We start from the raw sequence: 115,343 nt of genomic DNA on the forward strand, positions 1-115,343 counted from the left end.
GCCAAGATCAAAGGGACAGCTGACTATGGTCAGCGGATCTTACTGCGCTCAGAGCTCCTCTATATGGCGACACAGGTAGCCGACGCTGATATTTCAGGCAAAGTGGCAGAGGCTATTGGTCTTATTGCAGGAGCTGAAGCGTCTGCGATCATTCTGATTAAAACCAATCGACTGCTCATTGCCAATATGGGGACGCACTTATCCGACGCAGAAAAAGAGACCTTGATGGAGCCTCTGACCATGGCAGAGCGTTGGGATCATGGGATTAAAGAGCTGGATATCTCTAGTGTTACCCAGTATCAAGCGAATATGTCTCAATTTTCTCAAGGCTTGATCAACTGTGCCCAGTCTCTGATAGCAGTAGATGCACAGGGGGCTGACGATTTCAATAATTTACCCATGCCCTATCTGTAATGTAAAAAGTGTGAAAACGAAAGGAGTTTTATGAGTAAAGCTGATGAAGCAATTAAAGAGCAAGAACGTGAAGCTATCAAGGCGGCAGTTTCTGGTATCGTAAACAAACTGCATAAGGAAGGTGAAGCCTTACAAAAGAAACTTGACACCTTATCACAGGAAATGCTGACTTATGCACAAACGACTTATGCGAATAATATCGCTGGCGCTTTAGAAGGTCAGGCAGCAGATGCAGCATCTGGTTACCTCTCCTCTATTCAGAAGCCGGATCTTAGAAATCCTATTAAGTAGATGTGTCGTTATGGTAGATATGCGAAAATTACAAGCGATTGAGGATCGCTACGATGAGGATCAACGGGCACTGAATCGTAAAATGGAAGAAGCTCAAGATGATTATGACTACTTTCTCCATGAGAGTACTCATCTCAAAGAGCAGGTTTATGACATTTTAGAAGGCGATATTCCAGAAGAGTCTATGCGTCATCTAAACCAGATGGAGATTACTGAGGATTATCAACGGTCAGATTTTCATAGGACAATGGATGAGTTAGAAGAGCAGAAAGTTCAGCTGCGCCGAGCTTACGATGATGACGTTGAGGCTGTCTATGAGGAAGCTAGACAAAAAGCCATTGAAGAAGAGATGGCTAAGGAAAAAGAGAAGAAATCTCTTTGGTGAGAGATAGCCTCCCACTGCGATTTTTATCGTCCCACAAACTGTGTGTTGACGAATCATCGCCTTGATCAAATCTCCTAAAAAAGCTAAGATAGAGAAAAGAGGGACTGGCTTATTTTTGCCGGTCTATAGGAGGTTTTATGTCAATTTTGGTCATCAATAGTAGCATGAATCGTGAGGGGTTGACAGTGGCTATGGTTCAAGAGCTTCTGGGAGATCGAGCGTTTGAGTTACTCCATCTCAATGATTACCGTATAGATCAGCTGGGGCAGATATCTGACCAGGATCAACTCGCTACCATCATGGAAAAAATGCATAGCCATGATACGATAATCTTTGCCACACCTATTTATTGGTTTGATATGACGGGCTCTATGAAGCTCTTTTTAGAGCGTCTAGCTGAAGAAAATGACTGGCAAAATCCCAGCTATCCCAACCATAAAGCAGCTGTACTGGCACAGGGCTACGCTCCGGGCGAAAAGGTTTTAAAATTTGTCGAACATATCATTAGTCAGGTGGCAGAGCGCCTAGGAATGACTTACCTAGGTATGGTTTCTCAGGCAGAAGAGTATGACAAGTTGCGAGAAAAGCTATAGACAGAGTGTCCCATTTTGTCATCTCCTTACCTCTATGTGATTGAGAATTGCTCGTCTATTTTATTTTCCTTTTTGTTTTTGCTTGACCTTTGATTGGCAAAAAAGCTAAGATAGGATAAGTATCTTAGAAGTGAATAAAGGAAGTTTTAGAGGAGATTAGATTACGATGGCAAGAAGGAAAAAGCGAAAGACTAAGTTAAAAACTAAATTTAAAAAAATAGTGACCGCTAATCGTCTCCTTGCAGGGTTAGGACTTATCTTAGTCGCTTTTGTAGTGTGGGTCGGGATTGAAAATTACCGTGCCCAGAAACGCTTAGATGCCTATGTCAAGGAGCTAAAAACCTATGATTCCACCGATTCGACCAAGGAGTTTATCAAAAGAGTTGCCCCAGTTGCTAAAGATATTGCCGATCACAATGATCTTTACGCTTCTGTCATGATTGCTCAGGCAGTACTGGAATCAGACAGTGGACGCTCGGAGTTGAGTCAAGCTCCTAATTATAACTACTTTGGGATCAAGGGCGACTACAGGGGACAATCAGTCACCATGAAAACCAGTGAGGATGATGGTACGGGCAAACTGTATCAGATCGATGCCCAATTTCGTTCTTATGGCAATCCTGTCAATGCTCTGGAGGATTATGCAGCGCTTCTCCAGCATGAGCGCTACAGCGGTGTGAGAAGATCCCATGCCAAAACCTATCAAGAGGCCACACAATCTCTGACTGGTACCTATGCCACAGATACCAGCTATGGCAGCAAGCTCAATGCATTGATCAAGCAGTACAATCTAACCCAATACGATAGCTAAGGAAGTATGCGACCTCGCTTAGGCGGTCGTTTTTTTATTGGGATCAATCTTTTAGTAGTCTTTAATCAATGAGATAGAAAGGGCATTTAGCGTGGACATTAACTAGCTGGCGGTAGTAAAAACCTAGAACTTGCATCTCCAGAGCATCGTGCTATAATGGCAGCAGTTTTACTAAATATAGTAGGGAGAAAAGGAGATAAGTATGACAACAAAAGATATACTGATAGACACCCTCAATCGCTCTGAAGAACGCTTCCTCGACACGCTTGAGCAGATGTCCCTAGAGGAAGCCAACACGATGCCCCAAGATTTGATCAAATCTGTGAACTGGTTGATTTGGCATACAGCGCGTATGTTGGATTTTCAAATTACTGAGCTAAAAGGGGATCAACCGCTTTATTTTGAAGATTGGGAAGCTCGTTTTGATTTAGATCTGCCTAGTGATACCAGAGATTGGATGCATACACCGCAGGAAGCTAGAAAGGTGGTTATTAGGGATCGTCAGCTGCTCTTGGATTATTATCAGAAGGCTATGGACTTGGCGCGTGAATACCTGCTAGAGATTGATGAGACTGATCTAGAGGAGATTATTGATGAGAGTTATCAGCCTCCTGTGACACGTGGTGTGCGTCTGGCTTCAATCATTGATGATGCTATCATGCATTCAGGACAGGCTGTTTATACCAGACGTCTAGTATTGGGCAGATGATCCAGCTTCCTGCCCACCAGTGATAAGCAAAAAATATAAGAGAAAAAGAGTGAGACAAACTACCAAACCCTTCAGGACTAACGAACGAATGATGGATAGCTGCCCTATTCTTTTTTCTTTGCATTCATTTTCTATTCATTTTTCTCTAGTATCCTAGTCATATACCAGTCGATAATGGTGTTAGAAAAGAGGTGTTTTCAATGTCACAAGATGACGTGAATCAAGAGAAAAATGTTGACCAGCAGCCATCTGATCAAGAAAAAGTGGCTGAATTGGTCTCGCAAAGTCAACAACCCAAAAAGAAAACCTGGTTGGACAAGATTGGCAACCGTCGTGTCTTAGTGCTAGCAGTCTTAGGAATACTGGGGCTAGGCGCCTTAGCCGGTGCTGGCGGCTATTATTTAGCGCATCGAGCAGATCAACTGGAAGATAGAATTGAAGAGACTGCAGAAATCCACCAGCTTGATCAGAAATCTCGTATTGCTCCAAGATCTAAGCAATCCGTATCAACTAAGATTGACATGGCTAAGGCAGCAGAGCTAGCCTTGAAAGAAGCTGACTCTGGCTATATCACCGATATTGATCTAGAGTCAGACCATCAGTCCCCTTATTATGAGGTGACTATTCGTCAGGGTCAAAAGGAGATCAGCTATCAGATCAATGCTAATACGGGTAAGATCCTAGCTAGTGAGACAGATTACGACAATGATAATGACGCTGAGGATACTACCGAACCCAAGGCTGACATGTCCACCCTTTTGAAGGCCGTTAAGGAAAAATATGGGGACGCACAGGTCTTATCTGTTTCTCTGGAGCATAACTCGTCTAACCAGTTGGTATACGAGGTGGAAACTCTGGATGATACGACCCTCACTCAGTCCCAATTTGATGCTGATAAAGCTGAATTTATCAGCGATATTACTCAAAGTTCTGACTTTGATGATGAGGACTAGTCTATCTGGTAAATCTAGAATAATACTAATGAGTCTGAACTTTTGTCTCAGGCTCTTTTGTGTGTAGGCAAGCCCCTATGGGCAAATCTGCTTTTCACAAAGAGTGTGAAAGCTCCCTGAGCTAAATCTTGTAATATTTTATGGTATAATTAAGAAAGTTAAGCAGAGGGAGAGGAAAATGAAATTACTTATCGTCGAAGATGATCAGGACCTAAGCAATAGTATGGTCAAGCTTTTAAAAGCCAAGGGCTACAGCACTGATAGGGCCTTTGATGGTCAGCAAGCCTTGGAGTTTGTAGCGGTTACCCAGTACGACCTGATTATTTTAGATATGATGATGCCGGTTATGGATGGTATGTCCTTCTTACAAGAGCTGCGGCGGTCAAATGCGACTCTGCCAGTGCTGATGCTGACCGCTAGGGATGCACTATCCGATAAAATCGCTGGATTGGATGCTGGGGCTGATGACTATCTCGTTAAACCTTTTGAGTTTGATGAGCTTTTAGCCAGAATCCGAGCCATCCTGCGTCGGCGATCTTCTGATATAGCGACCAGCCGTATTCAGCTTGGAGCTGTCGAGATAGATTTGTCCAGCCAGCAAGTCTACCTCAATGAGGCTCCTGTGGATTTGACAGCTAAGGAATATCAGCTCTTTGCCTATCTCGCTCAAAATCAAGGCCAGCTACTGTCAAAAGAGCAGATTCGCGAGCATGTCTGGGATTTTGATTATATGGGAGAATCCAATATCATTGAGGTTTTAATCAAAAATTTGCGTCGCAAACTTGATACCGACCCCAAGGATTCCCTGATCAAGACAAAGAGGGGGGCAGGCTATGTCATTCCTAAGAAATAATAAGCTAAAATTCGGTGCCAATCACAGTATCGTCAAGCGTGTGACGCTTTGGTACAGCTTTTTTATCCTACTTTTGACGGTAGCTATCATGGTCGGCGCTTTCTTTGTCAGCACACGTATCTCTGAGAATGCTGGAGCACGTGAATTTGAGGAGAGTGTCAGGGAGATGGCTGGTGAGTATGATCAAGAGTTTGAAACCTATGATGATGGTAATTATTTTGCAGTCTATGACAGGGATGGCAAGCTCCTAAAGGGAAGTTTCCCCGAGGGATTTGACCAGGGGAAGGCACAAAATCAAGGCCCAGAACCAAGGGAGCAAAAGGCTAAAGAGGTCTCCTATATGGTAAAAGACATCCCCATCAAAGGAACAGATAAGTGGATACGGGCTATGCATCCTAAACATCAGATGGATGAAGATCTGGTCACCATGCTGATCGTTCTCTTGATTGGTCTTCCTGTTATGATGTTTTTGGTTCTTGCAGGCGGCTACTTTATTCTGAAGAATGCCTTCAAGCCAGTCAAAGCTATCACCGATACAGCAGAGGCCATCACCTCAGAAGCTGACTATAGCAAGCGGGTGCTGGCAGCAGATAAAGGGGATGAATTGACCGATCTAGCTGAGGTAATCAACACCATGCTGGGATCGATTGAGGACTCTTTTCAGCGTGAAAAGCAGCTGACTAATGACGTATCCCACGAATTGCGCACGCCTGTGTCTGTCATTCTTTCTGAGAGCGAGTATGGCCAAAGGTATGCAAGCGACTTAGAGGAGTCCAAGGAATCTTTTGGAATTATTCGTCGTCAGGCCTTAGGCATGCGTGATATGGTTGGTAGAATCCTGAGTCTCGCACGCTCAGAAAAAGACGATGTCCTAGAGGTAGAGCAGCTCAATCTCTCAGCATTAGTCAAGCAGATGGTCCAGGACCGCCATAGGCTCTTTGCGGATGAAGCTGTCCATTTGGAGTCTTACATCACTGCAGATCTCTATATAGCCGGGGATCCTATCATGATCACCCAATTAATAGACAACCTTCTATCAAATGCCATGAAATTTACCAAAGATGAAGTTGTGGTCACCCTTAATAAACGTGGCAGAAAGATCTCTCTTGGTGTCGCTGATAATGGCCCAGGTATTCCACAAGATGTGCAAGATAAGATCTGGGATCGTTTTTATCAAGTGGATGGTGCCCGCCATCGCAGTGAATCATCGGGCATTGGTATCGGCTTGACCTTGGTCAAAAAAGTGGCTGATCTCCACCATGCAGATCTCAAACTCCAATCAGTCCCCGATAAAGGCTCGCTGTTTGAAGTCAATTTTGATGAAGTGCTAAGTCAGCCAAAAGATAATGTCTAATAAAGCTGAAAGCTAGATAACCGGGCTTTAGGAGCTCGGTTATTTTTTAGCTTATATTTTTACATAATTTTAATGACACAATAAATTTTAATTAGAATGATTCTAATAATTATTTGGAATGATTCCAATAAAAAGCCCTATTTTAGAATAATATTGACCTGTGCTCAGGGTTTTGTTAGAGTTCTTGTATGATTATAAGTTCAAAAGCCTATCCTAGCAAGAAAAAAGGAATGCTCTTTCTATTATTGATTCTAGTAATTCTTTCTCTCTGGCTGGGTTCTAGTAACCAGTTCTCTTGGTCGGGATTGCTAAGTGGGAGAGGAGCGGCTCGTCAGATCTTTTTTGAATCTCGTCTACCTAGGACCCTAGCTGTCCTGCTAGCCTCTAGTGCCATGAGTATGGCTGGCCTGCTCATGCAAACGATGACTCAGAATCACTATGCAGCCCCCTCAACTGCAGGCACCGTTCAAGCTGCACAGTTGGGCATGCTAGTGGCTATCCTGATTTTTCCCAAGGCTAGTCTGGGCCAAAAGATGTTCTTTGCTTTTGGAATGGCTATGTTGGCAACACTCTTTTTTATTCGCTTTATTAGACGCTTGACGCTTAAAGAGAAGTGGCAGCTGCCCTTGGTAGGGATTATTTTTGGTGGCATTATCGGAGCTTTGGGGCAGGCTTTAGCCTATCGGTTTAACCTGGTACAGTCCATGACTTCTTGGACCCAAGGATCCTTTACTATGATCCAGCGTAACCAGTACGAATGGCTCTTTTTAAATCTGCTTGTCTGGATCTTGATTTGGTACCTAGCGGAGAATTTTTCGATCATGAGTTTGGGTGAGGATGCCAGTCGTATCTTAGGCCTGCCTTATGAGACCATGGAGACGCTGGGCTTGGTGTTAGTAGCTTTAGCGACAGCTACGACTATGATAACAGTCGGACAACTGCCCTTTATCGGAATAATCATTCCCAATCTTGTTCGACGTTATAAAGGCGATCATCTCAAACATAGTCTTTTTTGGGTCGCGACCAGTGGGACAGTCCTTGTTTTGGCTTGTGATATACTGGCACGTTTAGTGATCAGGCCCTATGAGGTATCCGTCTCCCTAATCCTAGGTATGATTGGAGCGATACTCTTTATCGCCCTGCTTTGGAAAGGAGATACTTATGATGAGCAGTAAGCAAAGAAGGATCATTCTTGGTCTCATGCTGATGCTATCGCTTGTGCTTAGTTTGGCCTATCTCTTTCCTGCAGGGAGCCTTGTCGGCTCCTATCTCCTTAAGCTGCGCTTGAAAAAACTTCTTACTTATCTTCTGGTTGCTATCATAGCTTGCTTTTCGACTATTAGCTTTCAGACAGTCATCGGCAATCGCTTTTTGACCCCAGCTGTTCTGGGTATGGAGAGTTTTTATGTCCTGATCCAATCGGCCTATCTCTTTTTCTATTGGCACTGGGTAGCTCAGGCTCAGCCCAGCAGTCCCCTAGTAGAATTTCTGGTCGTTTTGGGCTTGCAGCTAGTTTTATTTGCCCTTTTGCAGCCCATGATCAAATCTTTACTGTCTAAGGGATTTGGAAAAATACTACTGATTTGCATGGCACTGAGCACGCTTTTTCGCACCAGTGCGACCTATCTCCAAGTTCTCATGGATCCTAATGAGTACGATAAGCTGCAGAGTAAGCTCTTTGCTAGCCTGCAGCATGCGAATACGGATATTTTAGCCTTTGTATTTGTTTTAGTGAGTGGCGTCGTCGTCTTTCTTTTGACCAAGAGTCCACTTTTGAATGTACTTTATCTGGGCAAAACCAATGCCATTTTATTAGGCGTGGATGTTGAGAAGCTCCAGCGTCAAGTGCTGTGGGCAGTTGTGATTTTAACAGCTGCTTCGACAGCCATGGTTGGCCCTATGAGTTTCTTTGGCTTTATGGTGGTGAATTTGATTTACCAACTCTTCAAGTACTATGAACACAGTTGGCTGTTTATGGCTGGCAGTCTCATAGGATTTATGATTTTGTTGGTGGGACAAAGTCTGCTAGAGCGTCTACTGAATTATCAGGTGACCTTGTCCATGTTAATTGAGCTTATCGGTGGCGGTGTTTTTCTCTACTTACTTTATAAGGAGCGTTTACGATGATGCAACTTCAAGCGGTTAATAAATCTTATAGACAAGAGCAGGTTTTAAGGGATGTTGATCTCAGCATTGAGCAGGGGCAGTTTACGGCTTTTATCGGTCCCAATGGTGCTGGGAAATCAACCCTTTTAGCCATTATGAGCAGGCTCTTAGCTAAGGATAAGGGGGCAGTGCTGATCAAGGGCAGAGAGCTAGAAGATTGGCCGTCTCAAGCCTTGGCCAAAGAATTGACCATGCTCAAGCAAAAAATCACCATTCAAGCCAAGTTTAGCGTAGAGGAACTGATAGCCTTTGGACGCTTTCCCTATAGCAAGGGACGCCTAAAAGCAGAAGATCAAGCTGCTATTGATCAAGCGATTCATTATATGGAGCTTGGAGACCTGAGATCCCGTCCGATCGATACCCTGTCTGGTGGCCAGCTACAGCGGGTCTATATCGCAATGGTTTTAGCTCAAGATACGGATATTATCCTATTGGATGAACCTCTCAATAATTTAGACATTAAGCAGGAACTTGGTATGATGACCATTCTACGGCGTTTGGTAGATGAGTTGGGCAAGACTGTGGTTATCGTTATCCATGATATTAATATGGCTAGTCAATTCGTCGATCAGATGGTGGCATTTAAGAATGGGACGGTCTTTTGCCGAGGAACCCCTAATCAGGTTATGACTGAGTCAATTCTTACCCAGCTCTACGATATCCCACTGAGCATTGTTGAAGTAAATGGTAAAAAACTTTGCCTCTATAGTTAATGAAAGGAATCAATCAATGAAAAAACTATTAAGCTTTACCGTCGTCCTGCTAGCTTCACTATTACTAGTAGCTTGTGGACAGGCTAAAAATCAAAAAAATAGCGACAGCCAAATGAAAATTACTGCTGCTAATGGAACGGTAACAGTACCAAAAAATCCTAAAAAGATCGTTGTTTTAGATCTTGGTATGGCAGATACCCTGCGTGAACTTGGCTATGAAGATCGCATCGTTGGGCTTCCTTCCCAGTCCCTGCCTGCTTACCTGAAAGACATGGGAAAAAATAAATCAATCACGTCCGTTGGTAACCTAAAAGAAGTCAATAGTGAAAAGATTGCAGAACTAGAACCTGATTTGATTATTGCCTCAGGACGTACTCAGGGACAACTAAAGGACTTTGAAGAGATTGCTCCGACTGTCTACTTTGAAAGTCAAGCCAATGATTACTGGGGCTCTGTCCAAAAGAATATCAAAACCCTGGCTAGTCTCTTTGGCGATAAAGCAGTGCAGACAGCTAAAACCAAGTTAAATAAAATTGATAAAACGGTGAAGAAGGTTCAATCAGCCAACAAGAACACGGATAAGACGACGCTCATGCTCATGCTCAATGAAGGTAGTCTAGCAGGATTAGGGAAGCAAGGGCGTTATGGCTTTGTTTACCAAACCTTAGGCTTTCAGCCGACCAGCCTTGACATCAAAGAATCCCAAGGCGAATCAGGTAAAAAAGATGCTCAAAAGCGGGATTCTGGTAAACAAGGCGGCAGTCATGGTCAAGAGCTTAGTTTTGAGTCTATCTCTCAGGCTAATCCAGATACCATCTTTGTCGTGGATCGCACCCTAGCGATTGGGGGAGATGACACTAAAAATTCAGATGTTTTGGATCAATCACTGATTAAAAATACCAAGGCAGGTAAGAATAACCGGATTATCACCTTGACCTCTGATCTCTGGTACCTCTCAGGCGGCGGTTTGGAATCGACCAAGCTGATGTTTGATGAGCTAGCAGACTATGCCGGATAGATAAACGCTATAAAGCAATCATCGTAGAAGCTCTTCGTCCATTAGCTTAAATGCTCATGGACGTTTTTTGTAGGTCATTCATCTCTGACAGCGCTGGTAAGTAATTTTAGGATGAGTGTTACTAATAACTGACCATGATGGGAAGAAAAATTTTTTACTTCCTCTACACGTTTGATGAGCAGTCATCTGTATCTTAGTCTCTTATTGTTGTATCTTGGTCAATAGGAGCTTTTTTGTCATTGAAGCTATGCTATAATGAGGCAAAGGTGAACTATGAAAGTAACAATAAAACAAGATTTTTCTTATAAGGACCTGGAAATTACCCTGTCTTACAGCCAAAAAGATGAACGAATCACTCGCATTCTACGCTTTTTAGAGACAGTAGATAAACAGTTGCCCTGCCATTTGGATGGAGAGGAATACTTAGTCAATCTATCTGATATTTACTATATAGAGAGCGTTGACAAAAAGACCTTCATCTACCTCAATCAGGCTGTCTATCAGTCCGAATCCCGTCTCTATCAGTTGAATGCTGAGCTGGAAAGATATGGATTTGTCCAAATCAGTAAGTCCTGCCTGCTTAATATCGATCGTCTGGCAAGTATGCGTCCACTCTTTAACAGCCGCATGGAGGCGACTTTAGATAACGGAGAGAAACTGATCGTCAATCGCAGTTATTTACAGGCTGTTAAAGAAGCCTTAAGAGGAGGTGAGTCAAAATGAAAAAATGGTTGGTTAATGTCTTTGCCACGACGGGCGTATCCTTGCTTTTATTAACGCTAGCTGCCTTGTATTTGAAGGCAGAGTGGCTTTTGCTGGTGAGTATTTTTCAGGTCTTTTTTCTGAATGGTGTCATTCAGCTTATTATATTAGTGATCCGTCAGCTAGAGTGGCGTTCTTTTAGGCTACAAGTATTCGTGGAAATCATAACGATTGAAGGACTGATCATAGGACTGGGCTGGCTCTTTCACTGGAATCAGCCCTTGATGCTCATTCTCATTGGATTTGCTGTTTATATGATTTCACAAGTCTTGGATCTCTTTGATCTCAGTCAGGAAGCGCGTGAAATTAATGTATTGATCAAAAACCGTCGTTAATTGAATACGTTTACACTCCTGTGAAAAAAGACATACCTTCCTCGAATCTTTAATGATTCATCGTTAGGCTTCCTATTTTCTTTGGAGCATTTTACGGCTTTGTATCTTAGTGTAAGGAGGATCTATGTTACCTAAAAGCAAAAAAATCGAGGTAGCAGTCTTGACAATTTACTTGCTCTGCTATGGTTTGCATCTCTTTGACTATTTTATTTTACGGACAGACCAAACCTTCTGGAACGAAGCCTTTGTGCACAAACTATTAGGAATCGCAGTCATCTATGCAGCTCTCAAATTTTTTCAGCTCACTTGGCAGGAGATAGGTTTTAGGCAAGGAGGTTTCCTCAAAAACACTTGGAATGGACTGCTTTTTGGCCTTGTCGTTTTTGTGCTGGCTTATGGTGCGGAAATCCTGTTGCTTGTGAGTCAGGGCACATTTCAAGGATTGGATGTCTATGTTAGCGCTTATGCTGTGGATAAGAACGTTGGCAGAGAAACCGGTCTAATCTTCTTTCTCATCTGCCTTGTAGGAAATGTCATCAATGTCATCATGGAGGAAGGAGCTTTTCGCGGACTGTTTCAAAAACTTTTTGAGCAGAAATACAGCTTTATAACCGCAGCCGTCTGCTCCTCAACACTTTTTGGCCTGTGGCATTTAGTAGGGCCCCTGCGCAGTTACTTTGATGGAGATATGAATTTTTCAAGTTTTACACTGAATGCGCTGATGCTGGTTGTTACCTCTGCCATGGTAGGATTTAAGTTTGCACTCATGACCAGACTGTCAGGAAGTCTTTATATGGCTATGTCCCATCATTTTACCAATAACTTTTTGATCAATATCGTCCATACCCTATCTGATAAGGGTGCAGATGAGCTGATGTTTGTCAGAATCGCCATTGCACAAATCTTATCTTTTATTTTGGTCTTGCTATGGTATTTACTGGTTAGAAAAAACAGCAGAAAGGAAGTTTTACAGTGAAAATTTTAGTGGTTGGTTTAGGTGTTATTGGGACAAGCTATGCTTATTTGTTTAAAGAAGCAGGCCATGAGGTAGAACATCTTATTAGAAAAAATAGCAGAAGAGCTGGTATCCAAGAGTTAGACATTGAACTCTTAGATGGCCGAGTTGAAAAAAATGGTGTTCAAAGCAGTGATGTTTATCAGGTAGAACACTGTTCAGATAAGGCCTATGATTTCATCTTTGTCAGTGTTCCGTCAGGCGGCCTTGCTTCTATCCTTGAAAGTTTAGAGGCAGATGGTATTTCTGGCACCTTAATTCTAGCCTGTGGCATTTGGGAAGACCGTGCTTATATTGACAATCTGGTGAAGGGGCGTCCTTATATTTTAGGGTATCCAGTTGCTGGCGGCAATATCAGGGACAATAAGCTGACGGCCTGTGTCTTTGATCATTTCATGTTAGAAAGAAAGGAAAAAGCATCCCTTCCTAATTATGAGCAGTTAGTGCAGATTTTCATGGATTGCCAAATTAAACTGGAGCAGCCCTATGATATGCTGGAATGGATTTGGCTGCACATGGCTATCAATGCTGGTGTCATCTCGGTAGCAGTCTGCCATGCCAATCATGAAAATCCAAGTAGAGCTGCTGAGACAATGATGCATTCTGCACAGATACTCTCCCAAGCTATTAAAGCTATCCGTGAGACATCTAAGATAGTAGAGAGTAGAGGTGTAGATTTGAGTCATTATCGCCAAGAACTTCTACCTTATCGCCTACCTACTTGGATGTCAGCACGACTCATGAAGCGTCTGTTTGCGAAAAACCGCCTGAGTAGAGAAATCATGACCCTGCATGACAATCTTCCGGACTTATTTTTTGTTTGTAACTGTCTGTATGACACTGGTAAGTCACACCATATATCAGCACCAACATTTTATGCTTGCTATGCTGATGGCTGGACGAAAGTGACTGCCCTTCCTTCTACAAATTAACAAATCACCTTAGCCAAAAAAGAAAGCAAGCATAGAGAAATCAATTCTTTTGAATGATTGATTTTTGTCTCACTTTCAGCCTATTACAAGTGTGGGATAGTATCAGTTTTTCCTAGGATAGGCTTAGTTTTATGCAGTTTATCGTGTTATACTGTAGAAAAATTTAATGAAGGAGTATAAGATGACAAAGTATCAAGCTTTTCCAGAAGGATTTCTGTGGGGTGGTGCGACAGCAGCCAATCAATGTGAAGGGGCCTATAATGAAGGTGGGCGTGGTCTAGCTAACGTTGATGTAGTACCGATTGGTGAGGATCGCTTCCCTATTATTGCTGGGAAAAAGAAGATGGTTGATTTTGAAGAGGGCTATTTCTATCCAGCCAAGGAGTCTATTGATTTTTACCACTGTTATAAGGAAGATATTGCTCTTTTTGCTGAGATGGGCTTCAAGACTTTTCGTATGTCTATCGGTTGGAGTCGTATTTTCCCCAAGGGAGACGAACTTGAACCCAATGAGGAAGGGCTTCAATTTTACGAAAATGTTTTCAAGGAATGCCACAAATACGGGATTGAACCCTTGGTGACGATCACTCACTTTGACTGCCCGATGTATTTGATCGAGCACTATGGTGGTTGGCGTAATCGCAAGATGATTACCTTTTATGAGCGTCTCTGTCAAACCCTCTTTAAGCGTTACAAGGGCTTGGTCAAGTACTGGCTAACCTTCAATGAGATCAATATGATTCTTCATGCTCCATTTATGGGAGCGGGACTTTACTTTGAGGAAGGCGAAAATGAAGAGCAAGTCAAGTATCAAGCAGCCCACCATGAGCTGGTTGCATCTGCCCTAGCCACCAAGATCGCTCACGAAGTCGATCCTGAAAATAAGGTTGGCTGTATGCTAGCAGCAGGGCAATACTATCCCAACACTGCTAATCCCAAAGATTACTGGCAAGCCATGCAAGATGACCGTGAAAATTACTTCTTTATCGATGTCCAAGCACGAGGTGAGTATCCTAACTATGCTAAGAAGAAATTTGAGCGTCTGGGCCTGTCTATTGAGATGACTCAGGAAGATCTCGACCTCCTCAAGGCTCATACGGTTGATTTTATCTCATTTTCATACTATTCAAGCCGTGTGTCCTCTGCTGATCCTAATCTAGTAGACAAGACAGCAGGTAATATCTTTGCTTCCCTAAAAAATCCTTATCTAGAGTCTTCAGAGTGGGGTTGGCAAATCGATCCTCTAGGCCTCCGCATTACCCTTAATACCATTTGGGATCGTTATCAAAAACCCTTATTCATTGTGGAGAATGGTCTCGGAGCAGTCGATACACCAGATGAAAATGGCTATATCCAAGATGATTATCGTATCGACTATCTGCGTGAACATATTAAAACTATGGGTCAAGCCATCAACGAAGACGGTGTAGAACTTTGGGGCTACACGACTTGGGGGTGCATTGACCTAGTCTCTGCTGGTACAGGTGAAATGAAAAAGCGCTATGGCTTTATCTATGTCGATCGTGATAACAAGGGTCAGGGCACTCTCAAACGCTCTAAGAAAAAATCCTTCCATTGGTACAAACAAGTCATAGCCAGCAATGGGACTGAACTAGACTGAAATGATTAGAAATAGAGGTTGTTAAAAGACAACCTCTATTTATCTTATCTGTCAAAAGAGCAATAGCTAAACTTAGCATCGTCCTCTCTTAAGAATGAGCGAGAAGGGACAATTAATGAACAAAGGAATATCCCAATACTATATAAAAGTATCTAAAAACCAAATTTGGAAAATGTAAAATTTGGAAATTTGCTGGGGGAATTCGGTGGAACTATGATAGAATATTAACTAGTAACAATGGAGGTACAAGTATGGCACAGCAAGCAGTAGCTGCCCAGCTATCAACACCAGTAAGGCCAGCAAGTTCTACCAATAGGCGTAAGCCCTTAGTCGTGGCTCTTGTGGTTTTATCTGCTCTATATTGGTTTATTTTCTTAGGCTTTAGTGCTTATCACTATATGAGCGGTCAGGTTGATGGTTACTGGCAGTTGCAGTCATCACAAAACTACGACTATGCAAGAAACAAATGGGAAAAAAATCGAGTCACCAAGGATTATAAACAGATCATGGTGATCAAAAATCAAGTCAGCAACCTCTATGCGGAGCAGGACGACGGTTACTACCCTGTTGGGAGGACACTAAGAAATGGGGATCGGTACAATGCCTTTAGTCATCGAGTCACCAATAATCTTCCTACCAACAAGATAGCCAGTGCGTTCTGGTATAGTGATGATATAGATGAGGATATGATTAGTTCATGGACGTTCGATATCGTTTCTCGTAAATCTTACTATGTCTATAGGGTTTCTGGAGATAAGCTGACAGTGACCGGCTACTATCAGGATGGCACCATTATAGGAAAGACAACCTATAAGAAGATTGATCAGACAAAAGATATCAAATTAAAGTATTAGAGGAGTGACTTATGGCAAAGAGACAGACAAGCACAGGTGCGAGAAGGTATCGTGTCTTGGGTGCACTCATGATAGCCTTAGGAGTAGTGGTCTTAGCGATTGTGATAGCCCTACGCTTCCTAGGCGGGCGTGTTGAAAATGGCTACTGGCAGGAGTTTGATGGCAAAGAGTACAACTATGTCACAGAGAAGTGGGAGAAATTCGACAGTTCCGATGATACCCTTTTCGTGATCAAGGATGGCAGTTTGACCCGTTATGGTCTAGATCAAGATGATAAGGATCAAAAGAAAAAGACTTACACAGCTACCCAGCCTCTAAAGCAAGACCAACGTATTAATCCTTTTACCAGAGAGATTGTCAATAGCTATACCACTAAAGACTATGCTAAGGAACTAAGAGAGTATTTTGGAAAGCAAGACAGTGACGGGGCATATAATAAGATAAATGAATTGATCGATAACTACGGTACTGTCATAACAACCAAGTATCGCTTGGAAGAAGGGGATCTGATCATCGAGACTTTCGATAACCAAGGCAAAAAAAATTCACAGCTCATCTACAAGAAGGTTCCATCAAAATATATCACCCTGAAAGATTATTAGAAATCAATACAGTATCCGAGTACTCATAATGAACTCGGATTTTTTATATATAATGAGCAGGGGCACAGGGCGTAGGGAACATTTTTATCGAAAGGACAGAGAGACTATGCTATACTAGACCTATGAAGACTATTAAAGAGATCTATCAGCAACATGCTGAAATGCCCTATATTGCTCCCCAATTTGCAGAGAAGTTGACGAAAAAACCAATCCCTAAACGAAATATGGAGAGAACTGAAGAAGGACTTCTGCCGGGTCACATCATCATGCTGTGGCGGATCGGTTTTGGTACTTATCATACCCAGCACCCTCATCATAAGTATTTTTATACTAGCTATGGTATCGATGCTCAGAAAGAGTTGGAGTGGTTGATTGAGCAAGGCTATGTGCGCATTCAGTCTGCCTTTGAGTCTCTCAGATTTTTATCCGCTGGGGATCTCAAAGATTTTCTAAGAGCTAAAGGAGTCAAAGGACTTTCTAAAATGAAGCGCAGTGAGCTGGATCAAGCCATGCAGACAAGTTTCAAGGAGCAGGACTTAGCAAAATTATATGACCTAAGAGGCTACCAACTGACTGATCAAGGACAAAAAATGTTAGCCAAACATCAGGAAATCGTCCAGCGTCATCCGCAAAAGAAGTTTTAATAAGCCCTGCATGCTAAGAAGATGGGGCTTTATGATCTGGCATATATATGCTATAATTAAAGCCATATTTCAGATGAAGTTCATCATTAAGAGGAGAGTAATAAAACAATGGATTTAACACGTGAGCAAGTCTTTGTCAATCAATACCACTACGATGCCCGCAATTTAGAATGGGAAAAAGAGCATGGTGAGCCAAAAACCAATGTTGAGGTAACCTTCCAACTAGTGGACAAAAATGCTGAAAAACAAGAGACTCATATCGTTTCTGTTTTGCAGTTTCGTATCGTTCGTGATGAGTTTGTCATTTCTGGTGTCGTGTCTCAGCTGGTCCACATCCAAAATCGCTTGGTCAATGAACCAAAAGAATTTTCACAGCAAGAGGTTCAAGATCTTGCAGGTCCTCTGTTGGATACCTTGCAACGTATGACTTATGAAGTGACTGAAATTGCCTTGGACCGTCCTGGTGTCATGCTGGAATTTTAGAATAAAGTGAGTAATTGGGACATTTCTTTTTTTCTGTATATCTTTTGGCAGAGGTCCAGCAAGTGGTGGATCTCTTTGTCTTAGATAGACTTAGTCACGAAAAAGTGCCCTTTTTTCGTGACTAGGTGCTGGGAAAACAGATTCCATAAGCAATCACTAGTCAAAGAAATAGTGACTGGTTCCCAATCATCAAGAAGGAGGATAATCGCATGCGTATCAAAGTTATTGTAGCTGGTTATAGGGGGCGTATGGGCTCGACAGCTGTAGAAATGGTCAAGAGTGATAGTGAGCTCGAACTGGCAGGATTGCTGGATCCCTTTGCCACAGAAACTGAGGTTGACGGTGTTCCTGTCTATACTGATAAGGCTGATTTGGCAGGACTGGATGCTCAGGTTTGGGTAGATTTTACCACACCAGCTGTAGCTTATGAAAATACCCGCTTTGCCCTTGAGAACGGTTTTGCCCCAGTAGTAGGAACGACAGGTTTTACAGAAGAACAAATCGCTGAGCTCGTGGCGCTTTCACAAAGCAAGGGCTTGGGTGGCTTGATTGCGCCTAACTTCGCAATCGGGGCTATTCTTCTCATGGAGTTTGCAGCCAAGGCCGCAAAATACTTCCCTAACCTAGAGATCATCGAGCTTCACCATGATCAGAAAAAAGATGCACCGAGCGGAACTGCTATTAAGACAGCAGAGTTGATACGTGAGGTTCGTGGATCTAAGCCACAAGGGGCTGCAGATGAGAGTGAGAGTCTCCCTGGCGCACGTGGAGCAGAGTTTGATGGCATGCGTATCCACTCCGTGCGCTTACCAGGATTGGTCGCTCACCAAGAGGTTATCTTTGGCGCTCAAGGTGAAGGTCTGACCCTGCGCCATGATTCCTATGACCGCTCCTCTTTCATGAGTGGTGTCAATCTTGGGATCAAAGAAGTTGTCAAACGCAAGGAACTTGTTTACGGGTTAGAGCAATTACTATGAAATTAAAACAGTTGCCTTCTGAGTTTCAGGAGGCTTTACCAGTATTAGAGAAGATAAAAAAAGCTGGCTTTGAAGCTTATTATGTGGGAGGCTCTGTCCGTGATGCCTTGCTGGAGCGCCCTATTCATGATGTAGACATCGCAACCAGCTCTTATCCCCAAGAGACCAAGAAAATTTTTGACCGGACGGTAGATATTGGGATCGAGCATGGCACAGTTCTCGTGCTTGAAAACGGTGGCGAGTATGAAGTGACCACCTTTCGAACAGAGGATGTCTATGTTGACTTTCGCAGGCCCTCCAGTGTCTCTTTTGTTCGTTCCCTAGAGGAAGATCTTAAGCGCCGAGATTTCACCATCAATGCCTTTGCCCTAGATGAGGATGCTCAGGTGATTGACCTTTTTGATGGTCTGGCAGATTTGAATCAGCGTGTCTTGCGAGCCGTAGGAGTAGCTGAGGAACGCTTTAGTGAGGATGCCCTGCGGATTATGCGGGGCCTACGTTTTGCAGCTGTCCTTGACTTTGATATTGAGGACAAGACTTTTGCTGCTATGGCTTCCCATGCCCCTCTTTTAGAGAAAATTTCGGTAGAGCGGATCTTTATTGAGTTTGACAAGCTACTCCTTGCTCCCTATTGGAAAAAGGGGATCGAGGCTCTGCTAGCAAGCAAGGCTTATCAGTATCTACCAGAGCTAGCAAACGCTAAGGCGGGCTTGACTAACTTTATTGAAAGCTACGGAGATCATATTACTTTTGCAAGCAGCGAACAAGCTTGGGCAGCTCTTCTCTTAGCACTGGGGACAACGCAGGCTGGTCAATTTCTCAAAAAATGGAAGACTTCGACTCAACTCCAGCGAACCGTCAGCCAGATCATAGCTATCTATCAGCTGCGCCTCAAAAACCAGCATGATAAGGAGAGTATCTATCATCACGGTAAAGATTTGGCACAAGTAGCAGAACGTTTGCGTGCCTTCCAAGGACTGTCGACAGATGAAGCACGTATCCAGCAGTTGGATCAAGAGTTGGCTATTCATGATAAGAGTGATATTTTGGTCAATGGCAGTGATCTGATGCAAGCATTAGATCTCAAGCCAGGCCCTATTTTAGGGAACCTGCTAACCGCCATCGAAGCCGCCATTGTCCAAGGAAAACTAAACAATGACAGACAAGCTATTTTGGACTTCGCTAGAGATTACGCTAAGTCACTGTAGATTAGAGAGGATGATAGTGTGAGTGATTTTATTGTCGAAAAATTGACCAAATCCGTTGGGGATAAGACAGTTTTTCGTGACATTTCCTTTATGATACATGATCTGGATCGGGTTGGTCTGATTGGTGTCAATGGAACAGGTAAGACCACCCTTTTAGATGTCATAGCTGATCGGACTGGCTTTGATGGGGACGTCTCCCCCTTTCATAAGGCCAGTGATTATCAGATTGCCTATCTCACCCAGGAGCCAAAGTTTGAAGAGACTAAGACCGTATTAGAAACTGTTTTGGATTCAGATAGACCTGAGGTTGCCTTGATTCGTCGCTATGAAACGCTGATGCTGAACTACAAAGAAGAGGATCAGCTTGAGCTTGAAAAGGTGATGGCTGAGTTAGATCGTCTGGACGCCTGGTCCATTGAGAGTGATATTAAAACGGTATTAGCGAAATTAGGGATTAAGGATTTGACAAGACCAGTAAGTCAGCTCTCAGGCGGCTTACGTCGACGTGTTCAGCTGGCTCAAACTCTCTTGGCGGATGCTGATTTGCTCTTGTTAGACGAGCCCACTAACCACCTAGATATTGAGACCATTGCTTGGCTGACCAATTACCTCAAGACAGCTAAGAAGACTGTCTTTTTTATCACCCACGACCGTTACTTTTTGGACAATGTTGCCACCCGTATTTTTGAGTTGGATCGTGCCCGTTTGCTGGAATATCAGGGAAATTATCAGGACTATGTCCGTCTTAAAGCAGAGCAGGATGAGCGTGAAGCGGCTTCTCTCCATAAGAAAAAACAACTTTACAAGCAAGAGCTAGCTTGGATGCGAACTCAACCCCAAGCTAGGGCAACCAAGCAACAGGCCAGGATAAATCGCTTCCACGATCTCAAGACGGATATCAGCTCAACCTCTGGTGAACAAGGCCAAGTAGCTATTAATTTTGAGACCAGTCGGATCGGCAAAAAAGTTCTTAACTTCGATCATGTCAGCTTTGCCTACCCAGATAAAGAGATCTTAAAAGACTTTAATCTCTTAGTTCAAAACAAGGATCGTATTGGTATTATCGGAGACAATGGTGCTGGAAAGTCTACCCTACTAAACCTCATCAATGGGGATCTAGAGCCAACAGCCGGTCAGCTAGACAGAGGTGAAACGGTTCGTATTGGCTATTTTTCCCAGCAAATCAAGGGAATGGATGAGAGCAAACGGGTGATTAATTACCTGCAAGAAGTGGCAGAGGAAGTCAAAACGGCTGTAGGTACTACTAGCATCACAGAGCTGCTTGAGCAGTTTTTATTTCCACGTTCCACCCACGGCACCCAGATTGCCAAGCTCTCAGGAGGAGAGAAAAAGCGTCTCTATCTGCTTAAAATTTTGATTGAAAAGCCTAATGTTCTCTTATTGGATGAACCGACCAATGATCTCGATATTGCAACCTTGACTGTTCTGGAACAATTTTTACAGGATTTTTCTGGCGCCGTCATTACTGTTAGCCATGACCGCTATTTTCTGGACAAAGTAGCTAATAAAATTTTAGCCTTTGAAGATAGCAGTATTCGAGAATTTTACGGCAATTATACAGACTATTTAGATGAGCAGGAGTTCCTGAAACAAGTGGCTGATCAGGCGCAAAAAGCTCAAAAAGCCCCTAAAACTTCCCAGCCCAAGTCCGATAAGAAGCGCATGTCTTATCAAGAAAAGCAGGAGTGGGCAAGGATTGAAGATGCCATTGCTGAGCTCGAGGAAGGAATTGCACAAATCGAAGAAGAAATGCAGCATCAAGGCAGTGACTTTACCAAACTGAGCGACCTTCAAAAAGAGCTAGATAGTCTAAACGACCAACTGCTAGAAAAATATGAGCGCTATGAGTACTTGAGTGAATTAGAATAATAGTGTTAAAATACTCGCTTAAAATATAGGTTATAGAGAGCAGAAATAAAGATACGATTACAAAATAAATAGTCTAATACTATATCTGTTTACTGAAATTATAAAATGAAAGGGAGGGATGTTATGAAGCTTATCTGGTCTTACTTAAAGACATACCCCAAATGGCTGATGGGGAACCTTATCGGAGCCTTCTTATTCGTAGTGGTCAATTTGGGCATGCCCACGGTTTTGGCCCGTATGATTGACCAAGGGATTAATCAAAAAGACACCCATGCTCTATATTTCTGGGCTGGGATTATGTTTCTTGTTGTCCTTGCAGGTGTGATTGGACGTGTGACATTGGCTTATGGAACTAGTAATTTAGCGACCCATATGGTTAAAGACCTGCGCAAAGACATGTATCAAAAGCTGCAGCAGTACTCTCATGAGGAGTACGAGCATATTGGGGTCTCTTCCCTGGTCACAAGGATGACAACAGATGCCTTTGTCCTTATGCAGTTTGCCGAGCAGAGTCTTCGGATCGGTCTAGTTACCCCACTCATGATGATTTCTTCCGTTGTGATGATTCTGATCACGAGTGCCTCCCTAGCTTGGGTCGTTGCCTTTTTCATCCCGTTTTTGATAATAACCATTGCTTATGTGGCCATAAAGACTCGTCCTCTGTCGGAAAAGCAGCAGCAAACCCTGGACAAGATCAACCAGTATGTCCGTGAAAATCTCACTGGATTGAGAGTGATACGTGCCTTTGCCCGTGAGCCCTTCCAAGAAGAGCGATTTGACGAGAAAAATAAGCGCTATGCAGAGACCTCCACGCGCCTCTTTACCCTGACTGGTCTAACAGAGCCCATGTTTATCCAGATCATTGTGGCTATGATCATTGCCATTGTCTGGTTCTCGCTCAAGCCCCTGCGTGAGAGTAGTATGCAGATTGGGGATCTAGTGGCCTTTCTGGAATATAGTTTCCATGCCCTGTTTTCTTTCCTTATCTTTGCGAATCTCTTCACCATGTACCCACGCATGGTAGTGTCCAGTCATCGGATTCAGGAGGTCATGGACATGACCATCTCGATTTCTGAGAATCCTGACGGTATAAAAGAGACAGATACTCACGGTTATGTGGTATTTGATCATGTTACCTTTGCCTATCCTGGTGAGACTGAGAGTCCCGTCTTGCACGACATTTCCTTTACAGCCAAACCCGGTCAAACAACAGCCTTTATCGGATCGACCGGCTCTGGTAAATCTTCTTTGGTCAATTTGATTCCTCGTTTTTACGACGTTACCCTGGGAAAAATACTAATCGACGGTATCGATATCAGGGATTATAATCTCACAGCCCTTCGTCAGAAGATTGGTGCGGTTCCGCAAAAGGCGCTGTTATTTACAGGGACCATCGAAGATAATCTCAGATACGGAAATCCTCATGCGACGCAAACTGATTTGGAAGAAGCTGTGCGTGTCGCCCAGGCCCAGGAATTTATAGAGAACACGGAGGAAGGATTAGCAACGCATCTAGCAGAGGGTGGCAGCAACCTTTCAGGTGGTCAGAAGCAGCGTTTAGCGATCGCTCGAGCTATCGTCAAAAAACCAGATGTCTATATTTTTGATGATTCTTTTTCGGCTTTGGATTACCGTACAGATGCCCAGCTTCGTCAGGAACTAAAGAGTGTCACCAAGGATGCCACAGTCCTTATCGTGGCTCAGCGTGTCGGCACGATCATGGATGCCGACCAGATCATCGTTCTCGATGAAGGCGAGATTGTCGGCCGTGGCACCCACGACGAGTTGATGGCTAGTAATGACATCTACCGTGCTATTGCCAACTCCCAGCTCAATCGTGAGCGCCTAACTGAGAAAGGAGAGACTGTACATGACTAATCATTCTGTCTTTGCCCGCCTGTGGACCTATCTCAAACGCTATCGAGTCACCCTCTACCTGGCTATCTTTTTGAAAATCTTAGCGACCATTGCTAGTGTCTTAGAGCCCTTTATCCTTGGTTTGGCTGTGACAGAGCTGACTCATAGTCTAGTCAACGGTCTTGCCATCAATGGTCAAAAAATTGCCTTGTTACTACTCGTTTATGGTATTCGTGGGCTGCTGTCTGAAATCGGTAGTTATGGCTCCAATTACTTCATGACACGAACGGTCCAAAACGCCATTCACGATTTACGCTATGATCTTAGCCATAAGATCAATCATATTCCCGTTTCTTACTTTGATAAGCATCAATTCGGCGATATGCTAGGGCGTTTTACCAATGATGTTGAAACAGTCTCAAATGCCCTGCAGCAGTCCTTTTTGCAGGTTATCAATGCTGTTTTGACCCTGATCATGGTCATTGCCATGGTTCTCTATCTCAATATTCAGCTGGCTATTGTCGTTATCCTCAGCATACCATTGACTTATTTTTTGGCTAAATATATGCTGAACAAGTCCCAGCCTTACTTTAAACGTCAGGCTGACGCCCTAGGGGATATGAATGGCTTTGTGCAAGAAAATCTATCTGGTTTTAATATTATCAAGCTCTATGGGCGTGAAGAGCGCTCTGCTCAAGAATTTGCTAGCCTCTTAGATGAGATCCAAGAAGTCGGCTTCAAGGCTAGCTTTCGCTCGGGGCTCATGATGCCTGTTCTCAATGCCATCTCAGACAGTGCCTATCTGATCATAGCAGTCTGGGGTGGGCTCAAGGTCATTGCAGGCAAGCTGACGGTTGGTAACCTCCAAGCCTTTGTCCAGTACCTCTGGCAGATTGGTCAGCCCATCCAGACGCTGACTCAGCTGGCTGGTATGCTCCAGTCGGCCCGATCCTCCCTAGAGCGGATTTTCGCCGTTCTGGATGAAGAAAATGAAGTATCTGATGTGACTGAGCACCTTTCGCATGATTTAACAGGACAGGTTTCCTTTAAGCATGTGGATTTCCAATATGTAGAGGAAAGACCATTGATCAAGGACTTCAATCTTGACGTAGAGCCCGGTCAGATGATTGCCATTGTAGGTCCTACCGGTGCTGGTAAGACGACCTTGATCAATCTACTCATGCGATTTTATGATGTGACCAAGGGTGCCATCACAGTAGATGGTCATGATATCCGTCATCTATCTCGACAAGCCTATCGCCAACAGTTCGGTATGGTACTTCAAGATGCCTGGCTCTATGAAGAAACCATCAAGGACAATCTGAGATTTGCCAAGTTAGATGCGACCGATGAGGACATTATCGCAGCGGCCAAAGCTGCCAATGTCGACCATTTTATCCGTACGCTACCAGGTGGCTATAACATGGAGATGAATCAAGAGTCCAGCAATATTTCACAAGGCCAAAAGCAGCTGCTGACGATTGCGAGAGCCCTGCTGGCAGATCCTAAGATTCTCATTTTAGATGAAGCAACGTCATCCGTTGACACCCGCCTGGAGCTTTTGATCCAAAAAGCCATGAGCCATCTCATGAAAGGACGTACCAGCTTTGTCATTGCTCACCGCCTGTCGACTATTCAAGAAGCCGATAAGATTCTAGTCCTCAAAGAAGGGCAGATCATCGAGCAAGGCAACCACGAGAGTCTCCTTGCCGCTCACGGATTCTATTATGACCTCTACATGAGTCAGTTTGCTGATCAAGATTAGTTAAAATCCCGCTCAAAGCAAGCGGGATTTTATGCTATAATTAAGAAACGACTGGTTATGAGTGATCGCTTCTGCATAGCCTCATCAGTTCTGGTAAGTGATCGATAGACTAGGTGCATTTATAGCGTTAAAAGGAGAAAAAATAAATGATGATCATAACAATTTTAGCCATTATTCTACCGGCTTTACTTGGGATAGCTGGTGCAATGATTGCTATCTATTTTGCCCGTCGCAAGAATAATGTTTACAAAACATTTGCGGCTAGCCATGGCTACGCCTTTGACAAGGCACAGTATTCTGGTTCTTATGTCCAATATGGCGTTGCCAAAAGTAAAGGTGGCTTTAACAAAGATTTGGGTACCAATGTTTTTGTACAGCGTTATGCTAGCTTCAGGCACTATCCTTTTGGCAGAGGATTTGGAAAGAAAGTCCTCAATGTCATCTCGGGGCAATTTTCAGGAGAGTCCTTCCTAGCTTACACTTATATGTTTACAGCCAATAGTTGGGAAAACTCAGGAAATGGTGGCATTTTTTGTATTGTCATGGTAGCCACAGCTGTCCCACCGACTGCGCCTCTACCTGACAATGTCTTCTACGAAAATGGCTGTCTAATCGAGTATACCAGTGGCATGCTTGATGTTACTCAGCTACATGCTCACATCACATTTCTCAGTCATCTCAAAAATAACCAATAAAAGATTGCTGTATCATTTTGATCTAGATGAAAGGAGTGCAACTAAATGGCATTAACAGATGAAGACGTTCACAAAGTATCGAAGGCTAAATCTCGTAAAAAATGGCTCTACCTGCTTATTATTGTTCTTGTAATTGGAGGGCTAGTTGGTCGTCATTTTTACCACAAACACAAGCAATCCCAGCTTTATAAACACGCCTTTCTCATGTTAGAACAACAAACAGCCGTCTATATCAAGGACCACTATTCAGGTGTCAGTAAAATTGAGTTTTCACCAATCTTTATAGATGGAAACGGCATTGAAGGAAAAAGTGAGAAAGTTGTACCTGTTATCTATGATAAACATGGTAACAAGGCCTATTTAGGCAAAACTATAGGAAATTTTGGTCCAGCTCCCTATGGTTTTAAGAGTGGTATCTATGCTATGGATTTTGACTATCAAGGAAAAGAAGTAATCTACCTACAAAATGATGTAGATGTGAGTGGACATGCCCATTTGCCGGATAGGGCTAAATTAAAAAAATCAGATAAGATTGATGAGAATATAGAATTGCTGATTGAAGATAACCAACTAAAAGATATTCTTAAGACTGAAGAGGGTAGTCCAAATGCAAAAATCCGGTATAACACAGAGTTGGTATATCATTTTGACCTAGATGAAAGGAGTGCAGACAAATGGCGTTAACAGATGAAGAAATCCAAGGGTTACAAAAACAGAGGAAAGAAAACATAAAACAAGAGGAAGGTTATGTTACTGAAGTTGAGTTAGAAAATGGCAAGAAACAGTACTACCAAATCGTCAATAAAACCAATGCAGGCGACACGACGGAGGCTATCGCCTATGTTCCAGTAGATAATAAAAAGGGTGACAATCCCAACTATGATGAAACCACCATCACGGTTGCCGGTACAGATCCTGGCTTCAATGAATCAACCGCAAATGCAGCTGCCGCGAGAGAAATTATTACACCACAAACTGAGGAGGTTAGAAAATTCTATTCTGAGACTGACAAGAAAGTGGAGAACGAAGGCGGAACAATCTCCAACATGTCTGGTTTTAGTCAATCAGGCCCTGCCGTGGCAAAAATTGCTGCTGAAAATGGCTTGTCTGATGATAAAGCGATTAAAGTGACCAACTTCAATGACTGGGGCGGTGAGGCAGCCATGGAAGATACTGTCAATCCAAGAGGGATTACACCAGAGGAGAAAGAATATCTGGATAAACATGCAACAATCTACAGTGACAGTAAAAATAAAATCACCATGTTTGACGGTGGGCTAGGAAATATTCCTTATGGCAAGGTTAAAGAGTACGAAGGATACAATCACGATCCCTCTGGAGCTAGGATAAAGGGAAATGATTTGAACGTAGCCTACTATGTCAAAAAGAATCAATTTGCCTCAGGCATGACCTATCAACAAGTATTAGCAATAGCTGTCCATAAAGCCAATGGCGATCTGAGCATGGCTGCAGTTTATGTGGCGGATTATTTGGCTGTTTATGGTAATTTTTCGAGTAAAGATAGAACCAAAGACAGTGAGAATACATCCACTTCTTTGGATACCCTAGAAGTATCCTACCTCAAGCAGGGGAAATATGCGGGACTGAAGGATCTGCTTCAGCGTTTCGGTGGTTCTAGTGGTGGTGAGCGTATTATGCTAAAAAAATTACTCCTTTTTGCTAGTGTGAGTCAAGCGACCAGTCAAGTGGATGATCTTTTGCATAAGCTTAGCCACACGACCGACCAGATCAAAGATGAGGTGAGAGAAATTGTGGACTCTAGCCGGGCAAAGGCATACAGTATAGCGACTGAGCTCTCTGACAGTGAGGTTGAAGCTTTGTTAGCAGAAATTGAGTTTGATCAGGTATGGGATGAAGGCATAGAACAAGACAATCTTGCACAAGCAAAAAACTTTGCCCAGAAGGTTGAAGACTTAGTTGAGCAAATCATGAAGGCTGGTGAAGCTATTGAAAGCAGTGACCAAGAGTCCTCTCAAGATATTTATAATTTCAAATCAGATGCCCTGAAACTACTATAAGGAGGATAATATGATTGATACCAGAGATCTAGATAAGTTTAAAGAAAGACTCAAAGAATTGAGAAAAGCTCAAGAAAGAGCCTTGATTAAAGCTATTGTTCAGACGGCTAAAGATAGAGCTTCAGAGAAAGGAGCGGAGCTAGAATCTGAGCTTGATAAGATAGCATCAGAACTAAAGCAGGTTGCCAGCACAAAACTAAAAGTAGGTATCTTGCCATCTTTTGAGGGGTTGGCCGCTAATGCCGCTACAGATCAGGCTTCTTCTCTTACCAAGCCTCAGTTCGATAATCCGATAAGGACTTGAGGAGAAATAGATGGATCAAAAAGAAAAAGAGCGGTTAGAAGAGGCCTACTGGGCTAAGTTACGGGAATTTAATGAAATGGAATGGGATTTGCATGACTTGAAAATAGAAGGACAGAACTTGATGGATGATCATTATGGACATCTTGATGAGTTGCAACGCTTAAGTCCAACTTCTTCTTTAAATCATTACTGGCATGAAGTCAATGATAAGGTTCAAGAGTTTATGAGCCAGCTTCGTTATATGGAGGATGAGTTGGAAGAATCAAGATACCAAACCAAGCGTGATTTCCTAAAGAAGACCGAAAACTATTAAGTTGGTAGCAGATAAGCAGTATTAACTATAAGATTAATTTTTGTTAGGAGTCTACTATATAAATTCTGCCCAATAGCAAACAATAGCAGAAAATCTCCTAAACAATCGGTAGCTGCCTTTGTAGATAAGTCTTTGTCATCAAAAGAGCAGAATATCCGAATGATGGCCACCAGACATTGGAAAAATCTTGACAAAATATTCTGAATATTTATATAATATGATCCGTAATAAAAATTACAATTCAATATATCGGAGGTAAGTGCTATGACAAATGGACAAACATATGTGGACAGTGTCTTTGAAAAGGTTAAAAAATTAAACAGCCATGAACCAGAATTCTTGCAAGCAGTAGAGGAAGTATTCCAGTCTTTGGTACCAGTCTTTGATAAATACCCTAAATACATCGAGGAAAATCTCTTAGAACGCTTGGTTGAGCCAGAGCGCATCGTCTCTTTCCGTGTCCCATGGGTCGACGACCAAGGAAAGGTTCAAGTTAACCGTGGTTTCCGTGTGCAGTTCTCATCTGCCATCGGTCCTTACAAAGGAGGACTTCGTTTCCACCCTTCGGTTAACCAATCCATCATCAAATTCCTAGGATTTGAACAAATCTTTAAAAATTCACTAACTGGTCAACCTATCGGAGGCGGTAAGGGTGGATCTAACTTTGATCCTAAAGGCAAGTCAGATAATGAAATCATGCGGTTTTGCCAAAGCTTCATGACTGAGCTCAGCAAACATATCGGTGCAGACACAGATGTTCCTGCCGGTGATATCGGTGTTGGAGGACGTGAGATCGGCTATCTCTATGGTCAGTACAAACGCCTCCGCAACGAATACACTGGTGTATTGACAGGTAAAGGCTTGACCTGGGGTGGATCACTGGCTCGTACAGAAGCTACTGGTTATGGAGCTGTTTATTTTGCAGAGCAAATGCTCAATGCTCGTGGTGAAAACTTCAACAATAAGACAGCCATCGTTTCTGGTTCTGGTAATGTTGCCATCTACGCAACGCAAAAATTGCAGAGCCTCGGTGCTAAGGTTGTAGCAGTATCTGATTCATCTGGTTACGTTTATGATCCAGAAGGGATTGATGTGGACCTGCTCAAACAAGTCAAAGAAGTGGATCGTGCACGTATTACAGCTTACGCTGATGCACGTCCAAGTGCAAGCTTCACTCCAGCAGGTGGAGAAACGACAATCTGGTCTATTAAGGCAGATCTAGCCTTCCCATGTGCCACTCAAAATGAACTGAGCGAAACAGACGCTGAAACACTTGTAAAAAATGGTGTGATAGCCGTTTCTGAAGGGGCAAATATGCCATCGACGCTGGGTGCCATCGATGTTTTCCTTAAAAATGGGGTATCATTTGGACCTGCCAAGGCTGCCAATGCCGGCGGTGTAGCGGTATCAGCTCTTGAAATGGCTCAAAACAGCGGGCGCACATCATGGAGCTTTGAAGAAGTGGACAGCAAGCTCTACGATATCATGAAAGGCATTTACGAAAATGCTGCAGCAGCAGCTAAAGAGTTTGGGCAAGAAGGTAACTTGGTTGTTGGTGCTAATATCGCCGGTTTCCTCAAAGTTGCTGAAGCTATGTCAGCTCAAGGAATCGTCTAAGGGACAGAACGCTATACCAGCAGATCCATCTTCAGATCTTTGCGAGTAAGGCGAGCATAATCCAGCCACCTCCGCCCTACTAAAAGTATTAGAAACGCTATTATATAAACCTTTCTAACACTCGGGAATTTTGAGCCTTAGGGCTCAAAATTGAGCTATGAAACTGCGAAGGAGGTTGCTAGCGTCCGGCAGCACTTAAGGATGGTAGCAAACAATACTTTTTCTTCAAGCTGAGAGGCATTTTAGGCCTCTCTTTTTGTATTCTTAAATTAGTTCTCATGGAAACATTATTCTTGACTTTGATTGGAGGAAGGAGTAGTATGATTCTCATGAGAACTAGTTGTTTTCAAGAAAATGTGAGGTGTTTTCATGAAAGATCCTTTTGATACTTTCAGAAACTTCATCAATACTATGGAATCTGCCGTCCAAGATCTGGCTAAGCAATATGGTGTTGAGCACTTGGCGGGTCCTCAAGGCTATACAGTGGCCTATCTGCTGGATCATCAGGAGCAAGAGATTTTTATCAAGGACATCGAGACCAAACTCAATATCTCAAAATCTGTTGCCAGCAACCTGATCAAACGCATGGAGAAAAATCAGTTTATCCAAGTGATCCCCTCAAAGACAGATAAGCGCTATAAGCAAGTGGTCCTGACAGAGCATGGTCGGCAAAAAGCTATAGATATCCAGGCCTTTCACAGGACCCTCAATGCCAAATTGCTGAAAGGGATTGATGAGAAGGATGTTGAAGTTTCTCAAAAAGTTTTTCAAAAAATTAAAGAAAATCTAGAAATTAAGGAGTAGAAGATGTTTAAAATTTTCAAACGTCTCAGCGCCAAGGAATGGAGCATGATTGGGCTCAGTACGGTATTCGTCTGCTTGGCAGTATGGATGGATTTAAAAACACCAGAGTATGTCTCTGATATCACCCGTCTGCTGCAGGAAAAAGGGACAAAGACATCAGATATCATGGAACCAGGTTCCAAGATGCTGCTGTTTTCATTTGGTAGTTTTGTCATGGCTGTCTGTGTTGGGTTTCTAGCTGCCCGTACAGCTGCTGGTTTCACCACCCGTTTGCGCTCGGATATTTTCAATCAAGTAGCTGATTATTCACAAGCTGAGATCAAACAATTTTCAGTGCCAAGTCTCTTGACACGTACCACTAATGATTTGACCCAGTTACAAATCATGGTCACCATAGGGATGCAGGTGGTGACTCGTGGTCCTATCATGGCGGTATGGGCTCTATCTAAAATCTGGGGTAAGAGTGGTGAGTGGACTGGTGCAGTAGGTGTGGCTATTCTGGTCGTTGTGATCATGCTAGCGATCTTGATGTTAGTTGCCTTTCCACGTCAACGCAAGGTCCAATCCTGGACAGATGCCCTCAATGCAACGACCCGAGAGTCATTGACCGGTATCCGTGTGGTCCGTGCCTATAATGCAGAGGACTACCAAGATAAAAAATTCAAAGATGAAAACGCCAATCTGACTAAGCTAAATCTGTTTGTCTACCGCCTCATGTCCTTGATGAACCCAGTCATGACCATGGTTTCAAGTGGTTTGACTCTGTCTATCTACTGGATTGGGGCTAACTTAATCGATGATGTCTCACTGCCTAAGATCGATAAGACAAGTCCTATGGTCATGCAGATGATCAAAGCAGCAAAAGAGGCCATCGATGATCGTGTCAGCATCTTTAGTGACATGGTTGTCTTTTCATCCTATGCCATGCAGGCAGTCTTTGGTTTCCTCATGATGGCAGCTATCTTTATTATCCTGCCACGTGCACTAGTGTCCGCTAAGCGTATCAATGAAGTTCTAGCCCTGGAACCATCTGTCAGCTTTAAAGAAAAGTCTAAAGAAACCAACGGGCAAGTAGGAGAAGTTGAAGTTCACGATCTGTCCTTCCGTTATAGCAAAAACTCTGCTGATGTGATTGAACATGTCAGCTTCAAGGCTAATAAAGGGCAAACGATCGCCTTTATAGGATCGACTGGTTCTGGTAAATCGACCTTGGTCAATCTGATTGCCCGTTTTTACGATGCTACGGGTGGCTGGATCAAGATTGATGGCGTGGACGTGCGAGATTATACCCACGAAGATCTAAACAACAAGGTCGGCTATATTCCTCAAAAAGCTGTCCTCTTCACAGGTACCATCCGTTCAAATATTCAGTTTGGTAAGAGTGCCCAGGGAGATCTCAGCGATCAAGAGATCTGGGAGGCTTTAGAACTGGCTCAAGCCAAAGATTTTGTCCAAGGAAAAGAAAAGGGACTGGATACTGAGGTGGCTCAAGGTGGTACCAACTTCTCAGGAGGTCAGCGCCAGCGTTTAGCTATCGCTCGTGCCCTAGCCCGTAAGCCAGAAATTCTGATCTTTGACGATTCTTTCTCAGCTCTGGACTATAAGACAGACCGCATCCTACGTGAGGAGCTCAATAAGCAAACTAAGGATCTGACCAAACTGATTGTTGCCCAACGGATTTCAACCATTATGGATGCCGATCAAATCTTGGTCCTCGATGAAGGTAAAGTCGTCGGACAAGGTACCCATAAAGAGCTTCTTGCCAATAATTCTGTTTATCAAGAAATCGCCTATTCACAACTATCTAAGGAGGAGTTAGAAAAATGAAAAACAAAAAACAATCTGTGATTCGTAAAATGACTCCTTTTCTTAAGGGATATCGTGCCGTCTTTGTTTTAGCCATTATTTTTACGATCGTCTCAAGTACCATTACCGTGATTGGACCGGATCGTCTCAAGGAGATGACAGATACCATCACCAAGGGGCTGACCGGTGAAATCGATATGGATAAAATCACCCAGATAGGAATGACCCTGGCTATCCTCTATGCTATCGGTGCCATCGTTTCCTATCTGGCTAGCTTTATTGTAGCTACCATGATTCAGCGCTTCGCCCAACGCCTGCGCGACGCTATTTCAGACAAGATCAACCGTATCCCTCTGATGTATTATGATAGCCATTCACAAGGGGATACACTGTCACGAGTGACCAATGATGTTGACCTTTTGACCCAATCCTTCAACCAAAGCTTGGTACAAATGCTGTCATCCATCATCCTTTTGATTGGATCCATTGTCATGATGATCAAGACTAACGGAGTTCTGGCAGCTACAGCCATCATCTCTGTCTTTGCCGGTTTTGCCCTGACGGGGATTATTATCGGTAAGAGTCAGCCCCTCTTTAAGCGTCAGCAAAAAAATCTAGCCGATGTTTCAGGTTATGTCGAAGAAATCTATACCGGTCACAATGTAGTAACGTCTTACAGTGCCCGTGATGAGAGTAAGGAACGCTTTGATGAGCTCAATCAGGAACTCTATACAAGTATGTGGAAGTCCCAGTTTTTCTCAGGGATCATGTTTCCTATGATGAACTTTGTCGGGAACTTTGGCTATGTCATGGTCTGTTTAGTAGGGGCTAAACTAGCACTCGACGGTGACATTACCATGGGGACTATCGTTGCCTTTATGACCTATGTCCGTATCTTTACTCAGCCTATCACACAAATGGCTCAAGGCATCACCCAATTACAATCCGCTAACGCTGCCATGGGTCGTGTCTTTGAGTTCTTAGATGAGGAAGAAATGGAAGTCGAAGAAGCTAAGACCAAACAACTTGATACAATCAAGGGAGATGTCAGCTTTGATAATGTATCCTTTGGTTATCTGCCTGATAAGACGATTATCCACAATTTTTCTGCCCATGCCAAGGCTGGACAAAAGATTGCTATTGTCGGTCCGACAGGTGCTGGTAAAACGACCATCGTCAACCTGCTGATGCGCTTCTATGAAATTAATAGTGGCCGTATCGCTATCGATGGTGTCAATGTTCATGATATGACACGAGCTGAGGTTCATGATGCCTTTTCTATGGTTCTCCAAGATACCTGGTTGTTTGAAGGGACAGTCAAGGAAAACTTGATCTACAATCAAGAACACATCACAGATGAGCAAGTCATAGCAGCTGCCAAAGCAGTCGGTGTCCACCACTATATCAAGACCCTGCCAAATGGCTATGATACTGTTCTTGATGATTCGGTAACCTTGTCTGTAGGTCAAAAGCAACTGATGACCATCGCACGTGCCCTCCTCAAGGATGCCCCACTCTTGATCCTAGATGAGGCAACCTCATCAGTAGATACTCGTACAGAAGAATTGATCCAAAAAGCCATGGACAAACTCATGGAAGGGCGCACTTCCTTTGTCATTGCCCACCGTCTATCTACTATTCGCAATGCTGACCTTATCTTGGTCATGAAGGAAGGTAACATCATTGAGCAGGGAAATCATGATGACCTCATGACACAAAATGGCTTTTACGCAGATCTCTACAATTCACAGTTTGCGAGTGCCTAAGACAATGTCAATCTAGAATAATACTAACGAGTCTGAACTTTTGTTCCAGGCTCGTTTTTAGGTACTCGGTTAGTCTGAAATGGCCGGTTAGCCAGTACTTTTTGAGATTATGTTATAATAAACCCATTATTGCACAAAGGACAAGCAGGTATATGACTGGTATTTACGGAGAGTTCGAACCCCATCTTTGGCAGGTGATGAACCAACTAACACAAGCTATTGAAAAAGAGAGCCGGCAGCAAAAAGAGCGTACTGGTTTCAAACTCTATGAGCATCTCTTGGCACGCATCAAGACTGAAGCTAGTATGGTAGAGAAGTGCCAGCGCAAGGGACTTAGCCCCACAACGCATTCTGCCCTGAAAGTAATCCATGACAGCATTGGTATTCGTGTCATCTGTGGGTTTGTGGATGATATTTACAAAACTGTCCAGCTCCTCAAGTCCCTGCCCAATGTTCAGGTCTATGCTGAAAAAGACTATATCAAGCAGGCTAAACCCAATGGTTATCGCTCCTATCACTTGATTTTAGAAGTAGAGAGTGAGCAGGCGGATGTGGATGGCAATATGCCAGGCCGTTATTTTGCTGAGATCCAGCTCCGTACCATCGCCCAGGACTCCTGGGCCAGCTTAGAACACCAGATGAAGTATAAGCATCATGTTAAAAATCAAGAGATGATCACCCGAGAACTCAAGCGTTGTGCTGATGAGCTAGCTTCTAGTGATCTATCCATGCAGACGATTCGCAATCTTATACAAGAAAGTGGGGATTAGTGCTATGAAAATTTTACTAGCAGAAGATGAAGAGCAGCTCTCACGTGTCTATCAGGCTGCTTTAGAGCATGAAGGCTATCAGGTTGATCGCGCCCAGAATGGTCAGGTGGCCCTGGACTTAGCCAATGCACACACTTATGATGTGATCATTCTTGACATTATGATGCCGGTAAAGACTGGTTTAGATGCTCTGAGGGAGCTCCGTGCTTCTGGTGATAAGACCCATATCATTATGCTAACCGCCATGAGTGAGATTGATGACCGAGTGACTGGACTGGATGCTGGAGCTGATGAATACCTCAATAAACCCATATCCCTAAAGGAACTCCTAGCCCGATTGCGCTCTATGGAAAGGCGCTTAGATACCTATACAGATAAGGTCTTAGAAGTCGGTTCAGTCAAGCTAAATGTCATGGAGCAAGAATTGAGCGCAACCAACAGCATCCGTCTCTCCAGCAAGGAAACACGCCTGATGGAAATCCTGATGCTAAATAAAGGTAAACATCTTGGAACCCAAGAGATCTTCCAGCAAGTCTGGGCTAAAGATGATAATCCAGAGGTGACCCCGGACTACGTCTATGTCTATATTTCTTATCTGCGTCAAAAGTTGCAGGCCATTCAGTCTGATCTCCAGATCATCGGCGATCAAGATAGTGGCTTCGAACTCGTTCAAACAGGTGATAGCCATGTATGATAAATTACGTCTTCGTATCATCCTTATCGCATCAGTAGCCCTAGCCTTAGCCCTAGGACTATTTTCCAGTGTATTAACCAGCTCTTATAGGCTCACCAATAATCAGCAGGTCGACAATGTTTTACGCCTCTTGGTAGCTAATGATGGGCAACTGACCTATAATTCAAAGACTTCAGAGCGCCTCGGATTTCACTCACCAGACGACCTTTATCAATACCGTTATTTTAGTGTAACGGTTGATAAGCAAGGGAAAATCATCTCCTCGTCCACAGACAATATCCAATCCATTAGTCAAACAGATCAGATAGATTTGGTTGAAGAGATGTTGGAGCGAAATACAGACAAGGGTATGATCCAGTTAGGTGAGGGGAATTTTTCCTATCAAGAAACCCCTGCTGATGATGGTAACAAAACCTTTGTCGTTCTGGATAGTAGCCAGTTTTATGACACGACCAGGCGCTTAACCAGGCTGACCTATTTGATGTCTGTGATCAGTTTCGTCGTCTTTCTAGCTATCTTCACTCTCTTTTCTGGCCGTATCATTCATCCTTTTATCCGAAATATGGAAAAGCAGCGGCGCTTTGTTACCAATGCAGGACATGAGCTAAAGACCCCTCTAGCCATTATTCAGGCTAATACAGAATTGCAGGAGCTCATGACTGGAGAGACAGAATGGTCCCAGTCTACCAAGGATCAAATCACTCGCCTGACCAGCTTGATTAATTCCATGGTCGCTCTAGCTAGGCTGGAAGAACAGCCAGATCTCGTTCTATCTCAAATCGATTTTTCAAACCTTGTCCAAGATGCTGCCGAGGACTTCAAAGGTCCCGTGATCAAAGATGGTAAGTCATTTAATATGCAGATAGAACCCAATATCAAGATCAGAGCTGAAGAAAAGTCGATTTTCGAGTTGGTTACTATTCTGGTAGACAATGCCAATAAATATTGTGACCCAGAAGGAGCGGTTCAATTAGTCCTCAGCCAACGTGGCCGCAGGCGCAAGCGTGCCCGTCTAGCAGTATCCAATACCTTTAAAGAAGGAAAAAATGTGGATTATAGCAAGTTCTTCGAGCGCTTCTACCGTGAGGATGAGTCCCATAGCCATAAGCATAAATCAGGCTACGGGATCGGCCTGTCCATGGCGCAAAGCATGGTCAAGCTCTTTAAGGGACGCATTTTTGTCAGCTACAAGGATGATACCATCACCTTTAACGTTGACTTTCCCATCGTCTAATCCTAATACCTAACCCCAAAAAGCCCTGGGCTAGCAAAGGGAGGGCGCAATTTCTGTGCTATAATTAAAAAAACAAAGAGTAAGGAGATCCTATGAATAAGTCCCAATGGCTAGACTATTTCAGCCAGATCAATAGTCGTCAGCCAAGTCCAGAAGAAATTGACCAAGCCCTTCAAAACGGAGAATTTGTAGAAGAAGTACAAGAACCCGACCAAAGTGGATCAGCTTCCCTGGATGCCGCTTCCTTATCAACTCAGTCTGTTCAACCAGCCTTATTGAATAATAGCCAGAGAACGTCCTTGCTCCACCCCCCTAGAAAAACTAAAAAGATGACCTGGTTTTTAGTTCTAGGACTTATCCTTTTGGCACTCTTTCTAGGTCTAGGTGGTTACAGCACATATCGCTATACTTCTGCCAATTTAGAAGGGACTTATGAGGTCGTCTATACCAAGGAATATGAGACAAATGATGTCGAAAATTTTGAAAAGCTGTCTGAAAACTCAAGCCGCATCTATGCAACAGTCGATGCCCATAAAGAGATTCAGCTCTTTGATCAAGTCGTCGATGAAGTTGATGATGTCAGCGATGACATTCACAGCGATTATCCCAGCATTGACATCGCCTCTTACTTTAAAACACCTTTAAAGGTCGATCAATGGCACCACAAGATCATAGCTAGTCAAACCCCAGCAGCCTACCAAGCTAGCATTCTCAGGGACCTAAAAAAAACTGTTTCCTGACATGACCAAGGCAGAGCGCCAGAATGAAGCAGAGACCTATGTTGATCCCTTTAAAAATATTAGCGGTAAACAACCTAAACACGTGATAAGCTACGAAAAATCAGGTGATCAAGTCACTGTTCACATCGCTAAAACATCTGGCAAAAAAGTGATGACCCTCAAATTCAAAAAATTAAGCCCAAGTAAGGCTGATAAGGTCATCAAACAATATCACAGAGATATTAAAGACTTTGAGAATTACGCCCGCAACACTAATACCTATTAGCTGAAATTATAAAAGATAGCTCATCACCTGCCACTGACAGAAATTGAAGAGCTATCTAAACGACTAAAAGACCTATCACTGACAAGTGATAGGTCTTTTAACATAAGGTCAGTTACTCACTAAGCCAAACACAAGGATAAGAGTGTTAAAATAGCCAGTCCACCTTGTGTTAAGATGATTTTAGGATGAGAGGTCACAGCCCCATAAGCAGCGACCAGAATAATATAAATCATGATGGGCATGAGCATAGATGGATTCCAAATCAGAGCGTAGAAAATACCGAGTCCAATTAAGCCATTGTAGACCCCTTGATTTTTAAAAAGCGTATTTAAGGAAGGGCTAGCCAGCTCTTCTTGAGTCATGCCAAAAACACGTGCAGTCGCAGCAGATGCAGTCGCAAATGTTTCCAAATATAAGATATAAAAGAACTCCAAAGCAACAAGAACAGCCAATACCATACTTAAAATAGTCAAAATAATTCCTCAATTCTAATGAAATACTTACTTATCATAGAACCTCTCAAAAGGAAAGGCAAATAATCTGCTTGCTAGAGAACATGATACGAAAAATTTCTGGTGAAATTTTTCAGGAGAAATATTATAATGTAGTGCAAAAGGAGGTGCTTATGACTAAACCAAACCAAGAAGACCTCAGCGTCAATCAAGAGGACTACAATTTCCATGTTGACATGACTCCAGTATTTTCAACGGGGAAGGGCGTAAACGAAGCAGTTGTTCGCCAGATTTCAGAAAAGAAGCAAGAACCCGCTTGGATGCTAGACTTTCGTCTAAAAGCGCTTAAGGCTTTTGAAAGCATGCCCATGCCTAGCTGGGGTCCAGACCTATCTGAGGTCAATTTCGATGAGATTGTCTACTACCAAAAAGTCTCCGATACACCAGCCCGTGACTGGGATGAAGTTCCTGACAAGGTCAAGGAAACCTTTGAGCGCTTGGGAGTCCCAGAGGCTGAGCAGGCCTACCTAGCAGGAACGGTTGCCCAGTATGAATCAGAAGCAGTCTATCGCAATATGAAGACAGATTTGGAAGAAAAGGGCGTGATTTTTACAGATATCGACTCAGCCCTCCAAGGCTATCCAGAGCTTTTTCGCCAGTATTTTGGGAAATTAGTACCACCGACGGATAATAAGCTAGCTGCCTTAAATTCTGCTGTCTGGTCGGGAGGAACCTTTATCTACATTCCCGAAGGGGTTCACGTCGAGGTTCCCCTGCAGCTTTATCTGCGTATCAATAATGAAAACACCGGTCAGTTTGAACGGACTCTGATTGTAGTGGATAAAAATGCTAGCATGCATTATGTCGAAGGCTGCACAGCACCAACCTATACAACTAATAGCCTGCACGCAGCTGTGGTTGAAGTCTTTGCCCTAGAAGGGGCTCATATCCGCTACAGCACCATTCAAAACTGGTCAGATAATGTCTATAACTTAGTAACCAAACGAGCGACTGCCAAGAAAAATGCAACAGTTGAATGGATCGATGGTAACCTAGGCTCCAAGACAACCATGAAATACCCAGCTATCTATCTGGATGGTGAGGGCGCAACAGGCACCATGCTGACCATAGCCTTTGCCAATAAAGGTCAGGATCAGGATACAGGTGCCAAGATGATCCACAATGCCCCGCATACAAGGTCTTCCATCATTTCAAAGTCTATTGCACGGGCAGGCGGTAAGGTCGACTACCGCGGTCAAGTGACCTTTGCTCAGCAGGCCAGCAAATCTCTCAGCCATATCGAGTGTGATACCATCCTTATGGATGACCTCTCCTCATCAGATACCGTACCTTATAATGAAATCCATAACTCCACGGTTAGCCTTGAGCATGAAGCCAAAGTATCAAAGATTTCAGAAGAGCAGCTCTTTTATCTCATGAGCCGTGGTCTAACTGAGCAAGAAGCCACTGAAAAAATTGTCATGGGCTTCATTGAACCATTTGCAAAGGAGCTCCCTATGGAGTACGCTATTGAGCTCAATCGCTTGATCGCCTTTGAAATGGAAGGATCTATCGGTTAATCCTAATAACGATTTCTTAAAGAAGCTGTCACAAAAGGCCAATAACTGTATCAATCTGATAATCAAGAATAAGACCAAGCAGTCTGGGCAAATTGTCTCAGGCTCTTTTAACTTGGTAATGGTTTCAGTGCAGTATTTCTTGAAAAATACTTGTTAATACAGTACAATAGGTGAGCTTGTGACGAGGATGCTGGGCGAAATAATGAGTTGATGGGAGCACGGAAAATCTATGAAAGAAACTGTTATGGTACTGCATTTTCATAGTAAATATAGGGCGTATTATGATTTGAGTTTATGGCAGTGGCGAGAGAGTGTTCTAGGATCAGAGTGCCACTTTTCGCTATTTGACAGTTTTGGAGCCAGAGCGACGCTGACTTATAACAGTAATCAGGAAGTCAAACAAATTGGAGTCCTCGTAAAAAATAGGGACTGGTCCTTCAAAACACAGGACTATCATGTAAACCTTCATCAAGGCCAAAGCAAAACGGAAATTTGGATAATAGATGGCGATCCAGAAGTTTATTATTCCCATCAAGCTGCTATTACCAGCCACCACTATAATCACCCTAGACCTAAAGCTTTTGACATGGCCATCAATAGCAAAACCTTTGATAAAAAATGGGGGTTTTCTGGCTGGCTAGGTTACCACTATCAAAAAGAGCAGACCCAGTTTCGACTGTGGGCTCCCACTGCCCAACTAGTGGAAGTAATCCTCTATAGTTCCACCAACCCTGAGTCCAGTGTCAAAAAGGTCATCCCTATGGCAAGAGGAGAAAATTTCCAGCCAGATAACCATAGGCTCAATACCTGTGGGGTATGGTTTCTAACCGTTCACGAAGATCTCAATTACCATGCTTACGCTTACCGCATTCACTATAAAAAACGGATTTTCAGAGACAGTCGCGATCCCTACAGCATAGCGGCTACAGCAGATGGTTTAAGATCAGTTGTCATTTCTAAAAAAGATAGACAACCTAAGGATTTTACTGTTACTTATGGCGACATGGCTCCCTGGCGCCTCACTAACCCTAACCAAGCCGTTATTTGTGAACTGCATATCAGAGACTTTACCCAGTCGGAAACATCCGGTATCCCTGAGAATTATCGTGGTACGTTTAAGGGAGCTTATTATAGAGGAAGTCAAAATCCATACGGAGATAAGACCGGATTGGACTATATCAAGGAGATGGGTTATAGCTATGTTCAACTTCAACCTATCTTTGATCACCACCAAACGATCCTTGATGATGGCAGTTATGCCTATAATTGGGGATATGACCCAGAAAATTACAATGTTCCTGAAGCTAGTTTTTCGACCAATCCAAATGAGCCAGTGACACGAATTATCGAGCTTAAAGAACTCATCCAAGCCTACCATGATGCAGGAATTGGTATTATTATGGATGTTGTCTACAATCACACCTATTCAACAGAAAATTCTCCCTTTCAGTTGACTGTGCCGGATTATTATTATCGCATGAACCCTAATGGGAGCTTTCAGGATGGCTCAGGATGTGGCAATGAAACAGCTTCTGAAAAAGAAATGTTTCGAAAATATATGATAGATTCTGTGACTTATTGGATTGAAGAATACGGTATTGATGGCTTTCGATTTGATCTGATGGGCTTACATGATATCGATACCATGAGAGCAATCCGGCAGGCTGTCGATGCCATTGATCCTAACATCCTCCTCTATGGCGAAGGATGGGACATGGGAGTCGGTTTAGCCCCTCAAGATAAAGCTAAAAAGGAGAATGCTTCCCTGCTCCCACGGATTGGATTTTTTAATGATACCATTAGAAATGCTATAAAAGGCGCAGAAGTTTATGGGCATCTAGAAAAGGGTTTTGTATCAGGCGAACCCACAGAAGAAATCCTTGCTAAAGGGTTTTTAGGCAGCGATGAGCTCAACCCTTATCAGACGCCTAGCCAAGTCCTTAACTATGTCGAAGCTCATGATAACTACAATCTCAATGATCTTTTATGGGAGCTTCATCCTTCTGATGAACTGGATCACCACCGTAAGCGTGTGCGATTAGCCACCGTTATCAACCTGACCATGCAAGGAATCTGTTTTATGCAGTTAGGGCAGGAGTTTTTGAGAAGCAAACGCTATCCCACAGGTCCAAAAGGCGAATTGACACAGGCAGATAAAGCGCGTGCCATGAATTCCTACAATGCCCCCGATGAGGTCAATCAGATCGACTGGAAATTGAGAACATTAAATGAGGATATCGTCCAGGATGTTCGTGATGTGATCCATCTTAAAAAAACGAATCCCCATCTTTCCTATCAGTCTTACCAGAGAGTGAGAGAGGCTGTTTTGATCACCAGTGCTCAGGCAGGAAGTGGTAAAGTAATGATCACATTTAAGGATGACCAATCGTATATGATTTTTGATGCCAATAGAAAAAACTACGAAATAATGCTGACAAATGATGGGAAGAATGGTAGAATTTAGACGTAGGAAGTTTTACTTTTTATTAAGGTAAAACGAACGTTCTTTGAAAAACTAGAGATAATCAAGAGATTGTTTCTAGTTTTATTTTAAAGGACAGATGAAAGCGCTAACACATCTACGGTGCATGCTTGGAGGAAAGCGAGGTGGAGTATCAATGTCTGATGATTCAGAAAATTTTTACAACTGGGGCAGAGGTGAGAGCTTCCATGCCTATGAATTTTTAGGTGCTCATCCTTGTGATGAAAGAGGAAAAGAAGGTTATGTGTTTAGGGTGTATGCGCCTAACGCCCAAAATGTTTCTGTTATTGGTGATTTCACACAATGGCGGGAAAATCCCTTGGAAATGGTTCGCCATGAATCAGGAATTTGGGAGCTTAAAACCAATTTAGCACAGACGGGACAACTTTATAAATATTTGATCACACGTGCTAATGGAGAAGTGGTCGAAAAGTTAGATCCATTCGCCTATTATTTGGAAAAGAGACCAGGGACGGCAGCCTATTTGCGACCTTTCGCTCAGCATCATTGGCATGACGGGCATTGGTTGGCTAGAAGACGACGTCATGGGTTTAGAAAAAGGCCTGTAGCTATTTATGAAGTGCATGCTTCTTCTTGGAGAGATGGGAGGACTTTTAAGGAATTAAAGAACGAGTTGATCCCCTATCTTGTAGAGATGAACTATACCCACGTTGAATTTATGCCAGTGATGGCCCATCCTCTGGGAATGTCGTGGGGTTATCAACTGATGGGGTATTTTGCCTTCGAACATAGTTATGGAACTCCTGAAGAGTTCCAAGATTTTGTAGATACCTGCCACCAGAATAACATTGGCGTTATAGTAGATTGGGTTCCTGGCCATTTTACACGCAATGATGATGCCTTGGCTTATTTTGATGGGACACCAACCTTTGAGTATCAGGATCCTGATCGTGCCAACAATAGTCGATGGGGCGCCCTAAACTTTGATCTCGGTAAAAAACAAGTCCAATCCTTTCTAATATCATCTGCCTTGTTTTGGCTGGAGCATTATCATATTGATGGCATTCGTGTAGATGCAGTCTCTAACATGATCTACAGAGACTATGATGATGGCCCTTGGACGCTCAATCAATTTGGAGGAAATCGTAACATCGAAGGTTATGATTTTTTGAGAAGGCTGAACGCTATTGTAAAAGACTATCATCCAGACGTTATGATGATAGCAGAGGAATCAACGGCTGATACGCCCATTACGGGAAGTATTGAAGAGGGAGGTCTTGGTTTTGACTACAAGTGGAACCTAGGCTGGATGAATGATACCTTACAATTTTTCTCGACGGATCCTATTTATCGTAAATATGATTTTAATCTCTTGACCTTTAGCTTTGTTTACTGCTTCAGCGAGCGCTTTATCCTCCCCTTTTCTCATGATGAAGTGGTTCATGGAAAGAAGTCTCTCATGCATAAAATGTGGGGAGATCGCTATAACCAGTTTGCTGGTTTACGCTTGCTATACACTTATCAGTACTGCCATCCTGGTAAGAAATTACTTTTTATGGGGTCAGAGTTCGGCCAGTTTTTAGAGTGGAAGTATGACCAAGGATTGGAGTGGTCAAATCTTGCTGAGGAGGATCTGCTCAATGTAAAAATGCAACAGTTTACCAGTGATTTGAACGCTTTTTACAAAAAACAGCGCCCCTTGTGGGAAAATGATGAGAATTATGAGGGACTGGAGATTATAGATGCTGACAATAAAGACCAGTCAGTCCTCTCTTTTATCCGTAAGGACAGTAAGGGGGATAGTTTGGTCTGCATTTTTAATACAACACCAGTAGAATATCGTCATTTTACGATAGGAGTCCCCATCCCTGGACTCTATCAGGAGATCTTTAACACAGAGATGGAAGCCTTCGGTGGTGTATGGAAAGAGCATAATCCCAACACTAAAACCCAGCCTAACCAATGGAAGAATTACCAGCAAACACTCAGTTTTACACTCCCAGCAATGGGAGCAAGTATTTGGAAAATTAAACGTCGTCAAAAACAATAATCTAATCATTATTAAGAGGAGTAAGGTATGAAAAATGAAATGTTGGCACTGATCCTTGCAGGTGGACAAGGAACACGTTTGGGAAAATTAACGCAAAGCATTGCTAAACCAGCTGTGCAATTTGGTGGGCGTTATCGTATTATCGATTTTGCCTTATCCAACTGTGCAAATTCGGGAATTGATAATGTCGGAGTTATTACCCAGTATCAGCCCTTAGTTTTGAACAGTCATATTGGTAATGGCTCTTCTTGGGGGCTGGATGGTATTGACAGTGGTGTTAGCATCTTGCAGCCCTATTCAGCTACAGAAGGGAATCGTTGGTTTTTAGGGACCAGTCATGCTATCTACCAAAATATTGATTATATTGATAGCATAGACCCCGAATACGTTCTAATCCTGTCGGGAGACCATATCTATAAAATGGATTATGACGATATGCTCCAAACGCACAAGGATAATCAGGCCAGTTTGACAGTAGCTGTCATCGATGTTCCCCTCAAAGAAGCTAGTCGCTTTGGTATTATGAATACGGATGTTAATAATCGGATTGTAGAATTTGAAGAAAAACCTGAACATCCCAAATCCACCAAAGCTTCTATGGGGATTTATATCTTTAATTGGCAAGAACTGAGGAAAATGCTACTCGATGCCCAAAAGAATGATATAGAGATGTCAGACTTTGGTAAGCACGTCATTCCAGCTTATCTGGAGCAAGGAGAACCTGTCTATACCTACGACTTTTCTGGTTATTGGAAGGATGTCGGTACCATCGAGTCACTCTGGGAAGCCAATATGGAATATATTGGGGAAGATAACAAGCTGGATAGCCGTAATCGCTCTTGGAAAATTTATTCTAAGAATCTCATTGCACCGCCTAATTTCATCACTGAGATGGCTGAGGTGAATGATAGTCTGGTTGTAGATGGCTGCTATGTAGCTGGACAGGTTGATCACTCCATTCTCTCTACAAATGTTAAAGTGGAAGAAGGTGCTGTCATCAAAGATAGTTTTATTATGAGTGGTGCTACTATCAAAGCCGGTGCAAGGATTACTCGAGCCATCGTTGGTGAAAATGCTGTCATCGGTGAGAATGTTATCATTGATGGCAGCCAAGAAGTAGAAGTCGTTGGTTATAATGAGGTCATTGGAGGTCCAAATGAAGATTGATAAGTATACAGCAATTTTAGGAAATACGATCGGTTATCCGGACATGGGAGAGCTGACAACTAATCGTCCCTTGGCTAGTTTACCGTTTGATGGAAAATATCGCCTGCTTGATTTTCAACTGTCCAGTATTGCAAATGCTGGGATTCGTAGCGTCTATGGGATTTTTAGAGGCCAAAATATTCGCTCAGTTTTCGATCATGTACGCTCAGGACGTGAGTGGGGTTTGAATACTTTATTGAGCCACTATTTTCTTGGATTTTATAATACCGAGGAAAACACCAATGTCGCTGATGCAGATTACTATGGACAGATTTTGACCTATCTCAAACGATCAGATTCCGATCAGACCGTCTACATGTCCTGCGACTTATTGGCTAATATAAATCTAAAACAAGTTCTCCATGTCCATAATGTAATGGATCGTCAGATGAGTGTTGTCTACAAAAAGATGCCTCAAGAGGCTATCTCTAAAGATAATGAAATCCTAGACATCGATACCTCTGATACAGTTATTGGAAAGTTGGATCATGATCACAAGCAAGAAACAGCTCCAATGTCTGCAGATATTTATGTTATTAATACACCTTACCTTATCGAAAAAATGGGAGAAGAGGCTAAAAAAGATCATCCTAGGAAGATCCGCTTTTTGTTGCGTGACCTAATTGTTGAATCAGGTGCTTTGGCCTTTGAGCACACAGGCTATCTAGCCAATATTCATTCGATAAAATCTTATTATGATGCCAATATGGATATGTTGGATCCTCAAAAGTTCTACACCCTATTTTATGGCAACCAAAAAGTCTATACCAAAGTAAAAAATGAGGAAGCTACTTATTTTGATACGGATTCGAATGTCAGCAACTCACAGTTTGCTTCTGGATCCATTATAAAAGGAGATGTTAAACACTCTATCATTTCACGTTCCTGCCGTGTTGAGACTGGCTCCAAGGTGACAGACAGCATTGTCTTTCCTAAGGTAAAAATTGAAGCAGCTGCAGTAGTCGAGCATGCTATCATAGATAAGAACGTCATTGTTCCCGCTGGTGTGACAGTAAAAGGAACGATAGAAAATCCAGTGGTTATCGGTAAAAATCAAGAAATTACGGGAGACATTATTGTATGAAACTACTGTTTATTGCGGCAGAGGGAGCACCTTTTGCCAAAACGGGGGGCTTAGGTGATGTCATAGGAGCTTTGCCTAAATCGCTTGCAAAAAAGGGGCATACCGTTTCTGTCATTCTTCCCTATTATGATTCGGTTGCTGCTAAATTTGATAGTGAAATAGAAGATCTCTTATATTTTTATACCAATGTTGGCTGGCGTCGCCAGTATGTTGGTCTAAAAAAAATCGTCCGTGATGGCGTGTCGTTTTACTTTATTGATAATCAGCAATATTTTTACCGTGGCGCTGTCTATGGCCAGTGGGATGATGGAGAGCGCTTTGCTTACTTCCAATTAGCGGCAATAGAAGCTATTGAGAAGATCGGTGAGATTCCTGATATTGTCCATGTCCATGATTATCATACGGCCATGATTCCTTTTTTGCTCAAGGAAAAATATCATTGGATTCAGGCTTACCAAGACATTAAGACAGTCTTTACCATTCATAATATTGAATTTCAAGGGCAGTTCGATCCAGGTATGCTTGGAGACTTGTTTGGTGTAGGTGATGAGCGCTATTTGGATGGAACCTTGCGGTGGAATGATTGCCTCAACTGGATGAAAGCAGCCGTCCTCTATGCAGATCGTGTGACAACTGTCTCTCCTAGCTATGCAAGAGAGATCCAGACACCAGAGTTTGGTAAGGGACTGAGTCAGATTATGATTATGGAGTCCGGCAAGCTATCAGGAATTGTCAATGGAATTGACACTGACTTGTTTGATCCAGAAACAGATCCCCTAATCCCTCATCATTTCTCAATGACAGATTTATCTGGTAAGGTTCAAAATAAAGCAGCCCTTCAAGAACAACTAGGACTCCCTGTTCGCCCAGATGTCCCTATGATAGGCTTGGTATCTCGTTTAACAGATCAAAAGGGATTTGATTTAGTGATTGAGGAGCTCCACCATATTCTTCAAAACGATTTACAGATTGTTTTACTTGGCACTGGTTATCCCCATTATGAAGCTAGCTTATCTTGGTTTGCGAGTGCATTTCCTGATAAGCTATCAGCTAATATTACTTTCAACTTGACCTTAGCTCAGCAAATCTATGCCTCCTGTGACTTTTTCCTGATGCCGTCAGCCTTTGAGCCTTGTGGCCTTTCTCAAATGATGGCTATGCGCTATGGTAGTTTACCGATTGTATCGGAAGTAGGGGGATTGAAAGACACGGTTATTCCCTATAATCGCTATGATAAAACAGGAACGGGATTTAGCTTCGGAGAATTTTCATCTTATTGGATGACCCGCACCATTCAAGCAGCTCTCGATGTGTACTGGAACGCTCCAGAAGATTACAGACAATTACAAAAAAATGCCATGTCATCTGATTTTTCTTGGGATAGTGCTAGTTCAGAGTATGTGACTTTGTATGAACAACTTTCCTGATAGTGTAACGAAACTGGTCATAGGCGTTGATAGATCTGCAAGATGACAGTGACTGTGACCCCAGTAAAATATGAAAATAAGAGTGTGGGGGAAGTGATAATAAAAAGTGCACAGAAAGCACCTCCCACTCTTATTTTATGCCTGAGTATGTAGGCGAAAGGATGAACAATGCAATTAGAAAATTTAACAAAAGATCAATTTATTCGTGATTTTAAGGATACCTTACATGAGGAGCAGCTGATAAAAGTTCCAGATGCGACGGCTTCAGAAATCTTTACCAGCTTAGCTAAACTCATTCGAAAATACTATGCAGACACTTGGATTTCCAGGAATCAGTTGCTATCAGAGAAAAAACAAAAAGTAGCTTACTATTTTTCGATCGAGTTTCTCCCAGGTCGTATGCTAGAAACCAATTTACTGAATTTAGGCATTTTAGACCTGGTCAAGGAGGCCTTCACAGATCTAGACATTGACTTTAGAGACATTGTGGAAGCTGAGCATGATATGGCTTTGGGAAATGGAGGCTTGGGCCGCTTGGCCGCTGCCTTTATGGATTCTCTAGCAACTACAGGCTACCCTGGATTTGGTAATGGGCTGAGATACAAGTATGGTCTCTTCAAACAGCGTATTGTCGATGGCCATCAGGTGGAAATACCTGACTCTTGGTTTGGATCTATTGGTAATGTCTGGGAATATCGCAAAGATCACGATGTCGTGGATATCAAGTTGTTTGGGGATGTCTACCTTGAATCTAATGAGGAAGGTCGTCTCATCCCAATTTATCATAATGCACAAATCTTACGGGCAGTTCCTTATGATATTCCTCAGATCGGTTTTGAAAATCAAGTGATCAATAACTTGCGTCTCTGGGATGTTGAAATCCCTGAAGAATATGAATTGCAATACCCAACCTTGGAAGATCGTCGCAAAGTTCAGGATATAACAGCCATACTATACCCTGATGATAGTAATTATGAAGGGAAGCGCTTGCGCTTGATTCAAGAATACTTCATGACCAGTGCAGGGCTTCAAACGATTATCAAGAATTATCTTAAACAAGGTCTTCCTCTGGATAAGATCCATGAAAAAGTTTCAGTCCATATCAACGACACCCATCCAGCGGTAGCCCCTGCTGAGTTCATGCGTATCCTTGTGGATGATTATGGTCTTGGATGGAATGCAGCTTGGGAGACGACGGTCAAAACGATGAGCTACACCAATCATACGATTCTGTCAGAAGCTCTAGAAAAATGGGATGCCAATCTTTTCAAAGAAGTGCTGCCACGTGTTTATCAACTAGTCTTAGAAATTGATAATCGCTTTGTTTCAGATTTGGTAAATGATAATAGAGATGCTGGATTGATCGAACGGACCCGCATTGTGAAAGACGGCCAGATTCATATGGCCCACCTAGCGATTATCGGTGGTCACTCAGTCAACGGTGTTGCCAAATTACATACTGAGTTACTAAAAGAAGATACCTTGCATGACTTCTATACACTCTATCCAGAAAAATTCAACAATAAGACAAATGGAATCGTCCCACGTCGATGGACACAGATTGCTGCTCCAGAACTGTCACAAGCTATTGATGAAACCATTGGTAAAGCGTGGCGCAAGGATATTCACCAGCTAGAGACTTTATCAGCCTTTGTTAACGATGAGGACGTTTTGGATAAATTCTACCGAGTCAAAAAGGCGGCTAAAGCCCGTCTTGCAGCCTATATCAAGAAGTCTACAGGTGTAGAAGTTTCAACAGATGCGATTTTTGATGTCCAAGTCAAGCGTCTTCATGCCTATAAGCGTCAGCTTCTAAATGTTTTACATATTGTTAAACGCTATTTAGACCTCAAAGATAATCCAGACCTTGACGTCGTTCCTCATGTCTATATCTTCGGTGCCAAGGCTGCTCCAGGTTATCATTTTGCTAAATCTGTTATCAAACTCATCAATGAATTAGCTAATCTTATCAACAACGATGAAAGCATTCAAGGGAAATTAAAACTTGTTTTTCTTGAAAACTATAATGTTAGCCTAGCAGAACTCATCATACCAGCGGCTGATGTTTCCGAACAGATTTCTCTAGCTTCCAAAGAGGCTTCTGGAACTTCAAATATGAAATTCATGATGACAGGAGCGGTGACTCTGGCGACCCTGGATGGTGCCAATATTGAAATCAAAGATGAAGTTGGCGATGATAATATCATTATCTTTGGAATGAATAAAGATGAGGTTTATCGCCATTATGCTAACCATGATTACGATTCACGCAAAATCTATGAAACCAATCCCACAATCAAGCGCCTGCTAGATACTTTAATCAATGGTACTATCCCTAATGCACAGGCTCAAGGTTCTGAGATCTATGAAGCCTTGATCACTTATAACGATGAGTACTTTTTACTGGAAGATTTCGCTTCCTATAGCCAAGCTCAAGAACGCATTGACACCCTCTATCGGGATAAAAAATCTTGGATGCAAATGAGCTTAACCAATATTGCTAAGTCTCATAAATTCACCTCTGATGATACTATTAAAGAGTATGCCGAGGAGATATGGCAATTAGAAAAATAAGGTCTTGAGTAAGAAGCTATAAAATACAATAAGATAGCAAGGACTCTCAATCCAGATCCAGTCAGTTCAAGTTGGTAAAGATAGTCTAGATAGACTCCCTTGCATATCGAATCGCTCCTATCCGGTGTTCCTTATAAGCTGAAATCCTAATGTCAGCAGATTTGTGGTAAAAATGGTAAGATAGCCTAAGTTTTAACAGCTTCTAAGGAGGTAACTATGGCCTTTATCAAGGAAAAATTTGAAGATAGCAACATCGAGCGTTTCATGAGCGAGATCAGCGATGAGCTTTTACCCCTGCTCAGTTTTATGACGGATTTGGAGTTACGTTCCTTGCGCTATGAGCTAGCCGAGGCAAGCAGTAGCAGGCGTTCGTATAAGTGCTATCTCTTTGAATCGCCATCCCCTTTCCAAGGCTACGGTCAGTTTGCTTTTCAAGTAGTGTTTCATTATCAGACTAAAGAGATTGAAGTCAGCCACCTATCGGGTGTGACTAACTTGTCAGCAGCCTTCGATGTCCAGCAGATCATCGAGTTTTTAGCCAAAGATTTTTTTGTAGAATTTTTCTAGCCCATGACCAATAGAATATGAGACAAGCAAAAAAAGACACATAAACGTTCATCGGTTCATGTGTCTTTTTGCGTTTCTTAATTCTTTTTCTTCATCTCACCTTGTGGATAATAGGTGCCTTCTGGTAGATCGTTGATAAAGACATGGATAGCTTCCTTTGGCGCCTTGGCAACACGTGAGACAACCTCAGTAACTTCACGAGCCAGCTGATCTTTTTGCGCTTGACTGCGCCCTTCAAATAAATCGATTTTAACAAATGGCATTATCGTCCTCCTAAAAGTTCTTAATAATATTTCCACCATTGTACCACGAATTAACCTATAGTGAGAGAAAAATATCATCAGAAATAAGAAAAAGTAGGCGATCTGGGAGACAAGTTAGTTTCTGGATTTCTGCTGAACATTAGAGTGAATTGTGGTAAAATAAAGCGATAACCTTTTAGATTGGAAGATAGGATTTTGGCACAGTTATTTTTTCGCTATGGTACTATGAATTCGGGCAAGTCAATCGAGATTCTCAAAGTTGCCTACAACTATGAGGAGCAGGGCAAGCCCATTGTCCTTATGACCAGCGCCTTAGATACACGTGAAGGCTATGGCTGGGTCGCTAGTCGTATCGGGCTCAAGCGAAAGGCTGTACCAATCTCCAAAGATACGGATATCTATGGCTATATCGAAAGCCTGCCCACTAAACCATTTTGTGTTCTAGTAGATGAGGCTCAGTTTTTAACCAAGGGCAATGTCTTTGATTTAGCCCGAGTAGTTGATGAGCTAGATGTCCCTGTCATGTGTTTTGGCCTCAAAAATGATTTTCGCAATCACCTCTTTGAGGGATCCAGAGAACTTTTACTCTTAGCTGACAAGATAGAAGAAATTAAGACCATCTGCCAATACTGCAGCAAAAAAGCCATCATGGTCCTTAGAGTCAAGGATGGCAAGCCAGTATATGAAGGTGAACAAGTTCAAATTGGCGGACACGAGACCTATATCTCAGTCTGTCGAAAGCACTATTATCATCCCGAAATTGACTAAGAAAGGATATAAAACAATCTCTATGAATATCTACGACCAACTGCAATCGGTAGAAGACCGCTATGAAGAATTGGGTGAACTGCTCAGTGACCCAGATGTCGTTTCTGACACCAAGCGTTTCATGGAGCTGTCACGTGAAGAAGCCAGTACACGTGAAACCGTGACAGTTTACCGAGAATACAAACAGGTTTTACAAACGATCGACGATGCCGAAGACATGATTAAGGATGCCGGAGGTGACCCTGAACTCGAAGAGATGGCCAAGGAAGAACTCAAGGACGCCAAGGCCTCTAAGGAAGAGTACGAAGAGCGCCTGAAAATCTTGCTGCTGCCCAAAGATCCTAATGATGACAAGAATATTATCTTGGAAATCCGTGGTGCAGCTGGAGGTGACGAAGCTCAACTGTTTGCCGGTGACCTTCTGCAAATGTACCAAAAATATGCAGAAAACCAGGGCTGGCGCTTTGAGGTCATGGAAGCCTCTTACAACGGTGTCGGAGGGATCAAAGAGGTCGTCGCCATGGTATCGGGCCAATCCGTCTACTCCAAACTCAAATACGAATCCGGTGCCCACCGTGTGCAGCGGGTTCCAGTGACTGAGAGTCAAGGACGGGTTCATACCTCAACAGCAACCGTTTTGGTCATGCCAGAAGTAGAAGAAGTGGAGTATGATATTGATCCTAAAGACCTACGGGTAGATATCTACCACGCTTCCGGTGCCGGTGGACAAAACGTCAATAAGGTAGCGACAGCCGTCCGCATGGTCCACATCCCAACCGGTATCAAGGTTGAAATGCAAGAAGAGCGAACCCAGCAGAAGAACCGTGACAAGGCTATGAAAATCATCCGTGCACGGGTAGCTGATCACTTTGCCCAGATTGCTCAGGATGAGCAGGATGCCGAACGTAAGTCCACTATTGGGACCGGTGATCGTTCTGAACGGATCCGTACCTATAATTTCCCGCAAAATCGAGTGACAGACCACCGCATCGGCCTCACCCTGCAAAAGCTGGACAGCATCCTGTCCGGAAAATTGGACGATGTCATCGATGCCTTGGTACTCTACGATCAAACCCAGAAACTAGAAGAGCTGAATAAATGACCTATGCCCAAGTCTTTGCAGCCTATGAGTCTGAGCTGCTAGCAGCGCAGGAAGAACCAGAGAGCCTAACCTTTACGTTTAGACATCTCAAAGGGCTTAATATGACGGAATTTGTCTTGCTCTTACGCCGAAAAGTAAGCGAGGCGGATCAGGTTCTGATCGATCAGATTGCCAAGCGTCTGCTTGCCCATGAGCCTGCCCAATATATTATTGGCTATGAAACCTTTCACGACCTAAACTTCAAGGTAGATAAGCGGGTGCTGATACCCCGCCCTGAAACAGCTGAATTGGTTGATTTGGTTTTAGAGGAGAATACAGATAGGAGTCTGAGCTTGCTTGATCTTGGGACTGGCAGCGGTGCTATCGCTGTATCTTTAGCACACAGCCGTCCTGACTGGCAGGTGGCAGCTTCTGATATTTCTCAAGATGCTTTGACCTTGGCAGAAGAAAATGCGCACACTAATAAGGTTTCGATAAACTTTGTGCAATCCGATGTCTTTGACCAGATTGAGGGAGCTTTTGATATTATCGTCAGCAACCCGCCCTATATTGCCCAGGCTGATATGGATGAAGTGGGGCTCAATGTCAAGATTTCTGAGCCCCATCTAGCTCTTTTTGCCAAGGAGCAAGGACTGGCTATCTACCGCAGAATTGCTGATAAAGCCAAAGCCCATCTCAATCCTAATGGTAAAATTTATCTCGAAATCGGCTATAAGCAAGGGCAGGCAGTCTCACAGATGTTTAAAGCTGCCTTTCCAGATAAGCGGGTGAGAGTTTTACCCGACCAATTTGGTCAAGATAGAATGGTGGTGGTTGATAATGGCTGATAAAGCAGCAGTTGCTAAAATTTTAGCTGCAGGAGGAGCAGTTGTCCTTCCGACTGAAACCGTTTATGGCCTTTTTGCCAAGGCCTTAGACCAGCAAGCCGTTGAGCGTGTCTATGAGTTAAAGCAGCGTCCGATCGACAAGGCTATGAACCTCAATGTTGCTAGCCTGGAAGATATTTTAGCCTACAGTAAGGATCAGCCAGCCTATCTAGCTAAGCTCTACCAAGCCTTCCTGCCTGGTCCGCTAACCATTATCCTCAAGGCTAATGATAAGGTTCCAAGCTGGGTCAACTCGGGTCTGTCAACGGTCGGTTTTCGCCTCCCTAACCATCCTCTAACGCAGGAGCTCATTAGGGCCTACGGTCCCTTGATCGGCCCCTCCGCCAATCTGTCCGGTCGAGCGTCTGGCACGGTCTTCGAGGACATTGTCGAGCAGTTAGACCATCAGGTGATAGGAATAGCAGATGATCCAGCCATTCAAGGTTTGGATTCTACGATCTTAGACCTATCAGGCGATAGGGCGACCATTCTTCGCCAAGGGACCATCAGCAAGGAAGCCTTGCTGGAAGCGGTGCCCGAATTAAATTTTTAAAGGAGTAGGAGCTGATGGTGAAAACTTTAGTTTTATAGACACATCAGCTGTTCAGTCTACCAAAAAATGAGGTAATTTTATGATTTTTGATAAAGATGATTACAAGGCCTACGACCCAGAACTCTGGCAGGCTATTCAAGCAGAAGAAGTTCGACAGCAAAACAATATCGAATTGATCGCATCTGAAAATGTGGTCTCAAAAGCAGTCATGGCTGCCCAAGGTTCTGTTTTGACCAATAAATACGCCGAAGGCTACCCAGGAAAGCGTTACTACGGCGGTACTGACTGCGTTGATGTAGCTGAAAATCTTGCCATTGAGCGAGCCAAGGAACTCTTTGGGGCCAAGTTTGCTAATGTCCAGCCCCACTCAGGCAGCCAAGCCAATGCCGCAGCCTATATGGCCATGATCCAACCCGGAGATACCGTCATGGGAATGGATCTCTCAGCTGGCGGCCACCTCACCCACGGCTCACCCGTCAGCTTTTCAGGTAAGACCTATCATTTTGTCTCTTACAATGTTAGACAAGACACAGAAGAGTTAGATTATCAGGATATTCGCCGTCAGGCGCTGGAGCACTCCCCTAAGCTCATCATGGCTGGAGCTTCAGCCTATTCTCGGATTATTGATTTTGCTAAATTTCGTGAGATTGCAGACGAGGTTGGAGCTTACTTAGTTGTCGATATGGCTCATATCGCTGGCTTGGTCGCCTCTGGTCACCATCCCAATCCTGTCCCTTACGCTCATGTGGTCACCTCGACAACCCATAAAACCCTTCGTGGTCCTCGTGGTGGCTTGATCTTGACCAATGATGAAGAAATCGCTAAAAAGATTAACTCAGCTGTCTTTCCAGGACTCCAAGGAGGGCCTCTTGAGCATGTGATTGCAGCTAAAGCAGTTGCCTTTAAGGAAGCCTTGGATCCAGCTTTCAAGGACTACGGCGAGCAGGTTGTCAAAAACGCCAAAGCCATGGTAGACGTCTTTTCAGCCCATCCTAATTTCCGTGTCATCTCTGGTGGAACAGATAATCATGTCTTTTTGGTTGATGTGACCCAGGTCGTAGAAAACGGCAAGGTGGCCCAAGAAATTTTAGAGTCAGTCAACATTACTCTCAACAAAAATGCTATTCCTTATGAAAAACTCTCTCCGTTCAAAACATCTGGTATCCGCATTGGGACACCAGCCATCACCAGTCGTGGCATGGGAATCGCCGAGAGTACCAAGATTGCTGAACTGATGATCCAAGCCTTAGAAAATCACGATGATGCCGCAACCTTGGAACGTATTCGCCAAGATATCCAACTTTTGACCGATAGTTTCCCCCTTTATTAATATGCTAGATTTATACTTAAAAAAAATAATCATCCATCAGTTCAGTCCTGATGATACTGAGCTGCGCTTTGCTGATAAACCGCTGACGCTAACACCCCACTTAGATGAGTATTTCCGCAAAAAGCTAAGCAAGGTTTTTACCGCTGATGCCAAGCGAGGAAGCTTTGAGCCTGAAAATGACTTTATGGCTAACCTCGATACCGACTTTACAGACGCTGCCCGCACAGTCGCCCAGCTCTGGAAGGAGGAGTTCGTCCTCAGCGAAGACCAAAAGACCAATGACTTGGTCTTTATTCAGTTTGATAAGGAAGGCGTTGAGCACTTTGCCTTTTTGCGCTTAGTCTTAAAAGACAGCCTAGCTCATATCCAAGGAGATGCTGAACAACCCTTTAAACTGACGCAAAATAATTTACCTTCAGCAGCTCAGACACCAGATGAAGCACTGGTCATCAACCGTCAGACCAATGCCTATTACCTGATTGAAAAGCGCATCAAGCACAACGGCAGCTTTGCTAATTATTTTTCAGAAAATCTGCTCAAGGTTAGCCCCGATCAGTCGGTCAAAAAGTCTATCAATCTCCTGGAAAAAACGGCCAAAAAAGTGGCTGACAACTTTAATCAAGATGATTTTCAATTCCAATCCAAGGTCAAATCAGCAATTTTTCAAAACCTTGAAGAAGATCAAGAACTCTCTCCAGAAAAATTGGCCAACCAGCTCTTTGACGACAATCTAACAGCTCGCTTAACCTTTGTCGACGAGCTAAAAGACCGTATGCCAGAGCCAGTGCCAGTGGCTGATGTTGACTATTCACGCCAGTCCAAAAAACTGGAAAATCAAAAACTTTCGCTTTCCAATGGGATTGAGCTCATTGTGCCTAACCAAGTCTATCAGGATGCCGACTCCGTCGAGTTCATCCAGAATAATGACGGTACCTACTCCATCCTCATTAAAAATATTCAGGATATTCAAAATAAATAACTATGTTTAAAAAAATCAGACGTATCATCTATATCATAATAGTGATCCTGCTGATTGCCAAAGGGATCAGCGTCTATCGAGCGGTCAAAAATGTCCTAGCCTATCGTCCTCTGGTCGAAGAGGTCTTAGACGAGGATGACAATACGACCAATGAAGATCTAGTCCTAGCAGTGATCTATACTGAGACCAAGGGGCGCTCAAGCGATGTCATGCAGTCCAGTGAAAGCTCGACTGGCCAAACAGATACCATCAGTGACAATCGCAAAAGCATCAAACAAGGAACCAAGGTCCTGGATCAAAATCTGCAAGAAGCCCAAGACCATCACACGGACAGCTGGACAGCCATCCAAGCCTATAATTTTGGACAGGCTTATATCCCCTATGTTGCAAAGCACGGTGGTAAAAATACGATCGAGCTTGCTAAGCGCTACTCGAGAGACGTTGTTGCGCCTAGCCTAGGTAATAGCAGTGGGGATACCTATCATTACTACAATATCGTCTCCATCCTTTATGGAGGCGGTAAGCTTTATGTGGATGGCGGCAATCACTATTATGCCAAACAGGTTCAATTCAACCTCTTTTTAATTCGATTGATCGATAAACTCTAAAATTATGAAATCACTATTAAAATATTTCAAGGGGTATGTGGCCAAAAGTGTCCTCGGTCCCCTTTTTAAATTGCTTGAAGCAGCCTTTGAATTGCTGGTTCCCTTGATTATCGCACAGATTGTCGATAAGGCTATCCCCCAAAAAGATACCACTTCCCTCTGGCAGATGATCGGCCTCCTTCTTATCTTTGCGCTATTGGGCGTCAGTGTAGCTGTGAGTGCCCAATATTTCTCCTCCCTGGCAGCAGTGGGCTTTACCAAACAGCTGACAAAGGAGCTCTACCAAAAAATCATGCGCCTGCCCAAGGCGAGTCGAGACTACTTGACCACATCAAGCTTATTGACACGCTTAACCAGTGATACCTACCAGATACAGACAGGGATCAATATGTTTTTGCGCCTTTTTTTACGGGCTCCCATCATTGTCTTTGGATCTGTTATCATGGCCTGTACCATTGATCTAGGCCTATCTATCTGGTTTCTAATCCTAGTCGCTGCCCTGAGCTTCATGGTCTATCTCTTGGCTAGATTAGTAAATCCTATCTACCGCCTGATCCGCAAGCAGACTGACCAGCTAGTTAGCTTGACACGCCAGCAGTTAGAAGGAATGAGTGTTATCCGAGCCTTTGGCCAGGAAGATAGGCAAAAGTCCGAATTTTTAAACGCTAACCAAGCCTATACCAACTCTCAACTAAAAGCGAGTTGGCTGACTAGTTTAAACGCTCCCTTGACCTTTCTAATCGTCAATCTAACCCTAGTCATCCTCATCTGGCAGGGAAATCTCGCCATCGCAGACTCAAGCTTAAGTCAGGGAAATCTGATTGCCTTGGTCAACTACCTGACGGGTATTCTCAATGAACTGCTCAAGCTAGCACTCATGATTACCAATCTCAACCAGAGCTTTATCAGTGCTGGTCGAGTACAGGAGGTCTTTGAGCAAGAGGAGGAAAATTTAGATGGTTTGCTTTGCGTAGAGAGCAGTGCTGAGAGGAACCAGCTCCTCTCTATTCAAGGGGTGAGCTTTACCTACCCGACAGCGGCCAAGCCTTCGCTAAAAGCGCTTGATCTAGAGCTCAATAAGGGACAAACGCTGGGGATCATCGGCGGGACAGGTGCTGGTAAATCCACCCTAGTCGAGCTTCTTTTAGGTCTCTATCACCCCCAAGAAGGCCAGCTTCATCTCTATCAAGAAGGCCATTCCCCTGAAACCCTGAGACAATGGCGATCTTGGATCAGCCTAGTACCTCAGAAGGCCCAGCTGTTTACGGGAACAATCCGCTCCAATCTCATCTTGGGCCTAGACCCCGAACAAGTGACAGATGAGCGACTCTGGTGGGCACTAGAGATCGCTCAAGCTAGCGATTTTGTTCAGGAAAAAGAAGGAGGGCTGGATAGTCCTGTATCAGCTTTCGGCCGCAATTTCTCGGGCGGCCAGCGTCAGCGCCTGACGATCGCTCGTGCAGTATTGCAAGAGCGTCCCGTGCTGATCCTGGATGATTCCACTTCGGCACTCGACTATCTGACAGAGAGCCGTCTGCTTCGTGCCATCAAGCAGGAGCTCAACACCAGCCTGATCCTCATTTCTCAACGCACCAATAGTCTCAAATCGGCTGATAAAATTTTGGTACTGGATAAGGGGCAGCAAGTCGGCTTAGGTAGCCATAAAGAACTCTTAGGCACCTGTCCAATCTACCGAGACATCCATGGATCACAACATCAGAAAGGAGACCAAGTATGAAGGGGCACACGCTTCAACGCCTGATCAGCGACTTTATGCAGCAAAAAGGCTACCTAGCTCTGGCACTGCTAGGAATCATCTGTCAGGTCGGCTTAACCATTTATCTGCCCGTTTTGATCGGTCGAGCAGTCGACGTTGTTTTGGTGCCCAACAACCATCAGCTCATCTGGCACATCTTAGCCCAGATGCTCCTTGTCATCGTCCTTAATACAATGGTCCAGTATCTCAATCCTCTGATTTACAATAAACTGGTTTACAGCTTTAGCCAGAGTCTGAGAGATCGTGTGATTACCAAGCTGCATCAGCTTCCTATGTCCTATCTTGGCCAGTCGGTCGGGGATTTAGTCAGTCGAGTCACGACAGATGTGGAACAGCTGACAAATGGCTTATTGATGGTTTTCAACCAATTTTTTGTCGGTCTTTTGACCATCGTAGTGACCCTGGTGACCATGGCTGATATCGATTGGATCATGATGGTTCTAGTCTTGCTTTTGACCCCCTTATCACTCTTTTTATCACGCTTTATCGCTCGCAAATCCTTTAACTTTTTTCAGGATCAAACCAAGGCTAGAGGCAAGCAGACCCAGTTGATTGAAGAAAGTCTCAATCAGGAAAGTTTGATACAGAGCTTCAATGCGCAAGATCAGTTCATCGCTCAATTTCAAAGGACCAATGAGACCTATGCGGATTATTCTCAGAAGGCTATATTTTATTCGTCTTCGGTCAATCCTGCTACCCGCTTCATCAATGCCTTGATCTATGCCCTCTTAGCAGCAGTAGGAGCCTTGCGGATCATGAACGGTGCCTTTTCTATCGGTCAGCTAACAACCTTTTTAAACTATGTGACCCAGTACACTAAGCCTTTTAATGATATTTCATCGGTCCTAGCCGAACTCCAAGGCGCTCTAGCTTGCGCCCAGCGCCTCTATCAGGTCTTGGACCAAGATAGCCTAAAAGAGACAGGTGATGAGATTTTAGACAAGGATCACGTCCAAGGCGCCTTTAGTTTTGAGCATGTCTCATTTGGCTACACGCCCTATAGAAAGTTGATCAAGGATCTCACGGTTCAGATACCCGCTGCCAGTCGAGTCGCTATTGTCGGACCAACTGGAGCAGGAAAATCCACCCTGATCAATCTGCTCATGCGCTTTTATGAGGTTGATAGTGGTGATATAAAGCTCGACGGTGTTTCCATCAGGGCGTATACCAGAGCTAGCCTGCGCCAGCAGATCGGTATGGTTCTCCAGGAGACTTGGCTCAAGGAAGCGACCATTCATGATAACATCGCTTTTGGTCATCCAGAAGCCAGTCGTGAGCAAGTCATAGCAGCTGCTAAAGCTGCCAATGCTGACTACTTTATCCGCCAGCTCCCTCACGGCTATGATACCTATCTCGCAGACGCAGGAAGCTCGCTGTCCCAAGGTCAGCGTCAGCTCCTGACCATCGCCCGTATCTTTATTTCTATTCCCAAAATCTTGATCTTGGACGAGGCTACCTCCTCCATCGATACACGCACCGAACAGTTAATTCAAGAGTCTTTTGAAAAGTTGATGACCGGACGCACCAGCTTTATCATCGCCCATCGCCTCTCTACCATCCAGACCGCTGACCTAATCCTAGTCATGGTTGATGGAGATATTGCTGAGCAAGGCACCCATGAAGAACTCATGCGCCAAAAAGGTGTCTACTATGACATGCAAACGGCTCAAAACCAAGCCTAAGGAGAAAAAATATGCAACTAAACGCTATTCATCACGTCGCTATCATCGTCTCGGATTATGAATTGTCCCGTGATTTTTATGTCAACAAATTAGGCTTTAAAATCATCCGAGAAAACCACCGCCCTGAGCGTCACGATTACAAGCTGGATCTCAAGTGCGGCGACATTGAGCTGGAGATCTTTGGGAATAAGACAAATGATCCCGCCTACCAAGCTCCCCCAAAACGTATCGGTCAGCCAGAGTACAAGTCGGAAGCAGCTGGTCTGCGCCACCTAGCCTTTCGTGTTCAAAACATTGAAGAAAGTGTAGCTGAACTCGAAGCTATGGGGATCACCTGCGAGCCCATCCGCTGTGACAGCTTCACCGGTGAGAAGATGACCTTCTTCAAGGATCCAGACGGTCTGCCACTCGAGCTCCACGAATGATCAAAAAAACAACTGTAGCGGAAATATAATGATGCAACATTATAACATTCCTTCAATTTGTAAGTTTTTCACCAATCGTGGTCATGAAGCAGAAGATGCCCATTCCTAGCTTTTCTTCTCTTCTATGATGAAAGGAAAAGGGGTAAAGATCCAGTTATCCCTTTCTTTTTTGTAATCGCTTTACTATAATGACAGTATAAGAAAGAACAAAGGAGCTAGGAGTTATGAAAAAAATTATCAATCAACCTACCGACGTCGTCACTGAAATGCTAGATGGTATGGTCTTTGCCAGTGGTGATCTCATTCACCGTGTGGATGGCTTTGACATCATCGCTCGCAATGCCCCCAAGACAGGTCAGGTCGCTATTATTTCTGGCGGTGGCAGCGGGCATGAGCCTTCTCATGCAGGCTTTGTCGGAGAGGGCATGCTCTCAGCAGCTGTCTGCGGACCCGTCTTTACCTCACCGACACCCGATCAAGTCCTAGAAGCTATCAAAGAGGCTGATGAGGGAGCAGGTGTCTTCATGGTCATCAAGAACTACTCAGGAGATGTCATGAACTTTGAAATGGCACAAGAACTGGCTGAAATGGAAGGGATCCCTGTCTCCTATGTCGTCGTTGATGATGACATCGCTGTCGAAGACAGTCTCTATACCCAAGGACGCCGCGGTGTCGCTGGAACTGTCCTTGTCCATAAAATTCTAGGCCATGCAGCAAAAAGCGGCAAAAAGCTTGAGGAGATCAAAGACCTTGCTGACCGCTTGGTGCCTAATATTCACACGATTGGCCTAGCTCTAAGCGGGGCGACAGTACCCGAAGTTGGTCAACCGGGCTTCGAGCTAGCAGATGACGAAATCGAATACGGCATAGGCATCCACGGAGAGCCGGGTTACAAGCGTGAACAGATGAAGCCATCTGCCGATCTAGCCAAAGAATTGGTAAGCAAACTGGCAGCCTCATTCCAACCAAAAGCAGGTGAAAAATACGCTGTCCTCATCAATGGTATGGGCGCAACACCCCTGATGGAACTCTATATCTTTGCTAATGACCTAGCTAAACTTCTAGCAGAAGAAAAGATAACAGTCGCTTATAAAAAATTAGGCAATCTGATGACCTCTATCGACATGGCAGGCTTGTCCCTGACCTTACTGCGTCTAGAAGACGAGACCTGGCTAGATGCCCTAGAAGCACCTGTGACAACTATTGCCTGGTAAGGAGACAGATATGAATACAGAACAAGCGATTAGATGGATGTCATTGTTCAATGACAAGATTCAAGCCAATAAAGATTACCTATCCCAGCTAGATACACCAATCGGTGATGGCGATCACGGAGGCAATATGGCAAGAGGCATGGCGGCAGTCATGGAAAATCTAGAAAGTCAAGCCCCAGCCAGCCCAGCAGATGTCTTTAAAGTCGTCTCCATGCAGCTACTCAGCAAGGTCGGCGGTGCTTCAGGCCCCCTTTACGGCTCAGCCTTTATGGGCTTTACCAAGTCCTTTCAGACTAGTGACTCCGTGGCCGATGCTGTTGCAGCAGGATTGGACATGATCCAAAAGCGTGGGAAAGCAGCAGTTGGTGAAAAAACCATGGTTGACATTTGGACGAAGGTCTCAGAAGACCTGCGTGCCAACCAGCTCACACTGGATAAGATCCACCAGTATGTAGAGACTTCTGCCGACATCAGAGCAACCAAGGGACGTGCTTCCTACTTGGGTGAGCGTTCCCTTGGCCATATCGATCCCGGTACCTGCTCATCTGGCTACCTTTTTGAAGCTTTGATGGAAGTAGGTGACTAGTATGGCAAAAGCAGGAGTGGTTATCGTTTCCCATTCAAAACATATCGCCCAAGGCCTTCTTGATCTCATCGATGAAGTCGCCAGCGATGTCGCTATCACTGCTATCGGAGGCACAGAGGACGGCGGTATCGGTACCAGCTTTGACCAAGTCCAAAAGGTCATCAGCAGCAACCCTAAAGACGAGCTCTTTGCCTTTTTTGATCTTGGCAGTGCCAAGATGAACCTCGAGATGGTCGCTGATTTTTCAGAAAAAACCATTCATATCGCCTCTGTCCCTATCGTCGAAGGGGCTTACACAGCCGCAGCCCTCTTACAGGCTGGCGCAGATACAGACAGTATCTTAGAGCAGCTAGCCGACCTACAGATTAAAAAGTAATCTTACACAGACTAGTCAAACGTCATGTACAAAAACGCTTCAAATCCTAGTGATTGGAGCGTTTTTAGCTGCTTCTTTTAATCTTTATATCCCTTGTGATTTATGACTTCCTTAACCTTCCCTATGCTATAATGATAAGGTTAGTACAATGTTAGAAAGTGATACCTATGGCAATAAAAGTGACAAATGAACTGGTGATTGAGGAGCAGCTTATTGAGCGATTGATTACAGGTGAGAGCCAGTGGAGCCTGCGTGAGGACCTGCGCACAGAAGAAGACCTCTGGGATAATTTCTTTGCCAAGCTGGAGCAAAATAATACAGCTGCTCTCAACGACCATCCCCTGACCGATCAGGAAAAGGAGCAGATCAAGGGACAGCTGGATTTTACCAGCTATTACGAGGCAGCCAAATGGCTGGTCGGTGAAAATGGGATTGCCAAGGTCGATCTCCAGCGTGAGGACGCCGCTTTAGACAATGCCCGTCTTTCGGTTATCTGGCGTGACAATGTCGCAGGCGGCAGATCGTCCTACGAAGTTGTCCATCAAGTCGTCCGCAATCGCTCAAAAGAGCTTGAGCGTGACCGCAGGACAGACGTCAGCCTGCTGATCAACGGCCTGCCGCTCATCCATATCGAGCTCAAGAGTGCCAGTCATTCGACAGATGAAGCCTTCAACCAGATCCAGAAATACGACCGTGAAGGAAAATTCCGTGGCATTTTTTCAAGCGTTCAGATGTTTGTCATCTCCAATAAAACCCATACCCGCTATATCGCTGCCGCCAAGGCTGACAAGCTCAACCGGAAATTTCTCACCAAGTGGGTGGACGACAAGAACCAGCCGATCGAAGAGCTCTTTGCCTTCGCCCAGCAGGTCCTCTCGATTCCCCGTGCCCACCAGATGGTCATGCAGTATTCGGTCATCGATGATGATAAGAAAGCCTTGATCTTACTGCGCCCCTATCAGATCCATGCCATCGAGGCGGTTCAGGAAGCCAGCAAGAAGCAGGAGTCAGGCTATGTCTGGCATACCACAGGTTCTGGAAAGACCCTGACCTCCTACAAGGTAGCCCGCAACCTCCTGCAGATCCCTTCCATCAAAAAGACCATCTTTGTGGTGGATCGCCGTGACCTAGACCAGCAGACGACCTCCAGCTTTCTGTCCTATGCCGCCAATGATGTCATTGATATTGACGAGACCGACAGCACCCACGATCTGGTCAAGCGTCTGACCGGCAATGATAAGCGTGTGGTGGTAACCACCATCCAGAAGCTCTCCACCCTCATGCGCAAGATTGATGAAGGTCGCTATAGCAAGGATGCCCAGAAAATCAAGCAGCTCAAGGTCGCTTTCGTGGTCGATGAGTGCCACCGGGCAGTCACACCCCAAGCCCATCAGGCTATCTCACGCTTCTTTGTCCATGCCCTCTGGTACGGCTTTACAGGGACACCTATCTTTGGCGAAAATAAACGCCAGCAGTTGGGCAATCTGGCGCAAACTACCGAAGAACTCTACGGCCGCAAGCTCCACGAGTATACGGTCAAGGAGGCCATTCACGATGGCGCCGTCTTAGGCTTCAAAGTCGACTACAAAAGCACCCTGCTCCTTGATGAAGGGGCTGATGAAAAGGCTATCCCAGATCAAGCCTATGAAAATGAAGAGCACATGCTGCAGGTCCTCGATACCATCATCAACCACTCCAAGGGGCCGCTCGGTTTTAAAAACGGGGTCGGCAAGACCTACAATGCCATCTTGACCGTCAAGTCTATCCCCATGGCGCAGAAGTACTACGACCTTATCCAGCGTATCAAAAAGGGGGAAACGACCCTCAAGATTAGCGAGTCCATCAAGCGTGTCCTCCCTGACTTCCCCAAGGTCGCCATCACCTACTCAGTCACTGAAAATGAAGAGGATTCCCACTCGAATCAAGAGAAGATGCAAGCATCCTTGAGCGATTACAATAAAGAGTTTGGCACCCACTTCACCATGGCCGACCTGCGCAGCTACAATACCGACGTCAACAACCGCCTCGCCCGCAAGAAGGACAAGTACCTCTTTCGAGCCGAGCAGCTGGATCTGGTCATCGTGGTCAATCGTCTCCTGACTGGCTTTGATGCACCCTGCCTGTCCACCCTTTTTATCGACCGCAAGCCTATGCAGCCGCAGGATCTGATTCAGGCCTTTAGCAGGACCAATCGGATCTTTGATAAGAATAAACGCCACGGTCAGATCATCACCTTTCAGGCACCAAATAGCTTTAAAGCAGCCGTCGATAATGCCCTCCAGCTCTACTCAAACGGCGGTCAGACCAGCGTCCTAGCCCCAGACTGGGAGGAAGAAAAGGCTAATTTTGACGTCAAGCTGGCAGCCTTTCGCCAGCTAACGACTGACGAACCCAGTCTAGGGATCTATCCAGAGCAAGCTACAACCCAAGAGCTCAAAGTCTTTGCCAAGGCCTTTCAGGAGTTTGATAAGTGCCTCGCCTCCCTCCAAGTCTACCAAGAGTATAACGAGGCAGAGATCTATGCTGAGTACGGTCTCAGCACAGACCAGCTAGAGACCTATATGGGCGTCTATCAAAATGTCCTAGCCGAGCTCAAGCACCGGCGTGAAGAAGAGGTGGAAGAAGAGGAGCCGATCAACTATCTCTACGAGATCGAGTCTGTCCATGTCGATGAGATCAACTATGAGTATATCCTCTCCCTCATCCAAGCCCTGATCCCGCAGGAGGGTCAAGAAGCAGCTGACCTCTCAGACAAGGACCTAGCCGCTATCGATGACTATATTGCCAATCTCGCCAAAACCAACAGCAGCCTGGCTCAGGTCATGTCCACCCTCTGGCATCAGATCAAGAGCGATCCCCAAAGCTATCGTGGGCAATCCTTGAGCGCTGTCTTAGATGAGATGGTAGCAGAGGTCATCCAAGGCCATGTCACAGATTTAGCCAAGAAATGGTATATCGGCGAGGACGAACTCAGCTACCTCGTCAGCCACTACCAAAAAGGCCGTAAAAAGCAAGAAGGAGAAAGCCAGCTAGCAGCCAGCCAACGCTACCAAGACTACAAAGCCCAAGTCGCAGAACCCCTCAACCCCCTCCTATACAAAAAGAACATCAAAAGGGACTACACCAACCTCATCGAAAACATCATAGAACCCTTACGACTAAGACGGTAATAACAAGATACTGAGCCGTTAAGCGACTCAAAGGAAAATAGGAAAGTTGACGCAGATGCCCTAAGCATCTAGGAGACTTTATCTTTTTCCACAGAGTCGTAGGCGCGTTCAGTTTATTAAGATACAAAGGGCGTAAAAAGAGACCAGGATTTTAGGAAGGTGACGCCGTGTGCTGGCACACAAGGAAGCTTATCTAAATCCCGAGCTTTTAGGACGTGTTCAGTTAAACAAGATACGGCAGAGGCCTATTATTTAAGATATTAGATCTTGGTAGATAATAATAAATTAGTTAAAGCAGCCCAAATCAGAGGCTGCTTTTTATATATTCTCTATTATTACATAGGAAAAATTTAGTATTTTTTTATCTACCTCAAACATTGCTAAAACACTGATTTAATAGCCTTTAGCTTAAGAATGAAACGTGGTAGAATAATAATGTTTAGACGAATTTATAGAAAGTATAAAATAATAAGCTGAAATCTAAAAGTACAGTAAAATTAATAGATAATGTTCTACTTGAGTTAATATTTTTGGACTTAATGGGAAGAAAAATTAGCTAAAATGATTTTTAATAATTTGCTGATAGATCTACAAACAGGAAGTGTCTAGATAATAAAATTATCAGAGGTATTATATGACATTATTAAATAATAGATTTAACTCTTTTTCAAAAATTGTTAATTTAGCAGTTGAAATTTCTGAAAAAGAAAAAGCTGTTGCAATTGCACAAATTAATTGTTTATCTCAAAAAGAAAAAGAATTTATAAAAGAGAATTTAGTAGAAATTTCTAAGGGAGCCACAAGTAATTTTGATTCAAAAACAATTGCTAAAAAAATATATAATAGCTTATTTAAAGATGAGAGATTGAAAGATACAAAAATTATTTCAGGTTTTGCTGCAGAATTCTTTTTAATCTGTATTTTAAAAGATAATGGATTTAAGCAAAGATTCTGTTTTAGAAATTTGGAAGAAAATTCTGCTAAAAAAGGGTTTGACGGTTTATATGAAAAAGATGGTGAGCTGTGGCTTGTTGAGAGTAAAGCTATTTACGAAGGACACAATAATTCACATAAAACTACAATCAAAAGAGCATATAAAGGTATTTCTGAGCAACTAAATGGTAATACCAATAATGATCCTTGGGAAAATGCCGCAAGTCATGCTAATGTGGTTCATTCATCTGGTAATTTAATTTCCATACTAGAACGCTACAGTACTGATTATACAAATGGAAAATATAAACCCATTTCAGAATGTAATGTCATTCTTGGTTCAACCGTTATTGATGAAAATACTGAGGTTCAGAGCAAAGATTTACAAGAAATATATAAAATTATTACTGAACACTTGGCTGAAAAAGAAAATATTGTTGAAATAAATCTTCGTCAACAGCAAATTTTTATAAACATTATGAAGGAAATAGCAAATGAATAAAAAGTCTGATGGTGGTAAAAGCTTGTTAACAAGACTAAAAAATAAAGAAGATATATCAAATTTAATTTTAGATTTATTATATATAAAGGATGAACTAACTAGCAGAGATGCTGAGTTTTTATTTTCAGTAGCTCTTGCGTTGATTGATGAATGGGAAAAAGAAACTAGGAAGTATTTATTGATTGAATATGCTTACATGATTATCGTTCGTACTTGTGTAAAGATAGATGATTATAAAGCATTATACGATTTTTCTATTAACTATGGATATTATCCCATAGCCAGAAAAATTATCGAAGATGATTTATTAAAAAATATTACTTTTAATCATTTAATCTCGAATGTTACGATTGATAGTTTTGTTGATGATGATAAAGTAAAAACTCAGGAACAAAGTCATATTTTTAATGAAATTTTGTCAACTGATGATAATCAAATCGCATTTATTGCTCCGACATCTTATGGTAAAAGTGAACTAATTTTTAAGCATTTAGAAAAGAACAATAATTTGAATTATATAGCTATTATAGTTCCAACAAAATCATTAATTGATCAGACTTACCGAGAAGCTAAAAAGAAAAATGAATTACATAGAAAAATTATTATACATGACCAAAACTTTAATTCTGAGCAGGATAAAAGTGTTTTGGCTATAGTAACGCAAGAAAGAGCCTTGAGACTAATTGAGGAAGGAATAAAATTTGATTTAATTTATATCGATGAAGCACACGAATTACTCAATTTTGACTATGGTAGAAAATTAGAAAATCGTAGTTTATTACTAGCAAGATTTATAAAACTATCCCAAGTTATCAATCCAAATGTTAAATTAGTATATTTATCACCAACAATACAAAATTCTTCTAACCTGATGTTGAGGGATCAAGAATCAATAAGCTCCCACATAATTCATAGAAATCTTAAGGTATTAGATATCTATCTTTTAGATAAAAATAAAGTTGAGTTAATTTATGACAGATTTCTAAATAAATTCAGACAGATTAGTGATTGGACAAATTCAACTCATTTAGGTTATATAGTAGCATTATCAAAAAATTATAAAAAGAATCTTCATTTTTTATACCGTCCAAAATGGATTGAGAGATATTCAGAAGAACTTTATAGAGCGTTACCTGAATTAGAAGTACCGTTGGAAATTAAGGACTTACAAAACGAATTAGAGATGGCTGTACACCCGAAATTTAAATTAATCAGATATCTCTCGAAGGGATTAGTATACTTACACGGCAGAATGCCATTGTTAATTAGAAATTATCTATTAAAAAATATAAGAGAGTCTTCGTTCCTACAAAACTTTGTTGCTAATTCTGTTGTTTTAGCAGGAATGAATTTACCAATAGATAATTTATTTTATATTGCTGGATTTAAAAACACCAGTGACCTCAATAACTTAATAGGTAGAGTAAATAGATTGAATGAAATTTTTAAAAGAGAATCTACTTTAACAAAATTACTAATTCCTATTCATTTTATTGAAACGGAAGAATACCCTCAATATAAAAATGGGAGTTTGAGAAATAAAATCGAATCTTTAAGAGGAAGACCGAAAGATGTGGTTAAAAATCCCCTATTAATTAATTCAGAGGATAATGATAGTGCTGAGACAATTATCGATCGTGAAAAACAAATTATCGAAAATTATTCGACTCCTGATTTCTTTGCCAGATTAAACAAATCAGGAGTACAACAACTTCTTAATTATACTGATAAAGGCATTCAGAAATTAGAAGAAATTATCAATGAATCTCAGAAAGTTCAAGATAGTGATGCAATTCTTAATGATATTTTCAATATGATAAAAAGAATTTTTTTCGATCCCTTTATTACTAATGATAATCAAATTATTGAAGATTTATTTTCTCCCACCAATAATTCAAAACGGTTAAGGTATGACGAGACAATTAGTTATTACAAATCTTTCCTTGACTTTTCATTTAATACCCTTCATGAGAGAATTGAAAATTTGTATAGATATTGGGAACGTATCTTGAATGATAAGAATTACGAAACAGTTAATAAAAATTATTATATTTATGTTGGTCCCCAATTTGGAGAGATAGCTTATGAAACAGAATCTTATAAGGGACAAGCAAAAGTTTATGTTGATTTACAACAACACAAGGATAACATTGATTATTTATATAATTTAGCTATTTTAAAGCTTCAGATTGATGAAGATTTTATTAGCCATGAAATTACTCTTTTACTAAGTGGATTAAAAGAATTTGGAATTATCAATGAGACGCAATTCAACTATTTTTTATACAAGACTAGAGATGAGAAAGAATTAGCAATCCTTAGACTCGGTTTAAGTAAAAATATTTACCAAAAACTAAAGAATGATAACCAACTTATTAATATCAACTTTGATAGCTTTGGAAATGCAAAGGCAAATAGTAATTTGAGAGAGTATATAAATTCTAAAAAAGGGATAGAAAAATTTGAATTAGAGGAATTCTTTATATAACTAATCTATCACTTAGATAAAGGAAATTTTATGATAAATCAAAACACCCCTAAACTCAGATTTAAACATTTTGATGATGAGTGGACAACTTATAAAATTTTAGATATTGCTGATCGGTTTGATAATTTACGAGTTCCGATTACATCATCTGACCGTAAGGCTGGAAATACACCCTACTATGGTGCCAATGGTATTCAAGATTATGTGCAGGGATTTACACATGATGGGGAATTTGTTCTAATTGCAGAAGATGGAGCAAATGATTTAAAAGATTATCCTGTTCACTATGTTGAAGGACAGATTTGGGTTAATAATCATGCCCATGTTTTATCTGGTAAAAAAGATAAACTTGATAATACATTTTTCAAGAATAGATTAAAACAATCTAATTTTGAAAAGTATCTTGTTGGGGGAAGCAGGGCTAAACTAAATGCCGATATTTTGATGAAAATGCCAATCAAAGTTCCCACCCTCCCCGAACAATCCGCTATCGGGTCGCTTTTCCAGACGCTTGATGAGCTCTTGTCTGCCTATAAGGATAATTTGGCCAACTATCAAGCCTTTAAGGCGACCATGCTGTCCAAGATGTTTCCAAAGGCAGGACAGACCACCCCTGAAATCCGCTTAGATGGATTTGATGGCGAGTGGAAACTTGATAAGTTTGGAAATTATTTGACAGAGAGTCGTATCCCAGGCAATACTGGTGCTAATTCAAAAAAAATAACAGTTAAGCTATGGGGAAAAGGAGTGGTGCCTAAGGATGAAGCATATACTGGTAGCGAAAACACCAAATACTTTAAACGTTTAGCTGGTCAGTTTATTTATAGCAAACTAGATTTCCAAAATCAGGCCTTTGGTATAGTGCCAGATGAATTAGATCAATTTGAATCAACTCTTGATGTGCCAAGTTTTGATGTGAGAAATTTAGACAAAAAGTTTTTATTAGAATATGTTATGAGACGTTCATTCTATGAGTATCAAGGACTTATTGCCAATGGATCTAGGAAAGCGAAACGTATTCAACCAGACGACTTTATGAAAATGTCATTACTTTTGCCATCCCAACCCGAGCAACAAGAAATTGGTAATTTTTTCACGAACCTAGATGACTTAATTTCCTCTTATCAAGAAAAAATCGACCAGCTAGAAACCTTAAAGAAGAAGCTCTTGCAGGATATGTTTTCCTAGGAAATCAGGGAACAGATAGATTTTGAAAAATATATGAGAGAATTGCTAGTCTACTTCTAAAAAATGAATGAGCTAAAAGCATTATTATGAGATAATAAAGAGACATTAGTAAGCCTTTATCCCCCTTAGAAAGGAGCGCCTATGCAGCCCTCATACCGTATTACTGAAAAGATGTTGAATCAGGTTCAGCGGATTTCGGAGCTGACGACCCAGCTAGCCTTGGAGCGGCGGGAGTTGCACCTGCGTAAGGAAAATCGGGTTCGCTCGATCCAGTCCTCCCTAGCCATTGAAAATAATAGTCTGAGTTTGGAACAGGTGACAGCTGTGATTGACGGTAAGCGCGTGCTTGGTCCACCCAAGGACATTCATGAGGTGGAAAATGCCTATGAAGCTTATGAGCGTGCTTTTAGACTAGATCCTTACCGTCTGGAAGATTTCTTAGAAGCGCACAGACTGCTGACCAAGGATTTGGTTAAGCATGCTGGTCAGTTTCGCACGGGTGATGTTGGTGTCTATGACAGCACAGGTCACGTAGTGCATGTCGGCGCTCGTCCTCAGTTTGTGCCTGCTTTAGTTGAGGAGTTATTTGCATGGGCAAAAGCTAGTAGCGTGTCGGATTTTGTCAAATCCTGTGTGGTTCACTTTGAGTTGGAAATTATCCATCCCTTCGAGGATGGCAATGGACGCATGGGACGACTCTGGCAGAGTCTGATTCTCAGTCAGTCCAATCCCATCTTTGAGTGGCTGCCTGTTGAGTCGGTGATTTACCACCACCAGCAAGGCTACTACGATGCCCTCACCCTCAGCAATCAAGCAAATGACTCAACTGTCTTCATCGAGTTCATGCTGGATGCAATCTTAGAGACCTTGCAGGAATACCAAACGACAGATCAACCTACTGCCTCCGCAACGTTAAAACCTAAAGAAGAAGCCATCTGGCAAAAAATCAGAACCTACCTCCTTGAACATGGTGTCATTACCACTTCCTTGGCACAAGACGCGATTGGACTAAGCCAAGCCAGTACCCGTCGCTATCTATCCTTGTTCGTCCAAAAGGATTTACTGATAGTAGAAGGATCGACACGTGACAGGCATTATAAGCTGCCACCCCCTCACTAAAAAATCCGCTCATAATCCGCTTAAAATCCGCTCATTTTTGTGAGCGGATTGCGAGATATTTTTATGGTGACACAGCATGATGAGACATCAAGCTATAACAAAAAAGACTGGACGAATTTCTGTCCAGTAACGTAAAGAGCTTTAAAAGATAAATTGGATCAGTTGCTTAACGATGACAAATTCTTGATCGGCCAGTTCGGCAATCTTTTCAATCTGTCTTGCCCTGAAGTCGAAGGTATGCAGCTGAAAAGGATTGACAGCACCGTCCACCTTTTTTGAATGAACAGGAACTAATAATCCTTTTTCTCTTAACTTAGCTTGGCCGTGTGTAATGGGGCAGACAGCCACAAATCCTGTACGTCTGCTGTAGTTTTCATTGGAGACGACCAGAGCTGGTCGGCGTTTTTGGATTTCTTTACCAGCAGAAGGGTCAAAGTCAATCCAGACAATATCTTGCCTTTGGGGAATGTAACTAGAATTCATTATCAAGTAACCTCAGGTCCGCAAAGTCATCTTCCATCCGTAAATCATCATTGCCATCAAAGGGATTCTTAATTTTTGGAGCTAGGAGAATAACGCCATTTCGCCCTCTTTCAATGATGAATTCCTGCCCAGTTTCAACCTGCAAATCTTTAGGAAGCGTTACAGTTACGGAATTTCCTACTTTTCTTGCTTTTATGGTAGCCATGTGAGCACCTCCAGATGTTTTGATCTCGTATACACAAGTATATCATTATCCCTTAGCTTTTTCAAATATGGCTCATATATATAATACGAAAATTGTTTTTAGAAAGTGAAAAAACTTATGTCAGAAACCCCTACCTCACAAGACCTCTATCAGGCGCTTTGGAATTCGGCGGATTTGCTGCGCTCCAAGATGGATGCTAATGAGTATAAGTCCTATCTCTTAGGCCTAGTCTTTTACAAGTATCTCTCAGACAAGATGCTTTTTGAAGTCGCTAAGACCATGGAGCAGCCGACCGATGATTTGGAGCAGGCGCTTGAGCTCTACCGCAAGTATTATGCGGATGAGGAGACTCATGAGGATCTGATCTTTGTCCTCATGGATCAGCAATCCTATGTCATTGAGCCCGATCTGACCTTTACGGCTCTGATCACTGCCATCAATGATGGGACCTTCCAGCTGGAGTCCCTAGCTCAAGGCTTTCGCAATATCGAGCGCAGTGATGATCTCTTTGAAAATCTCTTTGAGGATATCGATCTCTATTCCAAAAAGCTGGGAGCAACGCCTCAGAAGCAGAACCAGACCATTGCCAGTGTCATGAAGGAGCTGGCTGATCTGGATCTTGCCGGTCATGCTGGTGATATGCTGGGCGATGCTTATGAGTACCTGATTGGCCAGTTCGCCTCGGACTCAGGTAAAAAAGCCGGCGAGTTTTACACGCCTCAGCCTGTAGCCAAGCTCATGACTCGCATTGCCCTGCAAGGGCGTGAAGACAGGCAGGGTTTTAGCCTCTATGACCCTACTATGGGTTCTGGCTCCTTGCTGCTCAATGCCAAGAAGTACAGCCGCCAGCCAAACACAGTGACCTACTATGGTCAAGAGCTCAATACCTCGACCTACAACCTGGCACGTATGAACATGATTCTGCACGATGTCCCTGTTGAAAACCAGCACCTCAACAACGGTGACACGCTGGATGCTGACTGGCCTGATGAGGAGCCGACTAATTTTGACGGCGTCCTTATGAATCCTCCTTACTCAGCCAAGTGGTCTGCGGATTCTGGTTTTCTAGAAGATCCCCGCTTTTCACCTTATGGTAAGCTAGCACCCAAGTCTAAGGCTGACTTTGCTTTTCTCCTGCACGGTTATTACCATCTCAAGCAGGACGGCGGGGTCATGGCTATCGTCTTACCCCATGGGGTTCTCTTCCGTGGCAATGCCGAAGGACAGATTCGCCAGCACCTCCTAGAGGAAGGGGCTATCGATACGGTGATCGGTCTGCCGGCCAATATCTTCTTTAATACTAGCATTCCGACCACGGTCATTATTCTTAAAAAAGACCGTACCAATCGTGATGTCTACTTTATCGATGCCTCAAAAGAGTTTGACAAGGGCAAGAATCAGAACATCATGACCGATAGCCATATCGAGAAGATTCTGGACGCTTATACCCAGCGCCGTGATATAGACAAGTTTGCCCATCTAGCCAGCTTTGAGGAGATTGTGGAGAATGATTACAACCTCAATATTCCCCGCTATGTCGATACCTTTGAGGAAGAAGCAGTCGCCCCGCTGCCAGACATCATGGCTGACATAAGCAAGACCAACCAAACCATCGCTGAAAAATCCGCCCAGCTGGAAAACCTCCTCAAGGACCTGCGAGGCACCACCCCAGAAGCCCAAGCCGAGCTGGATGCCTTTTTGAAAGGGTTGAAACTGTAATCTGGATACAGTATTGTATTGATTTTTGTATCCTATAAGATGACAATAATCGTTAAAAAAGCTTGATAAACTATCAAAATCTGGTATTATAATAACAATGATAGAGACTTAGCGTCGCCTCTTACTTTCGTAATGCGTACCAGTGCTAGGTCGTTTTTTTATGGGGAATTGTATGAAACAGGCAAAAACGATAGCTGAACAACTTGATATATTAAAAAGTAGGGGTCTATTGATTAACGATCAAGAGTGTGCTTATAAAGTATTGCAAAATATCAATTACTATACCTTAACAGGGTACCTGTATCTTTTTAAAGAGGAAAATCAATATCGCAAAAATACCTCTTTAGAATTAGTCGTAAAGCTCTATCAATTTGATAGTGAAATGAGAAATCTTTTAATCTCTTTGACTACAGAAGCAGAACAGCTATTAAAGGCAAGAGTTGCTTACCAGATAGCCATAGCTTATCCTGAAAATCCGTGTATTTATGCTGACAAAAATTTTTTCAAAAGTGAGCATGAGTTTGACACCTTTATAGAAAATTTTAAAAAGACTGTTAATAGCAATAGAGAACGGCCGTTTGTTAAACACCATATTAACCACTATGGTAGTGAATTTCCGATTTGGGTGGCTGTCGAACTTTTTACGATGGGAAACTTAAAATACCTTTATAAAAATTTGCCAAATCAATTAAGGAAAGCTATTAGTAGAGAACTAGATTTGTCTCCTAAAACCTTAGATAATTGGATTGAAAACATAAGGATTTTAAGAAATAATCTTGCCCATAATATGAGGCTTTATGGGACGACTAACAGATATATTCCTAAATTTGAAAAGCATCATAAATTATCTGTTAATACTAATAGGCTATTCGCTTATTTCTTATTATTGAAAGAGTTGTCACAATTTGAAGAACAATGGGTATTTAGCTTAGAAAGGTTAGAAAGTATTATTGATAAATATAAAGAGTACATTGATCTTACTTTAATCGGATTTCCAGAAAACTGGAAAGCACTACTAAACAAAACATAACACGTAAAACTATTTCAATGCAGAATGAGTCAACGTCTCTTCTAAAAGGATAACCCCAGAAGCCCAAGCCGAGCTGGATGCGTTTTTAAAGGGGGTGGAGTTATAATTTGAATGCAGGTATCAGTCGTTTATAATGCATCATCTCGTATCTTTGGAAATTGACTTTTATCAAATCTAGGTAATACAATGGTATTACCTAGAGAATAGGAGGAAGTTATGGCAATTATTACATTGAAAGTCTCTGAAGCAGATAAGACATTTATGCAAGCCATGGCAAAGTTTGAAGGGGTCTCCCTGTCTGAAATGATCCGCAACAAAACTTTAGAAGCTCTAGAGGATGAATACGATGCACGCATTGGCGAGTCAGCCTATCAAGAGTACCTAAATGATCTCAAAGCAGGTTATGAGCCAATGAGCTGGGAGGATATGCTAGCTGAACTTGATGAGAATAATCAATAGAGCAATACCAAGCACCGGCAACCAATGCTGGTGCTTTTATATTTTTTAAATTTATAGGGTCATCAGTTGAAATCCTATGCCAAGAGCAGTAGAATGAGGGTGTAGTGGAAAGCGGTTACTTTTCACTGCGCAAGATCGCAAATCTGATGAGTGAGATGCCACCATCTCACGTCGTCTTAATGATATTTATAGCTTATCAGGAGGTATACCTATGGAGAAGCAAAAAGTTGTTATCATCGGTGCGTCCCACGGTGGTCATGAGTCCGCTATTGAGCTGCTAGACCAGTATCAGGGGCTAGACGTTACTATTTATGAGGCAGGTGATTTTGTCTCCTTCATGTCCTGCGGGATGGAGCTCTACCTAAAAGATGAGGTCACTGCTAAAGATGATGTCCGCAACTTTGCACCAGCAGACTTAGAAGCCAAGGGCGGTAAGATTTTTAACAACCACCAAGTCACTGCGATCAACGCCGATCAAAAGACAGTGACTGTCAAAGATACGAAATCAAATCAGACCGAGGAAGTCGCCTACGACAAGCTGATTTTAAGTTCTGGTGTTCGTCCCGTGACACTACCAGTTGAGGGATCTGACCTTGACAATATCTATCTCATGCGTGGCTATGACTGGGCGACTAAGATCAAGGCTGCCTTGGAATCACCGACCATTCAAAATGTTGTCGTCATCGGTGGAGGCTATATTGGATTAGAAGCTGTTGAGGTTTTTGCCAGCCGTGGTAAAAAGGTCAGCTTGGTTGATGTTATTGACCGCCCGCTAGGTACCTACCTCAATCCTGAGTTGGCAGATCTAGTAGCCAAAGAGCTTGAGCACCATAATGTCGGCCTATACATGAATACCAAAGTAGAGCGTTTCCAAGGTGATGATAAGGTCCAAGCAGTCATCACTGATAAGGGAGACATTCAGGCTGACCTAGTGATCCTTGCAGCAGGTGTCAAACCCAATACTGACTGGTTGCAGGGAATTGTTGATTTAGAGCCACGTGGATTTATCAAGGTCGATGAATATTTCCGTACCAATCTTCCAGATGTTTATGCCATCGGTGATGCGGTCTTACCGCTCTCCATTCCTGCTGGCAAGCCAATGCCTATAGCCCTAGCGACGACTGCTCGGCGTGAAGCCCAGTATGTCGTCAAACACCTCTTTGAAGCTAAGCCTAGTCGAGCCTTCGCAGGAGTAGTCGGATCTTCCGCCCTCAGTGTCTTTAATCTGCATTTCGCCTCTAGCGGTCTTAACACCTTTACAGCCGAGCAAGCTGGTCTTACCTACCAGACCAGCCTGTATCAGGATCGCTTACGTCCTGCCTATATCCCTGATGATAACAACCCTCAGGTTTATGTCAGCCTCACCTACCATCCTTTGACCCATCAGATTTTAGGAGGAGCTGTCTTATCGACTTACGACGTGACCGCCCAAGGCAACGTCCTAGCCCTAGCGATTGGGCATAAGATGACACTAGAAGATCTAGCTCAGGCTGATTTCTTCTTCCAACCAGGCTTTGATCGCCAGTGGAGCCTGCTCAATCTCGCTGCCCAGCATGCCTTAGGTCTCGCACCATTCTAATTGTTTTTCCCTTAGCCTAGCTCCCGTAAGAGCTTATCTCTAGACTATATGACCACCTAGAAAAAAGGGCTGATCGTGTAGATGCCATATAATGAGCAAGAGCAGTAAAGCCAACTCGAAAAACGGGGAGGCTTTGCTGCTTTTCTATAGCCTATCCTTATACCACTTGATAAAAAAAGGCAATGGTCGTAGTTCTCTAAATCTATGGTATGATTAAGGGACAAAACTATTTGGAGGCGTTATGGAAAATCATAACTTTGAAAATGAAGGCCAATTCCAGCGAAAGATGACCAGTCGACATCTGCAGATGCTGTCGATCGGTGGGATCATCGGTACTGGTCTCTTCCTGAGTTCGGGCTATGCGATTGCTCAGGCAGGGCCGCTCGGTGCGGTCTTATCCTATATCTTTGGCTCTGTCATGGTCTATCTGATCATGTTTTCTCTAGGAGAGCTAGCAGTAGCTATGCCAGTTACAGGCTCTTTTCATACCTATGCGACCAAGTTCATTAGTCCAGGGACTGGCTTTACAGTTGCTTGGTCTTACTGGCTTTGCTGGACAGTTGCTCTGGCATCTCAGTTCATCGGAGCTGCCAACCTCATGCTGCGCTGGTTCCCTGGCGTGCCCGTCTGGATTTTTGCGACTGGTTTTGCAGCCTTGGTCTTTTTGGTCAATAGCTTAAATGTCAAATGGTTTGCTGAGACTGAGTATTACTTTTCTAGTATAAAAGTCTACGCTATTATTCTCTTTATCCTATTAGGAGGGCTGGCGATTTTGGGAGTGCTTCCCTATGAGGGAAGTCATCAGGCGCCGCTCTTGACTAATTTCGTTAAAGATGGGCTCTTTCCCAAAGGACTGCTAGGAGTCATCACTGTTATCCTATCGGTCAACTACGCCTTTTCAGGGATTGAGTTGATCGGAGTGGCAGCAGGAGAGACTGACAATCCTAAAAAAGAGATTCCTTTTGCCATCAAATCGACTATTGGGCGCTTGGTGCTTCTCTTTTGTATGACCATAGCAGTGCTCGCTGCCTTGATGCCAGCCAGTCAGGCGGGTGTCGTAGAAGCTCCTTTTGTCGTAGTCTTCGACAAGATTGGTATTCCCTTTGCCGCTGATCTGATGAACTTTGTTATCCTGACGGCTATTTTATCTGCGGCTAACTCTGGGCTCTATGCCTCTGGGCGCATGCTCTGGTCACTGGCTAATGAAGGTATGATCAGTAAGAATGTCGTTCGTATTAATGAAAACGGTGTGCCCATGCGTGCCATGATTCTCTCAATGATCGGTGTTGTGATTGCCTTGGTAGCAAGTGTCTATTACGAAAAGACTATTTTCTTGGCCCTAGTATCGATCGCAGGTTTTGCGGTTGTCGTGGTTTGGCTGTCCATCCCGATCGCCCAGATCAATTTTCGTAAGCGTTGGCTCAAAGACCATAGCCTTGAAGAATTAGACTACAAGACACCGCACAGTCCAGCACTGCCTTACCTCACGATCATTCTTCTGATCATTTCTATCATCGGAATCGCCTGGGACCCCTCCCAGAGAGCCGGACTTTATTTTGGGGTTCCCTTTGTCATTCTTTGCTACATTTATCATTTTATCCGCTTTAAAAAGTGGTAGAAAGGAGCAGTCATGGGAGCATTTCATTCATTACTGCAATCGCAAGATTATATCATTTTGCACGGTGCCTTGGGGACTGAGCTTGAATATCAGGGACATGATGTCTCAGGTAAGCTCTGGTCAGCTAGGTACCTCTTAGAAAATCCAAAACTCATCCAAGACATCCACGAAACCTACCTAAGGTCTGGCAGTGATCTGGTCACGACGTCGAGTTATCAGGCAACCCTACCGGGTCTCCTTGATTATGGTGTCTCCGAGTCCCAAGCTAGGGCCTTGATCGCCCTGACAGTCGATCTGGCCAAGCAGGCACGAGAAAAGGTTTGGCAAGAGCTATCTGATCAGGAAAAAGCTCAGCGTCCCTTTCCTTTGATCAGTGGGGATGTCGGCCCATACGCAGCCTATCTAGCTGACGGCTCCGAATATACCGGTCGCTATGGTGACGTGACCAAGGAAATGCTCAAGGATTTTCATCGCCCCCGCATTCAGATTCTTTTGGATAACGGCGTCGATCTCCTAGCCCTTGAAACCATGCCCAACTTTCTTGAAGCGCAAGCGCTTGTTGAGCTATTAGCCCAAGAATTTCCTCAGGCTGAAGCCTATATGAGCTTCACATCGCAAGATGGCAAGACTATCTCAGATGGGACTAGCATCGAGATTGTAGCAGAGCTCATCAATAGTTCTGAGCAGATCCTAGCACTGGGTCTCAACTGCAGCTCACCTAGTGTTTATCACAATTTCTTAACCCAGCTGAGACGCTGTACAGACAAACCCTTTGTGACCTATCCCAATTCTGGCGAAGTCTATGATGGCGCTAGTCAAACCTGGACACAAGCCGCTGATCACTCGCACAGCCTTTTAGAAAATACTCAAAGCTGGCATGAACTAGGTGCCAAGGTGGTCGGTGGCTGCTGCCGTACCCGACCGCAGGATATCGCAGTCTTATCCAGTCAATTACGCTAATAAAAACGACCCTAAGTGGCCTGCCTTACAACAATCTAACTTGTTTCGGGCAGTACCAAGGTCGTTTTTTATTAAATAATGCTATCAGCTCTTTCAAAGGAGATTAGGGCTAGAGCCATTATGAGAGTGACCAGTGCTAAAATCCAAACGAGAGCATTCCAAGAACCAAAGAGCTGTTGGCTATAACCGAGAAGGATAGGCCCGATAGCTGCCAGCAGATAACCGCCTGTCTGTACCATACCAGAAAGCCGGGCGGTCTCTTGTGCAGTTCTCGTCTTAAGATTAAAGCTAACCAGCATATAAGGAAAAAGAGCTGCTACTGATAAACCTAGGCTGAGATGAGCAGTAGCCCAAACCATATAATTCGCTGGTCCTAAAAGAATCAGGGCTAGACCAACGAGACTTAGACTGGAAAAACCCAGCATAGTCCAAACTCTAGCCTGACGGGACTGCTGACTTACTAAGCCAGGGATAAGTAAAGACATAGGGAGACTGACCAGATTGAACAAGCCCAGAAGGGAGCCTGCTTGATTGGCCGAAAATCCTGCCGCCTGAGAAACCGTCGGCAGCCAGGTCAGCTCAGTATAAAACAGCAAGGATTGTAGACCTCCAAAAATGAGCATAGACAGAGCAGCAGGATTCCTCCAGAGACTTCGAGAAACTGGCTGCCTAGACCCGGCTTGAGCCCTGCTAGCTTGCTGAGTGGTAGATTTAGCATTGGGGAGCCAAATCAGAAAACCGATTAATACAAGACTAGATAGTAATAGGATAAAGCCCCGCCAGCTGATAACAGTAGAGATAGGTGAAGCCAGTAAAGTCAGGACGGTCGATGACAAGCCCATAATGCTGGTGTATAGACTTGTGTACAGACCGATTTTATGAGGAAAATGAGTAGCCACAATACTTGGCAATAATACATTGACACAAGCGATACTAGCACCCACGAGGACCGTCCCTAGATAGAGAGTGGGCAGAGAAATGATGCGCACCGCAGAGCCTACAGCCATGATCAAAAGTGCCAGTGTTATCAATCGTTCTAAGCCAAAGCGCTGGGATAATTGGGGAGCCAATGATGAAAAGCCTGCAAACATCAGCAGAGGAATAGAAGTCAAAGCTCCCAAAGAGCTCAAAGAGACTCTCAGATCCCGAGCAATATCAGGCAGGATAGTCGAAATCGTCGTAAAGGGCGAGCGCATGACAACCCCTAGCATGATCAGTCCCAAAACAATCCAGAATCTTTTTAATCGCATAGTTTTATACCTCAATTTTAAATTCAGGATCATCATATCAAATCTCAAGAGACATTTCATCCTTATTTTTAGGCATTTCCCATTTTTTTATTAATTATTGGGCTGTAAGTGTTGACAGTGATAAAAAGCCATGATACTATAATTAAGGTTTTGAAAAAAACTGACCTAAGACAGCAGGGGAGCTTGACTCATAAGAATCCTGCCGAGGCACAAAAACGTCACAATACCAGCTTGATCTGGTTACTATAGCGTATTTGTACTTTCGTGTCTGGGTTTGGATGCGATTTTTTCGTATTCAGACAAAATAATTACGGAGGTAAATCTTAATCATGAGTGAAGCTATTATTGCTAAAAAAGCTGAACTGGTCGATGCAATTGCTGAGAAAATGAAAGCTGCTGCAGCTATCGTGGTTGTAGACTCACGTGGTTTGACTGTTGAGCAAGATACCAACCTTCGTCGCAATCTTCGTGAAAGCGGCGTTGAGTTGAAAGTTATCAAAAACTCAATCTTGTCACGCGCAGCTGAAAAAGCTGGTCTTGACGACTTAAAAGATATTTTCGTTGGACCATCTGCTGTAGCATTTTCAAACGAAGATGTTGTAGCGCCAGCGAAAATCATCAACGACTTTTCAAAAGAAGCTGAAGCACTTGAAATTAAGGGTGGTGCCATCGAAGGCGCAGTATCTTCAAAAGAAGACATCCAAGCATTGGCAGCTCTTCCAAACAAAGAAGGCATGCTCTCTATGCTCCTTTCAGTACTTCAAGCGCCTGTCCGCAACGTTGCTTACGCAATCAACGCTGTTGCCGACAGCAAAGAAGACGGTGCTGCCTAAGCAGATTATCATTACAGGTAGCCTAAGGCTACAACCCATTTATTAAAATAAAAAAACATTTGGAGGAAAATGACAATGGCATTGAACATTGAAAACATTATTGCTGAAATTAAAGAAGCTTCAATCCTTGAATTGAACGACCTTGTAAAAGCTATCGAAGAAGAATTTGGTGTATCTGCAGCTGCTCCTGTAGCTGTCGCTGCTGCTGGCGGCGAAGACGCTGGTGCTGCTAAAGATTCATTCGACGTTGAATTGACTTCAGGCGGAGACAAGAAAGTTGCCGTTATCAAAGTGGTTCGTGAAATCACAGGTGAAGGTCTTAAAGAAGCTAAAGGTCTTGTTGATAACGCACCATCAGTTCTTAAAGAAGGTGTAGCTGCTGCCGAAGCAGAAGAAATGAAAGCTAAATTGGAAGAAGCTGGTGCTTCTGTAACTCTTAAATAATAGAGTCCAATTATCATAGAAACCGTTCCTTAGGGGGGCGGTTTTTTTAGTGCCATTTTTAACTGACGACGACAAAGAGTTTCACAATTAAGAGCTTAACATTGTGAAATTATCTGTCCATAGATAGCTTGTCGCCTTTTGTCCTTCCTTAGCCAGTGATAGTTCTCTATAATGAAAAGAAAGCTAAGAAGAGTGGAGGACTATTAGTTATGACAAAGGTTGTTTTACTGACAGGAGCATCATCTGGTATTGGTCTAGCAACAGCTAAGCTGCTAGCGCATAAAGGCTACAAAGTTTATGGAGCAGCCAGACATTCATCTGTGATTACTGCTCTAAATCACCCTCATATCCAGCCGATCACTATGGACCTGACAGATACTAGCTCTATCGAGCAAGCACTGGAGAAAATTCTTGACAATGAAGGACGGATCGATATCTTAATCAATAATGCTGGCTACGGTCAATTTGGTCCTATTGAAACGACGGCCATAACTGACGCCCGTCAACAATTTGAAGTCAACTTATTTGGCTTAGCACGGCTGACCCAATTAGTCCTTCCAATAATGAGGAAGCAAGGGCAGGGGCGTATTATCAATCTATCATCGGTTGGCGGACGCTTGACAACCCTGATGGGTGGATGGTATCATGCCAGCAAATATGCTCTTGAAGCCTTATCAGACGGACTGCGTATGGAGACCAGAGCTTTTGGAATCACAATAGTCCTCATCGAACCTGGCAGTGTCCGAACCCCTTGGAATACAATTATGCAACAGCATCTAGCTGATAGTAGTAAGAAAACCGTCTATAGTAGTCAAGCTCAAAAAATGATCAAGCGACTGCCTAAACTGTACCAAAGCGCTCTCTTCTTAGAGCCAGAATCAGTTGCAAAAACCATTGTCAAGGTCTGTCAGAAAAAACATACCAAGGCACGCTACCTTGTAGGAAAAGGAAGTAGGGGACTCATCTTTTTACACGCTATCCTACCAGCCAAATGGTTTGACCGCCTTGTCATCAAATCTTTAACCTAAATAGTAGCCAAGGAAAAACGACTGTGAAAATAGTATTAACCCCTGCATTTCAAAACTTTTTACACACTATTGGCATAGATATCCAAGCCATTATAGAGAGTGCTCACTTATCTAATCAACTGACGCACCATACACTTCGCTACAGCAATAGCGACTACCACCAATTCATGATGACTGCTGATCCCCTAATCTCTGATCAAGCCATACTGGAACTAAGTAAAATAGAGAATATCCAGCACTTTGTTCCAGTATTTTTTGTAGCCTTATCCAGCTCCAATGGATTAGTAGCCTATGAGAAAATCAAACGCTATAAATCGCTAATAGGGCCTCTGCAACTGAACATTCAGGATCTTGGTGAGACCATCAGTCTATCCTTTGACTATCAATTTCCGTATTTACCACGTACTGTTTTGCTTCAAGAGCAATTATTATTGCTGAATCTTCTAAGAGCAGGAACGGCTAAACAGATCAATCCTATCAAAGTTTCTGGACCTTATCGCTATGGTTCGCTCTTAGAGCAGGCATTAGGTCTTCCTACTGAGAAAGCAACTAACAATACTATAGTCTTTCAGAAAGCAGATCTAGAGCTACCTTTTTCTAAGGCAAACCATACCCTGTGGCTGATCTTAAAACCCTATCTTGAGCAACAATTACACTTAACTAAGCAAAAACAAATGCTGCAAAGGCAGCTCATCGAAGCTATCATCAAGGGGGATGCCTCCTTAAGAGCTATATCTCAGCAGCTCCATATCAGTCCACGGACTTTACAGCGCCAACTGGCGCGACAAAATACAAGCTTCAAGCTAGAGCTAGCTGCCATTCAAAAAGCCTTTGCCCTTAGCTATTTAGCTATGGGCTTAACAACAGACGATATTGCTTTTCTGCTAGGTTTCTCAGATAGCTCCAGCTTTCTGAGAGCCTTTAGAAGATGGACAGGACTAGGGATTAAAGAATATCACAAACAGCTTAAAAAGTAGCAGAGCTATAAGATATTAAAATGAGTTAAGCTATTGCTCAACTCATTTTATATCTATATCCGCAGCTTGAAAGTGTTGATCAGCGTTCCAATACCTGTGATAGAGATATCAATCGTATCGCCGTCTGATAGCCAAGATTGTTGCTCTTCATCTTGGCCCAAGATAACACCACTCGGGGTTCCTGTAAAGATCAAGTCACCCGGTAGAAGGGTCATATAGTTGGAGAGGTAAGAGACAATTTCATGGGGCTTATGAATCATTTGCCGCACTTGCTCTTGCTGACGAATCTCTCCATTAACACGGGTGATCAGTTCTGCCTCTTCAAAGTCAAAGTCTTCCCTAGTCACTAAGAAGGGGCCAACTGGGGCAAAGCCGTCCATAGACTTTCCTAAAGTCCATTGACTGGTCTGGAACTGCGGGACACGTGCAGTAAAGTCATTGCCGATCGTATAGCCAAAAATGGCTTTCTCTGCCTGATCCAGATTGGCATTTTTGACAGTTTGGCCCACGACTATGACCAACTCCCCCTCATAGTCATAATGGTGGGCAACATCTGTCCCATAAATCGTAGCATTATGATGATTCAAGGTATTAGGGAGCTTGGTAAAAATCTCAGGAAAGTCAGATTTGATAAAAAAATCAGTCTCAGATTGATGATCCCTATAATTCAACCCTACCGCTAAAATTTTTGAAGGATTAGGGAGAATAGGAGCACGGTCGTAGCCAAAAATATCTTTAACAAGATAGGCAGAAAAGTCTATACCTTCCAGCGCTTGCTGGGCCTCTCCCGATTGGATAAATTCTAATAGATCACTCTGTTTGGACTTAGTATCTGCCAATAGTTGACTGACATTGATCCAGTAGCCCTGCCATTCCATCAGGACCTGCTCCTGATTGTCTTTGGTAATTGCTGTTAATTTCATCGCTAAACACCTCACTTTATTCCCCCCTATTATACCAGAAGAGCCTTGAAAAGATAACTAATCTCAAAAAATGATAAATAGATCGTAACCTCTCCGATAGTCTTGTGACGGAGCTAGGAGGAGAAGCGTTCTTATATGTGATCCAACTTTCAAACGAATCATTTGCTGGCTATAACTGATTTTGCTACACTAAGAGCACAAAAGGTTGTTGGGAAATAGGAGTAATGTCCTAAAGTTTCAATGCAGCCTGATGCTAATAACGTTAGGGAGGACTTTCTTATGACACATGTACAAACCGCTGTATTTACTGTAGACGCCGATTACCAAGCAGCTTTTGGAGAAAAGATAAAAAATGACCTCAATTCTCTGCATTCTTGGCCTGGAAATGTCTCAGCAGAAGCATGGCAAGCAGGTGAAGAAGACGGTAAAATCGACTTTGTCTTAGTATCTAAATGGACAGACAAGGCTGATTTTGAAGCCTGGCTCAGCCGCCCAGAACATGCACAGAGACATCAAAAACCAGAGGTACAAGAAGTCCGCAAACACGTGACAAGAAAAGTTGCTAGCTATCAAGTCTTGGCTGACTAAGTCAAGAACCTAAGATAACAATAAAAGAGTTGATTAGACCAAGCTGTAAAGCCCGATCTAATCAACTCTTTTTTAATCGTCCTCAATAAAGCGATAACCAGCAACCTTTGCCAAGGCAAAGATAACAAAGAAGGTAATCATAGCGCTGACTGCGACATCAGATAAGAAATGCGCCTGTACCCGCACACGTGAGATTGCCATGAGAAAGCCGTAAGCTAAGCAGATATAAGTCATGCGAGTTTGCCCCTTGACGTGGTCGCGACTGATGAGAAAAGGGTAGAACATGGCACTCATCCCAGCTAGCGTATGCCCAGATGGGAAGGAACGATGACCGTTTTCCCCATTGATCTGCCACCAATTCGTAAAATGAGCCCCATCGACATGACCAAAGACTTCGTAAGGACGAAAGCGCCCCCAGGTTTCCTTCATTGTATCGATGATGTTTTCAGATAAGAAGTAAAAGGCGATCCCTAAAATAGCAACAGAGATAAGATAATTAAGAGCTCTGGGCTCTTTTTTTGAGAGCCATCTAAACTGTATGATACTGCCCACAGCCCATATAGCTATACTCATGCTGTATTTCAAGCTCATAGGGTAGCTGATGGCAGTTCCCGTATCGTTATTAGCCGTGGCAATAGGAAGTCCTTTGGCGATATTGTCTGCACTACTATAGCCATAGTAAAGCCAGTCATCCACCATATGAAGAATAGCCCAAAAAGATAACAGCAGAGCAGCTCCGGTTAGAATCAACTTAAGCAGAGGAACCTGGCTGCGCTTATAGGCTACAAACCCAAGAATATTGGCAGAGACAAAGAGTACCAGAGGTTCGGGAAACATCCCAAAGTCCTGAAAGACGGTCCCAAAGATAGAGTCTTGGCTCCCCAACTGTTGGGAAATAGATTGATCAAAAAAACTGGCCAAGATGAGCAGTAGGATAGAACTACCATAGACAATGGTCAGTAGACGTTTTTCCTGACGATTAAGTGTAAACATATCAAAATCCTTTCAAAAGTGATGGGCTCATTGTAACAAGTCTTTTCAAAGAAACCATCAGCATCATGTAAAATCCATGCAAAATCAATCGATTCTCAGATTTTACAAAAACTTTACAAAACTATAGGAATAAATTTGATAGTTGATCGGTAAAATAAGACGTGTAAAAATTAAAACTAAGGAGACCCTTACTCATGAAAAAAATGACACGTTTCTCACTAATCGCCTTAGCCGGATTGGCTGGCCTAAGTCTCTTAACGGCTTGTGGTGGTTCAAAATCAGGATCTAGCAACCAACCTATCAATATCATCACTCGTGAAGATGGCTCTGGCACACGCGGTGCCTTTATCGAACTCTTTGGCGTCGAAGAGAAAAACAGTGATGGTAAAAAAGTTGATAAGACAACTCAACAAGCAACTGTTACTAATTCAACAGCCGTCATGCTGACGACAGTGGCTGGTGATGAAAGTGCGATTGGTTATGCGTCGCTGGGATCTGTCAATGACACCGTTAAGGTACTAAAAGTCGATGGAACCAAGGCTAGCGCCGAGGCAGTGAAAGACGGTAGTTATAAGATTTCACGTCCTTTCAATATCGTAACCAAGGACAATCTTAATAGCCAAACAAAAGATTTCATTCAGTATATTCAAAGTAAAGATGGGCAAAAGATTGTCGAAGACAATGGCTATATCTCAGATTCCAATACAGGTGCCTACAAGTCTCAAAACAAGAGCGGAAAGATCGTTATCGCAGGCTCAAGCTCAGTGACTCCAGTTATGGAAAAACTCAAAGAAGCCTACATCAAGGAAAATCCAGATGTAACGATCGAGATTCAGCAAAGCGATTCCACAACAGGGGTAACCAGTGCGATTGATGGAACATGTGACATCGGTATGGCTTCTCGTGAACTGGAACAGTCTGAAACAGATAAGGGCGTTAAATCACAAGCCATTGCACTAGATGGTATCGCCATTATCGTCAATAAGAATAACAAAGTAAACACTATTACAAGTGATCAAGTCAAAGCCATTTATACTGGTAAGACAAGCACTTGGGCTGAACTTGACAAATAAGGAGTCTTAGATGGCCCAGACAAAGGAAAAAATCATGCAGGCAGTCTTCTTCCTGACTGCTTGTATTTCTGTATTATCAGTTCTACTTATCTGTCTCTTTATCTTTTCAAATGGAATTCCAGCTATCACAAAGATTGGACTCGGTGACTTTATCTTTGGCAAGATATGGCAGCCAGCTAATAATAGCTATGGAATCTTTCCTATGATCATCGGATCTATCTATGTGACGGCGGGTTCCTTGGTAGTCGGGGTTCCTGTCGGAATTCTCAGTGCCATTTACATGGCTAAATTTTGTCCAGATAAGATCTATAAGCCACTCAAGATGGCCATTAATCTCATGGCGGGGATTCCATCGGTTGTCTATGGTTTCTTTGGCTTGGTAGTCTTGGTACCCTTTATCCGAGAACAGACACTGAGTCTTGGTACTGGGGTTCTGACAGCCTCCCTACTTTTGGGGTTGATGATTCTTCCAACCATCATTACCGTCTCAGAGACGGCTATCCGAGCAGTCCCTGATAGTTACTATGAAGGAGGGCTAGCTCTCGGTACCTCCCATGAGCGCAGTATCTTTTTCATTGTTGTCCCCGCTGCCAAACGCAGTATCTTAGCTGCCGTGATTTTAGGATTAGGACGTGCTATCGGTGAGACTATGGCTGTTATTATGGTCGCAGGAAATCAAGCCGTCATCCCGACATCGATCACCTCTGGTGTCCGGACCTTAACCACCAATATTGTGATGGAGATGGGCTACTCAACTGGCCTTCATCGTCAAGCCCTAATCGGGACGGCAGTCGTCTTGTTTGTCTTTGTACTAATCATCAATGTCAGCTTCTCGCTGATACGTAAAGAGGAGTAAAGATGAAAATCAAAAAATCAAGCCACTGGCAAGAAAAGTGGTTAGCCTATAAAAATGATCCTCTATCCTTATGTTTAAACCTACTGGTGCATATAGGGATTGTCTTAACCGCTTTATCGATCCTAACGCTTGTGGGCTACATAATGATCAAGGGTATTCCCAATATTAAGTCCAGTCTCTTTGAAATGACTTACACCACACAAAATGTGTCCCTCATGCCTGCTCTCATCAATACTGTTTTTATAACGATACTAGCGCTCTTGTTTGCAGTTCCAGTTGCCATCGGAGCTTCTATCTATTTGACAGAATATGCAAGACGAGACAATCCCTTTGTAACGGTGATCCGTATTGCAACTGAGACTCTGGCAGGTATCCCATCCATTATCTATGGTTTGTTTGGTGCCCTCTTTTTCGTTAAATATGCCCATATGGGTCTCTCGCTCCTATCTGGAGCAGTGACCTTAGCGGTTATGGTCCTTCCTTTAGTGATGCGCACGACAGAAGAAGCTCTTCTATCAGTTCCAGATGGCTATCGTGAAGGGAGCTTCGCTCTGGGTGTTGGAAAATTGCGCACCATTTTTCAAATTGTTTTGCCGAGCGCCCTGCCTGGAATCTTTTCTGGGATTATCCTAGCCATTGGTCGAATTGTCGGTGAGTCTGCTGCCCTGATCTTTACAGCGGGAACCGTAGCAGAAGTGGCTAAGAGTGTCTTTAGTTCCAGCCGTACCTTGGCTGTTCATATGTATGCTATTTCAGGAGAAGGACTCTATATCAACCAAACCTACGCTACAGCGGTTATCTTGCTAGTCTTAGTTATCGTCATCAACCTCTTTTCAGAATGGGTTGCTAAAAAATTAGAAAGAAGGATCAATGGTGAATAAATTAGTAATCGACCAATTAAATCTCTACTATGGTGACCATCATGCGCTCAAGGATATCAAGCTAGACATTGCTGAAAAAGAAATCACTGCCTTTATCGGCCCTTCGGGTTGTGGAAAATCAACTCTGCTTAAAAGCCTCAATCGCATGAATGATTTAGTTAGAAACTGCCATATCCAAGGACTAGTAGCCTTGGATGGCAAAGATATCTACAAGGATGTCGATACAAATATCCTGCGCAAAAAAGTCGGTATGGTCTTTCAGAAGCCCAATCCCTTTCCTAAAAGCATCTATGATAATGTTGCCTTTGGACCGCGCTCACACGGGATTCACAACAAGGCCAAGCTCGATGAAATTGTCGAGCATTCTCTGCGCAGAGCTGCCATCTGGGACGAAGTGAAGGACCGACTCAACAAATCAGCCCTAGGACTATCAGGAGGACAGCAGCAGCGATTGTGCATTGCGCGTGCCCTAGCTATTGAGCCTGAAATTCTGCTCATGGACGAGCCAACTAGTGCCCTAGACCCAGTTTCCACCGCTAAGATCGAAGAATTAGTCATGGAACTGAAAAAGAACTATACCATTATCATGGTCACCCACAACATGCAGCAAGCTGTCCGGGTGTCTGATAAAACAGCTTTCTTCCTATCTGGTGAGTTGGTCGAGTTTGATAGGACCAGTCAACTCTTCTCAGTGCCACAAGACAAACGAACAGAAGATTATATTACAGGGAGGTTTGGCTAATGCGTTCTAAGTTTGATCACCAACTCAATGACCTCAATAAGGATTTAACCCTTATGGGTTCTCTCTGTGAGGAAGCTATCATCCTATCCTTAGAAATTTTAAAGGAAGATGAATTTCACCTAGCTGACCAAGTGACAGAGACCGCTCGCCACATTGATCGATTAGAAAGAGACATCGAAGCTCAGTGCCTCAAGCTCCTTTTACGCCAGCAGCCAGTTGCCAGAGATTTGCGCCGTATCTCAGCTGCTCTTAAGATGGTCTATGATATGAAGCGCGTGGGAGCTCAGTCTGGTGAAATGGCAGCTATCATTGCACAAAAGCATATCATCTCAGGTCCAGAAGTCGAGCTTTTAGAAGAGATGACCAAGCTTGTAGCTAAGATGGTAACTAGAAGTATCGATGCTTTCGTGGATGAAGATAGGACGAAAGCTCAAGAAGTCATCGAACATGATGAGCAAGTCAACCAACAATTTGATACAATAAAAGAAAAACTGATTGCCTACTTTGCTCAGCCAGAAGCGGATGGGGAATATGCAATAGATCTCTTGATGGTCGCTAAATATGTAGAACGTATCGGAGATCATACGGTTAATATTGCTAAGTGGGTGCTTTATTCAATTACAGGACAGTTAGATGGAGATACTGCATGATTTATTGTGTCGAAGATGATGATGATATTCGTGAGCTCATTTTATACACTTTAGAGACTTCTGGATTCAAAGCCAAAGGTTTTGAAGACAGTACTCTTTTTTGGGAGATGTTTGACCAAGAACAACCAGAACTCATCTTATTGGATATTATGCTGCCAAATGAAGATGGTCTGACAATTCTCAAACGGCTCAAGAACAGCCTAGGGACCAAAGATATACCTGTCATAATGACAACAGCCAAGGGAACTGAATTTGACAAGGTCAAGGGTCTGGATCTCGGAGCAGATGACTACCTCGTCAAACCTTTTGGTATGATGGAGATGATTTCTAGAGTCAAGGCTGTTCTGCGTCGTTCTCAAACCAAGACTAATTTCCTGGAAATGGGAGCCCTATCTTTGGACAGCGATGCTCATCTCATTATGCTTAATCACAAAAGACTAGAGGTCACCCGAAAAGAGTTTGATCTGCTGGAACTCATGATGAGCCATCCCAAGCGGGTCTTCACCCGTCAGGAGCTTTTAGACACGGTGTGGGGAGAACAAGCCGTTTTAGAGACACGGACAGTTGATGTCCACATCGGCACACTACGAACCAAGCTCGGCTCTTACAGCCATTATATCCAAACTGTTCGTGGGGTAGGCTATCGAATGGAGGTAACCGATGACCCGTAAGATTTTTAAGTCAACACTCTTAGCAACCTTAGGGGTACTTATAGCTTCCTTAGTCATGATTTTAGGGGTGCTTTATCGCTACTTTACCGACAACCAAATGGCTCAACTGCGTACAGAGACCAGTTTGGTTGCCCAAGGGATAGACCTGGGCGGTTCACGTTATTTTGACCAGCTGGATACGTCTAGTATTCGAGTGACTTGGATCGATGATACAGGAACTGTGATCTATGACAGTGATAAGGATCCTGCCAAGATGGCCAATCATGCTAATCGTAAAGAGGTCAAAGAGGCTTTAAGAAGCGGAGTAGGAGAGAGTTCACGCTACTCATCGACAATGACCCAACGCTCACTCTACACCGCTAAACGCTTAAAGGATGGAACTGTCGTAAGATTGTCGGTCACCCAACACACTGTCCTCTTACTCTTGATACGAATGGCACAGACGATTTTCTTAGTAGTAGTAGTCGCTTTTCTGCTCTCTATTATGCTTGCTCGCTATACAGCCAATCGCCTAGTTGAGCCCATTAATAGACTCAACCTTGAAGCGCCCATGGAAAATGACACCTATGAAGAACTGTCTCCCTTGCTGCGTCGGATCGACCGTCATCAAAGGGAGATCAGCCATAGAGAAACCCTGCTGGCACAACACCAACAAGAGTTTGATACCATCATTTCCCGAATCAAGGAGGGGATGATCCTACTCAATAACAATCGTCATATCATCAGTATCAACCCATCTGCCCAGAAACTCTTCAATACGGATGAAACAGCCATCACCAAGGATATGATCGAAATCTCACGTGATTACAATCTCAATCAATTAATCGACAAAGGACTAGATGGCAAAAAAGGTGAAGGCTATCTAGAATTTGATCAAGCTACCTATCGTGTCTTGGGACGTCCTGTCAAAGAGGGGGACCAGATAACAGGACTTGTCCTCTTACTTTTTGATATTACCGATCAGCTTCAAATTGAGCAGATGCGCCGTGAGTTTACAGCTAATGTCTCTCATGAACTAAAAACACCCCTGCATGTCATCGCAGGCTACTCCGAGATGCTTAGCGGTCAGCTCGTTAGTGAAGATGACATTCCTAAATTTGCGCAGAAGATTTATCGAGAATCCCAGCGTATGATCCAACTCGTAGAGGATGTCATCAATCTATCCCATCTGGATGAATCTGATCAGATAGAGATGGAGCTCCTTGACCTAAATCAAATCAGCGAGCAGATCGTCTCATCCTTGCAAGCAAAGGCAAAAGATAGTCATATCACCCTCGATCTAACCGGACAAAAAGCCCTTATTATGGCTAATCCAGCCTTGATCGAATCGATCGTCTATAATCTCTGCGACAATGCCATCCGCTATAATAAAGAAGGCGGTCAGGTCTTCGTGCGTATCCAGTCTAGCTCTGACTCTGTTCAGCTGGAAGTAGAAGATACTGGAATCGGAATACCTAAAGATGAGCAACAGCGCATCTTTGAGCGCTTCTACCGTATTGATAAGAGTCATTCTAAGAAAGTTGGAGGCACAGGTCTTGGGCTCTCTATTGTGAAACATGCTGTTCAACTCCATGGTGCTCAGATCCAAATTGACAGCCAAGAAGGTAAGGGAACCAAGATGACCGTGATCTTCAAAGCCGTCAAATAAAAGATCACTCTTATAAACCTAAGACTGGGACAATAACTCCCAGTCTTTTATTTTCCCTGCTATCAAGTCTGATTATTTCAAACTCTGTTAGAAATAATCGCCTGTTTTAAAGTTTTAACTTGACTGATAGCGGATACCAAGGTGTAAAATGGAGATGAAATTCCTAGAGGAGATTATTAGCATGACGTATATAAGATTAGGCGCAGCAGACAGATGCAGGTATTATTTAGATGAAACCTACCTGCCCCACAAGGTTATTGGAGTTGTGACATAAAATGAATTTATCTCTATACGATCTCTATCAAAAGATGCTGGCTCACATGGGACCAACCAACTGGTGGCCGGCTGACAGCAAGCAGCAGATCATCATTGAAGCTATCTTGATTCAGAATACAACAGAAGGCAATGCTGTTCGTGCATCGCAGCTGATTAAAGCGCAGACTGACTATGATTTTCAGCGCATTCAGCAACTAACTCTGGAAGAGTTGGAAGAGCTCGTTCGGCCAGCTGGCTTTATGAAAAATAAGAGTAAGGCGATTAAGACACTGACCCAGTGGTACCTAGCTCACAACCAGGATCCCAAGGCTACTGTAGCACAGTACGGTGACACCCTTCGTGACACCCTACTTAAGCTGCATGGTGTCGGACCTGAGACGGCTGATGTCCTGCTAACTTATATATTTGACCAGCCACAATTTGTAGCAGATAAGTATGCTCGTACGCTTTTTAGTCTCCTAGGTGTCGAAGGGTTGACCAACTACCAAAGTTTGAACCGTCAGCTCTCAAGACTGCCAGAGCCCTTTACTTATCAGGATGCCCAAGAATTTCACGGCTTGATTGATGAGTTTGGCAAAAGCCATTTTCATCCTATAGAGAACTTCAAAACAAGCTTTCTGGCTGACCATAGGTTAGACTGGCGGGCTTAAAGAAAAGCAAGCTAAATCAGGATTTACAATTTCAATACTGCGTGGTATGATTAGAGCAATCGATTTTTCGATCATACAATAAAATAATCTATCAGAAACTTATTTAAACTGTGAATAGGGCACAGCGTCTCTACAAGACACCGTAAATGTCTTTCAATAAGTATGGCAGACAAGAACTAACTTCAAAGTGCTTTTTGTGTATCAAAAGCCTTCAAAAGCTAGTGTTAAAAATGAGTATCTGACACAGTGGATACTCATTTTTTATGCTATTTTAAAACCAATTAGAGGCAATTAAGAAAGACTAGTCCCTATTCAAGTTATTATTTTTTTCTGTTGATTGAGGAGGAAAATGTGAAAGCACTGGAAGATCGTATTCGCAAAGATGGTCAGGTTTTGGGAGAGAACATTCTCAAGGTAGATAGTTTCTTGACCCATCAGGTGGACTATCAACTCATGCAGGAAATGGGACAAGTATGGGCGGAAGTTTACAAGAAGGCAGGGATTACAAAAATTGTCACTATTGAAGCTTCTGGCATTGTACCTGCTGTCTATACCGCCCAAGCATTAGGGATCCCCATGATTTTTGCCAAAAAACATAAAAATATCACCATGACTCAAGGAATTTTGACAGCAGAAGTTTATTCTTTTACCAAGCAGGTGACTAGTACCGTTTCTATTGCTGAAAAGTTTCTCTCCAAAGATGACAGGGTCTTGATCATTGATGATTTTTTAGCCAATGGACAAGCTGCCAAGGGCTTGATTGAAATTATCCAGCAAGCAGGAGCAGAAGTGGTGGGGATCGGTATCGCCATCGAAAAATCATTTCAGACAGGACGTCAGCTCCTGCAGGATATGGGACTGAAAGTAACCTCTTTAGCACGTGTAGCTAGCTTTAGTAACAATCAAGTAAACTTCAAGGAGGCAGACGCTTAATGAACAAGGAAAGTCATACCCAATCAGCTATTTTAGGACTGCAGCATCTCTTATCCATGTATGCAGGATCTATTCTAGTACCCATCATGATCGCCAGCAGTCTAAACTACTCTGCGACCCAGCTGACGTATCTGATTGCAACTGATATTTTTATGTGTGGGGTAGCAACCTTTTTGCAGCTTCAGCTCAATCAATACTTTGGCATTGGTCTGCCGGTCGTACTCGGCTGTGCCTTTCAGTCGGTTGCCCCTTTGATCATGATCGGACAGAGTCAAGGATCTGGCTATATGTTTGGTGCCTTGATTGCCTCGGGGATCTACGTTATTTTAGTGGCTGGTATCTTTTCTAAAATTGCTCGATTTTTTCCGCCGATCGTGACAGGCTCTGTTATCACTGTTATCGGTCTTAGTCTGATTTCAGTAGCTATGGGCAATATGGGAGATAATGCGGATAAGCCAAGTCTTGAATCATTATTTCTATCTCTGGCAACCATTGCCATCGTTCTTTTAGTTCAAATAGTTGCTAAGGGCTTCATCAAGTCCATTGCTATTTTGATTGGACTAGTTGGTGGTACTCTTCTTGCCAGCTTCATGGGTCAGGTTGATTTCTCTGCTGTTTCCCAAGCACCACTGGTCCATGTCCCCCAACCATTTTATTTTGGCCAGCCTAAGTTTGAATTAACCTCGATCATTATGATGTGTATCATTGCAACCGTCTCTATGGTCGAATCGACTGGTGTTTACTTAGCCTTGTCTGACTTGACCAAGGATAGATTGGACAGCAAGCGTCTGCGTAATGGTTATCGTGCAGAAGGATTGGCTGTCCTTCTTGGCGGGATTTTCAATACCTTCCCTTATACTGGCTTCTCGCAAAACGTCGGACTTGTCCAGCTCTCAGGAATCAAGAATCGTCGCCCAATTTATTACACCGCTGTCTTTCTAATCATACTGGGGCTCGTTCCTAAGTTTGGTGCCCTAGCACAGTTGATCCCCAATCCCGTCCTAGGTGGTGCTATGCTAGTCCTCTTTGGTATGGTAGCGCTTCAAGGTATTCAGATGCTCAATACCGTCGACTTCAAAAATGAAGAGCACAATTTCATTATCGCAGCTGTTTCTATTGCCGCTGGATTAGGGTTTAACAATACCAATCTCTTTGCCAGCGCCCCCACAACAGTCCAAATGTTCTTTACCAACGGTATCGTCATGGCTACACTTAGCTCAATCCTACTCAATATCATTTTCAATACCAAGTCTAAAAAGAAGCAGAGCTAGTGAGCTTGCCTGTTAAAATTAAAAATCCTATGACCTTCTCGGCACTGCACCCCAATGATGGGACAGTAGAAAAACACAACTTTTTTTGTATAATAGTAGTAGCAATAAATTAGGTGGTGAATATAGTGAGATTAGCTGTTAGACTTGCAATAGAAACAAAGCATAGTATTGATACTCTTAAAAAAGAAATAAAAGCAACTGGAGAATTTGATAATCTCCATCTTACTAACGGCTTTGTCGTAAATCAAGCCTATTTAGATTCTAAAAAAATTACTGCTAAACAAAAATGGGACAAAGTATTAAAATTTGGTTCTCAAGTTGAGGAACGAAATGCACCAAAAACACGAACTGATTTACAAGTGAATCAGACTACTATTGATGGAATTGCTGAATTAAAAAATATTTTACCCCAATACACAGAAACCAATTATGTAACTACTTCATTTGTTATTAGAATGATAGTAAGAGGTTCTTTACTATTGAGACATGGAGAAATTTAGGTTTAGGGCCTATTTTTTATTTTAATTTTATGTGTTGACAAAACACGACACTTTATCTTATAATAGTTCCGTAGGATATTTACGACATATAAAATAAACGGAGAATGAAGAATAATGATTAGATCAGCTTTAAATTCAGAAGAAACTGTAAGAAGAACAAGGATCCTTTATTTAGAGAAATAGTAAGTGTGTTAAATAAAATAGAAACAGTCGCTAGATAATCGTACGAATGACAAATACCTAACTATTGAAAAACGGTTTGAGAGGATTGTAGTCCGAAAAGAATATTTAATTTCGATATTCCATGGTATAATGAAATAATGAAATTAGCTAGATTGAGGGTAAAATATTGGAAATTGATACTATATATAATGGAGACAGTACAGAATTAATAAAAAATATTAAAACAGAAAGCATTCACCTAATTCTATCTGATATTCCCTACGGTATAAGCTTTGCAGATTGGGATATTTTACATGAGAATACTAATTCTGCTTTAGGCGGTTCGAGTCCAGCACAGCATAAAACAGGTAGTGGATTTAAAATGAGAGGAAAACCCATTAATGGTTGGAGCGAGGCTGATAGGAAAATACCTATTGAATATCAAAATTGGGTTGAAAGCTGGGCAAAAGAATGGTTTCGAGTCTTAAAGCCTGGAGCAAGTTGTTTGATTTTTGCAGGTAGACGATATGCACATAGAGCGATTGTAGGTTTGGAAAATTCAGGCTTTACATTTCGAGATATGATCGGTTGGAATAGAAGTAAAGCCACCCTGAAAGCTCAAAGAATCTCAAAGGTTTATGAACGCAGAAGTGATTTTGAGAATGCTGAAAAATTATCAGAATGGAGAGTAGGAAATTTAAGACCTGTTTTTGAGCCTATTCTATGGTTTACCAAACCCTATAAACAAGGTGGTACAATTGCTGATAATATGTTAATACACGGCGTTGGAGGATACAATCTAGAAAAATGGCAAATGTTTTCAACCAAAGGTAACAACTATATTGAAATTCCTAATTTATCAACCGATCGTGGATTACATCCAACTCAAAAACCATTAGCACTTATGAAGGCACTTATTGAATTAACAACTCAAGAAAATCAATTAATTCTTGATCCCTTTGCCGGAAGTGGCACTACTTTGGTTGCTGCAAAGGAGTTAAATAGACATTATTTAGGATTTGAGATAAATGAAGAATATTACAGTAATTCGTTGAATCGCTTAAATACATTGGTTTAAATATATTAAAAAATAGCCGTAAAATCTACATTTCACGGCTATTTTTGCTACATTATAAAGTTCTTGATTATTAGTTTTTCAAAATCCAGATTCGATAAATTTAAAGTATGCTGTTGATTTTTTATCTTTTGCAAGTCTAAATTTTTCAATACGTTCTTTGAATGCTATAATGTCTTGCGTTTCAATTTCTTGCCTATAATTTAAAAAAGCTTCTCTAAGAAATTCGTCAGGAATTTCATTTATTTCAGATTCAATATCTTTTATTTTTAATTGTTTTTGTTCTTCTAAAAACATTATCTTACTTAATACAAAATTAAATATCTTTTCTTCAGACAATTCCAAGAATTCTCTGAAGTGTGACTCACTATCCCCTGTAATTTGTAAAATTACTCCGTTAATTTTTTTCCAATAGTCATTTCGACCACTAGCTTTTTCAGGAAATATTTGGTCGTAATTCCATAACTTTTCCAAATTATTGGAATCAAAAGTACCTTTTCTTTCTAAAAAATATGCCAAATAGTGAAACGGAAGCATTAATATCGGATTCTTTTTATCTGAACAGTATACATGAGCATCACTTTTTCTAGTCCACTCATGTAATTGGGGATATACTACCAGCCCTCCTAATCTTTCTCCAAAATGTCTTGCAGCCCATTTTGAATAATCTTCTGGCTTAACAAAATCTTTTACATTGGGAGCCTGTTGAGACCTCCCCAGTCTAAATGATTTTGTATCTGAAACAATTGTTTTGTTATTGATTTTTATTACAACATCTTCATAAGATGATTTTTGAGTTACAGATCTTGCCTCAAAACCCATTCGAATAGCCCAATTTACTTCAAGTACCTCACATAGTTTTGTAAAAAGAGTTTCTTCTCTAGAATCTGCTCCATACAAATCAGGAATGTATCCTGATGTGATTAAAATATTTACAAAATCTTGGTCACTAATTTTACTGAGCATACTGAAAAAATCTTCGGTAACTTTTTCGGTATCAACAGTAAGTAAATCGGTTCCCTCAAGTTTTTTAAATTCATCATTCACGAGTTTTTCAAGGTCATAGACCATATTTTTCTCCTGTTTACGATTATTTTATTAAAGGCTCTGAAACACTGATTTTTAAGCCTTTTTATTATACAATATCATTTATTCCCACTCAACTGTTGCTGGCGGTTTGCTGGTAATATCGTAGACAATGCGGTTGACATGATCGACTTCGTTAACGATACGGGTTGAGATTTTTTGAAGGACGTCCCAAGGCAGCTTGGCAAAATCGGCAGTCATCCCGTCAATAGAAGTGATAGCACGAATGGCTATCGTATAGTCGTAAGTCCGACCATCTCCCATAACACCGACTGAGCGGACACCAGTATTCACCGTAAAGTATTGCCAAACATCACGTTCAAGTCCAGCCTTAGCGATTTCCTCACGAAGGATAGCATCTGATTCACGGACAGTTTCCAGCTTTTCGGCAGTAATATCTCCCATGACACGGATAGCTAAACCAGGTCCAGGGAAGGGCTGGCGCCAAACGATGTCATCTGGCATACCAAGAGCAGTTCCCAAGGCACGGACTTCATCTTTAAATAGAGTATTGAGAGGTTCAATGAGCTCAAACTGCATATCTTCAGGCAGGCCTCCGACATTGTGGTGGGATTTGATCGTTTGAGCTGTTTCCGTTCCAGATTCAATAATATCGGTATAGAGAGTTCCTTGAGCTAGGAAATCTACCCCTTTTAGTTTGCTGGCTTCATCATCAAAGACATAGACAAACTCATTCCCAATAATCTTACGTTTTTTCTCAGGATCATCAACACCAGCCAAGAGATCCAAAAATCGCTTAGAAGCATCGACACGGATAATGTTGAGACCAAATTTGCCACCCAGCATCTCCATGACCTGATCGCCCTCTCCCTTACGGAGCAGACCATGATCGACAAAGATACAGGTCAGTTGATCGCCGATAGCACGTTGCAGAAGGACACCAACGACAGAAGAATCGACTCCGCCAGATAACCCTAAGAGGACTTTTCGATCTCCAACTGTCTGACGAATTTTAGCAATCTCAAGATCGATAAAGTTGTCCATAGACCAATCTGCCTTAGCACCGCAAATCTCGATAGCGAAATTTTTAAGAATGTCATTACCATAAATGGAATGTCTTACTTCTGGATGAAACTGGATACCATAGATATGACGCTCCGTGTCTTCAATCGCAGCGTAAGGACAATCTTCTGAATCACCGACTAGTTGGAAGCCTTCAGGGATCTCTGTTACAGCGTCTCCATGACTCATGAGCACTACTTGCTGGTCAGGCGTTCCTGCAAATAAAGGAGAAGCAGTACGCAAACGTAACTCTGACTGTCCGTATTCAGAACTACCGGTCTCATCTGCAGGGACAACCTTACCCCCAAGGCGATCTGTCAACAGTTGCATACCATAACAGATCCCTAAAATCGGAATCCCCAAGTTAAAGATCTCCTCGTCAATGCCGAAAGAATCCTCAGCATAGACGGAGTTTGGTCCACCCGACAGGACAATTCCAATGGGATTTAATTCCTTGACTTCAGCAGCTGTGATCTTGTGGCTCTTTAATTCTGAAAAGACTCCCATCTCACGGATACGCCGTGCAATCAGCTGATTGTACTGACTCCCATAATCCAAGACGATAATCTTCTCTAAATCGTTAAATTCAGTCATCGCTAACCCTTTCCATTTTTGTCAGACACCTGACAGATTATTAGAACTATTTTAGCACACTTTAAACCCAAGTGCAGTAGAATTCTGGTTAAATTTACAAGAAGAATATGGTAGACTATTGGTATAGACAGGAGGGGAAATTATGCTGCCAGCTTATATTAAAATTCATAATAGCATCAAGGAAGATATCAGCCGAGGACTTTGGAAGATTGGGAGCAGACTGCCAAGTGAAAGAGCCTTGTCCGAGCAATTTCAAGTCAGCCGCATGACCCTGCGCCAAGCCATTACTCTCTTAGTCCAAGAAGGAATATTAGAACGTCGTGTCGGCAGCGGAACTTACGTAGCCAGTCAGCGTGTCCAAGAAAAGATGCGAGGCACGACAAGCTTCACCGAAATTATCAAATCTCAGGGAAAGACGCCCTCAAGCCAGCTTATCTCCTATCAGAGGACCTATCCCAATGATCAAGAAATTCGCCACCTCGGATTAGCAGGGAATTCTTACATCATTCGTATGGAAAGAGTACGCTATGCAGACCATATCCCTGTTGTCTACGAGATCACCAGTATCCCAGAGCGCCTGATCCGCCAGTTTAAAAAAGAAGAAGTAACCAACCATTTTTTTCAAACCATGGTGGACAATGGCTATACTATCGGTAAAAGTCAGCAGATTATCTCAGCTGATACCGCTAATAAAGAACGCTCTAAAGCGCTCAACGTTGAACCAGGACACGCGCTGTTGACCCTGCAACAAACCTCCTACCTAGAGGATGGCACAGCTTTTGAGTTTGTCCGCAGCCAGTATGTAGCTGGTCGATTTGAATTTTATTTAGAAAATAACTAACAGCCTCTACAAAAGCAGCCTTATCCTAATTTCAGGCTATAAAAACCCCTATTTTTTTGCTATAATGATGCTTATGGAAATTGAAAAAACCAACCGCATGAATGCGCTGTTTGAGTTCTATGCGCCACTGTTAACGGACAAGCAGATGAACTACATTGAGCTCTACTATGCGGATGACTACAGCTTGGCGGAGATAGCAGAGGAGTTTGGTGTCAGCAGGCAGGCAGTTTACGACAATATCAAGCGTACAGAAAAAACACTGGAAGACTACGAGATGAAGCTCCACATGTACTCAGACTATATCGTCCGCAGCGAGATCTTTGACACCATATTGGAAAAATATCCTGAGGATAGCTTCCTGCAGGAGAACATCAAGCTTTTGACCAGTATTGATAATAGAGACTAAGCACAAAAAGAAAGGAAAGCTAATTTAACTATGGCTTTTGAAAGTTTAACCCAACGCCTACAAGGCGTCTTTAAAAATATCCGAGGGAAGAAAAAGCTCTCTGAAAAAGATGTCCAAGAGGTCACCAAAGAGATTCGTATGGCTCTCTTGGAAGCCGATGTTGCCCTTCCAGTCGTTAAAGACTTTATCAAACGTGTACGTGAGCGGGCTGTCGGACATGAGATTATCGATACGCTGGATCCTACTCAACAGATCATCAAGATTGTCAATGAGGAGTTGACCGAGATTCTAGGGTCTGAAACAGCTGAGATCGAAAAAGCCCCAAAAATCCCAACCATTATCATGATGATCGGGCTCCAAGGGGCTGGTAAAACGACTTTCGCGGGTAAATTGGCTAATAAACTGGTCAAGGAAGAAAAAGCACGTCCTCTTATGATTGCGGCTGATATCTATCGACCAGCAGCCATTGATCAGTTGAAAACCCTTGGTGAGCAAATTGATGTGCCAGTTTTCGATATGGGAACAGAAGTCCCAGCTGTAGAGATCGTTAAAAACGGTTTAGCCCAGGCTAAGGAAAACCATAATGACTACGTCCTTATTGATACCGCCGGACGGCTGCAGATCGATGAAACGCTCATGCAGGAGCTTCAAGATGTTAAAAAACTAGCGCAGCCTAATGAAATCCTTCTGGTTGTCGATAGCATGATCGGTCAGGAAGCGGCTAATATCGCCCGTGAGTTCAATCAACAATTAGATATCACTGGGGTTGTCCTGACCAAGATAGATGGTGATACCCGTGGTGGTGCTGCACTGTCTATTCGCCACATCACAGGCAAGCCTATCAAATTTACCGGAACCGGTGAAAAGATCACTGATATTGAAACCTTCCACCCAGATCGTATGTCCAGCCGCATTCTGGGAATGGGGGATCTCCTTACCTTGATCGAGCGTGCCAGTCAGGACTATGATGAGAAACGTACCGCTGAGATGGTTGAGAAGATGCGTGAGAACACCTTCGACTTTAACGATTTCATCGAGCAGTTAGATCAGGTTCAAAATATGGGACCCATGGAAGACATCCTCAAAATGATTCCAGGTATGGCCAATAATCCAGCTCTCAGCAATATCAAGGTGGATGACAAACAAATCGCTCGTCGCCGTGCCATTGTATCATCTATGACTCCTGAAGAGCGTGAAAATCCGAACCTTCTTAATCCTAGCCGCCGTCGTCGTATCGCTGCTGGTTCAGGCAATAGCTTTGTTGAGGTCAATAAATTTATCAAGGATTTCAACCAAGCTAAGAGCATGATGCAGGGAGTTATGAGTGGTGATATGAACAAAGCCATGAAGCAGATGGGACTGGATCCCAACAAACTCCCCAAAGATATGCCAGGAATGGAAGGTATGGACATGTCAGCCCTTGAAGGTATGATGGGGCAGGGTGGCATGCCTGATCTCTCAGCCATGGCAGGTGGTGCTGGCATGCCAGACCTTGGCAATATGGATCTGAGCCAAATGATGGGCGGCGGTCTAAAAGGTAAGGTTGGTTCCTTTGCCATGAAGCAAATGATGAAGCGCCAAGCTAATAAGATTAAAAAAGCTAAGAAAAAACGTGGGAAGAAGTAAGCTATACTCCAACTTTTTATAAGGCTCAAAATTAAGCTATGAAACTCCGAAGGAGGGTGCTAGCGTCCAACAGAACCTAAGTATGGTAGCAAACAATACTTTTTCTTCAAGATAAAATGTCTATAAAAATAGACATTTTTTATTTTGTCTGTTAAAATAGACAAAAAGGAGGTGCTGATGATCTATATTGCTATCATTGGAGACATCATCCAGTCAAAGACACTGAACAATAGAGCCCAAGTACAAGAAACCTTGCACCAGCAACTTTTGAGTATTAATCAGAACTATGCGGATAGTATCGCTTCGCCCTTCACCATAACAACCGGCGATGAATTCCAAGCTTTATTAGTCCCAACAGATCATATTTTTCAAATGATCGAGAGAATACAGCTAGCAATGAAGCCTGTAGAACTACGCTTTGGGGTAGGACTTGGAGAGATGCTGACCCCCATTAATAAAGAGCAGAGCATTGGCTCAGATGGTCCTGCCTTCTGGAGAGCACGTGAAGCTATCAAGTATATCCACGATAAGAATGATTATGGTGCTTCTCAGATTGCCTTAGTCTGTGATAGGCCGGAGCTGCAAGAAATGATTAATAGCCTTTTGACAACCGGCGACTTTATCAAGTCTAAATGGACGAAAAATCAATGGGCTATCTTAGAAGTTCTACTCGATGACAAGATCTATCAAGAGCCTTTTGAGCATCAAAAAATTGCCTCAAAATTAGGCATTAATCCTAGTGGATTTACCAAACGGCTCAAGGCAAGTGGATTAAAACAGTATCTACGCTCAAGAAAGGCAGCAGCTGATATGATCCTTAGTATGACAAAAGACAAGCCTCTAGTCCCAAAAGAGAAGGGAGACAAATAGATGAAAAGCCTTAATATTATTGCTGAATTTCTAGAGAGCAATCCCCTTTTAACCCTAGCTTTGATTGCCCATGTGTTAGCAGACTTTCATTGGCAGTCCCAAGACTTAGCTGATCGTAAAATCATAAGCCAAAAAGCCCTATGGGAGCACCTTGGTATCGTTGCTATCCCGCTTGTCCTGAGCAGTTTTATATCACCGAGCAGCTGGCGCTTCATGGGATTGATATGGTTGAGTCACGTCATTATCGACTATGCCAAGTTTTTCCTGGCACCAAAATTTTCAAATGGACGGTGGCCAGCCTATATCTTTACCGTCGATCAACTCTGCCACTACCTAGCTATAATCGGACTCTATCTGTGGCTCTCCCCTCAGCAAAACTCCCCTAGCTTCAATCCTGATTGGCTGGGGCTTGCTCTATTTTTCCTGATCATTACCAAACCGATCAATATCGTCTTCAAGCTTTATTTTGAAAAGTATCAAGTAAAACCAGAGGATAGCAGCAGTATCTCAGGTGCTGGTGCAATGGTTGGGAATTTAGAAAGACTCATTATCGGTATCTTCCTCATTCTTGGGCAGTATGCAGCCATAGCCCTAGTCTTTACTGCAAAATCTATTGCCCGATACGATATGATTTCCAAAAATCAAGCCTTTGCTGAATATTATCTCATCGGTTCCTTATTTAGCATGATCAGCGTACTGGTAGCTTATAGCTTATTAATCCTTTAAGACTCAAAACGAGGTTGGAATTAAAAGGTTCCAACCTCGTTTTTTTCATGTCTATATCAAGCTCTAGCGCCTAATCTTGCTCAATCGGCTCATCTAAAAAGAGGATTTTTACGATAATATCAGCCATATCAGCTGTACTTTTGTCGGCTCCTTGATTGATCCAATAGGTAATGAGGCTTTCACTACTAGCCAGGTAAACTTCTAAGGCATAGTCTTCCGGAATATCATAGTGCTTGGCGATAATCTTTTTCCAATCAAGGTTGCTAGGATGGCTGATAATGAGCTGAAAGACAAAATCCTTGATGATTTGGGAGAAATTGACATAAGATGTCTTGGCGATGGCAGAGACAAAGTCGAAGTCCTTGACAAGATAGTCAAGCACCTCTTTTATCACAGGTCTAGGGTCTTCATCCAAGTCTTCCTTTTGCAAAATATTAAAGAGCTGGGCCAGCATTTCCTCTTTCATCTGGCTAATCATGTCATATTTATCTCGATAATGGAGATAGAAGGTCCCGCGATTGATGCCAGCTGTTTTGGTTAAATCTGATATGGTAATGGTTTCAAAATCTTTTTCAGATAATAGGCGGGCCAGAGCCTTTTTGAGATAGTTTTTGGTTTCAGTCTGCCTAATTTGGGTCATGATATGGCTCCTAAATCAACACTTTGTTTATTTTTGTTCTTGTTAAATCAACAGCGTGATTATATAATAATCCCGATTATAAATCAATAAGGTGTTTATTAAGGAGGAAAAATATGGCCTATATCGAAGTTAAACATTCTACCAAGCGTTACCATATGGGGGATACCACTATCTCAGCCAATGACGATGTTAATTTTGAAATTGAAAAAGGAGAGCTGGTGATCATCCTTGGATCCTCGGGAGCAGGAAAATCCACCTTACTCAATATCCTAGGAGGAATGGATACCAACGATGAAGGGCAGGTCATCATAGACGGCACCAACATTGCCCAATTCAATTCACACCAGCGGACTAATTACCGTCGTGACGATGTCGGCTTTGTATTTCAATTCTATAATTTAGTAGCCAATCTGACGGCTAAAGAAAATGTCGAATTAGCCTCAGAAATTGTCAAAGATGCTATGGATCCTGTTACCATTCTTAAAGAGGTTGGTCTTGAAAATCGGATCAACAACTTTCCAGCGCAATTATCTGGAGGGGAGCAGCAGCGGGTTTCCATTGCACGTGCTGTCGCTAAAAGACCCAAGATCCTGCTGTGTGATGAACCGACCGGTGCTCTTGACTATCAAACTGGTAAACAGGTGCTGCAAATCCTCCAGGACATGTCCCGCCAGCAAGGCGCAACGGTCATCATTGTCACCCATAATTCGGCTTTAGCCCCTATTGCAGATCGTGTCATTCACATGAGAGATGCGACTGTAAAATCCATCAAAACCAATGCCCACCCACAAGATATTGCAAGTTTAGAATACTAGGAGGGAGCTATGTCTAAAAAAATCTATTGGAAAGATGTCCGTAAAGCCATAGCAGGATCCAAAGGACGCTTTATTTCAATTGTGCTCTTATTGATGCTGGGCTCCTTTGCCCTAGTCGGCCTCAAGTCGACCACACCCGATATGCAAACAACTGCCAGTGACTACTTATCCAAGTATCACACGATGGACCTAAGCGTTATGGCAGATTATGGACTGAGTAAGGACGACCAAAAGGAGCTGTCTGCCATCAAGGGAGCAAAAGTGGAGTACGGCTACCTAAATGATGTCACGATCAAAGATCATACAGACGCTGTTCGTATTTTCTCCTATGATCATGCTAGCAATGATGTCTCCCGCTATGAACTCACATCAGGAAGGTTTCCTAAAAAGGCCAAAGAAATTGCTCTATCTAAGGCCTACCGTAAGGATTATAAAATTGGGGATCGTATTACTTTTAAAAGAGGTAATAAAGACTCATTAAAATATGATACCTACACGATCACAGGCTTTGTCAACTCAACAGAAATCCTCTCCAAGACCAGCTTGGGCAGCTCAACAGCTGGTGATGGCAGCCTATCAGGCTATGCTGTTGCTTTACCAGAAGCCTTCGACAGTCATGTCTACAGTATCGCTCGCATTCGTTATAATGATCTGACGGGACTTAATCCCTTTAAACATACCTATGAGAAAAGACTAGCCGACCATCAAAAAGACCTAAATGACTTGCTCAAAGATAATGGTAGCAAGCGTTTAGCTGACCTCAAAGCTGATGCTCAAGAAAAAATTGATAAGAAGCAAGCGCAGGTAGATAAGGTCAAAGGTTCATTAGCACAAGCAGGCGCTCAAACTCAATTACCGCCTCAGAAAGCAGCAGAGGTCAGCAAGCAAATCAGTCAGGCACAAGAAAGGATCGCTGCTGCTCAAAAAGAGAAAGACCGGTTAAGCAAACCAACCTACACCAGCTACACACGCTCTACGCTTCCAGGTGGCGATGGCTATACCTCTTTTTCGGCAACAGCTGATAGTATCGCAATCGTAGCCGACCTTTTCCCCATTGTTTTGTACCTAGTTGCCGCCATGGTCACCTTTACGACCATGACACGTTTTGTCGATGAGGAGAGACAAAATTCTGGGCTCTTCAAGGCCCTTGGTTACTCCAATCGAGATATCATCCGTAAATTTGTCATTTATGGCGCTACAGCTGGTATTGTCGGAACGATCCTAGGAGTGATTGCAGGTACCTATTACCTCCCTGTCAATATCGGCAATATCGCTATGAGCGATCTGACCCTAAATAAGATGGAATTGTCTCCTCATGCTTCTTACATTCTCTTAGCATTGGGCCTAGCCATTCTCTCCAGTATTCTACCAGCTTTTTGGGTAGCTTATCGTGAGCTGCGCGATAAACCAGCCCAGCTCTTACTGCCCAAACCGCCAGCAGCGGGTTCTAAGATTCTCTTAGAGCGACTGACTTTCCTCTGGAATCGTCTCAGCTTCACGCACAAGGTCACTGCTCGTAATATCTTTCGCTATAAACAGCGCATGCTGATGACCATCTTTGGGGTGGCTGGCTCAGTTGCTTTATTATTTGCTGGATTGGGTATCCAATCGTCCATTTCCGGAGTTGCCGACAAGCAATTTGGACAGATTTTCTCCTATGATATGATTACCGTCCGCAACAAGCAAGCAACCTCTCAGGAAAAAACAGCTGTCAAAAAAGCCATTGCTTCCAAAGACTTCGGTAAAAACTTAGACATCTACTATGAAACGAATGAACAGACGATTAAAAATGTCACAGAGGACCAAACGGTAACCAGCCTAGTAACACCGAATAAAGACTTTTCTGGTATGATTAATCTATCATCATCCAAAGACCAAAGACTCAAACTATCAGATGATGGGGTTATTCTATCTGAAAAACTCGCCCAACTCTATCAGGTAAAGGTCGGCGATCACTTTAATTATATCGATAAGGATGGCCATAAAGTCTCCTTGAAAGTATCTGGCATTGCTCAGATCTATACAGGCCATTTTATCTTTATGACACAGAATTACTACCAAAAAGCCTTTAAGACTGATCTATCAACCAACGCCTATCTCTTACAGGTTAAAAATAGTTCAGACAGCAAGGTAAAAAAACTGTCGACTGATTTGTTGGATGTTAAAGGAGTAGAAGCTGTTTCACAGAATATTGCCATGGTCAATTCTCTGGAAAAAGTAGTGGACTCTCTCAACAGCGTCATGCTGATTTTGATTATCGTTTCGATTTTACTGGCCCTTGTGATTTTATACAATCTCACCACCATCAATGTTGCCGAACGTATTCGTGAACTCTCAACCATCAAGGTGCTCGGTTTCCACAGTAAAGAGGTCACCATGTATATCTATCGTGAGACCATCACCCTGTCGCTAATCGGTATTCTGGTAGGCCTTATTGGTGGATTTGGACTCCACAGACTTTTGATCAGCCAGATGGGCGGAAATAATTTTACCTTTAATGACTCGTTAACTTGGTCTGTCTATCTCATTCCAGTGCTAGCCATTATCGTGATTCTGAGTGCATTAGGCTGGCTGGTCAATCACAGACTAAAGAAGGTTGATATGCTGGAAGCCCTCAAAAGCGTTGATTGATAAGATATGATTATTTCAGTTTTAAATAATATACTGACACTCTGCAGCAAATCAGTAAAAATTTGTCGGTAATGCCAAATCAGAAAGCTATCGAACAGGTTTATAAAAAGCACAGTCGAAAAGAGGCGGACTGCGCTTTTTTGGTATAATTATAATATAGTCGTTTAGCTGATAAATTGTATTCCCAGTCACCCCTAGACTTGTGTGGTTCAGCACATCAGTAAATTTGCGGTTTCATGGCTAAAATGGAAGTCAGCAGTCTTTCATTTTGCACGTATTGTTAGCAATCTCTAACGATATTTTGATCGCTGTGATAGCTGGCTTTAGGAAACGATTTGTTCTTCTTACAAATCGATAAAAGCCTTCTCCATTATTGCTATAAAACTAAATAAGCATAGAAGTGTACTAAGAAATTATATTCTTAGGTCAGTTAGCAAGGTTACATTATTGTGAACCGAATTTCGCTTGGACTGACCCACTCTATTTTGATTCTCGTTCCTGGCTGTACGTTCATTTGTTGAAACCAATCAGAGAAAGCTTTTAGATCTCCAGCGCCAGATAGGTTTTTGGCATAGCAACTTCCAGCGCGACTGTTTCCTGATGCCTTAACCTTTCCAGTAAAATAGCCATCTGAAGATACAGCGTTAAAAATATTGTATCCTAATATATCTTTGCCATTCGTATAATTTGAATTATATACTCCAATATTACGTGCATCTGAACTTGGTACCGGAATGTAGCACTCTCCATAGATGGTCGGTCTTGTATTTGTATATCGATGGGTTCCCCATCCCACATGTGTGTGTTTTAGGATAACTGTGTAACAATCACCAGCTTTAGCCATAATTTCTCCTTTATAATATTATCATTGATCAATTTTAACATATTACAATAGGTTATAAGCTTAAAAATATAGTAAGGAAGTGAAATATATGGATAATCATACACCTGAACAACGCAGAAAAAACATGCAGGCAATAAAAAGCAATGGATCAAAGATAGAAACGGCTTTAAGAAAAGAACTTTGGTCTCGTGGTTTACGTTACCAAAAAAATGTAAAAACTATTTTTGGAAAGCCAGATATAGTTTTTAAAGGTAAAAAAGTTGCAGTTTTCTGTGATGGAGAATTTTGGCATGGTTTTGACTGGGAGAATCGTAAAAAGCAAATTAAAAGCAGACGAGATTATTGGTTGCCTAAAATTGAAAGAAATATAGCTAGAGATGCGGAAGTTACAGCAAAATTAAAAGATGATGGCTGGACAGTATTACGATTCTGGGAGAAAGACATCAGAACAGATGTTGTTTCCTGTGCGGATTTAATCGAAATAATTCTTGAAGAGAAAAGAGATGTACAATAGAATGGCTGCAATTTTGTTGATTTAATGTTATACTATATGAGTTAAACTAGTTTTGAAAGAGGTGCTTACATGACAAATTCTGTAAGTTCTGCGAAGGATAGAAAGTATAATATTGCTGCTTTCTTTTCAGGAGTCGGCGGAATTGAGTTAGGTTTTGAACAAACCAACGAGTTCAGAGTGGTGTTTGCAAATGAATTTGATAAATATGCCAGAGTGACTTATGCATTGAATTATCCCAATATTCCTCTGGATTCACGCGATATTCATGCTGTATCCGCTGATGATATCGGAGATGAGGTTGACGTGATTGTGGGGGGATTCCCGTGTCAGGCTTTTTCTATAGCTGGCTATCGCAAAGGCTTTGAAGATGATCGTGGCGACTTATTTTTTGAACTGCTTCGTATGATAGAGGCAAGAAAACCAAAAGCTATTTTTATTGAAAATGTAAAAAATATGGTTGGTCACGATCACGGCAACACTTTTAAAGTTATCAGAGAAGCTTTGACAGATAACAATTACTTTATAAAGTGGAAAGTTCTGAACAGTAAGGATTATGGAAATGTGCCACAAAATCGTGAGCGTATTTATATTGTTGGATTTAACAGTAAAGAAGCATATGATTTATTTGAATTTCCAGACGAAATAGCATTAACTAGAACACTCAAAGATATTATTGATTTTTCGAGCCAGAAAGCTGATATTTATTATTACCGTAAAGGGCGTCAAAATTTTTATGATCAACTGAGAGATGGTATAACCAGTCAAGATACAGTTTATCAATGGCGCCGTCAGTATGTTAGAGAAAATAAAAACGGCGTAGTTCCTACGCTGACTGCTAATATGGGAACAGGCGGACACAATGTCCCTTTGATTTTAACGGATAGCGGTGAAATTCGTAAATTAACACCAAAAGAGACTTTTAATGCTCAAGGCTATCCTACAGAGTTTAGAATTCCACAAGAAGTTTCCAATGGACAGCTTTACAAACAAGCTGGAAACAGTGTTGTTGTCCCAGTTATTAAGCGAATTGCAGAAAAGATTGCTTACGCTTTAAATCATTCTGAGGGAGTATCACAATTTGATAGAACAGGGAAAGTTGGCTTAATTTATACACAAATGAATGGGCCTTTCGATGGTCAGTCTTATCTGGTCAATTATTTTTCGAACGAGGAGGAAGCAGAGAATTATGTTTACAGTTTAGAAGAACAGTTACCGATTCTTACAGCTGAGGATTATTTAACTTTTGTTAATAAGAAAAAAAATGGTGCTTTTTATAGCTTAATTATGAATAATTAGAAGAAGTAAGTGGAAAACTTGCTTCTTTTTGATATACTGAAATTAACAAAATAAAGGGGTTAAATCATGTGGCAAGATTTACGTCATACAGACAAAGAGCGTTATCGAACATTAATTACTAATTTTGCAAGTTTAAGTGAAGCTTTTTCACAAAAAGCTGATAGTGATACTAGCAATGTTACGCAGGAATATGTAGCTCCCATTGTCAACTCTAAATTTCAAGAAACGGTTTTTCAGAAAGCATTTAATGCAGTTGCTGAAGACATAGCTAATACATCATACGATGCCTCTTTGATGCTAGATAGTAAGCGTAAGTATTTGGTTGGAATTAAATCTTTTGGTATTAATTCTGGCGATCAGAAAGTGGCACAGTTTAAGAAAGACTCTCAAAATTGGACAAACATTTTAAATACTATCAAGAAATACGCTGATAGTTCTGAAACTAAGCAGGAAGCAGACGAAGCAAATAAGGAGTACTACGAGGCGTTGGCGTATGAAATTGCTCGCTTGAGAAATCAGCGTATTGAATCTTCTAAATCTCAGATAAAAGGCTTTCAATCAGATGATGTATCGATAGAATCTGTTTATCACGTATTAATGCCAACAACGAAAGGACAGCGCCCTCAGATTTTTGTCGGTGAAACCTCATATCTTCCGATTAATATTGATACTATTGAGATTTTAGGTTCAACAAATAAAAATAATCCCACTAATTTTAGATTTACTGATGGGAATCATATCTACAAGTATACAGCTGCAGACAGCCAGCTTCATATGACTTTTGACAATAAGGAAATTATTGTTGATACGTGGGAGGTTTCGTATATAGAAGATCCTTTTTATCTTTTTGAGCATTTGCATGAATTATCACAAATTACACCAACAGAGGATAAGATTGAACAGACTGTTTCTTGGATGATTCCAAATGCTAAGAATGAAGTTGAGGAAAGTTCCGGTTATAATGCTTTTGATGGCGGAAGTAAGTTATCTAAAAGGAGCCGTCAGAAACGTATTAATAGCTTTAAGAATAAATTCAATGATAGTTTGCCAAAATCCCAATTATCAACAGTAATTTCTTACCTAGAAAAAATTTTATTGGATAAGACCATTGATATGAAATCTGTTAGAAATGAACTTATGGCTTATCTTGTGGAAATTAAAAATCAGGAATTAACAAAAGAAGTTGAGCACATGGTTTATCGTCCTGTTAGTGAACTCTATATCCCTATTCCAGATTCAAGAAATTTTCATAAAGAAAATCCAGATTTTTTCGGAAAAAATATCGGTACCTTTATCAAAGGATCCAATAAACTTGCTTTAAATAAAGAAGATCGCAAATTTACATTGAAATTTTTACCATCTGGCGACGAAGTGGAAGCTTATATCAATC

Annotated in this window: 110 protein-coding genes, 1 pseudogene, 1 riboswitch and 1 other annotated feature (1 of these 113 running past the window's edge); of the genes and pseudogenes, 100 read left to right on the forward strand and 11 right to left on the reverse strand. The window is 42.6% G+C overall.

Annotated features, from left to right (window positions below; all coding sequences use genetic code 11):
• From AC4HAI_RS05680 to AC4HAI_RS05880, 41 genes and pseudogenes are all read left to right on the forward strand, one after another.
• A pseudogene (locus AC4HAI_RS05680) lies at positions 1-414 on the forward strand (hypothetical protein); the annotation flags it as partial.
• 30 nt (positions 415-444) lie between these two features.
• A complete protein-coding gene (locus tag AC4HAI_RS05685) occupies positions 445-705 on the forward strand; it encodes a hypothetical protein (protein WP_491110774.1) in 261 nt (86 codons plus the stop codon).
• 10 nt (positions 706-715) lie between these two features.
• Entirely contained in the window at positions 716-1,090 is a 375-nt protein-coding gene (locus AC4HAI_RS05690; RefSeq protein WP_491110775.1) for a hypothetical protein, read from the forward strand.
• A gap of 137 nt (positions 1,091-1,227) precedes the next feature.
• The gene (locus tag AC4HAI_RS05695) at positions 1,228-1,683 is read left to right on the forward strand and encodes a flavodoxin family protein (RefSeq protein ID WP_491110776.1); all 456 of its coding nucleotides are present in this window, start codon (positions 1,228-1,230) and stop codon (positions 1,681-1,683) included.
• A gap of 166 nt (positions 1,684-1,849) precedes the next feature.
• Positions 1,850-2,494, forward strand: coding sequence for a glucosaminidase domain-containing protein (locus AC4HAI_RS05700; protein WP_491110777.1), 645 nt, complete (start codon positions 1,850-1,852; stop codon positions 2,492-2,494).
• A 202-nt stretch (positions 2,495-2,696) separates the two neighbouring features.
• Positions 2,697-3,203 (forward strand): DinB family protein, encoded by a 507-nt coding sequence (locus tag AC4HAI_RS05705; RefSeq protein ID WP_491110778.1) that lies wholly within the window; start codon positions 2,697-2,699, stop codon positions 3,201-3,203.
• 200 nt (positions 3,204-3,403) lie between these two features.
• Positions 3,404-4,156 carry a PepSY domain-containing protein gene (locus AC4HAI_RS05710; RefSeq protein ID WP_491110780.1) on the forward strand — a complete coding sequence of 251 codons (753 nt, stop codon included), beginning with the start codon at positions 3,404-3,406 and terminating at the stop codon, positions 4,154-4,156.
• 178 nt (positions 4,157-4,334) lie between these two features.
• Positions 4,335-5,009: a response regulator transcription factor gene (locus tag AC4HAI_RS05715; protein ID WP_491110781.1), complete on the forward strand. Its 675-nt coding sequence runs from the start codon at positions 4,335-4,337 to the stop codon at positions 5,007-5,009.
• Positions 4,990-6,363, forward strand: a complete 1,374-nt coding sequence (locus AC4HAI_RS05720) for a HAMP domain-containing sensor histidine kinase (protein WP_491110783.1) — start codon at positions 4,990-4,992, stop codon at positions 6,361-6,363. Before AC4HAI_RS05715 ends, AC4HAI_RS05720 begins: the two co-directional genes overlap by 20 nt.
• Positions 6,364-6,551: 188 nt before the next feature.
• Complete coding sequence (locus AC4HAI_RS05725) at positions 6,552-7,538, forward strand: ABC transporter permease (protein WP_491110785.1); 987 nt, start codon at positions 6,552-6,554, stop codon at positions 7,536-7,538.
• Entirely contained in the window at positions 7,525-8,490 is a 966-nt protein-coding gene (locus AC4HAI_RS05730) for an iron chelate uptake ABC transporter family permease subunit (RefSeq protein WP_491110788.1), read from the forward strand. The genes AC4HAI_RS05725 and AC4HAI_RS05730 overlap by 14 nt, the downstream gene beginning before the upstream one ends.
• The gene (locus AC4HAI_RS05735) at positions 8,490-9,242 is read left to right on the forward strand and encodes an iron ABC transporter ATP-binding protein (protein ID WP_491079288.1); all 753 of its coding nucleotides are present in this window, start codon (positions 8,490-8,492) and stop codon (positions 9,240-9,242) included. The genes AC4HAI_RS05730 and AC4HAI_RS05735 overlap by 1 nt, the downstream gene beginning before the upstream one ends.
• A gap of 16 nt (positions 9,243-9,258) precedes the next feature.
• Positions 9,259-10,260 carry a siderophore ABC transporter substrate-binding protein gene (locus tag AC4HAI_RS05740; protein ID WP_491110789.1) on the forward strand — a complete coding sequence of 334 codons (1,002 nt, stop codon included), beginning with the start codon at positions 9,259-9,261 and terminating at the stop codon, positions 10,258-10,260.
• 273 nt (positions 10,261-10,533) lie between these two features.
• Positions 10,534-10,983, forward strand: a complete 450-nt coding sequence (locus AC4HAI_RS05745; protein ID WP_491110791.1) for a LytTR family DNA-binding domain-containing protein — start codon at positions 10,534-10,536, stop codon at positions 10,981-10,983.
• Positions 10,980-11,357 carry a hypothetical protein gene (locus tag AC4HAI_RS05750; protein ID WP_491110792.1) on the forward strand — a complete coding sequence of 126 codons (378 nt, stop codon included), beginning with the start codon at positions 10,980-10,982 and terminating at the stop codon, positions 11,355-11,357. Before AC4HAI_RS05745 ends, AC4HAI_RS05750 begins: the two co-directional genes overlap by 4 nt.
• A gap of 124 nt (positions 11,358-11,481) precedes the next feature.
• Positions 11,482-12,333 carry a CPBP family intramembrane glutamic endopeptidase gene (locus tag AC4HAI_RS05755; protein ID WP_491110794.1) on the forward strand — a complete coding sequence of 284 codons (852 nt, stop codon included), beginning with the start codon at positions 11,482-11,484 and terminating at the stop codon, positions 12,331-12,333.
• The gene (locus tag AC4HAI_RS05760) at positions 12,330-13,304 is read left to right on the forward strand and encodes a ketopantoate reductase family protein (protein ID WP_491110796.1); all 975 of its coding nucleotides are present in this window, start codon (positions 12,330-12,332) and stop codon (positions 13,302-13,304) included. The genes AC4HAI_RS05755 and AC4HAI_RS05760 overlap by 4 nt, the downstream gene beginning before the upstream one ends.
• 181 nt (positions 13,305-13,485) lie before the next feature.
• A complete protein-coding gene (locus AC4HAI_RS05765) occupies positions 13,486-14,925 on the forward strand; it encodes a 6-phospho-beta-glucosidase (protein ID WP_491110797.1) in 1,440 nt (479 codons plus the stop codon).
• A 251-nt stretch (positions 14,926-15,176) separates the two neighbouring features.
• Positions 15,177-15,779 (forward strand): hypothetical protein, encoded by a 603-nt coding sequence (locus tag AC4HAI_RS05770; protein WP_491110798.1) that lies wholly within the window; start codon positions 15,177-15,179, stop codon positions 15,777-15,779.
• Positions 15,780-15,790: 11 nt separating this feature from the next.
• Positions 15,791-16,381 (forward strand): hypothetical protein, encoded by a 591-nt coding sequence (locus tag AC4HAI_RS05775; RefSeq protein ID WP_491110799.1) that lies wholly within the window; start codon positions 15,791-15,793, stop codon positions 16,379-16,381.
• 122 nt (positions 16,382-16,503) lie between these two features.
• The gene (locus AC4HAI_RS05780) at positions 16,504-17,025 is read left to right on the forward strand and encodes a hypothetical protein (RefSeq protein WP_491110800.1); all 522 of its coding nucleotides are present in this window, start codon (positions 16,504-16,506) and stop codon (positions 17,023-17,025) included.
• Positions 17,026-17,133: 108 nt separating this feature from the next.
• The gene (locus tag AC4HAI_RS05785) at positions 17,134-17,508 is read left to right on the forward strand and encodes a DUF1149 family protein (RefSeq protein ID WP_491079249.1); all 375 of its coding nucleotides are present in this window, start codon (positions 17,134-17,136) and stop codon (positions 17,506-17,508) included.
• 209 nt (positions 17,509-17,717) lie between these two features.
• Positions 17,718-18,485 (forward strand): 4-hydroxy-tetrahydrodipicolinate reductase, encoded by a 768-nt coding sequence (gene dapB / locus AC4HAI_RS05790; RefSeq protein WP_491079248.1) that lies wholly within the window; start codon positions 17,718-17,720, stop codon positions 18,483-18,485.
• Positions 18,482-19,693 carry a CCA tRNA nucleotidyltransferase gene (locus tag AC4HAI_RS05795; RefSeq protein WP_491079247.1) on the forward strand — a complete coding sequence of 404 codons (1,212 nt, stop codon included), beginning with the start codon at positions 18,482-18,484 and terminating at the stop codon, positions 19,691-19,693. Before dapB ends, AC4HAI_RS05795 begins: the two co-directional genes overlap by 4 nt.
• An 18-nt stretch (positions 19,694-19,711) precedes the next feature.
• Complete coding sequence (locus AC4HAI_RS05800; RefSeq protein WP_491110802.1) at positions 19,712-21,583, forward strand: ABC-F family ATP-binding cassette domain-containing protein; 1,872 nt, start codon at positions 19,712-19,714, stop codon at positions 21,581-21,583.
• Positions 21,584-21,706: 123 nt separating this feature from the next.
• Positions 21,707-23,461 (forward strand): ABC transporter ATP-binding protein, encoded by a 1,755-nt coding sequence (locus AC4HAI_RS05805; protein ID WP_491079245.1) that lies wholly within the window; start codon positions 21,707-21,709, stop codon positions 23,459-23,461.
• Complete coding sequence (locus tag AC4HAI_RS05810; RefSeq protein WP_491079244.1) at positions 23,454-25,205, forward strand: ABC transporter ATP-binding protein; 1,752 nt, start codon at positions 23,454-23,456, stop codon at positions 25,203-25,205. The genes AC4HAI_RS05805 and AC4HAI_RS05810 overlap by 8 nt, the downstream gene beginning before the upstream one ends.
• A gap of 146 nt (positions 25,206-25,351) precedes the next feature.
• Positions 25,352-25,900, forward strand: coding sequence for a hypothetical protein (locus tag AC4HAI_RS05815; RefSeq protein ID WP_491110803.1), 549 nt, complete (start codon positions 25,352-25,354; stop codon positions 25,898-25,900).
• 45 nt (positions 25,901-25,945) lie between these two features.
• Positions 25,946-26,584, forward strand: coding sequence for a hypothetical protein (locus tag AC4HAI_RS05820; RefSeq protein WP_491079242.1), 639 nt, complete (start codon positions 25,946-25,948; stop codon positions 26,582-26,584).
• Entirely contained in the window at positions 26,575-27,939 is a 1,365-nt protein-coding gene (locus tag AC4HAI_RS05825; RefSeq protein ID WP_491079241.1) for a hypothetical protein, read from the forward strand. The genes AC4HAI_RS05820 and AC4HAI_RS05825 overlap by 10 nt, the downstream gene beginning before the upstream one ends.
• Before the next feature lie 10 nt (positions 27,940-27,949).
• Complete coding sequence (locus AC4HAI_RS05830) at positions 27,950-28,243, forward strand: hypothetical protein (protein ID WP_491079240.1); 294 nt, start codon at positions 27,950-27,952, stop codon at positions 28,241-28,243.
• Positions 28,244-28,253: 10 nt separating this feature from the next.
• Entirely contained in the window at positions 28,254-28,556 is a 303-nt protein-coding gene (locus AC4HAI_RS05835; RefSeq protein ID WP_491079239.1) for a hypothetical protein, read from the forward strand.
• 264 nt (positions 28,557-28,820) lie between these two features.
• Positions 28,821-30,173, forward strand: a complete 1,353-nt coding sequence (gene gdhA, locus AC4HAI_RS05840; protein ID WP_491079238.1) for an NADP-specific glutamate dehydrogenase — start codon at positions 28,821-28,823, stop codon at positions 30,171-30,173.
• Between the two features lie 369 nt (positions 30,174-30,542).
• Positions 30,543-30,977, forward strand: coding sequence for a MarR family winged helix-turn-helix transcriptional regulator (locus AC4HAI_RS05845; protein WP_491110805.1), 435 nt, complete (start codon positions 30,543-30,545; stop codon positions 30,975-30,977).
• Between the two features lie 3 nt (positions 30,978-30,980).
• Positions 30,981-32,804 carry an ABC transporter ATP-binding protein gene (locus tag AC4HAI_RS05850; RefSeq protein ID WP_491110806.1) on the forward strand — a complete coding sequence of 608 codons (1,824 nt, stop codon included), beginning with the start codon at positions 30,981-30,983 and terminating at the stop codon, positions 32,802-32,804.
• Positions 32,801-34,549 (forward strand): ABC transporter ATP-binding protein, encoded by a 1,749-nt coding sequence (locus AC4HAI_RS05855; protein WP_491110807.1) that lies wholly within the window; start codon positions 32,801-32,803, stop codon positions 34,547-34,549. Before AC4HAI_RS05850 ends, AC4HAI_RS05855 begins: the two co-directional genes overlap by 4 nt.
• Before the next feature lie 152 nt (positions 34,550-34,701).
• Positions 34,702-35,319 carry a GTP pyrophosphokinase gene (locus AC4HAI_RS05860; protein ID WP_491110808.1) on the forward strand — a complete coding sequence of 206 codons (618 nt, stop codon included), beginning with the start codon at positions 34,702-34,704 and terminating at the stop codon, positions 35,317-35,319.
• Between the two features lie 4 nt (positions 35,320-35,323).
• Entirely contained in the window at positions 35,324-36,013 is a 690-nt protein-coding gene (locus tag AC4HAI_RS05865; RefSeq protein WP_491079233.1) for a response regulator transcription factor, read from the forward strand.
• Positions 36,006-37,247, forward strand: coding sequence for a sensor histidine kinase (locus tag AC4HAI_RS05870; RefSeq protein WP_491110810.1), 1,242 nt, complete (start codon positions 36,006-36,008; stop codon positions 37,245-37,247). The genes AC4HAI_RS05865 and AC4HAI_RS05870 overlap by 8 nt, the downstream gene beginning before the upstream one ends.
• 92 nt (positions 37,248-37,339) lie before the next feature.
• Positions 37,340-37,987, forward strand: a complete 648-nt coding sequence (locus AC4HAI_RS05875) for a hypothetical protein (protein WP_491110811.1) — start codon at positions 37,340-37,342, stop codon at positions 37,985-37,987.
• A gap of 1 nt (position 37,988) precedes the next feature.
• The gene (locus AC4HAI_RS05880; RefSeq protein WP_491110812.1) at positions 37,989-38,252 is read left to right on the forward strand and encodes a hypothetical protein; all 264 of its coding nucleotides are present in this window, start codon (positions 37,989-37,991) and stop codon (positions 38,250-38,252) included.
• A gap of 119 nt (positions 38,253-38,371) precedes the next feature.
• Here the strand turns inward: AC4HAI_RS05880 and AC4HAI_RS05885 are convergent, their stop codons facing one another.
• Complete coding sequence (locus AC4HAI_RS05885; RefSeq protein ID WP_491110814.1) at positions 38,372-38,725, reverse strand: DUF1304 domain-containing protein; 354 nt, start codon at positions 38,723-38,725, stop codon at positions 38,372-38,374.
• Between the two features lie 152 nt (positions 38,726-38,877).
• Here AC4HAI_RS05885 and sufB point away from each other — a divergent pair, with 152 nt between their 5' ends.
• The 8 genes from sufB to AC4HAI_RS05925 all read left to right on the forward strand — a co-directional run bounded on the left by sufB (position 38,878) and on the right by AC4HAI_RS05925 (position 51,635).
• Complete coding sequence (sufB, locus tag AC4HAI_RS05890) at positions 38,878-40,284, forward strand: Fe-S cluster assembly protein SufB (protein ID WP_491110816.1); 1,407 nt, start codon at positions 38,878-38,880, stop codon at positions 40,282-40,284.
• A 229-nt stretch (positions 40,285-40,513) separates the two neighbouring features.
• Positions 40,514-42,748, forward strand: coding sequence for a type I pullulanase (gene pulA, locus AC4HAI_RS05895; RefSeq protein ID WP_491110817.1), 2,235 nt, complete (start codon positions 40,514-40,516; stop codon positions 42,746-42,748).
• A 154-nt stretch (positions 42,749-42,902) separates the two neighbouring features.
• A complete protein-coding gene (gene glgB / locus AC4HAI_RS05900; protein WP_491110818.1) occupies positions 42,903-44,777 on the forward strand; it encodes a 1,4-alpha-glucan branching protein GlgB in 1,875 nt (624 codons plus the stop codon).
• 27 nt (positions 44,778-44,804) lie between these two features.
• Entirely contained in the window at positions 44,805-45,944 is a 1,140-nt protein-coding gene (locus tag AC4HAI_RS05905; protein WP_491079226.1) for a glucose-1-phosphate adenylyltransferase, read from the forward strand.
• Positions 45,934-47,067: a glucose-1-phosphate adenylyltransferase subunit GlgD gene (gene glgD / locus AC4HAI_RS05910; RefSeq protein ID WP_491110820.1), complete on the forward strand. Its 1,134-nt coding sequence runs from the start codon at positions 45,934-45,936 to the stop codon at positions 47,065-47,067. Before AC4HAI_RS05905 ends, glgD begins: the two co-directional genes overlap by 11 nt.
• Positions 47,064-48,494: a glycogen synthase GlgA gene (glgA, locus tag AC4HAI_RS05915; protein ID WP_491110821.1), complete on the forward strand. Its 1,431-nt coding sequence runs from the start codon at positions 47,064-47,066 to the stop codon at positions 48,492-48,494. Before glgD ends, glgA begins: the two co-directional genes overlap by 4 nt.
• Positions 48,495-48,662: 168 nt before the next feature.
• Positions 48,663-51,068: a glycogen/starch/alpha-glucan phosphorylase gene (locus AC4HAI_RS05920; RefSeq protein WP_491079223.1), complete on the forward strand. Its 2,406-nt coding sequence runs from the start codon at positions 48,663-48,665 to the stop codon at positions 51,066-51,068.
• 216 nt (positions 51,069-51,284) lie between these two features.
• Positions 51,285-51,635 (forward strand): hypothetical protein, encoded by a 351-nt coding sequence (locus tag AC4HAI_RS05925; protein WP_491110823.1) that lies wholly within the window; start codon positions 51,285-51,287, stop codon positions 51,633-51,635.
• 77 nt (positions 51,636-51,712) lie between these two features.
• On the opposite strand, the gene AC4HAI_RS05930 is transcribed toward AC4HAI_RS05925, so the two are convergent.
• Positions 51,713-51,898 (reverse strand): 4-oxalocrotonate tautomerase, encoded by a 186-nt coding sequence (locus AC4HAI_RS05930; RefSeq protein ID WP_491079221.1) that lies wholly within the window; start codon positions 51,896-51,898, stop codon positions 51,713-51,715.
• Positions 51,899-52,093: 195 nt separating this feature from the next.
• On the opposite strand from AC4HAI_RS05930, the gene AC4HAI_RS05935 reads away from it, so the two are divergent.
• The 18 genes from AC4HAI_RS05935 to AC4HAI_RS06020 all read left to right on the forward strand — a co-directional run bounded on the left by AC4HAI_RS05935 (position 52,094) and on the right by AC4HAI_RS06020 (position 73,564).
• Positions 52,094-52,666 (forward strand): thymidine kinase, encoded by a 573-nt coding sequence (locus AC4HAI_RS05935; protein WP_491110824.1) that lies wholly within the window; start codon positions 52,094-52,096, stop codon positions 52,664-52,666.
• A 22-nt stretch (positions 52,667-52,688) separates the two neighbouring features.
• Positions 52,689-53,768, forward strand: coding sequence for a peptide chain release factor 1 (gene prfA, locus AC4HAI_RS05940; RefSeq protein ID WP_491110826.1), 1,080 nt, complete (start codon positions 52,689-52,691; stop codon positions 53,766-53,768).
• A complete protein-coding gene (prmC, locus tag AC4HAI_RS05945) occupies positions 53,765-54,595 on the forward strand; it encodes a peptide chain release factor N(5)-glutamine methyltransferase (RefSeq protein WP_491110828.1) in 831 nt (276 codons plus the stop codon). The genes prfA and prmC overlap by 4 nt, the downstream gene beginning before the upstream one ends.
• Positions 54,588-55,187 carry an L-threonylcarbamoyladenylate synthase gene (locus AC4HAI_RS05950; RefSeq protein ID WP_491110830.1) on the forward strand — a complete coding sequence of 200 codons (600 nt, stop codon included), beginning with the start codon at positions 54,588-54,590 and terminating at the stop codon, positions 55,185-55,187. Before prmC ends, AC4HAI_RS05950 begins: the two co-directional genes overlap by 8 nt.
• Before the next feature lie 79 nt (positions 55,188-55,266).
• Entirely contained in the window at positions 55,267-56,517 is a 1,251-nt protein-coding gene (gene glyA, locus AC4HAI_RS05955; RefSeq protein WP_491110831.1) for a serine hydroxymethyltransferase, read from the forward strand.
• 1 nt (position 56,518) lies between these two features.
• The gene (locus AC4HAI_RS05960; protein ID WP_491110832.1) at positions 56,519-57,496 is read left to right on the forward strand and encodes a nucleoid-associated protein; all 978 of its coding nucleotides are present in this window, start codon (positions 56,519-56,521) and stop codon (positions 57,494-57,496) included.
• Between the two features lie 2 nt (positions 57,497-57,498).
• Positions 57,499-58,104: a lysozyme family protein gene (locus AC4HAI_RS05965; protein WP_491110833.1), complete on the forward strand. Its 606-nt coding sequence runs from the start codon at positions 57,499-57,501 to the stop codon at positions 58,102-58,104.
• Between the two features lie 4 nt (positions 58,105-58,108).
• Positions 58,109-59,842, forward strand: coding sequence for an ABC transporter ATP-binding protein (locus AC4HAI_RS05970; protein WP_491110834.1), 1,734 nt, complete (start codon positions 58,109-58,111; stop codon positions 59,840-59,842).
• Positions 59,839-61,563, forward strand: a complete 1,725-nt coding sequence (locus AC4HAI_RS05975) for an ABC transporter ATP-binding protein (protein ID WP_491110835.1) — start codon at positions 59,839-59,841, stop codon at positions 61,561-61,563. Before AC4HAI_RS05970 ends, AC4HAI_RS05975 begins: the two co-directional genes overlap by 4 nt.
• A gap of 11 nt (positions 61,564-61,574) precedes the next feature.
• The gene (gene gloA2, locus AC4HAI_RS05980; protein WP_491110836.1) at positions 61,575-61,988 is read left to right on the forward strand and encodes an SMU1112c/YaeR family gloxylase I-like metalloprotein; all 414 of its coding nucleotides are present in this window, start codon (positions 61,575-61,577) and stop codon (positions 61,986-61,988) included.
• A 224-nt stretch (positions 61,989-62,212) separates the two neighbouring features.
• Positions 62,213-63,202 (forward strand): dihydroxyacetone kinase subunit DhaK, encoded by a 990-nt coding sequence (dhaK, locus tag AC4HAI_RS05985; RefSeq protein WP_491110838.1) that lies wholly within the window; start codon positions 62,213-62,215, stop codon positions 63,200-63,202.
• 10 nt (positions 63,203-63,212) lie between these two features.
• On the forward strand, positions 63,213-63,788 hold the full coding sequence (dhaL, locus tag AC4HAI_RS05990) for a dihydroxyacetone kinase subunit DhaL (RefSeq protein ID WP_491110839.1): 576 nt from the start codon (positions 63,213-63,215) through the stop codon (positions 63,786-63,788).
• Between the two features lies 1 nt (position 63,789).
• Complete coding sequence (gene dhaM, locus AC4HAI_RS05995) at positions 63,790-64,164, forward strand: dihydroxyacetone kinase phosphoryl donor subunit DhaM (protein WP_491110841.1); 375 nt, start codon at positions 63,790-63,792, stop codon at positions 64,162-64,164.
• Positions 64,165-64,331: 167 nt separating this feature from the next.
• Complete coding sequence (locus AC4HAI_RS06000; protein ID WP_491110843.1) at positions 64,332-67,334, forward strand: type I restriction endonuclease subunit R; 3,003 nt, start codon at positions 64,332-64,334, stop codon at positions 67,332-67,334.
• Between the two features lie 634 nt (positions 67,335-67,968).
• Positions 67,969-68,769, forward strand: a complete 801-nt coding sequence (locus AC4HAI_RS06005; RefSeq protein WP_491110845.1) for a hypothetical protein — start codon at positions 67,969-67,971, stop codon at positions 68,767-68,769.
• Entirely contained in the window at positions 68,762-71,257 is a 2,496-nt protein-coding gene (locus tag AC4HAI_RS06010; RefSeq protein ID WP_491110846.1) for a DEAD/DEAH box helicase, read from the forward strand. The genes AC4HAI_RS06005 and AC4HAI_RS06010 overlap by 8 nt, the downstream gene beginning before the upstream one ends.
• 30 nt (positions 71,258-71,287) lie before the next feature.
• On the forward strand, positions 71,288-72,445 hold the full coding sequence (locus tag AC4HAI_RS06015; protein ID WP_491110848.1) for a restriction endonuclease subunit S: 1,158 nt from the start codon (positions 71,288-71,290) through the stop codon (positions 72,443-72,445).
• A gap of 141 nt (positions 72,446-72,586) precedes the next feature.
• Complete coding sequence (locus AC4HAI_RS06020; protein ID WP_491110850.1) at positions 72,587-73,564, forward strand: Fic family protein; 978 nt, start codon at positions 72,587-72,589, stop codon at positions 73,562-73,564.
• A gap of 141 nt (positions 73,565-73,705) precedes the next feature.
• Here the strand turns inward: AC4HAI_RS06020 and AC4HAI_RS06025 are convergent, their stop codons facing one another.
• Together AC4HAI_RS06025 and mazE are read right to left on the reverse strand one after the other, a co-directional pair.
• The gene (locus AC4HAI_RS06025) at positions 73,706-74,047 is read right to left on the reverse strand and encodes a type II toxin-antitoxin system PemK/MazF family toxin (RefSeq protein ID WP_491110851.1); all 342 of its coding nucleotides are present in this window, start codon (positions 74,045-74,047) and stop codon (positions 73,706-73,708) included.
• Complete coding sequence (gene mazE / locus AC4HAI_RS06030) at positions 74,037-74,252, reverse strand: type II toxin-antitoxin system PemI/MazE family antitoxin (protein ID WP_491110852.1); 216 nt, start codon at positions 74,250-74,252, stop codon at positions 74,037-74,039. The genes AC4HAI_RS06025 and mazE overlap by 11 nt, the downstream gene beginning before the upstream one ends.
• 117 nt (positions 74,253-74,369) lie before the next feature.
• On the opposite strand from mazE, the gene AC4HAI_RS06035 reads away from it, so the two are divergent.
• The 6 genes from AC4HAI_RS06035 to mmuM all read left to right on the forward strand — a co-directional run bounded on the left by AC4HAI_RS06035 (position 74,370) and on the right by mmuM (position 81,617).
• Positions 74,370-75,971, forward strand: coding sequence for a type I restriction-modification system subunit M (locus tag AC4HAI_RS06035; RefSeq protein ID WP_491110853.1), 1,602 nt, complete (start codon positions 74,370-74,372; stop codon positions 75,969-75,971).
• A 172-nt stretch (positions 75,972-76,143) separates the two neighbouring features.
• Positions 76,144-77,001 carry an Abi family protein gene (locus tag AC4HAI_RS06040; RefSeq protein WP_491110854.1) on the forward strand — a complete coding sequence of 286 codons (858 nt, stop codon included), beginning with the start codon at positions 76,144-76,146 and terminating at the stop codon, positions 76,999-77,001.
• 216 nt (positions 77,002-77,217) lie between these two features.
• Positions 77,218-77,460, forward strand: coding sequence for a type II toxin-antitoxin system RelB family antitoxin (gene relB, locus AC4HAI_RS06045; RefSeq protein WP_491110855.1), 243 nt, complete (start codon positions 77,218-77,220; stop codon positions 77,458-77,460).
• A 211-nt stretch (positions 77,461-77,671) separates the two neighbouring features.
• Positions 77,672-79,039, forward strand: coding sequence for an FAD-dependent oxidoreductase (locus tag AC4HAI_RS06050; protein ID WP_491110856.1), 1,368 nt, complete (start codon positions 77,672-77,674; stop codon positions 79,037-79,039).
• A gap of 241 nt (positions 79,040-79,280) precedes the next feature.
• Positions 79,281-80,657 (forward strand): amino acid permease, encoded by a 1,377-nt coding sequence (locus tag AC4HAI_RS06055; protein WP_491110857.1) that lies wholly within the window; start codon positions 79,281-79,283, stop codon positions 80,655-80,657.
• Positions 80,658-80,669: 12 nt separating this feature from the next.
• Positions 80,670-81,617, forward strand: a complete 948-nt coding sequence (gene mmuM, locus AC4HAI_RS06060) for a homocysteine S-methyltransferase (protein WP_491110858.1) — start codon at positions 80,670-80,672, stop codon at positions 81,615-81,617.
• Positions 81,618-81,688: 71 nt separating this feature from the next.
• On the opposite strand, the gene AC4HAI_RS06065 is transcribed toward mmuM, so the two are convergent.
• Positions 81,689-82,867 carry an MFS transporter gene (locus AC4HAI_RS06065; RefSeq protein WP_491110859.1) on the reverse strand — a complete coding sequence of 393 codons (1,179 nt, stop codon included), beginning with the start codon at positions 82,865-82,867 and terminating at the stop codon, positions 81,689-81,691.
• 146 nt (positions 82,868-83,013) lie between these two features.
• Positions 83,014-83,166, forward strand: a sequence feature (ribosomal protein L10 leader region).
• A gap of 30 nt (positions 83,167-83,196) precedes the next feature.
• Between AC4HAI_RS06065 and rplJ the strand changes: the two genes are divergently transcribed.
• From rplJ to AC4HAI_RS06085, 4 genes are all read left to right on the forward strand, one after another.
• Positions 83,197-83,700, forward strand: a complete 504-nt coding sequence (gene rplJ / locus AC4HAI_RS06070) for a 50S ribosomal protein L10 (protein ID WP_491079194.1) — start codon at positions 83,197-83,199, stop codon at positions 83,698-83,700.
• Positions 83,701-83,775: 75 nt separating this feature from the next.
• On the forward strand, positions 83,776-84,144 hold the full coding sequence (gene rplL, locus AC4HAI_RS06075; protein ID WP_491079193.1) for a 50S ribosomal protein L7/L12: 369 nt from the start codon (positions 83,776-83,778) through the stop codon (positions 84,142-84,144).
• A 209-nt stretch (positions 84,145-84,353) separates the two neighbouring features.
• Complete coding sequence (locus AC4HAI_RS06080) at positions 84,354-85,172, forward strand: oxidoreductase (RefSeq protein ID WP_491110860.1); 819 nt, start codon at positions 84,354-84,356, stop codon at positions 85,170-85,172.
• 23 nt (positions 85,173-85,195) lie between these two features.
• On the forward strand, positions 85,196-86,149 hold the full coding sequence (locus tag AC4HAI_RS06085) for a helix-turn-helix domain-containing protein (protein WP_491110862.1): 954 nt from the start codon (positions 85,196-85,198) through the stop codon (positions 86,147-86,149).
• Positions 86,150-86,202: 53 nt separating this feature from the next.
• Here the strand turns inward: AC4HAI_RS06085 and AC4HAI_RS06090 are convergent, their stop codons facing one another.
• Positions 86,203-87,072: a fumarylacetoacetate hydrolase family protein gene (locus AC4HAI_RS06090; protein WP_491110864.1), complete on the reverse strand. Its 870-nt coding sequence runs from the start codon at positions 87,070-87,072 to the stop codon at positions 86,203-86,205.
• Between the two features lie 279 nt (positions 87,073-87,351).
• On the opposite strand from AC4HAI_RS06090, the gene AC4HAI_RS06095 reads away from it, so the two are divergent.
• Positions 87,352-87,660, forward strand: a complete 309-nt coding sequence (locus AC4HAI_RS06095; protein ID WP_491110865.1) for an antibiotic biosynthesis monooxygenase family protein — start codon at positions 87,352-87,354, stop codon at positions 87,658-87,660.
• A gap of 72 nt (positions 87,661-87,732) precedes the next feature.
• Here the strand turns inward: AC4HAI_RS06095 and AC4HAI_RS06100 are convergent, their stop codons facing one another.
• On the reverse strand, positions 87,733-88,653 hold the full coding sequence (locus tag AC4HAI_RS06100) for a phosphatase PAP2 family protein (protein WP_491110867.1): 921 nt from the start codon (positions 88,651-88,653) through the stop codon (positions 87,733-87,735).
• Positions 88,654-88,847: 194 nt separating this feature from the next.
• Between AC4HAI_RS06100 and AC4HAI_RS06105 the strand changes: the two genes are divergently transcribed.
• The 12 genes from AC4HAI_RS06105 to AC4HAI_RS06160 all read left to right on the forward strand — a co-directional run bounded on the left by AC4HAI_RS06105 (position 88,848) and on the right by AC4HAI_RS06160 (position 100,044).
• Entirely contained in the window at positions 88,848-89,726 is an 879-nt protein-coding gene (locus AC4HAI_RS06105; RefSeq protein ID WP_491110868.1) for a substrate-binding domain-containing protein, read from the forward strand.
• 10 nt (positions 89,727-89,736) lie between these two features.
• Positions 89,737-90,582, forward strand: coding sequence for a phosphate ABC transporter permease subunit PstC (gene pstC / locus AC4HAI_RS06110; protein ID WP_491079186.1), 846 nt, complete (start codon positions 89,737-89,739; stop codon positions 90,580-90,582).
• Positions 90,583-90,584: 2 nt separating this feature from the next.
• Entirely contained in the window at positions 90,585-91,463 is an 879-nt protein-coding gene (gene pstA, locus AC4HAI_RS06115) for a phosphate ABC transporter permease PstA (protein WP_491110869.1), read from the forward strand.
• The gene (pstB, locus tag AC4HAI_RS06120) at positions 91,456-92,205 is read left to right on the forward strand and encodes a phosphate ABC transporter ATP-binding protein PstB (protein WP_491110940.1); all 750 of its coding nucleotides are present in this window, start codon (positions 91,456-91,458) and stop codon (positions 92,203-92,205) included. Before pstA ends, pstB begins: the two co-directional genes overlap by 8 nt.
• Positions 92,205-92,855, forward strand: a complete 651-nt coding sequence (phoU, locus tag AC4HAI_RS06125; RefSeq protein ID WP_491110870.1) for a phosphate signaling complex protein PhoU — start codon at positions 92,205-92,207, stop codon at positions 92,853-92,855. Before pstB ends, phoU begins: the two co-directional genes overlap by 1 nt.
• Positions 92,852-93,526, forward strand: coding sequence for a winged helix-turn-helix domain-containing protein (locus tag AC4HAI_RS06130; protein ID WP_491110871.1), 675 nt, complete (start codon positions 92,852-92,854; stop codon positions 93,524-93,526). Before phoU ends, AC4HAI_RS06130 begins: the two co-directional genes overlap by 4 nt.
• The gene (locus tag AC4HAI_RS06135; RefSeq protein WP_491110873.1) at positions 93,516-95,174 is read left to right on the forward strand and encodes a sensor histidine kinase; all 1,659 of its coding nucleotides are present in this window, start codon (positions 93,516-93,518) and stop codon (positions 95,172-95,174) included. Before AC4HAI_RS06130 ends, AC4HAI_RS06135 begins: the two co-directional genes overlap by 11 nt.
• A 275-nt stretch (positions 95,175-95,449) precedes the next feature.
• Complete coding sequence (locus tag AC4HAI_RS06140; RefSeq protein WP_491110875.1) at positions 95,450-96,100, forward strand: endonuclease III domain-containing protein; 651 nt, start codon at positions 95,450-95,452, stop codon at positions 96,098-96,100.
• Between the two features lie 79 nt (positions 96,101-96,179).
• Positions 96,180-96,277: riboswitch (purine riboswitch) on the forward strand.
• Positions 96,278-96,451: 174 nt separating this feature from the next.
• The gene (locus AC4HAI_RS06145) at positions 96,452-97,033 is read left to right on the forward strand and encodes a xanthine phosphoribosyltransferase (RefSeq protein ID WP_491110876.1); all 582 of its coding nucleotides are present in this window, start codon (positions 96,452-96,454) and stop codon (positions 97,031-97,033) included.
• Positions 97,033-98,304 (forward strand): nucleobase:cation symporter-2 family protein, encoded by a 1,272-nt coding sequence (locus AC4HAI_RS06150; RefSeq protein WP_491110877.1) that lies wholly within the window; start codon positions 97,033-97,035, stop codon positions 98,302-98,304. The genes AC4HAI_RS06145 and AC4HAI_RS06150 overlap by 1 nt, the downstream gene beginning before the upstream one ends.
• Before the next feature lie 125 nt (positions 98,305-98,429).
• Complete coding sequence (locus tag AC4HAI_RS06155; RefSeq protein WP_491110878.1) at positions 98,430-98,804, forward strand: hypothetical protein; 375 nt, start codon at positions 98,430-98,432, stop codon at positions 98,802-98,804.
• A 349-nt stretch (positions 98,805-99,153) separates the two neighbouring features.
• Complete coding sequence (locus AC4HAI_RS06160) at positions 99,154-100,044, forward strand: DNA-methyltransferase (protein WP_491110879.1); 891 nt, start codon at positions 99,154-99,156, stop codon at positions 100,042-100,044.
• Between the two features lie 78 nt (positions 100,045-100,122).
• Here the strand turns inward: AC4HAI_RS06160 and AC4HAI_RS06165 are convergent, their stop codons facing one another.
• Positions 100,123-101,112, reverse strand: a complete 990-nt coding sequence (locus AC4HAI_RS06165; RefSeq protein WP_491110881.1) for a HindIII family type II restriction endonuclease — start codon at positions 101,110-101,112, stop codon at positions 100,123-100,125.
• Positions 101,113-101,190: 78 nt separating this feature from the next.
• Complete coding sequence (gene guaA, locus AC4HAI_RS06170; protein ID WP_491110882.1) at positions 101,191-102,744, reverse strand: glutamine-hydrolyzing GMP synthase; 1,554 nt, start codon at positions 102,742-102,744, stop codon at positions 101,191-101,193.
• Between the two features lie 142 nt (positions 102,745-102,886).
• Between guaA and AC4HAI_RS06175 the strand changes: the two genes are divergently transcribed.
• The 5 genes from AC4HAI_RS06175 (at position 102,887) to AC4HAI_RS06195 (ending at position 107,213) form a co-directional block, all read left to right on the forward strand.
• Positions 102,887-103,585 (forward strand): GntR family transcriptional regulator, encoded by a 699-nt coding sequence (locus AC4HAI_RS06175; RefSeq protein ID WP_491110883.1) that lies wholly within the window; start codon positions 102,887-102,889, stop codon positions 103,583-103,585.
• A 73-nt stretch (positions 103,586-103,658) separates the two neighbouring features.
• Positions 103,659-103,991, forward strand: a complete 333-nt coding sequence (locus tag AC4HAI_RS06180; protein WP_491079168.1) for a putative DNA-binding protein — start codon at positions 103,659-103,661, stop codon at positions 103,989-103,991.
• 30 nt (positions 103,992-104,021) lie between these two features.
• The gene (ffh, locus tag AC4HAI_RS06185) at positions 104,022-105,617 is read left to right on the forward strand and encodes a signal recognition particle protein (RefSeq protein ID WP_491110885.1); all 1,596 of its coding nucleotides are present in this window, start codon (positions 104,022-104,024) and stop codon (positions 105,615-105,617) included.
• A gap of 177 nt (positions 105,618-105,794) precedes the next feature.
• A complete protein-coding gene (locus AC4HAI_RS06190; protein WP_491110886.1) occupies positions 105,795-106,487 on the forward strand; it encodes a SatD family protein in 693 nt (230 codons plus the stop codon).
• Positions 106,488-107,213, forward strand: coding sequence for a DUF3307 domain-containing protein (locus tag AC4HAI_RS06195; protein WP_491110887.1), 726 nt, complete (start codon positions 106,488-106,490; stop codon positions 107,211-107,213).
• Between the two features lie 70 nt (positions 107,214-107,283).
• Here the strand turns inward: AC4HAI_RS06195 and AC4HAI_RS06200 are convergent, their stop codons facing one another.
• A complete protein-coding gene (locus AC4HAI_RS06200) occupies positions 107,284-107,853 on the reverse strand; it encodes a TetR/AcrR family transcriptional regulator (protein WP_491110888.1) in 570 nt (189 codons plus the stop codon).
• 113 nt (positions 107,854-107,966) lie between these two features.
• On the opposite strand from AC4HAI_RS06200, the gene AC4HAI_RS06205 reads away from it, so the two are divergent.
• Together AC4HAI_RS06205 and AC4HAI_RS06210 are read left to right on the forward strand one after the other, a co-directional pair.
• Complete coding sequence (locus tag AC4HAI_RS06205) at positions 107,967-108,668, forward strand: ABC transporter ATP-binding protein (RefSeq protein WP_491110890.1); 702 nt, start codon at positions 107,967-107,969, stop codon at positions 108,666-108,668.
• A gap of 9 nt (positions 108,669-108,677) precedes the next feature.
• Positions 108,678-111,299 carry an ABC transporter permease gene (locus AC4HAI_RS06210; RefSeq protein ID WP_491110892.1) on the forward strand — a complete coding sequence of 874 codons (2,622 nt, stop codon included), beginning with the start codon at positions 108,678-108,680 and terminating at the stop codon, positions 111,297-111,299.
• 439 nt (positions 111,300-111,738) lie between these two features.
• Here the strand turns inward: AC4HAI_RS06210 and AC4HAI_RS06215 are convergent, their stop codons facing one another.
• Positions 111,739-112,143 (reverse strand): hypothetical protein, encoded by a 405-nt coding sequence (locus AC4HAI_RS06215; RefSeq protein WP_491110893.1) that lies wholly within the window; start codon positions 112,141-112,143, stop codon positions 111,739-111,741.
• A gap of 88 nt (positions 112,144-112,231) precedes the next feature.
• On the opposite strand from AC4HAI_RS06215, the gene AC4HAI_RS06220 reads away from it, so the two are divergent.
• The 3 genes from AC4HAI_RS06220 to AC4HAI_RS06230 all read left to right on the forward strand — a co-directional run.
• Entirely contained in the window at positions 112,232-112,657 is a 426-nt protein-coding gene (locus AC4HAI_RS06220) for a very short patch repair endonuclease (protein ID WP_491110894.1), read from the forward strand.
• A gap of 69 nt (positions 112,658-112,726) precedes the next feature.
• The gene (locus AC4HAI_RS06225; RefSeq protein WP_491110896.1) at positions 112,727-113,953 is read left to right on the forward strand and encodes a DNA cytosine methyltransferase; all 1,227 of its coding nucleotides are present in this window, start codon (positions 112,727-112,729) and stop codon (positions 113,951-113,953) included.
• Between the two features lie 66 nt (positions 113,954-114,019).
• Positions 114,020-115,343: the 5' portion of a hypothetical protein gene (locus AC4HAI_RS06230; RefSeq protein ID WP_491110897.1), read on the forward strand. 245 nt of this gene lie beyond the right edge of the window; only the first 1,324 of its 1,569 coding nucleotides appear in the window; the start codon lies at positions 114,020-114,022; its stop codon lies beyond the right edge, outside the window.

This window comes from Streptococcus sp. ALY_208 (assembly GCF_058314295.1).

Coding starts and splice junctions, on each gene's coding strand:
- AC4HAI_RS05685 (WP_491110774.1), top strand. CDS start 445: ATGAGTAAAGCTGATGAAGCAATTAAAGAGCAAGAACGTGAAGCTATC.
- AC4HAI_RS05690 (WP_491110775.1), top strand. CDS start 716: ATGGTAGATATGCGAAAATTACAAGCGATTGAGGATCGCTACGATGAG.
- AC4HAI_RS05695 (WP_491110776.1), top strand. CDS start 1,228: ATGTCAATTTTGGTCATCAATAGTAGCATGAATCGTGAGGGGTTGACA.
- AC4HAI_RS05700 (WP_491110777.1), top strand. CDS start 1,850: ATGGCAAGAAGGAAAAAGCGAAAGACTAAGTTAAAAACTAAATTTAAA.
- AC4HAI_RS05705 (WP_491110778.1), top strand. CDS start 2,697: ATGACAACAAAAGATATACTGATAGACACCCTCAATCGCTCTGAAGAA.
- AC4HAI_RS05710 (WP_491110780.1), top strand. CDS start 3,404: ATGTCACAAGATGACGTGAATCAAGAGAAAAATGTTGACCAGCAGCCA.
- AC4HAI_RS05715 (WP_491110781.1), top strand. CDS start 4,335: ATGAAATTACTTATCGTCGAAGATGATCAGGACCTAAGCAATAGTATG.
- AC4HAI_RS05720 (WP_491110783.1), top strand. CDS start 4,990: ATGTCATTCCTAAGAAATAATAAGCTAAAATTCGGTGCCAATCACAGT.
- AC4HAI_RS05725 (WP_491110785.1), top strand. CDS start 6,552: ATGATTATAAGTTCAAAAGCCTATCCTAGCAAGAAAAAAGGAATGCTC.
- AC4HAI_RS05730 (WP_491110788.1), top strand. CDS start 7,525: ATGATGAGCAGTAAGCAAAGAAGGATCATTCTTGGTCTCATGCTGATG.
- AC4HAI_RS05735 (WP_491079288.1), top strand. CDS start 8,490: ATGCAACTTCAAGCGGTTAATAAATCTTATAGACAAGAGCAGGTTTTA.
- AC4HAI_RS05740 (WP_491110789.1), top strand. CDS start 9,259: ATGAAAAAACTATTAAGCTTTACCGTCGTCCTGCTAGCTTCACTATTA.
- AC4HAI_RS05745 (WP_491110791.1), top strand. CDS start 10,534: ATGAAAGTAACAATAAAACAAGATTTTTCTTATAAGGACCTGGAAATT.
- AC4HAI_RS05750 (WP_491110792.1), top strand. CDS start 10,980: ATGAAAAAATGGTTGGTTAATGTCTTTGCCACGACGGGCGTATCCTTG.
- AC4HAI_RS05755 (WP_491110794.1), top strand. CDS start 11,482: ATGTTACCTAAAAGCAAAAAAATCGAGGTAGCAGTCTTGACAATTTAC.
- AC4HAI_RS05765 (WP_491110797.1), top strand. CDS start 13,486: ATGACAAAGTATCAAGCTTTTCCAGAAGGATTTCTGTGGGGTGGTGCG.
- AC4HAI_RS05770 (WP_491110798.1), top strand. CDS start 15,177: ATGGCACAGCAAGCAGTAGCTGCCCAGCTATCAACACCAGTAAGGCCA.
- AC4HAI_RS05775 (WP_491110799.1), top strand. CDS start 15,791: ATGGCAAAGAGACAGACAAGCACAGGTGCGAGAAGGTATCGTGTCTTG.
- AC4HAI_RS05780 (WP_491110800.1), top strand. CDS start 16,504: ATGAAGACTATTAAAGAGATCTATCAGCAACATGCTGAAATGCCCTAT.
- AC4HAI_RS05785 (WP_491079249.1), top strand. CDS start 17,134: ATGGATTTAACACGTGAGCAAGTCTTTGTCAATCAATACCACTACGAT.
- dapB (WP_491079248.1), top strand. CDS start 17,718: ATGCGTATCAAAGTTATTGTAGCTGGTTATAGGGGGCGTATGGGCTCG.
- AC4HAI_RS05795 (WP_491079247.1), top strand. CDS start 18,482: ATGAAATTAAAACAGTTGCCTTCTGAGTTTCAGGAGGCTTTACCAGTA.
- AC4HAI_RS05805 (WP_491079245.1), top strand. CDS start 21,707: ATGAAGCTTATCTGGTCTTACTTAAAGACATACCCCAAATGGCTGATG.
- AC4HAI_RS05810 (WP_491079244.1), top strand. CDS start 23,454: ATGACTAATCATTCTGTCTTTGCCCGCCTGTGGACCTATCTCAAACGC.
- AC4HAI_RS05815 (WP_491110803.1), top strand. CDS start 25,352: ATGATGATCATAACAATTTTAGCCATTATTCTACCGGCTTTACTTGGG.
- AC4HAI_RS05820 (WP_491079242.1), top strand. CDS start 25,946: ATGGCATTAACAGATGAAGACGTTCACAAAGTATCGAAGGCTAAATCT.
- AC4HAI_RS05825 (WP_491079241.1), top strand. CDS start 26,575: ATGGCGTTAACAGATGAAGAAATCCAAGGGTTACAAAAACAGAGGAAA.
- AC4HAI_RS05830 (WP_491079240.1), top strand. CDS start 27,950: ATGATTGATACCAGAGATCTAGATAAGTTTAAAGAAAGACTCAAAGAA.
- AC4HAI_RS05835 (WP_491079239.1), top strand. CDS start 28,254: ATGGATCAAAAAGAAAAAGAGCGGTTAGAAGAGGCCTACTGGGCTAAG.
- gdhA (WP_491079238.1), top strand. CDS start 28,821: ATGACAAATGGACAAACATATGTGGACAGTGTCTTTGAAAAGGTTAAA.
- AC4HAI_RS05845 (WP_491110805.1), top strand. CDS start 30,543: ATGAAAGATCCTTTTGATACTTTCAGAAACTTCATCAATACTATGGAA.
- AC4HAI_RS05850 (WP_491110806.1), top strand. CDS start 30,981: ATGTTTAAAATTTTCAAACGTCTCAGCGCCAAGGAATGGAGCATGATT.
- AC4HAI_RS05855 (WP_491110807.1), top strand. CDS start 32,801: ATGAAAAACAAAAAACAATCTGTGATTCGTAAAATGACTCCTTTTCTT.
- AC4HAI_RS05860 (WP_491110808.1), top strand. CDS start 34,702: ATGACTGGTATTTACGGAGAGTTCGAACCCCATCTTTGGCAGGTGATG.
- AC4HAI_RS05865 (WP_491079233.1), top strand. CDS start 35,324: ATGAAAATTTTACTAGCAGAAGATGAAGAGCAGCTCTCACGTGTCTAT.
- AC4HAI_RS05870 (WP_491110810.1), top strand. CDS start 36,006: ATGTATGATAAATTACGTCTTCGTATCATCCTTATCGCATCAGTAGCC.
- AC4HAI_RS05875 (WP_491110811.1), top strand. CDS start 37,340: ATGAATAAGTCCCAATGGCTAGACTATTTCAGCCAGATCAATAGTCGT.
- AC4HAI_RS05880 (WP_491110812.1), top strand. CDS start 37,989: ATGACCAAGGCAGAGCGCCAGAATGAAGCAGAGACCTATGTTGATCCC.
- sufB (WP_491110816.1), top strand. CDS start 38,878: ATGACTAAACCAAACCAAGAAGACCTCAGCGTCAATCAAGAGGACTAC.
- pulA (WP_491110817.1), top strand. CDS start 40,514: ATGAAAGAAACTGTTATGGTACTGCATTTTCATAGTAAATATAGGGCG.
- glgB (WP_491110818.1), top strand. CDS start 42,903: ATGTCTGATGATTCAGAAAATTTTTACAACTGGGGCAGAGGTGAGAGC.
- AC4HAI_RS05905 (WP_491079226.1), top strand. CDS start 44,805: ATGAAAAATGAAATGTTGGCACTGATCCTTGCAGGTGGACAAGGAACA.
- glgD (WP_491110820.1), top strand. CDS start 45,934: ATGAAGATTGATAAGTATACAGCAATTTTAGGAAATACGATCGGTTAT.
- glgA (WP_491110821.1), top strand. CDS start 47,064: ATGAAACTACTGTTTATTGCGGCAGAGGGAGCACCTTTTGCCAAAACG.
- AC4HAI_RS05920 (WP_491079223.1), top strand. CDS start 48,663: ATGCAATTAGAAAATTTAACAAAAGATCAATTTATTCGTGATTTTAAG.
- AC4HAI_RS05925 (WP_491110823.1), top strand. CDS start 51,285: ATGGCCTTTATCAAGGAAAAATTTGAAGATAGCAACATCGAGCGTTTC.
- AC4HAI_RS05930 (WP_491079221.1), bottom strand. CDS start 51,898: ATGCCATTTGTTAAAATCGATTTATTTGAAGGGCGCAGTCAAGCGCAA.
- prfA (WP_491110826.1), top strand. CDS start 52,689: ATGAATATCTACGACCAACTGCAATCGGTAGAAGACCGCTATGAAGAA.
- prmC (WP_491110828.1), top strand. CDS start 53,765: ATGACCTATGCCCAAGTCTTTGCAGCCTATGAGTCTGAGCTGCTAGCA.
- AC4HAI_RS05950 (WP_491110830.1), top strand. CDS start 54,588: ATGGCTGATAAAGCAGCAGTTGCTAAAATTTTAGCTGCAGGAGGAGCA.
- glyA (WP_491110831.1), top strand. CDS start 55,267: ATGATTTTTGATAAAGATGATTACAAGGCCTACGACCCAGAACTCTGG.
- AC4HAI_RS05960 (WP_491110832.1), top strand. CDS start 56,519: ATGCTAGATTTATACTTAAAAAAAATAATCATCCATCAGTTCAGTCCT.
- AC4HAI_RS05965 (WP_491110833.1), top strand. CDS start 57,499: ATGTTTAAAAAAATCAGACGTATCATCTATATCATAATAGTGATCCTG.
- AC4HAI_RS05970 (WP_491110834.1), top strand. CDS start 58,109: ATGAAATCACTATTAAAATATTTCAAGGGGTATGTGGCCAAAAGTGTC.
- AC4HAI_RS05975 (WP_491110835.1), top strand. CDS start 59,839: ATGAAGGGGCACACGCTTCAACGCCTGATCAGCGACTTTATGCAGCAA.
- gloA2 (WP_491110836.1), top strand. CDS start 61,575: ATGCAACTAAACGCTATTCATCACGTCGCTATCATCGTCTCGGATTAT.
- dhaK (WP_491110838.1), top strand. CDS start 62,213: ATGAAAAAAATTATCAATCAACCTACCGACGTCGTCACTGAAATGCTA.
- dhaL (WP_491110839.1), top strand. CDS start 63,213: ATGAATACAGAACAAGCGATTAGATGGATGTCATTGTTCAATGACAAG.
- dhaM (WP_491110841.1), top strand. CDS start 63,790: ATGGCAAAAGCAGGAGTGGTTATCGTTTCCCATTCAAAACATATCGCC.
- AC4HAI_RS06000 (WP_491110843.1), top strand. CDS start 64,332: ATGGCAATAAAAGTGACAAATGAACTGGTGATTGAGGAGCAGCTTATT.
- AC4HAI_RS06005 (WP_491110845.1), top strand. CDS start 67,969: ATGACATTATTAAATAATAGATTTAACTCTTTTTCAAAAATTGTTAAT.
- AC4HAI_RS06010 (WP_491110846.1), top strand. CDS start 68,762: ATGAATAAAAAGTCTGATGGTGGTAAAAGCTTGTTAACAAGACTAAAA.
- AC4HAI_RS06015 (WP_491110848.1), top strand. CDS start 71,288: ATGATAAATCAAAACACCCCTAAACTCAGATTTAAACATTTTGATGAT.
- AC4HAI_RS06020 (WP_491110850.1), top strand. CDS start 72,587: ATGCAGCCCTCATACCGTATTACTGAAAAGATGTTGAATCAGGTTCAG.
- AC4HAI_RS06025 (WP_491110851.1), bottom strand. CDS start 74,047: ATGAATTCTAGTTACATTCCCCAAAGGCAAGATATTGTCTGGATTGAC.
- mazE (WP_491110852.1), bottom strand. CDS start 74,252: ATGGCTACCATAAAAGCAAGAAAAGTAGGAAATTCCGTAACTGTAACG.
- AC4HAI_RS06035 (WP_491110853.1), top strand. CDS start 74,370: ATGTCAGAAACCCCTACCTCACAAGACCTCTATCAGGCGCTTTGGAAT.
- AC4HAI_RS06040 (WP_491110854.1), top strand. CDS start 76,144: ATGAAACAGGCAAAAACGATAGCTGAACAACTTGATATATTAAAAAGT.
- relB (WP_491110855.1), top strand. CDS start 77,218: ATGGCAATTATTACATTGAAAGTCTCTGAAGCAGATAAGACATTTATG.
- AC4HAI_RS06050 (WP_491110856.1), top strand. CDS start 77,672: ATGGAGAAGCAAAAAGTTGTTATCATCGGTGCGTCCCACGGTGGTCAT.
- AC4HAI_RS06055 (WP_491110857.1), top strand. CDS start 79,281: ATGGAAAATCATAACTTTGAAAATGAAGGCCAATTCCAGCGAAAGATG.
- mmuM (WP_491110858.1), top strand. CDS start 80,670: ATGGGAGCATTTCATTCATTACTGCAATCGCAAGATTATATCATTTTG.
- AC4HAI_RS06065 (WP_491110859.1), bottom strand. CDS start 82,867: ATGCGATTAAAAAGATTCTGGATTGTTTTGGGACTGATCATGCTAGGG.
- rplJ (WP_491079194.1), top strand. CDS start 83,197: ATGAGTGAAGCTATTATTGCTAAAAAAGCTGAACTGGTCGATGCAATT.
- rplL (WP_491079193.1), top strand. CDS start 83,776: ATGGCATTGAACATTGAAAACATTATTGCTGAAATTAAAGAAGCTTCA.
- AC4HAI_RS06080 (WP_491110860.1), top strand. CDS start 84,354: ATGACAAAGGTTGTTTTACTGACAGGAGCATCATCTGGTATTGGTCTA.
- AC4HAI_RS06090 (WP_491110864.1), bottom strand. CDS start 87,072: ATGAAATTAACAGCAATTACCAAAGACAATCAGGAGCAGGTCCTGATG.
- AC4HAI_RS06095 (WP_491110865.1), top strand. CDS start 87,352: ATGACACATGTACAAACCGCTGTATTTACTGTAGACGCCGATTACCAA.
- AC4HAI_RS06100 (WP_491110867.1), bottom strand. CDS start 88,653: ATGTTTACACTTAATCGTCAGGAAAAACGTCTACTGACCATTGTCTAT.
- AC4HAI_RS06105 (WP_491110868.1), top strand. CDS start 88,848: ATGAAAAAAATGACACGTTTCTCACTAATCGCCTTAGCCGGATTGGCT.
- pstC (WP_491079186.1), top strand. CDS start 89,737: ATGGCCCAGACAAAGGAAAAAATCATGCAGGCAGTCTTCTTCCTGACT.
- pstA (WP_491110869.1), top strand. CDS start 90,585: ATGAAAATCAAAAAATCAAGCCACTGGCAAGAAAAGTGGTTAGCCTAT.
- phoU (WP_491110870.1), top strand. CDS start 92,205: ATGCGTTCTAAGTTTGATCACCAACTCAATGACCTCAATAAGGATTTA.
- AC4HAI_RS06130 (WP_491110871.1), top strand. CDS start 92,852: ATGATTTATTGTGTCGAAGATGATGATGATATTCGTGAGCTCATTTTA.
- AC4HAI_RS06135 (WP_491110873.1), top strand. CDS start 93,516: ATGACCCGTAAGATTTTTAAGTCAACACTCTTAGCAACCTTAGGGGTA.
- AC4HAI_RS06140 (WP_491110875.1), top strand. CDS start 95,450: ATGAATTTATCTCTATACGATCTCTATCAAAAGATGCTGGCTCACATG.
- AC4HAI_RS06150 (WP_491110877.1), top strand. CDS start 97,033: ATGAACAAGGAAAGTCATACCCAATCAGCTATTTTAGGACTGCAGCAT.
- AC4HAI_RS06165 (WP_491110881.1), bottom strand. CDS start 101,112: ATGGTCTATGACCTTGAAAAACTCGTGAATGATGAATTTAAAAAACTT.
- guaA (WP_491110882.1), bottom strand. CDS start 102,744: ATGACTGAATTTAACGATTTAGAGAAGATTATCGTCTTGGATTATGGG.
- AC4HAI_RS06175 (WP_491110883.1), top strand. CDS start 102,887: ATGCTGCCAGCTTATATTAAAATTCATAATAGCATCAAGGAAGATATC.
- AC4HAI_RS06180 (WP_491079168.1), top strand. CDS start 103,659: ATGGAAATTGAAAAAACCAACCGCATGAATGCGCTGTTTGAGTTCTAT.
- ffh (WP_491110885.1), top strand. CDS start 104,022: ATGGCTTTTGAAAGTTTAACCCAACGCCTACAAGGCGTCTTTAAAAAT.
- AC4HAI_RS06190 (WP_491110886.1), top strand. CDS start 105,795: ATGATCTATATTGCTATCATTGGAGACATCATCCAGTCAAAGACACTG.
- AC4HAI_RS06195 (WP_491110887.1), top strand. CDS start 106,488: ATGAAAAGCCTTAATATTATTGCTGAATTTCTAGAGAGCAATCCCCTT.
- AC4HAI_RS06200 (WP_491110888.1), bottom strand. CDS start 107,853: ATGACCCAAATTAGGCAGACTGAAACCAAAAACTATCTCAAAAAGGCT.
- AC4HAI_RS06205 (WP_491110890.1), top strand. CDS start 107,967: ATGGCCTATATCGAAGTTAAACATTCTACCAAGCGTTACCATATGGGG.
- AC4HAI_RS06210 (WP_491110892.1), top strand. CDS start 108,678: ATGTCTAAAAAAATCTATTGGAAAGATGTCCGTAAAGCCATAGCAGGA.
- AC4HAI_RS06215 (WP_491110893.1), bottom strand. CDS start 112,143: ATGGCTAAAGCTGGTGATTGTTACACAGTTATCCTAAAACACACACAT.
- AC4HAI_RS06220 (WP_491110894.1), top strand. CDS start 112,232: ATGGATAATCATACACCTGAACAACGCAGAAAAAACATGCAGGCAATA.
- AC4HAI_RS06225 (WP_491110896.1), top strand. CDS start 112,727: ATGACAAATTCTGTAAGTTCTGCGAAGGATAGAAAGTATAATATTGCT.